Source organism: Pseudomonas sp. PB105, from assembly GCF_009764655.1.
Taxonomy (GTDB): Bacteria; Pseudomonadota; Gammaproteobacteria; order Pseudomonadales; family Pseudomonadaceae; genus Aquipseudomonas; species Aquipseudomonas cyclaminis.
This window is the reverse complement of the sequence record NZ_RWIO01000063.1, coordinates 1-91,920: the sequence shown is the minus strand read 5'-3', so window position 1 is coordinate 91,920 and position 91,920 is coordinate 1. Positions and strand designations below refer to the sequence as shown.

Annotated in this window: 77 protein-coding genes; 48 read left to right on the top strand and 29 right to left on the bottom strand. The window is 61.7% G+C overall.

Annotation, left to right across the window (positions count from 1 at the left end; translation table 11 throughout):
• Positions 1–129: 129 nt before the first annotated feature.
• Positions 130–2,460, bottom strand: coding sequence for a peptidoglycan glycosyltransferase PbpC (pbpC, locus tag EJD88_RS16875; RefSeq protein ID WP_158878529.1), 2,331 nt, complete (start codon positions 2,458–2,460; stop codon positions 130–132).
• 89 nt (positions 2,461–2,549) lie between these two features.
• Here pbpC and EJD88_RS16870 point away from each other — a divergent pair, with 89 nt between their 5' ends.
• Positions 2,550–2,843, top strand: coding sequence for a hypothetical protein (locus EJD88_RS16870; protein WP_158878528.1), 294 nt, complete (start codon positions 2,550–2,552; stop codon positions 2,841–2,843).
• Positions 2,844–2,884: 41 nt separating this feature from the next.
• Here EJD88_RS16870 and EJD88_RS16865 read toward each other — a convergent pair whose 3' ends face one another.
• Complete coding sequence (locus tag EJD88_RS16865) at positions 2,885–7,780, bottom strand: alpha-2-macroglobulin (RefSeq protein ID WP_158878527.1); 4,896 nt, start codon at positions 7,778–7,780, stop codon at positions 2,885–2,887.
• 299 nt (positions 7,781–8,079) lie between these two features.
• Here EJD88_RS16865 and EJD88_RS16860 point away from each other — a divergent pair, with 299 nt between their 5' ends.
• Positions 8,080–9,429 (top strand): MATE family efflux transporter, encoded by a 1,350-nt coding sequence (locus EJD88_RS16860; protein WP_158878526.1) that lies wholly within the window; start codon positions 8,080–8,082, stop codon positions 9,427–9,429.
• 134 nt (positions 9,430–9,563) lie between these two features.
• Here EJD88_RS16860 and EJD88_RS16855 read toward each other — a convergent pair whose 3' ends face one another.
• From EJD88_RS16855 to EJD88_RS16835, 5 genes are all read right to left on the bottom strand, one after another.
• The gene (locus EJD88_RS16855) at positions 9,564–10,427 is read right to left on the bottom strand and encodes an alpha/beta hydrolase (RefSeq protein WP_158878525.1); all 864 of its coding nucleotides are present in this window, start codon (positions 10,425–10,427) and stop codon (positions 9,564–9,566) included.
• Positions 10,428–10,524: 97 nt separating this feature from the next.
• A complete protein-coding gene (speA, locus tag EJD88_RS16850) occupies positions 10,525–12,438 on the bottom strand; it encodes an arginine decarboxylase (RefSeq protein WP_099583594.1) in 1,914 nt (637 codons plus the stop codon).
• A 142-nt stretch (positions 12,439–12,580) separates the two neighbouring features.
• Positions 12,581–12,952 carry a translation initiation factor Sui1 gene (locus tag EJD88_RS16845; protein WP_025857628.1) on the bottom strand — a complete coding sequence of 124 codons (372 nt, stop codon included), beginning with the start codon at positions 12,950–12,952 and terminating at the stop codon, positions 12,581–12,583.
• A 179-nt stretch (positions 12,953–13,131) separates the two neighbouring features.
• The gene (locus EJD88_RS16840) at positions 13,132–13,668 is read right to left on the bottom strand and encodes an NUDIX hydrolase (RefSeq protein WP_158878524.1); all 537 of its coding nucleotides are present in this window, start codon (positions 13,666–13,668) and stop codon (positions 13,132–13,134) included.
• 2 nt (positions 13,669–13,670) lie between these two features.
• Positions 13,671–14,738, bottom strand: coding sequence for a DUF2333 family protein (locus EJD88_RS16835; protein WP_099583597.1), 1,068 nt, complete (start codon positions 14,736–14,738; stop codon positions 13,671–13,673).
• Positions 14,739–15,037: 299 nt separating this feature from the next.
• Between EJD88_RS16835 and EJD88_RS16830 the strand changes: the two genes are divergently transcribed.
• The 13 genes from EJD88_RS16830 to EJD88_RS16770 all read left to right on the top strand — a co-directional run bounded on the left by EJD88_RS16830 (position 15,038) and on the right by EJD88_RS16770 (position 31,980).
• Positions 15,038–16,708: a PleD family two-component system response regulator gene (locus EJD88_RS16830; protein ID WP_099583598.1), complete on the top strand. Its 1,671-nt coding sequence runs from the start codon at positions 15,038–15,040 to the stop codon at positions 16,706–16,708.
• A gap of 53 nt (positions 16,709–16,761) precedes the next feature.
• Positions 16,762–18,723, top strand: coding sequence for a methyl-accepting chemotaxis protein (locus EJD88_RS16825; RefSeq protein WP_112193221.1), 1,962 nt, complete (start codon positions 16,762–16,764; stop codon positions 18,721–18,723).
• Between the two features lie 274 nt (positions 18,724–18,997).
• A complete protein-coding gene (gene aroQ, locus EJD88_RS16820) occupies positions 18,998–19,453 on the top strand; it encodes a type II 3-dehydroquinate dehydratase (protein WP_099583600.1) in 456 nt (151 codons plus the stop codon).
• A gap of 24 nt (positions 19,454–19,477) precedes the next feature.
• Positions 19,478–19,942, top strand: a complete 465-nt coding sequence (accB, locus tag EJD88_RS16815) for an acetyl-CoA carboxylase biotin carboxyl carrier protein (RefSeq protein ID WP_112193219.1) — start codon at positions 19,478–19,480, stop codon at positions 19,940–19,942.
• A 17-nt stretch (positions 19,943–19,959) separates the two neighbouring features.
• Positions 19,960–21,321, top strand: coding sequence for an acetyl-CoA carboxylase biotin carboxylase subunit (accC, locus tag EJD88_RS16810; RefSeq protein WP_112193217.1), 1,362 nt, complete (start codon positions 19,960–19,962; stop codon positions 21,319–21,321).
• Positions 21,322–21,596: 275 nt separating this feature from the next.
• On the top strand, positions 21,597–22,475 hold the full coding sequence (prmA, locus tag EJD88_RS16805) for a 50S ribosomal protein L11 methyltransferase (RefSeq protein WP_158878523.1): 879 nt from the start codon (positions 21,597–21,599) through the stop codon (positions 22,473–22,475).
• A gap of 30 nt (positions 22,476–22,505) precedes the next feature.
• On the top strand, positions 22,506–23,738 hold the full coding sequence (locus EJD88_RS16800) for a DUF3426 domain-containing protein (RefSeq protein WP_158878522.1): 1,233 nt from the start codon (positions 22,506–22,508) through the stop codon (positions 23,736–23,738).
• A gap of 185 nt (positions 23,739–23,923) precedes the next feature.
• The gene (dusB, locus tag EJD88_RS16795; protein ID WP_112193211.1) at positions 23,924–24,937 is read left to right on the top strand and encodes a tRNA dihydrouridine synthase DusB; all 1,014 of its coding nucleotides are present in this window, start codon (positions 23,924–23,926) and stop codon (positions 24,935–24,937) included.
• Positions 24,934–25,254: a DNA-binding transcriptional regulator Fis gene (gene fis / locus EJD88_RS16790; RefSeq protein WP_032890623.1), complete on the top strand. Its 321-nt coding sequence runs from the start codon at positions 24,934–24,936 to the stop codon at positions 25,252–25,254. The genes dusB and fis overlap by 4 nt, the downstream gene beginning before the upstream one ends.
• An 81-nt stretch (positions 25,255–25,335) precedes the next feature.
• Positions 25,336–26,943 (top strand): bifunctional phosphoribosylaminoimidazolecarboxamide formyltransferase/IMP cyclohydrolase, encoded by a 1,608-nt coding sequence (gene purH, locus EJD88_RS16785; protein ID WP_099583607.1) that lies wholly within the window; start codon positions 25,336–25,338, stop codon positions 26,941–26,943.
• Positions 26,944–27,159: 216 nt separating this feature from the next.
• Complete coding sequence (gene purD, locus EJD88_RS16780) at positions 27,160–28,452, top strand: phosphoribosylamine--glycine ligase (protein WP_158878521.1); 1,293 nt, start codon at positions 27,160–27,162, stop codon at positions 28,450–28,452.
• Positions 28,453–28,555: 103 nt separating this feature from the next.
• Positions 28,556–31,327, top strand: a complete 2,772-nt coding sequence (locus EJD88_RS16775; RefSeq protein WP_099583609.1) for a hybrid sensor histidine kinase/response regulator — start codon at positions 28,556–28,558, stop codon at positions 31,325–31,327.
• A gap of 56 nt (positions 31,328–31,383) precedes the next feature.
• The gene (locus EJD88_RS16770; protein WP_003217330.1) at positions 31,384–31,980 is read left to right on the top strand and encodes a MarC family protein; all 597 of its coding nucleotides are present in this window, start codon (positions 31,384–31,386) and stop codon (positions 31,978–31,980) included.
• Here the strand turns inward: EJD88_RS16770 and EJD88_RS16765 are convergent.
• From EJD88_RS16765 to cobG, 5 genes are all read right to left on the bottom strand, one after another.
• Entirely contained in the window at positions 31,977–32,759 is a 783-nt protein-coding gene (locus EJD88_RS16765) for a hypothetical protein (protein ID WP_158878520.1), read from the bottom strand. The two genes, EJD88_RS16770 and EJD88_RS16765, sit on opposite strands and share 4 nt — an antisense overlap.
• A gap of 236 nt (positions 32,760–32,995) precedes the next feature.
• Entirely contained in the window at positions 32,996–34,633 is a 1,638-nt protein-coding gene (gene cobJ / locus EJD88_RS16760; protein WP_158878519.1) for a precorrin-3B C(17)-methyltransferase, read from the bottom strand.
• Positions 34,633–35,364 carry a precorrin-2 C(20)-methyltransferase gene (locus tag EJD88_RS16755; RefSeq protein WP_099583612.1) on the bottom strand — a complete coding sequence of 244 codons (732 nt, stop codon included), beginning with the start codon at positions 35,362–35,364 and terminating at the stop codon, positions 34,633–34,635. Before EJD88_RS16755 ends, cobJ begins: the two co-directional genes overlap by 1 nt.
• Positions 35,364–35,990 carry a precorrin-8X methylmutase gene (locus tag EJD88_RS16750; protein ID WP_099583613.1) on the bottom strand — a complete coding sequence of 209 codons (627 nt, stop codon included), beginning with the start codon at positions 35,988–35,990 and terminating at the stop codon, positions 35,364–35,366. Before EJD88_RS16750 ends, EJD88_RS16755 begins: the two co-directional genes overlap by 1 nt.
• Complete coding sequence (gene cobG / locus EJD88_RS16745; protein WP_305982337.1) at positions 35,983–37,272, bottom strand: precorrin-3B synthase; 1,290 nt, start codon at positions 37,270–37,272, stop codon at positions 35,983–35,985. Before cobG ends, EJD88_RS16750 begins: the two co-directional genes overlap by 8 nt.
• A gap of 95 nt (positions 37,273–37,367) precedes the next feature.
• Here cobG and cbiE point away from each other — a divergent pair, with 95 nt between their 5' ends.
• Positions 37,368–38,573 (top strand): precorrin-6y C5,15-methyltransferase (decarboxylating) subunit CbiE, encoded by a 1,206-nt coding sequence (gene cbiE / locus EJD88_RS16740; protein ID WP_158878518.1) that lies wholly within the window; start codon positions 37,368–37,370, stop codon positions 38,571–38,573.
• A complete protein-coding gene (locus EJD88_RS16735) occupies positions 38,570–39,289 on the top strand; it encodes a cobalt-precorrin-6A reductase (RefSeq protein WP_158878517.1) in 720 nt (239 codons plus the stop codon). Before cbiE ends, EJD88_RS16735 begins: the two co-directional genes overlap by 4 nt.
• A 119-nt stretch (positions 39,290–39,408) precedes the next feature.
• Here the strand turns inward: EJD88_RS16735 and EJD88_RS16730 are convergent, their stop codons facing one another.
• Complete coding sequence (locus EJD88_RS16730; RefSeq protein WP_158878516.1) at positions 39,409–39,660, bottom strand: DUF6124 family protein; 252 nt, start codon at positions 39,658–39,660, stop codon at positions 39,409–39,411.
• A gap of 443 nt (positions 39,661–40,103) precedes the next feature.
• On the opposite strand from EJD88_RS16730, the gene EJD88_RS16725 reads away from it, so the two are divergent.
• The 20 genes from EJD88_RS16725 (at position 40,104) to ureC (ending at position 58,128) form a co-directional block, all read left to right on the top strand.
• Positions 40,104–40,484 carry a PAAR domain-containing protein gene (locus EJD88_RS16725; RefSeq protein ID WP_178117197.1) on the top strand — a complete coding sequence of 127 codons (381 nt, stop codon included), beginning with the start codon at positions 40,104–40,106 and terminating at the stop codon, positions 40,482–40,484.
• A complete protein-coding gene (locus EJD88_RS16720) occupies positions 40,481–41,944 on the top strand; it encodes an S-type pyocin domain-containing protein (RefSeq protein WP_158878515.1) in 1,464 nt (487 codons plus the stop codon). Before EJD88_RS16725 ends, EJD88_RS16720 begins: the two co-directional genes overlap by 4 nt.
• Before the next feature lies 1 nt (position 41,945).
• On the top strand, positions 41,946–42,428 hold the full coding sequence (locus tag EJD88_RS16715) for a DUF6392 family protein (protein WP_158878514.1): 483 nt from the start codon (positions 41,946–41,948) through the stop codon (positions 42,426–42,428).
• A 27-nt stretch (positions 42,429–42,455) separates the two neighbouring features.
• On the top strand, positions 42,456–42,743 hold the full coding sequence (locus tag EJD88_RS16710) for an addiction module antidote protein (protein ID WP_158878513.1): 288 nt from the start codon (positions 42,456–42,458) through the stop codon (positions 42,741–42,743).
• 97 nt (positions 42,744–42,840) lie between these two features.
• Positions 42,841–43,236, top strand: a complete 396-nt coding sequence (locus EJD88_RS16705) for a DUF2946 domain-containing protein (RefSeq protein ID WP_099583619.1) — start codon at positions 42,841–42,843, stop codon at positions 43,234–43,236.
• A gap of 47 nt (positions 43,237–43,283) precedes the next feature.
• Complete coding sequence (locus EJD88_RS16700; protein WP_099583620.1) at positions 43,284–43,766, top strand: copper chaperone PCu(A)C; 483 nt, start codon at positions 43,284–43,286, stop codon at positions 43,764–43,766.
• Positions 43,767–43,777: 11 nt separating this feature from the next.
• Positions 43,778–44,191, top strand: coding sequence for a DUF2946 domain-containing protein (locus EJD88_RS16695; protein ID WP_158878512.1), 414 nt, complete (start codon positions 43,778–43,780; stop codon positions 44,189–44,191).
• 93 nt (positions 44,192–44,284) lie between these two features.
• Positions 44,285–46,327 (top strand): TonB-dependent copper receptor, encoded by a 2,043-nt coding sequence (locus EJD88_RS16690; RefSeq protein ID WP_158878511.1) that lies wholly within the window; start codon positions 44,285–44,287, stop codon positions 46,325–46,327.
• 118 nt (positions 46,328–46,445) lie between these two features.
• The gene (locus EJD88_RS16685; RefSeq protein ID WP_158878510.1) at positions 46,446–47,828 is read left to right on the top strand and encodes a PepSY domain-containing protein; all 1,383 of its coding nucleotides are present in this window, start codon (positions 46,446–46,448) and stop codon (positions 47,826–47,828) included.
• Between the two features lie 200 nt (positions 47,829–48,028).
• A complete protein-coding gene (gene urtA / locus EJD88_RS16680) occupies positions 48,029–49,294 on the top strand; it encodes an urea ABC transporter substrate-binding protein (protein ID WP_099583624.1) in 1,266 nt (421 codons plus the stop codon).
• A gap of 140 nt (positions 49,295–49,434) precedes the next feature.
• Positions 49,435–50,937: an urea ABC transporter permease subunit UrtB gene (gene urtB / locus EJD88_RS16675; protein ID WP_158878509.1), complete on the top strand. Its 1,503-nt coding sequence runs from the start codon at positions 49,435–49,437 to the stop codon at positions 50,935–50,937.
• Positions 50,937–52,004 (top strand): urea ABC transporter permease subunit UrtC, encoded by a 1,068-nt coding sequence (gene urtC / locus EJD88_RS16670; protein ID WP_112193181.1) that lies wholly within the window; start codon positions 50,937–50,939, stop codon positions 52,002–52,004. Before urtB ends, urtC begins: the two co-directional genes overlap by 1 nt.
• The gene (gene urtD / locus EJD88_RS16665) at positions 52,001–52,834 is read left to right on the top strand and encodes an urea ABC transporter ATP-binding protein UrtD (protein WP_099583627.1); all 834 of its coding nucleotides are present in this window, start codon (positions 52,001–52,003) and stop codon (positions 52,832–52,834) included. Before urtC ends, urtD begins: the two co-directional genes overlap by 4 nt.
• 63 nt (positions 52,835–52,897) lie before the next feature.
• A complete protein-coding gene (gene urtE, locus EJD88_RS16660) occupies positions 52,898–53,596 on the top strand; it encodes an urea ABC transporter ATP-binding subunit UrtE (RefSeq protein ID WP_099583628.1) in 699 nt (232 codons plus the stop codon).
• 31 nt (positions 53,597–53,627) lie between these two features.
• Positions 53,628–54,467: an urease accessory protein UreD gene (locus tag EJD88_RS16655; protein WP_158878508.1), complete on the top strand. Its 840-nt coding sequence runs from the start codon at positions 53,628–53,630 to the stop codon at positions 54,465–54,467.
• A gap of 145 nt (positions 54,468–54,612) precedes the next feature.
• Entirely contained in the window at positions 54,613–54,915 is a 303-nt protein-coding gene (locus EJD88_RS16650) for an urease subunit gamma (protein WP_010213535.1), read from the top strand.
• A 9-nt stretch (positions 54,916–54,924) separates the two neighbouring features.
• Positions 54,925–55,437 carry a GNAT family N-acetyltransferase gene (locus tag EJD88_RS16645; RefSeq protein ID WP_099583630.1) on the top strand — a complete coding sequence of 171 codons (513 nt, stop codon included), beginning with the start codon at positions 54,925–54,927 and terminating at the stop codon, positions 55,435–55,437.
• A gap of 5 nt (positions 55,438–55,442) precedes the next feature.
• A complete protein-coding gene (locus tag EJD88_RS16640; protein WP_158878507.1) occupies positions 55,443–55,976 on the top strand; it encodes an N-acetyltransferase in 534 nt (177 codons plus the stop codon).
• A complete protein-coding gene (locus EJD88_RS16635; protein WP_158878506.1) occupies positions 55,973–56,278 on the top strand; it encodes an urease subunit beta in 306 nt (101 codons plus the stop codon). The genes EJD88_RS16640 and EJD88_RS16635 overlap by 4 nt, the downstream gene beginning before the upstream one ends.
• A gap of 149 nt (positions 56,279–56,427) precedes the next feature.
• Positions 56,428–58,128, top strand: a complete 1,701-nt coding sequence (ureC, locus tag EJD88_RS16630; RefSeq protein ID WP_099583633.1) for an urease subunit alpha — start codon at positions 56,428–56,430, stop codon at positions 58,126–58,128.
• Between the two features lie 45 nt (positions 58,129–58,173).
• On the opposite strand, the gene EJD88_RS16625 is transcribed toward ureC, so the two are convergent.
• Both EJD88_RS16625 and EJD88_RS16620 read right to left on the bottom strand, forming a co-directional pair.
• A complete protein-coding gene (locus EJD88_RS16625) occupies positions 58,174–59,112 on the bottom strand; it encodes a DnaJ C-terminal domain-containing protein (RefSeq protein WP_099583634.1) in 939 nt (312 codons plus the stop codon).
• Between the two features lie 230 nt (positions 59,113–59,342).
• Positions 59,343–65,999 (bottom strand): dermonecrotic toxin domain-containing protein, encoded by a 6,657-nt coding sequence (locus EJD88_RS16620; RefSeq protein ID WP_158878505.1) that lies wholly within the window; start codon positions 65,997–65,999, stop codon positions 59,343–59,345.
• Between the two features lie 166 nt (positions 66,000–66,165).
• On the opposite strand from EJD88_RS16620, the gene EJD88_RS16615 reads away from it, so the two are divergent.
• Positions 66,166–67,434: an Hsp70 family protein gene (locus EJD88_RS16615; protein ID WP_099583635.1), complete on the top strand. Its 1,269-nt coding sequence runs from the start codon at positions 66,166–66,168 to the stop codon at positions 67,432–67,434.
• A 66-nt stretch (positions 67,435–67,500) separates the two neighbouring features.
• Here the strand turns inward: EJD88_RS16615 and EJD88_RS16610 are convergent, their stop codons facing one another.
• The 3 genes from EJD88_RS16610 to EJD88_RS16600 all read right to left on the bottom strand — a co-directional run bounded on the left by EJD88_RS16610 (position 67,501) and on the right by EJD88_RS16600 (position 69,810).
• Complete coding sequence (locus tag EJD88_RS16610) at positions 67,501–68,514, bottom strand: AI-2E family transporter (protein ID WP_049710256.1); 1,014 nt, start codon at positions 68,512–68,514, stop codon at positions 67,501–67,503.
• A 137-nt stretch (positions 68,515–68,651) separates the two neighbouring features.
• Positions 68,652–68,951 (bottom strand): PsiF family protein, encoded by a 300-nt coding sequence (locus tag EJD88_RS16605; RefSeq protein WP_005784310.1) that lies wholly within the window; start codon positions 68,949–68,951, stop codon positions 68,652–68,654.
• 70 nt (positions 68,952–69,021) lie between these two features.
• Positions 69,022–69,810 carry a helix-turn-helix transcriptional regulator gene (locus EJD88_RS16600; protein ID WP_158878504.1) on the bottom strand — a complete coding sequence of 263 codons (789 nt, stop codon included), beginning with the start codon at positions 69,808–69,810 and terminating at the stop codon, positions 69,022–69,024.
• 97 nt (positions 69,811–69,907) lie between these two features.
• Here EJD88_RS16600 and EJD88_RS16595 point away from each other — a divergent pair, with 97 nt between their 5' ends.
• Positions 69,908–70,786, top strand: a complete 879-nt coding sequence (locus EJD88_RS16595) for a DMT family transporter (protein WP_158878503.1) — start codon at positions 69,908–69,910, stop codon at positions 70,784–70,786.
• On the opposite strand, the gene EJD88_RS16590 is transcribed toward EJD88_RS16595, so the two are convergent.
• Complete coding sequence (locus EJD88_RS16590) at positions 70,783–71,673, bottom strand: triacylglycerol lipase (protein WP_099583638.1); 891 nt, start codon at positions 71,671–71,673, stop codon at positions 70,783–70,785. The two genes, EJD88_RS16595 and EJD88_RS16590, sit on opposite strands and share 4 nt — an antisense overlap.
• 176 nt (positions 71,674–71,849) lie before the next feature.
• Between EJD88_RS16590 and EJD88_RS16585 the strand changes: the two genes are divergently transcribed.
• A complete protein-coding gene (locus EJD88_RS16585; RefSeq protein ID WP_099583639.1) occupies positions 71,850–72,380 on the top strand; it encodes a bacterioferritin in 531 nt (176 codons plus the stop codon).
• Positions 72,381–72,489: 109 nt separating this feature from the next.
• On the opposite strand, the gene EJD88_RS16580 is transcribed toward EJD88_RS16585, so the two are convergent.
• Positions 72,490–74,559 carry an AsmA family protein gene (locus EJD88_RS16580; RefSeq protein WP_158878502.1) on the bottom strand — a complete coding sequence of 690 codons (2,070 nt, stop codon included), beginning with the start codon at positions 74,557–74,559 and terminating at the stop codon, positions 72,490–72,492.
• A gap of 345 nt (positions 74,560–74,904) precedes the next feature.
• Between EJD88_RS16580 and EJD88_RS16575 the strand changes: the two genes are divergently transcribed.
• Both EJD88_RS16575 and EJD88_RS16570 read left to right on the top strand, forming a co-directional pair.
• Positions 74,905–75,276 carry a hypothetical protein gene (locus EJD88_RS16575; RefSeq protein ID WP_099583642.1) on the top strand — a complete coding sequence of 124 codons (372 nt, stop codon included), beginning with the start codon at positions 74,905–74,907 and terminating at the stop codon, positions 75,274–75,276.
• A 151-nt stretch (positions 75,277–75,427) separates the two neighbouring features.
• On the top strand, positions 75,428–76,060 hold the full coding sequence (locus EJD88_RS16570; protein ID WP_158878501.1) for a TetR family transcriptional regulator: 633 nt from the start codon (positions 75,428–75,430) through the stop codon (positions 76,058–76,060).
• A gap of 5 nt (positions 76,061–76,065) precedes the next feature.
• Here EJD88_RS16570 and EJD88_RS16565 read toward each other — a convergent pair whose 3' ends face one another.
• The gene (locus tag EJD88_RS16565) at positions 76,066–76,563 is read right to left on the bottom strand and encodes a C40 family peptidase (RefSeq protein WP_099583644.1); all 498 of its coding nucleotides are present in this window, start codon (positions 76,561–76,563) and stop codon (positions 76,066–76,068) included.
• A 276-nt stretch (positions 76,564–76,839) separates the two neighbouring features.
• Here EJD88_RS16565 and ureE point away from each other — a divergent pair, with 276 nt between their 5' ends.
• From ureE to EJD88_RS16540, 5 genes are all read left to right on the top strand, one after another.
• Positions 76,840–77,340: an urease accessory protein UreE gene (ureE, locus tag EJD88_RS16560; protein WP_099583645.1), complete on the top strand. Its 501-nt coding sequence runs from the start codon at positions 76,840–76,842 to the stop codon at positions 77,338–77,340.
• Complete coding sequence (locus tag EJD88_RS16555) at positions 77,337–78,011, top strand: urease accessory protein UreF (RefSeq protein ID WP_099583646.1); 675 nt, start codon at positions 77,337–77,339, stop codon at positions 78,009–78,011. Before ureE ends, EJD88_RS16555 begins: the two co-directional genes overlap by 4 nt.
• A gap of 23 nt (positions 78,012–78,034) precedes the next feature.
• Positions 78,035–78,652: an urease accessory protein UreG gene (ureG, locus tag EJD88_RS16550; RefSeq protein ID WP_099583647.1), complete on the top strand. Its 618-nt coding sequence runs from the start codon at positions 78,035–78,037 to the stop codon at positions 78,650–78,652.
• Positions 78,653–78,674: 22 nt separating this feature from the next.
• Positions 78,675–79,247 (top strand): HupE/UreJ family protein, encoded by a 573-nt coding sequence (locus EJD88_RS16545; protein WP_158878500.1) that lies wholly within the window; start codon positions 78,675–78,677, stop codon positions 79,245–79,247.
• 135 nt (positions 79,248–79,382) lie between these two features.
• Positions 79,383–80,492: an AGE family epimerase/isomerase gene (locus EJD88_RS16540; RefSeq protein WP_158878499.1), complete on the top strand. Its 1,110-nt coding sequence runs from the start codon at positions 79,383–79,385 to the stop codon at positions 80,490–80,492.
• 311 nt (positions 80,493–80,803) lie between these two features.
• On the opposite strand, the gene EJD88_RS16535 is transcribed toward EJD88_RS16540, so the two are convergent.
• From EJD88_RS16535 to EJD88_RS16500, 8 genes are all read right to left on the bottom strand, one after another.
• The gene (locus EJD88_RS16535; protein WP_099583650.1) at positions 80,804–81,568 is read right to left on the bottom strand and encodes an SDR family oxidoreductase; all 765 of its coding nucleotides are present in this window, start codon (positions 81,566–81,568) and stop codon (positions 80,804–80,806) included.
• Positions 81,569–82,294: 726 nt separating this feature from the next.
• Positions 82,295–83,011: an ABC transporter ATP-binding protein gene (locus EJD88_RS16530; RefSeq protein WP_078740437.1), complete on the bottom strand. Its 717-nt coding sequence runs from the start codon at positions 83,009–83,011 to the stop codon at positions 82,295–82,297.
• Positions 83,008–83,883, bottom strand: a complete 876-nt coding sequence (locus tag EJD88_RS16525; RefSeq protein WP_099583651.1) for an ABC transporter ATP-binding protein — start codon at positions 83,881–83,883, stop codon at positions 83,008–83,010. The genes EJD88_RS16530 and EJD88_RS16525 overlap by 4 nt, the downstream gene beginning before the upstream one ends.
• Entirely contained in the window at positions 83,880–85,157 is a 1,278-nt protein-coding gene (gene livM / locus EJD88_RS16520) for a high-affinity branched-chain amino acid ABC transporter permease LivM (RefSeq protein WP_112193155.1), read from the bottom strand. Before livM ends, EJD88_RS16525 begins: the two co-directional genes overlap by 4 nt.
• A 2-nt stretch (positions 85,158–85,159) precedes the next feature.
• Positions 85,160–86,074, bottom strand: coding sequence for a branched-chain amino acid ABC transporter permease (locus tag EJD88_RS16515; protein ID WP_003188099.1), 915 nt, complete (start codon positions 86,072–86,074; stop codon positions 85,160–85,162).
• 184 nt (positions 86,075–86,258) lie between these two features.
• Positions 86,259–87,395 (bottom strand): branched-chain amino acid ABC transporter substrate-binding protein, encoded by a 1,137-nt coding sequence (locus EJD88_RS16510; RefSeq protein WP_158878498.1) that lies wholly within the window; start codon positions 87,393–87,395, stop codon positions 86,259–86,261.
• 374 nt (positions 87,396–87,769) lie between these two features.
• Positions 87,770–89,053, bottom strand: coding sequence for an FAD-binding oxidoreductase (locus tag EJD88_RS16505; protein WP_158878497.1), 1,284 nt, complete (start codon positions 89,051–89,053; stop codon positions 87,770–87,772).
• A 109-nt stretch (positions 89,054–89,162) separates the two neighbouring features.
• A complete protein-coding gene (locus EJD88_RS16500) occupies positions 89,163–90,653 on the bottom strand; it encodes an aldehyde dehydrogenase family protein (protein ID WP_158878496.1) in 1,491 nt (496 codons plus the stop codon).
• Between the two features lie 153 nt (positions 90,654–90,806).
• On the opposite strand from EJD88_RS16500, the gene EJD88_RS16495 reads away from it, so the two are divergent.
• Positions 90,807–91,697, top strand: coding sequence for a LysR family transcriptional regulator (locus EJD88_RS16495; protein WP_112193149.1), 891 nt, complete (start codon positions 90,807–90,809; stop codon positions 91,695–91,697).
• Positions 91,698–91,920 lie beyond the last annotated feature (223 nt).

Here is a 91,920-nt window from a genome sequence, read left to right as displayed (position 1 = left end):
TACGCGGTGTTTGTTATTGGGGCTGCTTCGCAGCCCAGCGCGGGACAAGCCCGCTCACCACAACAGCCCATTTGCCATAGATTCAGCATCCACTGGAAGTTGTGTCGATACCTATGCCCCGATGAGGCCCTAATCCACCACGCTGAATTCAAGCCGTGCAGTTTGACCGGCCTCATCGAGGACACTGAGCTGATAGCGCCCCAACCGCTCGAAACTGGCATTGATAAAGTCCTGATTGGCACTGTCCCCCAACGGCGCGCCATTGAGGAACCACCAGCGCCGACCACTGCCGCCCAGGGCCGAGATTTTCAGGCGCAGGGTTTGTTGGCTGGCGGCGGGCAGGCGCAGTTGGTCGCCTTCACGCACGCCGACAATGGACAGCGGCGAAGACGCGGCCAGCGCCGGTGGCGGGCAATCCGGATCGGCGGCCGGGATGCGTGCTTCGCGGCGTTCGGCCCTTGGCAGCCACGGTTCCAAAGGCGCGGGCCAGAGGGCGATATGGCGGGCGACGGCACCGGGGCAATGGGCGTCAACCCGCAAGCCCTTGGCGTTGACCCAGATACTTTCCATCAAGCCCACACTCAGTGGTTGGTCCAACGCCTGCAAGGTCGGCGGCGTGGTGTTGTCCAGGGTCCAGGCGAAGCGTTGGCGCCGACAATTCGGATCGCTGCGGCTCATCGGCTGGCCCAGGGGCCAACAGATCGCCGCCACGCCGACAGTGGCTGGCACCGGTAAAACCGGCGCACTGATGCCGCGCTGGCTGTCGCGGTTGGTCAACACGTCATGCACCTGCAACATCAGAGGCGCCGCCGACGCCAAGCCGAACTGGCCCGGCACGGGCGTGCCGTCCGGTCGGCCGATCCACACGCCGATCAGGTAGCGCGGCCCCACGCCAATCGCCCAGGCATCGCGAAAGCCGTAGCTGGTGCCGGTTTTCCAGGCAAGCACCGGGCGCTGCACCAGCTCGGCACGCGGGTCGCGATCCGGCCGCGCTTGCCCACTGAGGATGCGCCGCACAATCCAGGCAGAACCCGGCGACAGCATTGGTCGTTCTCTCAACGTGTCGTCAGGCTGCAATCGGATGGAAGCGCTTTTACCGGCCCGGGCGAAGGCACTGTAACCGCCCACCAAATCTTCCAGACGGCTGCCCGCGCCGCCGAGGATCAGCGCCAGGTTCGGCTCGGCCAACGCAGGCAATGCCAGGGGCACGCCGCCGATGCGCATCTCGGCGGCAAATCGCTTGGGCCCGTAAGCTTCCAGCAGCTGCACCGCCGGCAGGTTCAGGGAGCTGGACAACGCAGTACTCGCCGGCACCGCGCCGGTAAACCCCATGGAGAAATTGCCCGGCCGGTAATCACCATACCGCCGGGGCACGTCCTGCAGCAGCGACTCGGAGTGAATCAGCCCCTCATCCAGGGCCAGGCCATACAGGAAGGGTTTCAAGGTCGAGCCTGGCGAACGCAACGCGCTGATCATGTCCACATGGCCAAAGCGCCTGGCGTCGTTGATGTCCACCGAGCCCAGATACGCCCGCACGGCCATGGTTTCCTCTTCCACCACCAGGATCGCGGCCGAGGTGTGCTCCGGCAACCGTGCGCGCCAGCCCAGCAACAGGTCTTCGAGACGGCGTTGCAGGGTGGCGTCAACGGTGGTGCGGATCAGCGGCGGGCTGTCGGGGCGGTTCAGGCGGCGGGCGAGCAAGGGGGCCAGGCTCGGTTCCAGGCGTGGGGCAAGTAGCAGCGGTTCTTCAAGGGCTTCGTCGACCGCCGATTGCGGCCATACCTTAAACTCGGCGAGGCGCCGCAAGACCTTGTCCCGAGCCTGCTGGGCGCGTTGCGGATGGCGGTCCGGACGCAAGCGGCTGGGCGCCTGGGGCAATACGGCAAGCAAGGCCGCTTCGGCATGGGTCAATTGCGCCGGGGATTTGCCCAGATAGGCCCAACTGGCCGCGGCCACGCCCTGCAACGTGCCGCCAAACGGGGCGCGGTTCAGGTAGAGGTTGAGGATTTGTTCCTTGGACAGGTGCCATTCCAACTGCGCGGTGCGCCACAGCTGGCGCAATTTACCGTGAAAGGTGCGTGAATGCGGGTCGAGCAAACGGGCGACCTGCATCGACAAGGTGCTGCCACCCGACACCACCCGAGCGCCGGTCAGGTTCTGCCAGGTCGCGCGCGCCAACGCCAGCGGGTTTACGCCTGGATGCTGGTAGAACCATCGGTCTTCGTAGGTGAGCACGGCGTCCAGGTAATACGGCGAGACTTCGCTGGTTTGCACCGGGTAGCGCCACACCCCATTAGCATCGGCAAAGCGCCACAACGGCGTGCCATCCTCGGCCAGCACCACCCGCGCCAGGTCATCCTTGGGCAGGGGCAGCGGCCAGATACGGTCGGCCAGCCACAGCAGGGCAATCACCAACAGGAGGGTCGCCAGGGTCCAGCGGGCAACTAAACGCAATTTCAAACGGGCAAACCTCTATGCTGGTAGGGAACTAGCCTGTCGCATTAACAACCAAAGGCACAGACACGCCCACCTCTTATCAGGACACGCACATGCAGCTAGAAAGCTTTTTCGAGTGGTTGGGCCAGGCGCTCGGCTCCATCATCCGGTTTATCGTCGACGGCCTCAGCGGCTTGTTCGGTGTGCTGACCCATGCCGGCGCAAACTTTGTCGAAGGGTTGTCCCGTACGTTGGGCATGGACACGTCGATTATCAGCATCATCACCCTGATCGTCGGCCTTATGTTGCTCTACTCGGCAGTCCGCGCATTTATGCGGGCGTCGATCATCATAGGGATTATCTGGTTGCTGCTGGGGCTGTGGCTGCTCAGCTGGGTCGTGCACTAATCCCCTGCGGGAGCGAGCAAGCCCGCTCCCACAAGGGTTCTTCAGCGGCCCTTGATGACCAGGTCCGCCGGGGTATCCCCCACGGCCTGCCAGTTCGGCCGATACATCGACTCCACCTGCGGCGGCGGCACACGGTAGGTGCCCGGCGTCACCGCACGCGCCAGGTACAGCAGGTGCGTGGTGCCATCGCCGTCCAGGTTGATCGCCGCCACATAGCGGTCATCGCGGAACTCCTGATGCTTGAGCGCCGCGTTCTGCATCGACTCGCGCCACTCCTTCACTTGGCTGCTGGCGTTTTCCAGGCTGGCAGCACTTTGCGCCAGGTTCTGGTTTTCCAGCTCCAGGCCAGCGGGCAGGAGGTCGACCACCAACGCATCCGGCACGCGCTGCTTGGCGCTGACCGCCAGGTGCACCAGCACCAGGTCGCCGCTATTGAGGCTGCGCAGGTTCAGCGGCTGGCCGTTCATACCCAGGTATTCACGGCGGATGCTCAGGTTGTCGCCACCCGGTGCCGGCGGCACTTGCGGGTAACCCGAGATCGTCAGTTGCTGGTACACCGGCGTGTCGCCCTGATTGCTCAGGCTCAGATCGCCTGAAAGCAGCTTGCCTTCCAGGTCCAGCGTCGACTGTTGATTGTTCAGCTCATGCTCACCGCCGCTGCCGTTGAGCAGGACCTTCCAGGCCGACTCGGGCTGGGCGAACCCCAGGCGCCCGGCCAGGAACAGCGAATTGCGCTCCTGGGTCGACAGGTACGGGCTGGCCGCCAATTGGTCCGACAGGGTAAACAAACGCTCTTCGCGCTTGCCCTTGGCCAAGTCATTCTCTTCCAGCAACGCCAGGATCATCGCCTGGTCCCGCAGCGGGCTGCCGTAGTCGGCCAGCCATTCCTTGGCGCTGCGTTGCGCTGCCAAGCCTGCCTGCAACGCCTGGTCCGCACGCGGCTGGTCGCCCATCTTGTGCAAGGCAATGGCCAACTGCACCAGCGGCAACCCGGAACGCGCATCGCTGCGTCGCTCGAAAATGCTGCGCAGCGCGCCCAGTGGCGCCTGCTGACTGCGCGCCAGCACCATGCCGGCGTAGGCTTGCACGGCAAAGCGCGTGTGTTCGGCGTTGTCGCTGTAGTCGACTTCGATCAGGTTGCGCTCCTGCACATACCGCAGCAGGCGCTCGCTGGCCTTTTTCAAGGCTTCAGGCGGCACGGCAAAACCCTGGTCGCGGGCGCGCAGCAGGAAGTCGGTGACGTAGGCCGTCAGCCAATATTCTTCTTCGCCGTCGGCGCCCCACAAACCAAAGCTGCCGTTGTAGCGCTGCATGCCCAGCAGGCGTTCGATGCCCAACTCGATCTTGCGCTTGCGCTCGGCATCCGGCTCGCCCTTGATGCTCAGACGCTTGAGCAACGCATCGTCAGCGTACAGCGACGGGTACAGGCCACTGGCGGTTTGCTCCAGGCACCCATACGGGTACGCCTTGAGCGCCGAGACCTGCGCGCCGAGGTTCAGCGGCGGCCGGCTCGACAGGCTCAACAGCGCCTCACGCCCGGAGGCATCGAATTGCTCCAGGCTGCCGGCGGGCAAGCTCCAGGGTTCATTCTTAAGCACTGCGCGGTAATGCTTGAGCAGCGCCGGATAAGCCGGACGCACGCCCAAGGTCCACTCGCGGCTGAACGGCGGCAGGTTTTCACCCGGCAGATCCAGCCCGTTGACTGTCACCTTCACCTTGCCCTGGCCCAACCCGCCCCAGGCTTTCACCGGGATACGCAGGGTGGTGCGCTGGCCTTGTTTGAGCTCAACGGTTTGCGCGGCAGTGTTGACCAATTCCAACTGCCCCTCGGCGCTCAGTTGCACATCGAGTTTCTGCGCCTTGCCCGACAGATTGGACAGGTCCAGGGCCAGTGTCGTCTGGTCACCGCCGGCGAGGAAGCGCGGCGCCGACAGCTCGGCGATCAGCGGCGCGGCAATCACCGTCTTGGCTTCAGCCATGCCATAGCGGTCATCGCTCCAGGCCTGGGCCATCAGGCGCAGTTCGCCATTGAAGTCGGGGATGTTGACGCTGACTTCGCCCTCGCCCTTGTCGTTCAAGGTCACAGGCGCGCTTTGCAGGGCGACGATGGTCACGCTGGTGTCCGGGCGCTTGCCACCCTTGGCCAATGCCGCGTCGCCACCGAAGGCCAGGCTGGCCAGACGGCCCTGCCCGGCTTCGATCAACTGGCCATAGATGTCGAACTGGTCCACGCCATACGCCTTGCGGCCGAACAGGCTGGCGTACGGGTCGGGCGTCGGGTACTCGGTGATGTTGAGGATGCCCACGTCCACCGCCGCCACCAGCACATGCACCTGTTTGGGCACGCTGCCGTCGGCGTTTTTGGCGGTGACTTTCACCGTCAGTGGTTGTTTGGGGCGCATTTTTTCCGGGGCGGTGAGGGTCACGCCGAGCTTGCGCTGGGTGCGATCCAACGGCAGGTGCAGCAGGCCCACGGCGCGTTTGGGGGTGATATTGGCCTTGCGTTCGCCAGGGCGAATCACCAGGGCACTCACATACAGGTCATGGCGCGACCATGTAGGGTCGAGTTTCACGGCGAAGCTTTTGCCCTCGGCCGGCACCTCGATTTCCTGCCACCACAGCGGCCCTTCGGCGGACTCCACCAGCAGGTAGCCTTTACCGGCAGCGGGCGGCGTCACGGTGATATTGGCGGTGTCACCGTCGCCATACGCCGGTTTATCCAGCGCCAGCTTGACCTGATCGGGCCGCACGGCGCCGCCTTCGGTGTTGTCCTGGGCCTGATAACCGGCCCAGAAACGCAGGCTGCTGACCAGACCGGTCTGCGGGTCTTCAACCTCGACACGGTACGGGCCCCACTCCACCTGGAAACTGACCTTGGCGGTGTCGCCGGCCTTGATGTTCAGCGTCTGCTCATCAAGGTTGAGGAATTTCTCGTTGTAGTGGTAACTCCAGCCGTCGTTATCGGAGTAGTTCCAGTAATAGTCGCGGCGCTCGCGCACCAGGCGCACCTTGAGGTTTTGCGCGGCGAGTTTCTGCCCGTCCTGGTTGGCCAGCAGCACTTCGAATTCCGCCGGGCCATCGCCGTTGGTTTCGGTGCCGTCAAACAGCCCGCGCAGGCCCGGCAATTGCTCGGCCGGCCAGATGGGTTGCACCAGGCGACGGGTGATCGGCCGTCCGCCCGACTCTTGCAGGCTGGCCTGCACGATCAGTTGCAGCGGTGATTTGGCCTCGGCCCATTTGCTTTCCAGGGTCAGTTTTTCCTGGCCCTTGGCATCAAGGACACTTTCGTCCAGTTCAAAATCCTGGCTCAGTTCTTCTTCGGTGACGGAACCGAACTGATAGCCCGGCAGCGCCTTGACCGCTTCGCGCAGCGGCCGCACATAGACTTGCCCACTGACCCGATTGCCGGAAGCTGGCGCGCCGTACAGGTAACGGCCGTTGACCTGGATGACGGGGTTATCCGCCGGGCTCAACGCTGTGTCGCTGCCCTTGAGTTCCAGCGCCAGGCGCTCGGGCAGGAAGTCTTCGACGAGGAACTCATACAACTGCGGTTTGCCGTCGCCCAGGTCGAACACCAACTGCCAACGCCCGGTCGGCGCCTCTGCGGCCAGTTGCAGTTGGTATTGATAGAGGCCGGATGCGTCGGCATCCCAGACAAATTTGCGGCTGACTTGTTCATCCGGGCGGCGCACCTCGACACTCACCGGCTGCGGCTTCACGGCGTTGCCGTCCTTGTCGCGCAGCAGGGCGTTGAGCAGCACGGTTTCGCCGGGGCGATACAGGTCGCGCGGGCCGAATACAAAGAACTGCAACGGGTGCGAGGGTTGGCCGCCGATGTCGAACTCCGCCAGGTCCAGCGCAGCGCTGTCGAGGCGCAGCAGGCTGGTCTGTTCGCCTTGCTTGGCAAGCAAAACCTGGGCCTTTTTCGGCAACGGCAACTCGGCGTGGCCACCCTTCTCGGTCTTGCCCTGGCCCAGCACGCGACCATCGGCATCCAGCACTTCCAGGTCGACGCCATCCAGCGCTTTGCCGCCTTCCAGTGCCTGGGTAAACACATCCAGGCGATTGGCGTAGCGATGCACCGACAGGCCGATATCACTCAGGGTAAACAGCGTGGCCGGTTGCGAATAGTTGTAGGTGCCCGAAGCGCGCATCACTGCCAGGTATACGCCCGGCTGCTGCAATTGCTTGAGGCCGGCAATGGGCAGCAGCAGGGTTTCACGGGTATTGCGCGCCGGATTGAGATCAAAACGGCCGCCGTAGACCAGATCGGCCAGCGGCAGCAGTTCACGGGATTCATAGCTTTGCAGGCTGGTATTGCGCCCCCACTGCGCCAGGAACGACGGCAGGGATTCGGGCTTGATGCGGAAGAATTCGACGTCGATCTTGTCAACGTTCAGCGCGATCACCGGCAGGCCCTCGGCGAGGCGCGTCGGCAGCAAGGTGCCACGGCTGGCGAAGCCGACGGTGGCTTGCAGGTCACGGGTTTCCAGGCGGGCGATGTACTCGGCGGCGAGCGTGTTGTCGTTGACCGCCTTCACCCCGGCGTCGACTGTCAGCACCAGTTTGCGCTGGGGCTCAAGGTGGCGCAGGCGCAGCTCCATCAGGTTATCGGACAGTTCCCAGGCGCCGTCGACCTTGCCCGATTTGCTGTCCACCAGGTGGAGCCTATCGGCGAACTTCTGGTCGGGGTCCAGGGGAATGGAAAAACTCACCGACAAGGTGCTGGCCCCGTCCAACTGCACCTCGGACACGTCCACCACGCTCAACTCACGCCCGGCATAACGCTGCTTCAGCGCTGGCACATCCACCGCCGCCTTGGCCGGTTTCGGCGCAGCCGCCACTGGGGGCGCGGACGGCGCAGCAGATTTATCGGAAGAATCGCAGGCGCTCAGCAGGGCCAGCGCGCAGGCCAGGAACAATCCTTTGTTAAGCATGGGGCACTCGTAGTGAGAGGGAACCGAGGGGTGAACTATATATCAGCGCCGGCAAAGCCGATGTGGCGCTGGTCACATTGACCGACGGAGGGTGGGTTGGTTCTGGATCTGCTTCAAGCCAAGCCAATTCCCACAGCCTATAAAGAATAAAATGTGGGAGGGGGCTTGCCCCCGATGACGGTGGGTCAGTTGATGCATGAGTTGACAGACACACAGCTATCGGGGGCAAGCGCCCTCCCACATTGGTCCTGCGGTGCGACGGAGGGCCAGTTACACTGCTGCTCCCCAGAGGAGCCTCCATGCCCACCTTACTCACCGACTGGCGCCACCGGCCCACACATCGCCGCGTCTGGGCCCTGGCCGCGCCGATGATTCTGTCCAATATCTCCGTGCCGCTGGTGGCCTTGGTCGACAGCATGGTCATCGGCCATCTGCCCCATGCTCATCAGTTGGGTGCCGTGGCCGTCGGGGCCAGCCTGTATACCTTTCTTGCCTGGGCCATGGGTTTCCTGCGCATGGGGTCCACCGGTTTCGCCGCCCAGGCCGCTGGCCGCAACGATGGTGCGGCGCTGCGACAAATCCTGCTGCAAGGTCTGTTGCTGGCGCTGGGGCTGGCGATGTTGCTGGGCACGGTAGGCATTCCCTTGAGCCACCTGGCGCTGGAGTGGATGCAGCCGTCACCCGAGCTCAATCAACTGACTCGTGACTTTTTCCACGCCCGCCTGTTCGGCCTGCCTGCCGCCCTGGCCACTTATGCGCTGGTTGGCTGGTTCCTCGGCACGCAAAACGCCCGCGCGCCGCTGGCAATTCTGTTGACCACCAACCTGGTGAATATCGCGCTCAACCTGTGGTTCGTGCTCGGTTTGGAGTGGGGCGTGGTCGGCTCCGCCCGCGCCTCCGTGATCGCCGAATGGACCGGCGCCCTGCTAGGTCTGGCGCTGACGCAAAAAGCCCTGCGCGCCTACCCCGGCCATATCGCCTGGGCCGCGCTGAAAGTGTGGCAAAGCTGGCGCCCATTGCTGGCGGTGAACCGCGACATTTTTATCCGCAGCCTGGCGCTGCAATCGGTGTTTTTCATGATCACGGTACAAGGCGCGCGCCTGGGCGATGCCACCGTGGCGGCCAACGCGCTATTGCTCAACGGGCTACTGTTGACCGCCCACGCCCTGGACGGTTTAGCCCACGCGGTGGAAGCCCTGTGCGGCCACGCCATCGGCGCCCGTGATCGCCAGTCCCTGCGCCGTTCATTGGTGGTCGCAGGTGGTTGGTCACTGATTGCCAGCGTCGGCTTTGCGCTGCTGTTCAGCCTGGCCGGACACCTGTTTATCGCCATGCAAACCGACATCCCCAGCGTGCGCGACACCGCTGATATCTACTTGCCTTACCTGGCCCTGCTGCCGTTGATTGCGGTTTGGAGCTATCTGTTGGATGGCCTGTTTATCGGCGCCACCCGCGCGCGGGAAATGCGCAATGGCATGCTGCTGACGGTGTTGCTGGCACTGCCCTTCGCATGGGCGCTGCAGGGCTTGGGCAATCACGGCCTTTGGATCACTTTCCTGCTGTTCATGGCACTGCGCAGCCTGACCCTGGGGGTCATCGCTTGGCGGCTCAAGCAGCGTGGCCACTGGTTCGGTACCGGTGCTGACTGACCACTGCCAGAACATCACAACAATACCCATTAACGGCACGGGTAAAATTAACCAGGTCATCCAGATATAACCCTGGCAACTGTTCGTACGCTCAATGCACTGAATTCCATTGACCAAGCCAAAAGCAGCTAGGTTTATTGGCCGGAGGTGGACTCGATAAACCCAGTCACCCTATCCAGCACCGGCGCCAACCAGCGCAAAGGCTTGGCGATAGACGCCACCAATGTCGCATGGCCGGTTCGGGTGAAATACAACACCTCGACCGGCGCACCCGCTTCCCGCAGTTTTTTCGCTAACCCTCCCGTGTTGCGGGTGGGGTTGACGAGCGTGTCATCGGTCGAGGCAATCAACAGGCTTGGCGGCGCGTCACGACTGACGTGGTTGATCGGCTGCGATTCCGGCGGCGAGTCCGGAAAGAAGAACACCGGCTTCACGTCTGGGTTTTCAATCGGCAAGAAGTCATAAGGCCCGGCCAGGCCGATCCAGCCTTTGAAGATCGATGGTGCCAAGCCCACTGCATTGAGCCAACGCCCATCCAGCGCCAGCATCGAGGCGTTATAAGCGCCGGAGCTATGGCCCATCACGTAAAGCTGCTTGGGATCGGCGCCGTATTCAGCGCCATGGTGATAAGTCCAGGCCACCGCTTTTGCGCCATCCTGGAGAAAGGCGGGGTAACGCACTTGCGGGTAGAGCCGGTAGTCTGCGATCACCACCACCACGCCACGTGAAGCCAGGGCTTCGCCGACGAAAGCGTAGTCGTCCTTGCTGCCGTTGTTCCAGCTGCCGCCGTAGAAAAACACCACCACGGGGGCGTTTGAAATGGCAGGAAGCGGGCGGTAGATATCAAGCTTCTGGCGGGGATCGTCGCCGTAGGCGATGGCGGAAGTTTTGGTGAAGGTGTCGCAGGGTGTCAGTGCATTGAGCACCTTGATCGGCGAGCAGGCCGCCATGAAAGCAGCCATTGCCAGGGTGAACACTTGCAGCCATTTGCTCGACATCGTTCAGCCCCCACACAACCTAAGGAATGGCAGCGTTCCCACTGTGGGAGGGGCCATCGCACCGCCCCTCCCACAGTTGGACTTGTGTCAGCTCAGCTTACGAGGACAGGTACGAAGACCGCGTCAGCCCCAGGCGCAAGGCGTCGAGGAACTGCGTCCGTTCCGACGCGCTGATCTTCGCGCTCGCGCACTTGTCACGGTAATGCGTCATCAACTCCTCCGGCGACAAGTGCACGTAGCGCAGCATGTCTTCGATGGTGTCGTGGGTCTCGATGCCGGCGCTGTACACCGAGCCGTCTTCGCGCTGGTAGATGTTCACCGAGTCGGTGTCACCGAACAGGTTGTGCATGTCGCCGAGGATTTCCTGGTAAGCGCCGACCAGGAAGATCCCCAACAGGTAGTCTTCACCTTCGTTCAAACCGTGCACCGGCAGGCTGGTCTCGATGCTCTGCTCGTCGACGTACTGCTTGATCTTGCCGTCGGAGTCGCAGGTCAGGTCTTGCAGCACGGCGCGGCGCAGCGGCTCTTCGTCGAGGCGGTGCAACGGCAGGATCGGCAATACTTGGCCGATGGCCCAGGTGTCCGGCAGGCTCTGGAACACCGAAAAGTTGCAGATGTACTTGTCGGCCAGCTTGTCGTTGAGTTCGTCCAGCACCTGGCGGTGCGAGCGCTGGCGGGCTTTCAACGAGTTGTGCAGGCGGCGGCACACGGCGAAGTAGCACTGCTCGGCCAGGGCTTTTTCGGCCAGGGTCAGCTTGCCATCGGCGTACTGGGTGGCCACGTCGCTCATGTAGTGAGTGGCGCGCCAGTAGGTTTCGGTGACCATCTCGATGTCGGTCGGGCCCAGCAGGTCCACCAGCCACTGCACGGTTTCCGGCAGGCTTTCCTTGTTTTCGATGGTCGGGATTTCGTCGTTGTGTTTCTCGACGTCAGTGACTTGCACCACCAGCATGGCGTGGTGGGCGGTCAGGGAACGGCCGCTTTCGGAGAAGATATTCGGGTGCGGCAAGCTCTGCGCGTCGCAGAATTCCTTGAGCATGCCCACGACCACACCGGCGTAGTCGTCCATGTCGTAGTTGATGGAGCTGGCGTTACGCGAGTGCGTACCGTCGTAGTCCACGCCCAGGCCACCGCCGACGTCGATGTGATCCACCGGCAGGCCGAGGTTGCGCAGTTCGCCGTAGTAACGAATGGCTTCCTTGAACCCGTGCTGGTAATCGGCCAGGTTGGCGATCTGCGAACCCATGTGGAAGTGCAGCAAGCGGATGCCCTGGTCCAGGCCTGCGGCGCGGAAGCGCTCGACCACGGACAACAGTTGCGCCGCCGACAAACCGAACTTGGACTTCTCGCCACCGGTGTCCGCCCACTTGCTCGACGCGAGGGACGACAACCGCACACGCAGGCCGACCTGTGGCTTGACCTTGAGGCTGGCAGCTTCTTCGATCACCAGGCCGACTTCGGATTCTTTCTCGATCACGATAAACACGTTGTGGCCGAGCTTCTGGCCCATCAGCGCAAGGCGGATGAACTCACGGTCCTTGTAACCGTTGCAGACGATGGTGCCGCCCTTCGGCGCCAGGGCCAGCACGGCCAGCAGCTCAGGCTTGGAGCCCGCTTCGAGGCCAATGGAGACGTTCTGGGTGGCGATGATGTTCTCGATCACCGCTTCCTGCTGGTTCACCTTGATCGGGTACAGCGCGGTGTACTTGCTCTGGTATTCCAGGCGTTCGATGTTGGCGTCGAAGGCACCGGTCAGTTGGCGTACACGGTCTTGCAGAATGTCAGGGAAGCGCACCAGCAACGGCAGCGACAGGCCGCTTTTGCGCAACTGGTCGACTTGCTCGTAAAGGTCGACAGGCGTGCTGTTCGGGCCGTTCGGACGGACTTCAACGCGACCGGCGTCATTGATCGCGAAATACCCGGCCCCCCAATGGCGGATCCCGTAAACACTGCGGCTGTCCGCAACTGTCCATTGGCTGCCATCGTCTTTGCGTGTGCGTCGTACGGACATCGAAGTCCCCTATAAATGAAGGCGAAGGCGCCACCTCTCAGGGAGGCTGGCGCAGTCTAAAGAATGAAAATGACGATTTGCCTGTAAGAAAGGTAGACCTCACTCGCAGGACAGAGTTTAGACACAGGTTGGGAAGAGGCTGTCAGCCGCCGGACTTCTTGGCCTTGTAACCGAGCTTGATCAGCTCGGCCAACAGCAGTTCGACGTGATCGCCCTGGATCTCGATGACGCCGTCTTTCAACGCGCCACCGGTGCCACAACGCTTTTTCAGCGCGGTGGCCAGTTCCTTGAGCGCATCTTCAGCCAGGGGCACGCCGGTGATAGTCGTCACCGTCTTGCCGCCACGGCCCTTGCTCTCGCGTCGCACACGGGCAATACCGTCGCCTTCAGGGATCAGGGTCTGTTTGCAGGTACACGAATCCACGGGCTGACGACAGTCCGGGCAGTGTCGACCTGCATCGGTGGAAAATACCAGGCCACCAAGGGCGGCGAAGGATGCGGCTTTTTTGGCCACCGGCAATCCTCTTGGGAGGATGAAGACTGATCGGCGCGCTCATGCACGACCGACCGCGAAGCCCCACTCAGGCAGGGGCAGCGCTACCGAACCGCCAAGGCGGCTCGGGTGAAAAGTCGCGCAGTGTAACGGCAAAAAGCCAACTTGCTAAGGGCCAAATAGCGCCAATTTATGCAACTTTAGCGACGCGAGGCCAGATAGCGGCGCAGGCCCTCTTGGGCGTCCGGGCAATAGGACTTTTGTTCGGCCTCCTGCAGGACAACCTCGATGGGCAAAAAGCGCGCTTCCATGACTTCTTCAGGCTGTAAACGCAGGGGCCCATCCCAGACAGCGGAATAGGATCTGCACCACAAACGGCTGTCACCGTCCTCGAAGTAGAAATGGTCATGCTCGACCAATTCCACCCCGCCCACGCCAAGTTCTTCCTCCAGCTCACGCGCTGCGGAGTCTGCATAACTCTCCCCGGCCGCCACCATGCCGCCCGCCGCCGTGTCCCAGAACCCAGGGTACATGGCTTTGCTCAGGGTACGCCGGTGCACACACAGCTCACCGGCGGAGTTGAACAGGAAGATAAACGTGCAGCGGCCGATCAAGCCCCGCTGGCGAAGGTCGGACCTGACGACGGTGCCGAGCAGATTGTCCTGCTCGTCGACCCAGCAGATCAGTTCAGCATCGGAAGCCGCACGGTGCGCGGCCTCCTGTTGAGTGGCGTCCATCATCAACCCTGGTTAAGCAACTGACGCAAATCGATCACCGCTGCGTTGGCCCGCGAGATGTAGTTGGCCATCACCAGCGAGTGGTTCGCCAGTACGCCAAAGCCGCTGCCGTTGAGGATCATCGGGCTCCACACGGGCTCTTGCGAGGCTTCCAACTCACGGATGATCTGACGCACGCTGACCGTGGCGTTCTTCTTGGCCAGTACGTCGGCGAAGTCGACTTCGATGGCGCGCAGCAGATGGGACAGTGCCCACGCCTGGCCACGGGCTTCGTAGAACACGTTGTCGATCTGCATCCATGGGGTTTCCACCACCTCTTCGTCGACCTGCGGCACCTCACCTGGCGCCAGGGCTTCGGTTTTGAGTGCGGTGTTCAATTTGACCCGGCCAACACTGGCCGACAGGCGTTGCGACAACGAACCCAGGCGGGTAGCCACATCACCCAGCCAGTTGTTCAGGTTGTCGGCACGCGCATAAAACAGCGCGCCGCGCTGGTTAGGGTCGGACAGGCGCGCTTCATAGCGGCTCAGGGAGTTGATGCCTTCCTGGTACTCCGACTCGCTCGATGGCAGCACCCAGCTCTTGTTGTCGAAGTTGAAACGCGGCTCGGCCTTGGCCAAGTCAGCGTCTTCGGCCGATTGCGACTGGGACCGGGCGAAGTCTTTACGCAGGGCACGGGTCAGGTCGCGCACCTGCACCAGCACGCCGTACTCCCAGCTCGGCATGTTGTCCATCCACAAGCCCGGCGGGAAACGATCGTTGGAGATATAGCCGCCGGGTTTGTTCAGCAAGGTGCCGACCACGGTCTTGAGGGTTTCGACGGTGGTGTAGCCCACCACCATCTGCTTGCCTTCTTTCTCGGCAGCAATTTGCGCGTTCTGCTGGACCGGGAACAGCGCCGGCTCTTCGCTCCAGTACCAACCCAGGGCACCGGTGACCAACAGGTACAGACCCAGCACGCTAAGCAGCGCCCGGCTCATCAGCAGGGTACGAAAATAGCTGCGGTTGGCCGACTTGGGCTCAGGGGCGGGGCCTTTGGCACTGCCTGCACGGTTTTTCCAGTCCAGCATGGCGATATCCTTTCAATCACTTGAGTTCATGCACTTCAATTGACGGCGTGCGTTCAAACACTCCGACCACAACCCTACCCCATCGTGCCCGCCGGTGCGGGGGTTTTCACCAAACTGGCGCAGGAGTGGCGCTGGACTATAAAGGATGGACGCTTTTTACGCTGCGCGACCGTCAGGTCATTAACTGAATCGCACCGACATGCAGTTAATTGACATATGACACTCATCCCACTGAAAAGAGGTGCTAGCATAGAGCCATCAGTTCGACCTCAGCATGCACCCTTACTAGTAGTCAGGATATGACCGAGCCAGAAGACCCCAGCCGTGAGCGTCTCAAGCAGCACTTTGCCCAGCGGGTAATTCATCAGGCACGTCAAATTCTTGAGATCTGGCAGCGCCTGCAACGCAGCGAATGGTCTGGCGCCGACCTCTCCGAGCTCAGCGAGGCCAACCTGCGCCTGCTGCGCTTTGCCGAGCGTTTTGAACAACCCGAACACGGCCAGTTGGCGCGCAACATCGGTGAATCACTCCAAGCGGTGGATGAAAACCGTGGCCGTCTCAGCAGCCAGTTGATCACCGAACTCAACCGTTTGATGCAGCGCCTGTCGCGCACCGGCCTGCGTCAGGGCGACCAGCTGGAACAGACCTTCCTGCCACCGATGCGCAAGCCGATCTACGTGATGCTCGCCGATCACGACCGCGCCGAGCGCCTGGCCAAGCAGCTGGAATTCTTTGGCCTGAGCGCCCAGTCACTGGACAGCGTGGCGGCGTTTCGCGCCTCAATGAGCGAGCGCCTGCCGTCTGCAATCGTGATGGACGTGGATTTCTGCGGCGCAGGCCTGGGCCTCAAGCTCGCCGCCGAAGCCCAGGAAGGCCTGGAGCAAAAGCTGCCGCTGTTGTTTTTCAGCCTGCACGAAACCGACACACCGACCCGACTGGCTGCCGTGCGCGCCGGTGGCCAGGAGTTTCTGACCGGCACACTGGAAGCCTCCAGCCTGCTGGAAAAAATCGAAGTGCTGACCTGCGTCGCCCAGTACGAGCCTTATAAAGTGCTGATCATCGACGACTCGCGGGCCCAGGCGCTGCACACCGAACGGCTGCTCAACAGCGCCGGGATCGTCACCCGCACCTTGATTGAGCCGATCCAGGCCATGGCCGAGCTGGCGGACTTCCAGCCCGACCTGATCATCCTCGACATGTACATGCCCGCCTGCACCGGCACCGAACTGGCCAAGGTGATCCGCCATAACGACCGTTATGTCAGCGTGCCGATCATTTACCTGTCGGCCGAGGACGACCTGGACAAGCAATTGGATGCGATGAGCGAAGGCGGCGACGACTTCCTCACCAAGCCGATCAAGCCGCGGCACCTGATCACCACCGTGCGCAACCGCGCCGCCCGCGCCCGCCACCTCAAGGCACGGATGGTGCGCGACAGCCTGACCGGGTTGTACAACCACACCCATATCCTGCAATTGCTCGAAGACTGCAGCTTCCGCGCACGCCGCGAGAACAAGCCGTTGAGCTTTGCCATGCTTGATATCGACCACTTCAAGCGGGTCAATGACAGCCATGGCCACCCCATGGGCGACCGCGTGATCAAGAGCTTGGCGCTGTTCCTCAAGCAGCGCTTGCGCAAGACCGACTTTATCGGACGCTACGGCGGTGAAGAATTCGCCATCGTGATGCCCGACACCGACCTGGAGTCGGCCTGCAAGGTGCTGGATGAAATCCGCGGACGCTTTGCCGAAATCCATTACCCGGCACAGCCTCAGGATTTGTGGTGCACGTTCAGCGCCGGGCTGGTGGAGCTGTGCGACGGCTCCGACAGCCTGATGATGGCGGCCCAGGCCGACGAGGCGCTGTATCGCGCCAAGCATGCTGGGCGCAATCGCGTGCAAGCTGCCCGGACGTCAAAGCAAAGTGCCACCTTTTCACCAGAATCCACTGATTCCGTCATAACGCTGTAATGAAAACGCAATAACTTCAGGCACTTACCTTTTGCTGTCGGTTGAAACCACGCATGCGCCTGAAGCTGCTGACCAATCTCAACACCCTTCTTCTGGTGGCCGTGTGCCTGGCACTTGGGGCGACGCTGTGGTGGTCGCAACGGGCGTTGGAACGGCCCTATCTGCTGATGGAGCGCTACCTGGGGCTGTCCCAGACCTTCCAGAACCAGGCGGCGCGCAATATCGACGATTACCTGGCCAGCGGCGATGCCCTGCGTCTGAGCAGCGCCAGTCAAAGCCTGGAAAACCTGCTGCAACAGCTGGATGAGCTGCCCGCTGACCTGGCGCAGAACCTGCGCCCCAGCCTCGCTGCCCTGGACACTTTCAGCAAGACCGACCTGCTGGCCGCCGGCAAACTGGCCGGCGACCCACAGGCCTTGCTGCTACAAGCCGAGCGCGAATTGGGCGCCAACCTGGACCAGTTGAGCCAGTACGCCATGGGCGTCAATTCCCCTGACGGTGCGCGCTACCTTCAACCGCTACTGACCGCGTCCCAACACCTGGGCAAGTTGTCCCTGGCCCGCGACAAGCTGGTGAGCAGCGGGCGTGCGGAACTGGCCAATGATGTGGAGCGCGAAGTCGCCAATATCCGCGCCCAGGCCGACGCGCTGGGACAACTGCCGTTGCTCGGCGTCAAAGCCAGCACCGAATCCAGTACCGATGACTTTTCCGCCCTGATGGGCCTGGAAAACAGCGAAAAAACCGAAGCCCAGGACACCGGTGTCGACCTCAAGCGCGAACTCAACAGCCTGCTGACCCGTTACCCCGCCGAACTCAAGCGCACCCGTGAACAGATCCAGCAACGCAGCGACCTCGCCGCCAGCACCCACCTGAAGATCAACGCCGTGCAACAGGCCATCGCCGGTCTTGAGCCTGTGGTGCGTGCGCAACATGGCCTTATCCAAAGCGAAGTCCGCCTGATGCAAGGGGTGATGATCGGCCTGATCCTGCTGATTGCGCTGCTGATCGACACCCTGCAACGCCGCCTGGCAAGGGTGCTGACCAATCTGGCCCCGGCCTTGTCGGTCTGGGCCGAAGGCAACTTCAGCCAACCGATCGCACTGGGCAAGACCAACCGCGAACTACACGACATCGAAGCCTCCCTCAACCGCTTGCGCGCCTACCTGGTGGACTTGGTGGGCACCATTCGCGGCAATGCCGAAGAAGTGGCCGGCAGCAGCCGCGCCCTCGCCGAACTGAGCAGCGGCCTGCACGACGGCGCCGAACGCCAGGCCGGGGACACCGCGCAAATCCGCGATTCCCTGGGCGAACTCGAAGCCACCATCCAGCAAGTGGCCGGCGATGCCAGCCAGGCCGCCAGCGCCAGCCGCAGCGCGGGCCAGGCGGTGGAACAAGGCCAGCGGGTGATCGGCCTGAGCCTGACCGGTTTGCATGCATTGGTCGGCGAAGTGCAGCAAAACGCACAGATGATCGAGAAACTTGCTGAAGAGTCCGCCACCATCGGCGGCGTGCTCACGGTGATTCGCTCGATTGCCGACCAGACCAACCTGCTGGCCCTCAACGCCGCCATCGAAGCCGCCCGCGCCGGCGAGGCCGGACGTGGATTTGCGGTGGTCGCCGACGAAGTACGCACCCTGGCCCAACGCACCGCCGGCGCCACCGCAGAGATCCAGGGCTTGATCAGCGGCCTGCAAAACGCAGCCCACCAGTCAGTGGAAGGCATGCGCGCCCAGGTCGAACATGCCGAAGCCACCGCCCAGCAGGCCCAGGCGGCGGATGGAGCACTGGATGAAATCGTCGGGGCGATCCAGACCATTTCCGACACGGCTGTGCGGATTGCCGACGTGACCGCGCAACAGAGTGGCGCGGTGAGTGAGATTCGCGATAACAGCGAGCGGATTCATCAATTGGGTGAGGATAATTTGCTACGCATCGGGCAAGGGCGTAGCCAGGGAGAGCATCTGCTGGTGCTGGGTGGGCAGCTCAACACCGCAGTCCAAGCCTTTCGAGTATGACCCAATCCCGCGCCCTATGAAGATCAAATGTGGGAGGGGGCTTGCCCCCGATTGCAGAGTGTCAGCCACTGCATGTGTTGGCTGATGCACCGCTATCGGGGGGCAGGCCCCCTCCCACACTTGATCTCGATGACCAGATCTAAGGCCCCAGTCACAAATTTTGCGCAATCCTCGCTAATCGTGCTGCCTACTGCATAGAACTGGACAGTCACAAAGGCTTTGCGGCATAGTCGCCGGGTTCTGCCGCACTCCCATCAATAACAAGGAACAGCCGATGGCGACCTTACTGGTTCTTCACGGACCCAACCTGAACCTGCTTGGCACCCGCGAACCGGGCGTCTACGGGGCTGTGACCCTGGATCAGATCAACCTCGATCTGGAGCAGCGGGCTCGTGTTGCCGGCCACCATCTGCTCTACCTGCAAAGCAATGCCGAGTACGAATTGATTGATCGCATCCATGCCGCGCGCGGCGAAGGCGTGGACTTTATCCTGATCAATCCCGCCGCTTTTACGCATACAAGTGTTGCATTACGTGACGCGCTGCTGGCGGTGAGCATCCCATTCATCGAAGTGCATTTATCGAACGTGCATAAACGCGAAGCTTTCCGCCATCACTCTTACTTCTCCGACGTAGCGGTAGGTGTGATCTGCGGCCTTGGCGCCAGCGGTTACCGACTGGCCCTGGAGGCCGCCCTGGAACAACTTGAACAACCGGCCAAGCGCCCCTGACCGACCCTTGGGAGTTGATGATTCATGGATATCCGTAAAGTTAAGAAATTGATCGAACTGCTGGAAGAGTCCGGCATCGACGAGCTGGAAATCAAGGAAGGCGAAGAGTCCGTACGGATCAGCCGCCACAGCAAGACCCCGGCTCAACAGTTCTACGCGCCACAGATGCAAGCACCGGCTCCGGCTGCTGCACCTGCCGCCGCGCCAGCCGCTGCCGCTGCTGCACCTGCTGCCCCGGCCGCGCCTGTTCTGAACGGCTTCGTGGTCAAGTCGCCAATGGTCGGTACTTTCTACCGCACCCCGGCTCCGACCTCGCCAGCCTTCGTTGAAGTCGGCAAGACCGTGAAAGTGGGCGACACCATTTGCATCGTTGAAGCGATGAAAATGATGAACCACATCACCGCTGAAAAAGCCGGCGTCATCGAATCCATCCTGGTAGAAAACGGTCAGCCGGTTGAGTACGACCAGCCGCTGTTCACCATCGTTTGAACCGCGGAGCGCCTTCGATGTTGAAACCTGCGAAGAAACTGCAAAAAGTCCTGATCGCCAACCGCGGCGAGATCGCGCTGCGGATCCTGCGCGCCTGTAAGGAAGAGGGCATCAAGACCGTCGCTGTTTACTCGACGGCCGATACCGAATTGATGCACGTGAAACTGGCGGACGAAAGCATCTGCATCGGCCCGCCACTGGCCACGAACTCGTACCTGAAAGTCTCGAACATCATCGCCGCTGCTGAAGTGACCGGCGCTGATGGCATCCACCCGGGCTACGGCTTCCTCGCGGAAAACGCCGATTTCGCCGAACAGGTGGAAAAATCCGGGTTTGCCTTCATCGGCCCGAAAGCCGAAACCATTCGCTTGATGGGCGACAAGGTCTCGGCCAAGGACGCCATGATCGCGGCCGGCGTGCCAACCGTTCCTGGCTCCGACGGCCCACTGCCGGAAGACGAGGAAACCGCGCTGCGCATTGGTCGCGAAGTCGGGTACCCGGTGATCATCAAGGCCGCCGGTGGCGGTGGTGGTCGCGGCATGCGTGTGGTGCACAAGGAAGAAGACCTGATCGAAGCCGCCAAGCAGACCCGCTCCGAAGCGGGCGCCTGGTTCGGCAACCCGATGGTCTACCTGGAGAAGTACCTGACCAACCCACGTCACGTGGAAGTCCAGGTACTGTCCGACGGCCAGGGCCACGCCATCCACCTGGGCGACCGCGATTGCTCGCTGCAACGTCGTCACCAGAAGGTACTGGAAGAAGCACCGGCACCGGGCCTCGATGAGCAAGCCCGCGAAGAAGTGCTGGCTCGCTGCGTCAAGGCATGCATTGATATCAACTATCGTGGCGCCGGCACCTTCGAGTTCCTCTACGAAAACGGCCGCTTCTACTTCATCGAGATGAACACTCGCGTGCAGGTAGAGCACCCGGTTTCGGAGATGGTCACCGGTATCGACATCGTCAAGGAGATGCTGAGCATCGCCGCTGGCAACGTGCTGTCGTTCACCCAGGCCGACGTGAAGATCCACGGCCACTCCCTGGAGTGCCGGATCAACGCCGAAGACCCGAAAACCTTTATGCCGAGTCCTGGCCTGGTCAAGCATTTCCACGCGCCCGGCGGCAACGGCGTACGTGTAGATTCGCACCTGTACAGCGGCTACAAGGTTCCGTCCAACTACGATTCCCTGATCGGCAAGCTGATCACCTGGGGCGCGACCCGCGACGAGGCCATGGCCCGTATGCGTAACGCCCTGGACGAAATCGTGGTCGACGGCATCAAGACCAACATCCCACTGCACCGGGACCTGGTTCGTGATGAAGGCTTCTGCGAAGGTGGTGTGAACATTCACTACCTGGAACACAAACTGGCCGACCAGTAAGTGCTCCACCCAACAAAGCCGCCTTCGGGCGGCTTTGTTGTTTCCGGGCCCCAACTTTCAGGCCATACGCAGTACAAATGTGGGAGGGGGCTTGCCCCCGATTGCAGTGTGTCAGTCTCAGTATCTGTCACTGATCCACCGCTATCGGGGGCAAGCCCCCTCCCACATTTGATTTGTGTTCAGTCAGTACAGTCGTCTTATGCACTGCTCTCGCGTAAACTTGCGCCCTTTCGCGACCCTGCCGTCGCACACTCATTTTTTCAAAGGTGCCCGCCATGCCTTGGCTGCAAGTCCGTCTCGCCATCAGCCCAGAACAAGCCGAAACCTACGAAGACGCGTTCCTCGAAGTGGGCGCCGTCTCGGTGACCTTCATGGACGCCGAAGACCAGCCGATTTTCGAGCCGGAACTCAACACCACTCCGCTGTGGTCCCACACCCACCTGCTGGCCCTGTTCGAAGACGGCACCGATGCTGCCGCCGTGCTGGCCCATATGGAGCTGCTCACCGGTGGCCCGCTGCCCGAGCATCACAGCGAAGTGATCGAAGACCAGGACTGGGAACGCAGCTGGATGGATAACTTCCAGCCGATGCGTTTCGGCCAGCGCCTGTGGATCGTACCGAGCTGGCATGCCGCACCAGAGCCTGATGCGGTGAACCTGCTGCTGGACCCAGGCCTGGCGTTCGGCACCGGCACCCACCCCACCACCGCACTGTGCCTCGAATGGCTCGACGGCCAGGACCTGACCGACAGCAACGTGCTGGATTTCGGCTGCGGCTCGGGGATCCTGGCGATTGCCGCGCTGTTGCTGGGCGCCAAGCAAGCCGTGGGCACCGACATCGACGTGCAGGCCCTGGAAGCCTCGCGCGATAACGCCGGGCGCAACCATATTCCTGAAGATAAATTCCCACTCTACCTGCCTGAAGACCTGCCGCAGGTCCAGGCCGATGTGCTGGTGGCGAATATCCTCGCCGGGCCGCTGGTTTCCCTGGCGCCGCAACTGTCGAGCCTGGTCAAGCCGGGCGGGCGCCTGGCGCTGTCGGGCATCCTCGCCGAGCAAGGCGAAGACGTTGCTGCCGCGTATGCCCAGGATTTCGAGCTGGATCCGATCGCCAACCGCGATGGCTGGGTACGCATCAGCGGGCGTCGGCGCTAGAATGAGCGCTTGCCTGAATCGGATGGCCGCATGACCGACAGTTTCGTCACCCAGTGCCCGCATTGCCAAACACGCTTTCGCGTCAACCACGCTCAATTGAGCGTGGCCCGTGGCGTGGTGCGCTGCGGCTCGTGCCTGCAAGTGTTCAACGCCGCTCGCCAGCTGCTGGAGCAGCGCGCCCAGGCCGTGGCGCCTGAACAACCGGAAATCGCGCTGACCCCTGAGGCGCCCCGCGCCATCAGCCAGAAACAGTGGACCGCCGAAGAGCTGGACCTCGACAATCTGGACCTGGACGAAGAACTGGCCAAGCTGGAGCGCCGCGAGATTCAGCACACGCTGCCCGTGGGCGCAGAACGTCGCCAACCGGGTGCAGAGCGCCGCCAGAAGGAAGACGCCCTCAGCGCCAGCCGCGAAACCGTCAAGGCCGAAGAAGAAAAATGGGCGGCCAGCCTGTTCAGCGATCCGCCTGAAGAGCGTACCAAAGCCCCGGAAGACGAGTCGGAACCGAGCAACGCCCCTGCGACAAAGCAGCGCACCGAGCCGTCCATGTCGCAGCACATCGACGATATCGACGACGAGCCGCCACTGCGTGCAGCCCCCGAGGATGAAGACCTCGACCCACCGTTCACCCCGCTCACCCAGGCGGCGGACGAGCCGGAACCCGAGGAGCGCCCCCAGTTGCGTCGCAAGCGCCCGCGCCCCGACGCCGGCGTTCACGACGAACTGCTCCAGGACCTCGAAGACGACCCGCTGCACCTGTACGCGCAAAAGCGCCCACAGGGCTGGGGCCGCCGCTTAATCTGGATACTGCTGGTGCTGATCGCCGCCGCGGGGTTGGCAGGCCAATACATCGCCTACCAGTTCGACGACCTGGCGCGCCAGGACGCTTACCGCCCGTGGTTCCAGCAACTGTGCCCCACACTGGGCTGCAAGGTGCCATCACGGGTCGATATCGCCCACATCAAGAGCAGCAACCTGGTAGTGCGCAGCCACCCGGAATTCGCCGGGGCGCTGGTGGTGGATGCAATCATCTACAACCGCGCGACGTTCTCCCAGCCCTTCCCCCTGCTGGAGCTGCGTTTTGCCGACCTCAATGGCGGCCTGATTGCCAGTCGTCGCTTCAAACCCGCCGAATACCTCAGCGGCGAGTTGGCCGGCGTGAGCGAAATGCCATCGCAGACCCCGATCCATATCTCCCTGGACATCCTGGATCCGGGCAACAAAGCCGTGAATTACAGCCTGAGCTTCCACTCGCCCGAGTGAACCGACCCACTCACCGAAGCTTGACGGTGGATTATTGACTTGGCGCCGCGCATCCAAACCGGCGGCGATAAAGAAATAACTGTTCAGATTTTATCCAATCCAGCCTTTATCCAGTCATCGAGAGCGGGTATCATGCCAACCCTTTTTCGAACTCTAATGATCCGGCCCCACAACAGGGAAGTCCTATGTCGGCGGTACGCATCGGCCCATACACATTGCAGAACGGCTTGATCCTCGCCCCGATGGCGGGTGTCACCGACCAGCCCTTTCGTCAGCTGTGCAAACGTTTGGGCGCGGGTCTTGTAGTCTCGGAAATGGTCACCAGCGACATGAGCTTGTGGAACACCCGCAAATCGCGGATGCGCATGATCCACGAAGGTGATCCCGAGCCCCGCTCGGTACAGATCGCCGGCGGTGATGCGCAGATGCTGGCGGATGCGGCCCGAGCCAACGTGGAGTTGGGCGCACAGATCATCGACATCAACATGGGCTGCCCGGCCAAGAAGGTCTGCAACAAGGCCGCCGGTTCCGCGCTATTGAAAGATGAGCAGTTGGTTGCCGAGATCCTGCAGGCCGTTGTCGCCGCAGTGGATGTGCCGGTAACCCTGAAGATCCGTACCGGCTGGGACCGGGACAACAAGAACGGCCTGACGGTGGCGAAGATCGCCGAACAGGCAGGTATTACAGCGCTGGCGGTCCATGGCCGCACACGCGCCGATCTGTATACCGGTGAAGCCGAGTACGACACCATCGCCGCGATCAAGCAGGCGGTGTCGATGCCGGTGTTTGCCAATGGCGACATCGACTCAGCCGAGAAAGCCCGGCGCGTACTGCACGCAACCGGTGCCGATGGCTTGTTGATTGGCCGGGCCGCCCAAGGGCGCCCGTGGATTTTTCGTGAGATCGAGTATTTCCTGCGTACCGGTGAAGTCTTGCCGGCGCCGGAATTGGTCGAAGTGGAACGTATTCTGCTTGAGCATCTGGCTGCACTTCACACCTTCTATGGGGATGTGATGGGCGTGCGCATTGCTCGCAAGCATGTGGGTTGGTATCTCGCAACCCTGCCGGGCGCCAGGGAGTTTCGCGCCGGATTCAATCGTTTGGATGAAACGCAAGCACAGGTCACCGCCGTTCGTGAGTTTTTTGCCGAACGAGACAAGAGCCTGAGAGCAGGGGACGGAGAAGGGGTGGCCGCATGACGATGATGACCGAGACTTTAGTGAGTGGAACAACACCCGTGAGCGACAACGTCAATTTGAAACAGCACCTCAACACGCCGAGCGAAGAAGGCCAGACCCTTCGCGGGAGTGTCGAGAAGGCGCTGCATAATTATTTCGCCCACCTTGAGGGCGCTTCCGTCACGGACGTGTACAACCTGGTGCTCTCCGAAGTCGAGGCGCCCTTGCTCGAATGCGTGATGAACTACGTCAAGGGCAACCAGACCAAAGCCAGTGAGCTGCTGGGCCTCAACCGTGGCACCTTGCGCAAAAAGCTCAAGCAATACGATTTGCTGTAAGCATTCAATCAAACCAGAAAGGCGCCCGCGTAAAACCGGTCGCCTTTTTTGCTGACTCCTTTGCTTTTGATGGAAATTGAAATGACCGACCAGACTACCCGCCTGCCGATCCGCCGCGCCTTGATCAGTGTCTCCGACAAGACCGGGATCCTCGAATTTGCCCGGGAGCTGGAAGCCCTGGGCGTGGAAATCCTCTCCACGGGCGGGACCTTCAAACTGCTGCAGGACAACGGCGTGGCCGCAGTAGAAGTCGCGGACTACACCGGTTTCGCAGAAATGATGGACGGTCGGGTCAAGACCCTGCACCCGAAAATCCACGGTGGCATCCTTGGCCGTCGCGGTATCGACGACGCCATCATGACCGAGCACGGCATCAAGCCGATCGACCTGGTGGCCGTCAACCTGTACCCGTTCGAAGCCACCATCAACAAGCCAGGCTGCGACCTGCCGACCGCTATCGAAAACATCGATATCGGCGGCCCGACCATGGTGCGCTCGGCCGCCAAGAACCACAAAGACGTGGCCATCGTGGTCAACGCCAGCGACTACACCCAAGTGCTCGAAAGCCTGAAAGCCGGCGGCCTGACCTACGCCCAGCGCTTTGACCTGATGCTCAAGGCGTTCGAACACACCGCCGCCTACGACGGCATGATCGCCAACTACATGGGCACCGTGAACCAGGCCGCCGAAACCCTCAGCACAGAAGGCCGCAGCCAGTTCCCGCGTACCTTCAACAGCCAGTTCATCAAGGCCCAGGAAATGCGCTACGGCGAGAACCCGCACCAGAGCGCGGCGTTCTACGTGGAAGCCAAGCCTGCCGAAGTGGGCATCGCCACCGCGACCCAGCTGCAAGGCAAAGAACTGTCCTACAACAACGTGGCCGACACCGATGCCGCGCTGGAATGCGTGAAGAGCTTCGTCAAGCCGGCCTGCGTGATCGTCAAGCACGCCAACCCGTGCGGCGTGGCCGTGAGCCCGGACGCTGAAGGCGGCATCCGCCAGGCGTACGAATTGGCCTACGCCACCGACACCGAGTCGGCGTTCGGCGGCATCATCGCCTTCAACCGTGAACTGGACGCCGAGACCGCCAAGGCCATCGTCGAGCGTCAGTTCGTTGAAGTGATCATCGCCCCTTCGGTAAGCGAAGAAGCGCGCGCCATTGTTGCCGCAAAAGCCAACGTGCGCCTGCTGGCCTGTGGCGAATGGTCGGCTGACCGCGCTGCAGCCTGGGACTACAAGCGCGTCAATGGCGGCTTGCTGGTACAGAGCCGCGACATCGGCATGATCGGCAGCGAAGACCTGAAAGTCGTGACCAAGCGCGCCCCGACCGAGCAAGAGATCAACGACCTGATCTTCGCCTGGAAAGTGGCCAAATACGTTAAATCCAACGCCATCGTCTACGCCAAGAACCGCCAGACCATCGGCGTCGGCGCCGGCCAGATGAGCCGCGTGAACTCGGCGCGTATCGCCGCGATCAAGGCTGAGCACGCCGGCCTGCAGGTTGTAGGTTCGGTGATGGCATCCGATGCGTTCTTCCCGTTCCGTGATGGTTTGGACAATGCCGCCAAGGCCGGCGTGACCGCCGTGATCCAACCGGGCGGCTCGATGCGTGATGCTGAAGTGATTGCCGCTGCTGATGAAGCCGGCATTGCCATGGTCTTCACCGGCATGCGCCACTTCCGTCACTGATTCAAATGTGGGAAAGGGCTTTGTGGTGAGCGGGCTTGCCCCGCGCTGGGCTGCGAAGCGGCCCCAAAACAGCAATCCGCGCCGTATCTGATGCCCTGCGTTCTTGTTGATTGGGGCTGCTTCGCAGCCCAGCGCGGGGCAAGCCCGCTCACTACATAAGTTCAGCTCCACACTGAAGCGCTCGTGCAGCGCCTTACAGAATTTGAGGTTTTTGAAATGAATGTATTGATCATTGGCAGCGGTGGCCGTGAACACGCCCTGGCCTGGAAAGTTGCCCAGGACCCGCGCGTCCAGAAAGTTTTCGTCGCTCCCGGCAACGCCGGTACCGCCATTGAAGCCAAGTGCGAAAACGTCGCCATCGACGTATTGGCCCTTGAACAACTGGCCGACTTTGCTGAAAAAAATGTGTCCCTGACCATCGTCGGCCCGGAAGTCCCGCTGGTCGCTGGCGTTGTGGACCTGTTCCGCAGCCGTGGCCTGGACTGCTTCGGCCCGACCGCTGGCGCTGCACAACTGGAAGGCTCCAAGGCTTTCACCAAGGATTTCCTGGCGCGTCACAAGATCCCGACTGCCGACTACCAGAACTTCACCGAGATCGAGCCGGCCCTGGCCTATCTGCGTGAAAAAGGTGCACCGATCGTGATCAAGGCCGACGGCCTGGCCGCCGGCAAAGGCGTGATCGTTGCCATGACCTTGCAGGAAGCCGAAGACGCCGTGCGCGACATGCTCGCCGGCAATGCCTTTGGTGAAGCCGGTTCGCGTGTGGTCATCGAGGAATTCCTCGACGGCGAAGAAGCCAGTTTTATCGTGATGGTCGACGGCAAGAATGTGCTGCCGATGGCCACCAGCCAGGACCACAAACGCGTCGGCGACGCCGACACTGGCCCGAACACCGGCGGCATGGGTGCCTACTCCCCTGCCCCGGTGGTCACCGCAGACGTGCACAAGCGTGTGATGGACCTGGTGATCTGGCCGACCGTGCGCGGCATGGCCGACGAAGGCAATGTGTACACCGGTTTCCTGTACGCCGGCCTGATGATCGACAAGGCCGGTAACCCGAAAGTCATCGAGTTCAACTGCCGCTTCGGCGACCCGGAAACCCAACCGGTGATGCTGCGCCTGCAATCGAGCCTGGTCCTGCTGGTGGAAGCCGCCCTGGCGCAAGCCCTGGACAAGGTTGAAGCACAATGGGATCCACGCCCGAGCGTCGGCATTGTGCTGGCGGCCGGTGGTTACCCTGCCGACTACGCCAAAGGCGATGTGATCGAAGGCCTCGATGCTGCCGCAACGCTGGAAGGCAAGGTGTTCCATGCGGGCACCGCGCTCAAGGATGGCAAGGTTGTGACGGCCGGCGGTCGTGTACTGTGCGCTACCGCAATGGGCGCCAGTGTCGACGCTGCGCAGCAACAGGCTTATGCACTGGCCAAGAAGATCGACTGGAAAGGCTGCTTCTACCGCACGGACATCGGCTACCGCGCCATTGCCCGTGAACGTGGCGAAACTCAGTAACACTAGCTATCCGTTCGGTTAGGCAAGGGCCTCTGGCCCTTGCCGTCTACAGGCCTCCCCGCGCATAGTTAACCCGTGCATCAACCTACGAAGGGATTTCGCCGTGCGCTGGCTCAGGATCGCCATAGGTTTCACTGTCAGCCTGCTGACACTGCTCTGCTTGTTCCCGGCCCAGGCCGCTGCACAAGGCAGTGGTTGGGCAGTATTGCTTGATGAACAGGCCGACCTGCAACTGAGCGACATCCGTTCCCCACGCTACACCAATCAATTCAGCCCCATCGAACTGGACCGCGTGACCGCTGCGCAGCCGGACGGTGCGTTGTGGGTACGTTTCAAGCTGCAGCCCGGCAAGCACGAGCAAGTGCTGCGGGTATTCGCCCCGGACCTGTCGCACCTGAGCCTGTATGTATTGGACGGCGACAGCCTGGTCGAGCAACAAAGCACCGGCGCCCGCCAGCCCCAGGCGGAACGCCCGCTACCCAGCAGCGATTTCATGCTGCCGATGCCCCAGAGCCAGAAGCCTCTCGATGTCTACCTGCGCCTGGTCTCGGAACACGAACTGCGCCCCTATATCACCCTGGAACCGGCCGTGCTGGCGGCCGCCGACCAGACCCAGACGCTGATCTACGGCCTACTGTTCGGCTGCCTGCTGATGCTGATCCTGCACAACCTCTCGCGCTTCGCTTATCACCGCTCGCGCAGCAGCCTGTGGCTGGCGGCCTGTGAACTGCTGTTGATGCTCAGCCTGGCGCTGCTGCTCAACCTGGTAGGCCCATGGCTACCGAACTGGCATGCGATCCAGACCCCCGGCGCCTACCTGGCCTTGCTGCTGACCGCGCCGTGCGGGCTGATGTTCGCCTATCGTTTCTTCATGCCCCTGGGCCCGCACCCGCTGAACAAAGTGTTGATGGCCGACATCCTGTTTATCGTGCTGTGCGGCCTGCTGCTGTTGTTCGTCAACACCCTGCCGCTGAACATTATCACCTACGCCCTGGTGGCCCTGGCCGGCCTGAGCATGCTGTTTGTCTCGGCTTACCACTGGCAGAAAGGCTACCGCCCGGCGCGCTTGTTCGTGGCGGGCATGGTGGTGTTCAACATTGGCACGCTGATCATCCTCCCAGCCCTGCTGGGCCTGACGATGGTGTCGCCTCAGGGGTTGATCATCACGCTGCTGGCGTTTATCTGCCTCAGTGGCTTGTTGATGAGCCTGGCCCTGGGCGAACGCCAGCGTGCGATTGTCGAGGCCCGTTTCAGCCTCAGCCGCGACCTGGCCGCCAGCAATGCCGAGATCGCCGCCAAGGCCGAGTTCCTGGCCAAGATCAGCCACGAAATACGCACCCCCATGAACGGCGTGCTGGGCATGACCGAGTTGCTGCTGGGCACGCCGCTGTCGGTGAAGCAGCGCGACTACGTGCAGACTATCCACAGCGCCGGCAACGAGCTGCTCACACTGATCAATGAAATCCTCGATATTTCCAAGCTTGAATCCGGGCAGATCGAACTGGATGACGTGCAGTTCGACCTCAATGCCCTGATCGAAGACTGCCTGAGCATCTTCCGCGCCAAGGCCGAGCAGCAGAATGTCGAGCTGATCAGTTTTATCCAGCCCCAGGTGCCGCGCGTCATCAGCGGGGACCCGACGCGCCTGCGCCAGGCGATGCTGAGCCTGCTGGAAAACGCCCTGCACAAAACCGATGAAGGCGAAGTCCTGATCGTGGTCGCCCTGGACGACCGCAGCACCAAGCCACGCCTGCGCATTGCCGTGCAGGACAGCGGCCTGCCGATGGAAGCCGCCGAGCGCGACGCACTCCTGCACAGCGAACTGCACAGCAAGAATTTCCTCTCGGCCACCCGTCTGAGCGGCCACCTGGGCCTGGTGATCGCCCGCCAACTGATCCTGTTGATGAACGGCGAATTCGGTATCAAGAGCGGCAGTCACCAGGGCAGTACCTTGTGGCTGACCCTGCCACTGGACCCGGAACGCCTGGAGCACCCCACCTCCGACCTCGATGGCCCGCTCAAGGACGCCCGCGTGCTGGTGGTGGACGACAACGACACCTGCCGCAAAGTGCTGGTGCAGCAATGCACCGCCTGGGGCCTGAACGTCAGCGCGGTGCCCTCAGGCAAGGAAGCCCTGGCCTTGTTACGCACCAAGGCGCACCTGCGCGACTACTTCGACGTGGTGCTGCTGGACCAGAACATGCCCGGCATGACCGGCATGCAACTGGCGGCAAAGATCAAGGAAGACCCGAGCCTGAACCACGACATCCTGCTGATCATGCTCACCGGCATCAGCAACGCGCCAAGCAAGATCATCGCGCGCAACTGTGGGATCAAACGCATCCTCGCCAAGCCCGTCGCCGGTTACACCCTCAAGACCACCCTGGCCGATGAGCTGAACCAGCGCAGCAAAGGCGGCGTGGCGCTGCGCGTCTCACTCAACGCGCCGGCAGCGATTACCGTGCCCAGCGATTTCAAGATCCTGGTCGCCGAAGACAACAGCATCTCCACCAAAGTGATTCGCGGAATGCTCGGCAAGCTCAACCTCAATCCGGACACCGCCAGCAACGGCGAAGAAGCGCTGGAGGCGATGAAGGCCCAGCGTTATGACCTGGTATTGATGGACTGTGAAATGCCGATCCTCGATGGCTTCTCGGCCACCCAGCAGTTGCGGGCGTGGGAAGTCAGCCACCAGCGCATTCGCACACCGGTGGTGGCACTCACGGCGCATATCCTTTCGGAACACAAAGAACGCGCGCGCCAGGCTGGGATGGATGGGCATATGGCCAAACCGGTGGAGTTGTCGCAGTTGCGTGAGCTGGTGGAATTCTGGGTCGCGCAGCGTCAACAGCGGGCGGAGCACGCGCCTTCCTGACCTGGAGCGTACCGCCTGATAGACTCTCCACACTTTTCCTGCCGCGAGCTACCTCCATGCTCCACGTGTTATTCAGCGTCTACCTGAAAATGCTGGTGCTCTACAGCCCGTTCTTCGTGCTGTCCTGCTTTATCAGCCTGACCCGTGGCTACTCCAGCAAAGAACGCCGGCGACTGGCCTGGAAGGTAGCGTTGGCGACCCTGGTGTCGAGTGTGCTGCTCTACCTGTTCGGCCGGGTGATTTTCAGTGTGTTCGGCATCACCGTGGATGCGTTTCGCATCGGCGCCGGCAGTGTGTTGTTTATCTCGGCCCTGGGCATGGCCCAAGGCAAGTCAGCGGTGCAGACCGACAATGTGCAGCAGGACGTGACCATCGTACCGCTGACCATTCCCCTCACCGTCGGCCCCGGCACCATCGGTGCGTTGTTGGTGATGGGCGTCAGCCAGCCGCACTGGGATGACAAGATCACCGCCATCCTCAGCATCGCCCTGGCCAGCCTCACGGTTGGCGTGGTGCTGTATCTGTCCAACCGTATCGAACGGATTCTCGGTGACCAGGGCCTGCAGATTGTCAGCAGGTTGATGGGCCTGTTTGTGTGCGCCCTTGCCGCGCAAATTATCTTTACCGGCGTACGGGGTTATCTGGTGCCTTAGATCCGGTACTTGGCAATCGCCGACTGCACCTTGTCGCCCGCACTCTCGCGCATCAATTGGATGGTTTTTTCGTTGACCACCGAGGTGTTCAGCACCAGGCAGGTCTGCCCGCTGAAGGCCTCGACCGAAGCGCTGTCCCACTCAAGGAACGGCAATCCCACCTGTTTGCTCACGCTCTGGGTGCTGTAGGTCACCAGCACCATCGTCAATTCGCCGCCCGCTTCGACACAGGACGCCAGGCCGAAATCACCGCCCTGGTGCAGCGTACTGTTGCGCCGGAACAACTCGAAGGATGCCGGTTGCTGCTTCATGGCCTCCAACGCATCGGCCGCCAGTTTCGGCAGCGCTGCGACCAATGGCCCCGAAACCGACATCGACGCCAGCATCGTGGCGATGATGTTCAGGGCCGCCAATTGCACCGACAGGCCCTTACCCGAATGTGAAACCCGCTCGAAACGGCTGCGCACCGGCAGCCAGCCCAGGCTGATCATCACCTTGATAAATTCGTCGTACCAGGCCTCGGTACCTCGCGGGGTCTTCAAGACATCACTGACGTAACTGCTGGCCAACAGGTAGCTTTTGCGGATGTATTCCCGGTTCAGGCCCGACAGCCCCTCGGCGAACGACATCACACTGTTGTTGACCACTGCCGCGTTGCAGTCGTCCCCCGTGTCGAGCGGCGGCAATGAGGGTTGCGCGCCAGGCGCCCTCGGTAATGTGTAGGCGGCAATCAACTTGCGCCGTTTTGTGTTGTTGATCCTTCTGTGATGTTGCTCCATTTTCGGTTCTCCACAAGCACCCCACATGGGGCTTACCTGCACACTAGTCCAGTGGCCGATGCGCGTTCCAGGCGACAAACATCCCTTGGCAAAACACACCTGAAACCAGCGCCCAGCAATCACACGGGACACCTGCGAGCCTTCGTTTTTTCGTCGCACAAAAAAGAAAAAGCCCCGAACAACAGCAGAGCAATCCCTGTGTTATTCGGAGCTTTCTGACAGCCAGCAGGCCATTTTCAGGAGAGGGGTTTCTCACCATACCAGCGTGGCGTATAGACCCACTCACCACCACCGGCTCGCGCGAATGTGCAAGTGGTGGACGAGCCGATCAGCACCATGGTGCGCATGTCCACCTGGTCCGGAGTGAGTTGCCCCAGGGAAGTGACACGCAAGGTCTGACCCGGTCGGCCGATATCGCGGCCCAGCACCACCGGTGTTTGCGGCGTGCGGTGCAACGCGACGATTTCCAGGGCACGGCCCAGTTGCCACGGCCGTGACCGCGAAATCGGGTTATAGAACGCCAGGGCCAGGTCGGCCTGGGACGCGAGGTCCAGGCGTTTTTCGATGATCGACCACGGCTTGAGGTTGTCCGACAGCGACATCACGCAGAAGTCATGCCCCAGCGGCGCGCCCGCCTGGGCAGCGGTGGCCAGGGAGGCCGAGACACCTGGCAGGATTTCCAGGTCGACCTGATGCCAGGCCGGATCGCTGGACTCGTGCAACGCCTCGATCACCGCCGCCGCCATGGCGAACACGCCAGGGTCACCGGACGACACCACTACCACCGAACGGCCCTGAGCGGCCAGTTCGAAGGCATGGCGTGCGCGTTGCATTTCTTCGCGGTTGTCGGTGCAGTGCTGAATCTGATCGTCGCGAAATGGCCCGGCCATGCGCACGTAGGTTTCATAGCCCAACACATCGGTGCAGCGCGCCAGTTCGGCCTTCACCGCCGGCACCATCAACTCGGCGGCGCCGGGGCCGAGGCCGATCACGGCGAGGCGGCCACGCGGGCGGCCCACCTGCGACAGGTCCAACGGCTGCTCGGCGACGTCAATCACGATGTCGGCATCCTGAGTAACGCTGGCGAAACGCAGCGGCACCGCCAATGCCGATGCGGCTTCATGCAGCGACGCCTCGGCCATCTGCGTGTCGCTGGCCAGCAGGCACGCCAGGGATTGCACGGCGATGCCTGCGTCATGCAACGCCGCTCGCACCCGCGCAGCCAACTCCACACCCGGTTTGCAGGTGACTGACACCGTCTTCGGATAGATCAGCAATTCATTGGCAGCCGGCACGCGCTCGGCGCTGCCTACGTGAATCGCCAGGCGCGCTTGCTGGTCCTGGGGCAAATTCGCTTGATCCAGCCACGGCGCCGCGCCTTCGATACGCACGCTTTCGCCGGCCAGCAGGTCGGAGACGAAGCGCTTGCCCAGCTCCAGATCCGCCAACTCATAACCGGCCGGCGGGTTGAGCAGGCAGGTGCCGAAGCGCAGTTCGCCACTGGTGGTGATCGCAGCGGCCACATCAAGTGCGGCCGCAATGTCCCGCGCCATCACGTTCACGCCACCCAGGCCGCCGAGCAGCGGCACCACGGCACTGCCGTCTTCGGCAACGGCCAGCACGGCCGGTTCTTCGCCTTTTTCCAGCAGCAGCGCAGCCAAGGTGCGGATGACGATACCGGCCGCGCACAGCGCAATCAGCGGCGTGCCGTGCTGATACAACTGACGCAGGGTGGCGCCGAAGTCGCTGTAAGCCTGGTCCGCACCGTCAACCCGCCCGGCCAAGCCGTGGATCACGGCGCCAGGGTAAACCTGCTGGATCCTGCGCGCGGTCGCCAGGCTGCCCTGGCCGAGGATGACAATCGCCGGACTCATCACCCTTGCCACCGTTCACCGGGCACGATGATCAGCGAGAAGTACGGTGACGACGACGGGTCGACCTGATCCAGCGGCACGATCTTCTGGTTGGCCATGGTGGCGCGCTCCACATACAGCGCGCGCTCGGCCAGGCCGAGTTCTTCCAACACCTGGCGCACCTTGGGGAAGTTGCGACCCAGCTTCATGATCACCGCCGCGTCGGCATCCGCCAGGCGGCGCTTGAGGTCATCGTGAGGCAACACGCCTGACAGCACCGAAAGGCTCTGGTTGCGATACACCAACGGTGCGCCAAGCACCGAAGCGCCGCCGAGCATCGAGCACACACCCGGAACAACCTGGGCTTCGTAGCGCTCGGCCAAACGGTCATGCAGGTACATGTAGGAACCGTAGAAAAACGGATCACCTTCGCAGATCACCGCCACATCGCGACCGGCGTCCAGATGCGCAGCCACGTCGACGCTGGCGGTGTCATAAAAATCGCTGATCACTTGCTCGTAGGACAGCGGCGCCGGAAGTGCCTCGGTGGTCACCGGGTACACCAGCGGCATCAGGGTCTGTTGCGCCACGAGGTGGTCCTCGATGATGCCGAAGGCGTTGCCCTTCTTGCCCTTGGCCACGAAGTACGCCACCACCGGCGATTCACGCAGCAGGCGCAGGGCCTTGAGGGTGATCAGTTCCGGGTCGCCGGGGCCCACGCCCAGACCGATCAAACGTCCGCGTGCCGGCATTATTCCACCTCCGTGGCGAGCGCATTGACCGCTGCGGCGGCCATGGCACTGCCGCCCAGGCGGCCTTGCATGATCACGAACGGCACGCCGCGGCTGTCGGCGGCCAGCATCGCCTTGGATTCAGCGGCGCCGACAAAACCCACCGGGAAACCGAGGATCAACGCCGGTTTCGGCGCGCCCGCATCGAGCATTTCCAGCAGGTAGAACAACGCGGTCGGCGCGTTGCCGATCACCACCACACTGCCTTCCAGGTGCGGGCGCCACAGCTCCAGGGCGGCAGCGGAGCGGGTATTGCCCAGCTCCCGCGCCAGTTCCGGCACGCTGTCGTCGCGCAGGGTACAGATCACCGCGTTGTTGGCCGGCAGGCGCGTGCGGGTCACGCCTTCGGAGACCATCCGCGCATCACACAGAATCGGCGCGCCAGCGGCCAGCGCATCGCGCCCGGCCTTGCCCGCACCTTCGGAAAATTGCAGGCCGTCGATGGCATCGACCATGCCGCAGGCATGAATCACCCGCACCGCGAGTTTTTCCAGATCGGCCGGGATGCGGTCCAACTTGGCTTCCGCTCGAATAATGGCGAAGGAGTTGCGATAGATCTCCTGACCGTCGCGGATGTAATCAATCATCGGTGTTGCTCCGTGGACAAGCGCGCAACAGGGCGCCCGCCGCTTCAATGGAAAGAGTGCGCGCGTGCAGCCGGCCAAAACCCGGGTGGGCTGCATCGCGAAAATAGAGGTCGTAGTGGCCTGGGCTCACCGCCAGCAGGGTGACGGGCGCGGTGTGCGCGGCGGCGCAGGAACGTGGGCAGCCTGTCAGGTGCACGCCATGCCCGGCTTGCAGCGCGGCCAGTTGCAGGGCGTCGGCCTTGGTGTCGGCCAGTGCCTTGGCGCAGCCGCTGGAGCCGGTGCAGGCAGTCAGGCGCGCCAGGGGTTGGTCGATGGAACAGAGAAAGCCCAGTTGCGCCAGGCGTTCACTCACGGCGTGAGGTTTTTCGACGTTGGGCAGCAGCACGCCTTGCCAGGGAGTGAAGCGCAAGGTGGCGTCACCGTAGTCGCGAGCGAGTTGTGCGGCGCCCCTGAGCATCGTCGGATCCAGGCGACCCAAGGGGGCGATGGCCGCGACATAGAATTGATTCTTCTGCGCCTGTGGATAAGTCCCGAGGTGCAGCAAGGCGCCACTGGGCGGGCGTTTGAAGCCGTCGACCGGCAACAGCGGCAGGCGCAGTTGGCTCAGCAAGTTATCCACAGGCAAATGGCGCATGCGTGTTTGTTCTGGGGTGGCGAGGTCGAGAAAGGCGTCCAGCACCGCCACCACCAGTGCGTGGCCCTGCTCCAATGGCACCGCTGCCAGTGGCGCATCCAGCCCCGGACAGCCGGCCAGACCGAACGCGAGCAGCGTCTCGCCATTGCGCACGAACGCCGAGAGCCACAGATCGTGATGATGTTCGAGCATCGCCAGATCCTCGCCGCCATCCAACTGCACGGCGAACTTGGCCGACAGCGCATGGAAACGCGGGTGGTTTTGCAGGGTGGCGAGGATCTGCTCGGCCAACGGGCGGGTGTCGAACAGCATCTGCGGGTCAATACCGGCGCTGGGGCTGAGCATCAGGTTGCGCACATCGTCACCGCCAGCGTTGCTCGGGCCGAGGCCTGCGGCCAGCAGCCTGGCAATCAGCGCATCCTGCCCGGCGCCGATCCCACGTATTTGCAGATTGGCGCGGTTGGTCGCCTCGATCACCCCGCCGGCATAGGCCTGGGCGGCTTCGGCCACGGCGTCGGCTTGCGCACTGGTGATCGAGCCACCGGCCAATTTGATCCGACAGATACCGCCATCCAACGCCTGGACAATACGCAGCAACCCCGGACAAGCCGAGGGGCGCAAGGTATTCAGAGTGGGCGTTGGGTTCACAGGGCTACCGGTTCACAGGTAAAGGCGCGGTATTATGCCTGCTTTGTCCGGCGGCATGAAAAGCCTGCCCGTCGGATGTCGTTCAAGGAATTGATATGTCGCCCTGGCTGACGGTTGTAGGCATCGGTGAAGACGGCTTCAAGGGCCTGGGCAGAAATGCCCGGCATGCCCTGTTGCGCGCCACGCGGATTATAGGTGCTCAGCGCCAGTTGGACCTGCTGCCGGTGTGTATTCGGGGGGAACGCCAGGTGTGGCCGAGCCCGTTTTCCCTGGAGCCGGCGCTGGCACAACGCGGCACGCCAGTGTGTGTGCTGGCCAGCGGCGACCCGATGTTCTATGGCGTGGGAGCCAGTCTGGCGCGGCAGGTGGCGGCTGAAGAACTGCTGATTTTGCCGGCACCGTCGTCGGTGTCGTTGGCGGCAGCGCGGTTGGGCTGGCCGTTGCAGGAGGTGGTGACACTGTCCGTGGTCGCCCGGCCAGTGGCGGCGATCAATGCACATCTGGCCTCGGGCGTGCGCTTATTGGTGCTGAGTAATGACGGCGGCAGCCCTGCGTTGATTGCTTCGTTGTTGGCCGAATCCGGGTTCGGGCCCAGCCGATTGACGGTATTTGAACACTTGGGCGGCGCGGATGAACGGCGCATTGACGGTTTGGCTGAAGATTGGCAACACGCCTCGGTTGCCGACTTGAACCTGGTCGCCATCGACTGCCTGGCCTCCAGCGACACACCGCGTCTGTCGCGCCTCGCGGGCTTGCCCGATTGCGCCTTCCAGCACGACGGCCAACTGACCAAGCGCGATGTACGCGCCATGACCCTCGCCCGCCTCGCCCCTATGCCCGGCGAACTGCTGTGGGACGTGGGCGCGGGCAGTGGCTCAATCGGTATCGAATGGATGCGTGCGCACCCAAGCTGCCGCGCCTTGGCGATTGAAGCAGACGAAGGCCGCCAAGGCCTGATCGAACACAACCGCGATGCCCTCGGCGTGCCCGGTTTGCAGTTGATTCGTGGCAAAGCCCCTGAGGCGTTGCATGGCCTTACCGCACCCGACGCTATCTTTATCGGCGGCGGCGTCACCCGTGAGGGCGTACTCGACACCTGCTGGCAGCACCTGCGGCCCGGTGGGCGATTGGTGGCCAACGCCGTGACCCTGCAAAGTGAAATGACCTTGATGAACTGGCGCGCTCAACATGGCGGTGAGCTGACGCGCATTCACGTAGCCCAGGCCCAGCCGTTGGGGGAGTTTGATACGTGGCGCCAGGCGTTGCCGATTACGCTGCTGGAAGTGGTCAAGCCGCTATGAAACGCATCTTGCTGCTGGGCGGCGTGACCGAAGCGCTGGCCATCGCCCGTACATTGGGCCCGGAACATATCTACAGCCTGGCCGGTGTCGGGCGGGTGCCGACCGATCTGACCTGCCAAGTGCGGGTCGGTGGTTATGGTGGCGCAGAGGGCTTGGCGCGGTTTGTCCGGGATGAGGGGATCAGCCTGATTCTCGACGCAACCCATCCGTATGCCGCGCACATCAGCCGCAATGCCGCCGAGGCAGCACAGTTGAGCGGTGTACCGTGCTGGGCATTGCGTCGCCCGGCGTGGCAGCCCCTGGCCGGGGATGATTGGCGAGAGGTCGGTGATTGGGCCGAGCTGATTGAAGCCTTGAAACCCTTCAAGCGGCCGCTGTTCACGTTGGGCCGAGAGCCGTTGCAGCACCTCGATGAAATCCCCTCCGACCAGTTCTGGACGTTGCGGGCACTTGATGAGTATCCGGGCAATGAGCGCTGTGAAGTGATCGGCGCACGTGGGCCGTTTTTGATCGAAAACGAGCGAGAGTTGTTTGAACGGCGCGGGATTGATGTGCTGATCAGCAAGAACAGCGGCAGCACGGCTACCGAGCCGAAGCTGGAAGTGGCGCGCGAGCGCGGGGTGCCGGTGCTGGTGTTGAAGCGGCCGGTGTTGGCGGCGGTGGATCGGGAGTTTACGGCAGTGCCAGCGTTGCTACAGGCAATCACCCTTTTCTAAACACCACCTATCCAATGTGGGAGCGGGCTTGCTCGCGAAGGCAGTGTGTCGGCCAAAACAGCCAGCGACTGACACACCGCTTTCGCGAGCAAGCCCGCTCCCACATTTGTACTGTGTTGCTAGCGGCTTGCGGCGGTCCCCAGCCCGACACCACTGTGCATCCGATCAGCCAGCAACTGCGCCAGCTCGATCAACTGTGCAACACCCAGCAACTCCTCTCGTTTAGGGCCTTCCAGGTCAAAGGCCAGGTCGCAACTCAGCGCATTGGCCGAGGCGAGTGTTTCGCTGAGGTTGACCAACAGATCTTCAGTGCTGATTCCATCGGCCACAGTAAATAGCCGGATGGGGGGATTTGGGGTGTGCTTGATCATTGTGAAGTTCCTTAATCTAAGTGGAGCCGCCACTGATCGCCGCGATGCGATGGGAGTGGCAGCTGTGCGCAGGTTCGCGGACCGGAGATCAAGGAAACCGGCATACCCGAAGGTATCCCGCGCACAGCCACCATAACGCCGCACAGTAGACGATAAAAAAGCGTCAACTGAAAGGAGGCAATGCTTGATCAGTCCGGGCCGCGACGCCCGACCGCTGCGTTTGCAGCGGTGTAAGGAGACTAGAGATCGAGTGTCCTAGGGGCAACCTCAAAGCCTTATAAGACGTTTCTGTTTTTCCCAATACCTAGCCGAACGGACAGTTGTTCGGCTTTGCGCCTGCCAGCACCATCTTTCTTGCGCCATTTGCGCGCCATCCCCTTTGCATAAGTCAGTGCCACGACTGTGTTTGGGCCCTCCTGTGCGGATAATAAAAAGGACGAAACATGAAAGACACCGCTACTGAAAGCCAACCATCAACTCGCCCAATCAAAGCCATCTACGACTATGCGACGCTCGGCTCGAGAACACGTATGGGCGGAGAAATTATCACTGCAAGCACCAGCCTCGAGATCCATGACTTGCGCATCGCGTGCGTCGGTGACCGAGTGCGCTACCCCGATGGCAAAGAGAGCGAAATTGTCTCGGGAGCAGGTTTCGCAGCCACCTACGAAGGTCTGCCCATCGCCATTGTCGGCAGCGCTACCGACAACGGCGACACCGTGACGAGCAGCCTGCAAAACCTGGCTCAGGTGGTGGAGTACGCGGACGGCGAGGGTATTCCTGGCCTTCTAAAGCCTGGATATCGCGTGGAGAGCCAGATGTGAGGCGCTACAACATCACCACCGGTTCAACCACCACGGTGGGTGGCAAGGTAACCAGCGGTTGTGAGGGCACCAGTTTCAACGGCGAAATGATCTCGAGGGAGGGTGACCGGGTCGCTTGTCCGGCTTGCGGCACTGAAGGCTTCATCGCGCTTACCGGCCCTCATTTGCACGAAGAGTGGAACGGCAAGCAAGCGGCACTGGAGGGTGATCTGTGCATCTGCAAATGCGATCCGCCGCCGGAGTTGATTGCCAATCAGAGTTCCAAATCTCAGGAGTTCGGTCCCCAACCTCAACGTGTCACCCCGATTGTAATGAGGCCGACTGCATCCGCCTCGCCCCCTGCGAATTATGCCGCGCCCGTTGCGTCGAATCGTGCCGCTGATGCCTGCGTTTTCGCCAAGTCCTGCGTTTCGGTACCGGCCGGTTCTACAGCTGCGGGCACCGCTCCGGAAAACGCCAAAAACTTCGGCACCACCGCCCTCATGGCTTCAACCGGTAGCACGGGCGCCGTCGGCAGGGTAGCCGGCACACTCGGCAGCGACCTCGGTGCCTGGGCTGTACGAGGCTTGGCCGGCGCCAGTTCCGCCCTCAACCTCGTGCTGCTGGCGTTCTGGCCACGGGATATCGGTGACTCAACGCTGTACACCCCGGAGCAGTTGGAGGGGATGCGTTTGGCCAGCACGCGAGTGCGTTTCCAGTTTCGCCAGGATGAGTCCGGTGAACTGCGTGTTTATGGCCTACATACCCAACCTGGCAGTGGCGCTGACCGTGTGCCGGTTGCACAAGCCCGGTGGAATGTGGACAAAAGCGCGATGGTGGCGGTGCTGGATGGCATCAGCATCACATGGACGCCGAACCATGGGCCGGTTGTCAGCGTGCCGAGCCCGTATCCCGGAACACCGGAACGCTTGGATAACGTGTTTGTTCATCCGATTGCGGTGGGGCAAGATTCGGCGATCAGTCACTATCCAGGGCGGGATGCAGAAAACATCACCTGGCAGGATACGATCATTTCGTTTCCGGCTGATTCGGGTGTGCCGCCGTTGTATTTGGTGTTTGCCAAGCCGGCGGTCAGGCCGTTGGAGGTTGATATTTATGGTGCGTTCAGTGGACGACTGCGCAACGGGTTGCACGTGGATCACATACCCTCGCAGGCAGCGATAAGACGTCATCTCGAACGCTATGCAATAAGCTTTACAGAGAAGCAGCTCAAGGAAGCGTTAAATAATGCTGCGAGCATTGCTATTCCGTCTTACATCCATCAAAAGTTTAGTGAGACTTACGGTTGGCGAAACACGGAGAAAAAGCAGACGTTAGACGCCGACAATCTTCGTCAGGCGGCAGACAGCAATTTTGATGCTATCAAGCCATACCTCCTGGATCATGGCTTCGCTGAGTCTGATCTCGAGATGGCACGCACCCGAATGCATAAGGTCAACGAAAACCAGGGGTGGTACTAGGATGGAAGCAGTAAACATTGATCGCTTGGTAAAACGCTTGGGACGCACCTACGATGATTTTGTTGCCGAGGGCTTACTTCGTGCCGGGTCAATAAAACCATTATTTGAAAACGGTCAAAACTCCCATTTCATTCATAAACCAGAGCCAGGCGTTGAGCTTTGGTTTTGGGCCGAAACCATGAGATTGGAGCGAATCGTTTTTTGCCTGATTTCACTGGCACAAGGCGAGCCCAAGTATTCCGGTGAACTGCCTGTACCCCTCACCCACTCAATGAACCAAGACAGCATCCGAAAAACGCTTGGAATGCCACACGAGTCCAAAGGACCAGTGAAATTACCGTTACCGATTGGAGCGTCAGGTGGATGGGATTCCTATCGACTCAGCTTGGTAACCCACTCAAACGCAAGGATTGCCGTGCAATATTTATCCGATAAAACCGTATGTGGTTTAGCGTTCACTTTGGTTGATATGGGCCGCGATTGAACGCGTTAACAGAAAAAGGAGTGACCCATGACTCAATTTAAAGATTTCGACATAGCCGAGCATCTGACGACTCCTGAGGACATGGCGGAGTATCTCGAAGCCTCTTTCGAAGAGGACGCCGGTGACGGAATGCTGATTCGTTCAGCGCTCAACAATATCGCCCGCGCCCAAGGCATGACCCAAATTGCTCGCGACGCCGGCCTCGGACGCGAAAGCTTATATAAAGCCCTCTCCAGCACTGGCAATCCCGAGTTCGCGACTATCATGAAAGTGATGAAAGCGTTGGGCCTCAAGCTTCACGTCACGGCGGTGTGATTCTGCTGCGACACCAAACCACACCGCCGCTTTTTACTTATCCCCCCCGATCAGGCTAAATACCCGCCTGATCGTTTAACCCTACGGATTGTCCGCCATGGCCCGTCAACGCTTTGCAATTGCCTGGATCGCCTGCCTTGCAGTGCTGTTCAACGCGTTTGCCATGCCAATGGCCGCTGCGATGCAGCAGGCCGACGACCCGGTCAAGCAACTGATGTGGGGCGGGTTCTGTTCTTCCAATGGCGCAAGCCTGAAGACGATTGCCCTGGGCAAGCTGGACATTCCGGCGCCGCAACAGGACGATCATTCCACCATGCAGCATTGCTGGTGTTGCTCGGGCTCGGCGCCTTTGGTGGCGTTGCCGGGGCATGTGCCGCAGTTGTATCTCACGCGATTTGAAGCCGTACCGCGTCAGCCACAACCCCCACTGCAAACCCCTACCCCGCGCCAGCAATGGCCGAGCCTCAACCCCCGCGCCTCTCCAACGGTCTGATCTTCTTCGCAAGTGAACTGCGTTTAGAACCGTTCTGGAGAACTGCCATGCTCAAATCTTCCCTGCTTCTGGCCGCGTTGCTGCTGCCGGTGTTCAGTGCCGCCAATGCCGAAGACTACAAGGCCGGCGACCTGCTGGTCAGCGATCCCTGGTCCCAGGAGTTGCCGCCCAATGCGCCCACCGTCGCGGCGTACTTTGTGATTCACAACACCGGGGCGACCCCGGATCGCCTGCTCAGCGTCGACACGCCCGTGGCCGACAAAGCCGAGCTGCACGAGCATGTGATGCAGGGCGATCTGATGAAGATGCAGCAAGTGCCCAGCGTTGCCGTACCGGCCAAGGGCGATCTGACCTTCGCGCCCATGGCCTACCACGTGATGCTGCTGGGCCTCAAAGACCGCAGCCTGCTGGCCGATGGCAAGCAATTCCCACTCACCCTGACCTTTGAAAAATCCGGCAAGGTCGAGGTGCAAGTGTCGGTCCAAAAAGTGCCGCCGATGGCCGCCCACGCGCATAAGCACGCCCAATAGGCCAACACTCGATGGGCGCCCCCCGCGCCAGGCTCTCTCCACATCACCGCGTGAAGCGCGGCAGTTGGATCAGCCTGTTCGCCATGCTGATGATCTTTATCGGTCCGCTGATTTCCCAAGCGATGCCGATGGATCATCACGCCGGTATGTCGATGCCGATGAGCATGTCCATGGATATGGACATGTCGGGCGACCACGGCGAATCCCATCACCCCAAAGCCCCCGACGATCATCACGCGCTCTGGGCCAAGTGCGGTTATTGCGACCTGCTGTTCAGTTGCCCCGCCCTGCCCGGCAGCCTTTCATTCGTGGCCCTCGGTACCCCGCCGCCGGCCAATGCCCTCACCCCCGCCACGCGCCTGGGCCATGCCCGGCAGAGCATCTTCCCCGGCGCCCGCAGCCGTGCGCCGCCCATCGCCTCGTAAACACCAAGCACCGTTACTTCACCCCGGCCGACTTTAGACAGACAGCCGCAGGCTGCTGGCCGTGTTGTTTACGATTGATTGATGGAATTTGTCATGTCCAGGTTTACTGCTGACTCCCGCTTGGGAAGTACTTCTGTGCTCGCTGCCCTATGCGGCGCCCTGCTCGCCCCCCACGCTCAGGCCGATGAGCACGCCGAGCATGAGCTGACGCCCACGGTGATCACCGCCATCGCGCCCAGCTCGCCGCTGACCGTGGTCACCAACCCCAAAGACCCGCGCCAACCGGTGCCCGCCAGCGACGGCGGCGACTACCTCAAGACCATCCCCGGCTTCGCCCTGGTGCGCAACGGCGGCACCAATGGCGACCCGGTACTGCGTGGCATGTTCGGCTCGCGCCTGAATATCCTCACCAACGGCAGCATGATGCTCGGCGCCTGCCCCGGCCGCATGGATGCGCCCACGTCGTATATTTCCCCGGAGACCTACGACACGCTCACCGTGATCAAAGGCCCGCAAACCGTGCTCTGGGGCCCAGGTGCCTCGGCCGGTACGATCCTGTTTGATCGCGAGCCCGAACACTTCGGTGAGTTGGGCACACGGCTCAACGCGAGCGTGCTGGCTGGCTCCAACGGGCGCTTCGACAAGGTCATCGATGCCGCCGCTGGCGGGCCGCTGGGCTATGTACGGGTAATCGGCAACCAGGCCCACGCCGATGACTACAAAGACGGCAACAACGACACCGTCGCCTCGCGCTACGACAAATGGAATGGCGACGTGGCCGTTGGCTTCACCCCGGATGCCGACACCCTGCTGGAACTCACCGCCGGCCGTGGCGACGGCGAAGCGCGTTACGCCGGGCGTGGCATGGACGGTTCGCAGTTCCTGCGCGAAAGCCTCGGGCTGCGCTTCGAGAAATCGAATATTGGCGAGGTGCTGGATAAGGTCGAGGCCCAGGTCTACTACAACTACGCCGACCACGTGATGGACAACTACAGCCTGCGCACGCCGTCGGGGACCGGGATGATGGCCGGGCCGATGGCCTCCAACGTCGACCGTCGTACCCTCGGCGCGCGCATCAAAGCCACCTGGCGCTGGGCCGATGTGCAGTTGATCAGCGGCCTGGATGCGCAGACCAACGAACACCGCCAACGCAGCAGCATGGGCATCGACACCTACAAGGATTTGCCCAAGGTCAAGGACGCCAACTTCCACAACTACGGCGTGTTCGGCGAGCTCACCTGGTACGCCGCCGAGCGTGATCGCCTGATCACCGGCGCACGCCTGGACCGCGCCTCGGCCAAGGACTTTCGCCAGACCAGCGCCACCGCCAATGAAACCCGCGCCGACACGTTGCCATCGGGCTTCATGCGCTACGAACACGACCTGGTCAACAGCCCCACCACCCTCTACGCAGGCTTGGGCCACACGCAGCGCTTCCCGGATTACTGGGAGTTGTTCTCCCCCAACACCGGCGCGGTCGGTTCGGTGAATGCCTTCGACGGCGTGAAACCGGAGAAGACCACCCAACTCGATTTCGGCGCGCAATACAAAGCCGACAACCTTGAAGCCTGGGCCTCGGGCTACATCGGCCAGGTGCGTGACTTCATCCTGTTCGACTACCGGCCAGGCATGATGGGCACTACCTCGCAGGCCCGCAACGTCGACGCTCGCATCATGGGCGGTGAACTCGGCGCGGCGTACAAGCTGACGCCAAACTGGAAGGCGGACGCCACCCTCGCCTACGCCTGGGGCAAGAACAGCAGCGACGGCAAGGCCCTGCCGCAAATGCCGCCGCTGGATGCACGTTTCGGCCTGACCTACAGCGCAGACGACTGGAGCGCCGGCGCGCTGTGGCGGGTGGTCGCCGCACAAAACCGTATCGATCAGAACAAGGGCAACGTGGTCGGCAAGGACTACGACAAGAGCGGTGGCTTTGGCGTGTTCTCGTTGAATGGCGCGTATCGCATCAACAAAAACTTCAAGGTCAGCACCGGCGTCGACAACCTGTTCGGCAAGGCCTACGCCGAGCATTTGAACCTGGCGGGCAATGCCGGCTTCGGCTACCCGGCCAGCGACCCGCAGGCCATCAAGGAGCCGGGGCGCACCCTCTGGACCAAAGTCGACATGAGCTTCTAAAAGCATCGGGGGCAAGCCCCCTTCCCACAGTTGGAATGCATTCCACATGTGGGAGGGGGCTTGCCCCCGATGGCGGCCTGACCAACGACAAAAATTTTAGCTTTGCGGAGCATCCCTGATGACCACTCAAAACGTTTCCTTCTACAACCTGGCCTGGCGCTGGCATTTCTACGCCGGCCTGTTCGTCGCCCCTTTCATGGTGCTGCTGGCCCTGACCGGCATCATCTACCTGTTCAAACCCCAACTCGACCCGCTGATGTACGGCGACCTGCTCAAAGTGCAAAGCGCCGAGCACGCACTGAGCGCCGACGAGCAGTTGCAACGTGCCCAGGCGGCCTTTCCCCAGGGCAAGATCACCAAGTACCTGCCGCCGGCCGACACCACCAGCAGCGCGCAATTCGTGATGCACGACGGCGGGCGCGAAGTCACCGTCTTCGTCGACCCCTATCGCGGCACCGTACTCGGTGAACAGGATGCAAAAAACAACCTGCAAGCCATCGCCCGCGCCCTGCACGGCGAGCTGATGATCGGCACCGTCGGAGATCGCCTGATCGAACTCGCCGCCGGTTGGGGCGTGGTGCTGGTGGTGTCGGGCCTGTACCTGTGGTGGCCGCGCGGCAAGTCGTCGGCCGGGGTGTTATGGCCACGCTTTAACAGCCGCGGCCGGGTGTTCTGGCGCGATCTGCACGCGGTAGCCGGCTTCTGGGGCGCGGCGTTTTTACTGGTGATGCTGCTCAGCGGCATGACCTGGACCGGCTTCTGGGGCAAGCAATACGCCGACCTGTGGAACACCTTCCCGGCGGCGATGTGGAACACAGTGCCGCAGTCCGATCAGCAGGCACGCGTGCTCAACACCGCGACGCAACAGACCGTGCCCTGGGCCATGGAAAACACACCGATGCCGATGTCCGGCGACCACGCCGAACACATGAACCACGGCGCCATGCACGCCGCTCCCGCCGCGCCCACGGTACGCCTGCAACAGGTGGTGGATCTGGCCACTGCACGCAACGTCGAGCCCGGCTACAGCATCACCTTCCCCACCACCGCCGAAGGCGTGTTCACCGTCGCCGTATTCGCCAACGACCCACGCAACGACGCCACCCTGCACGTGGACCAGTACACCGGCAAGGTCCTCGCCGATGTGCGCTGGGAGCACTACAGCAACGTGGCGCGGGCCACCGAGACCGGGGTGATGCTGCACGAGGGCAAGATGTTCGGCTGGGTCAACCAACTGGTCGTGCTGGTGATCTGCCTGATGATTCTGCTCAGCGCCATCAGTGGCGTGGTGATCTGGTGGAAGCGCAAGCCCCAGGGCGGCCTGGGCGTTCCGCCGTTGCGCCATGACCTGCCGAAGTGGAAAACCGGCGTGGTCATCATGCTCGGCCTGGCGCTGGTCTTCCCGCTGGTGGGGGCTTCGCTGGTGTTGGTGTGGCTGCTGGATCGGCTGGTACTGGCGCGGTTCAACCGAGCAACCGGATGGCCGCCAACCGCCTCATGAGTCACCGGGCCACGCACCCTTACAGCGCGCGCTGTGCACCCTCCCGGAAAACAAGCGCCTACTTGGTGCGTCCGTGCTCGCAGAAGCCTCCCACAACCCGCGCAGCCGGCCCGTTCGTAATAGCAGGCACAGCCTTTGCAGTGCCCCCTTCAGTTCCCCAACCTACGCCCATAACAATGTTGAGTTCTGGAGATTGCACAATGAAGCGTCGCAGCTTGATCAAGGCTTTCACTTTGTCGGCATCCATTGCCGCGATGGGCATGACCTGGACCCTCCAGGCCGCCGAGACCATCAAGGTCGGCATCCTGCATTCGCTGTCCGGCACCATGGCCATCTCCGAAACGTCGCTCAAAGACATGGCGCTGATGACCATCGACGAGATCAACGCCAAGGGCGGGGTGAACGGCAAGATGCTTGAACCGGTGGTCGTGGACCCTGCCTCCAACTGGCCGTTGTTCGCCGAAAAAGGTCGGCAGCTGCTGACCCAGGACAAGGTCGCCGTGGTGTTTGGCTGCTGGACCTCGGTGTCGCGCAAATCCGTGTTGCCGGTGTTCGAAGAACTCAACGGCCTGCTGTTCTACCCGGTGCAGTACGAAGGCGAAGAGATGTCGCCGAACGTGTTCTACACCGGTGCGGCGCCGAACCAGCAGGCGATCCCGGCGGTGGAATACCTGATGAGCGAAGAAGGTGGCAGCGCCAAGCGCTTCTTCCTGCTCGGCACCGACTACGTGTATCCGCGCACCACCAACAAAATCCTGCGTTCGTTCCTGCATTCCAAAGGCGTGGCAGATAAAGACATCGAAGAGGTCTACACCCCGTTCGGCCATGCGGACTACCAGACCATCGTCGCCAACATCAAAAAATTCTCTGCCGGTGGCAAGACAGCGGTGATCTCCACCGTGAACGGCGACTCCAACGTGCCGTTCTACAAAGAACTGGCTAACCAGGGTTTGAAGGCCACAGACGTGCCGGTGGTGGCGTTCTCCGTGGGTGAAGAAGAACTGCGCGGCATCGACACCAAGCCGCTGGTGGGCAACCTGGCCGCCTGGAACTACTTCCAGTCGGTGGAGAACCCGGTCAACCAGAAGTTCGTCGCCGACTGGAAAGCCTACGCCAAGAAACACAACCTGCCGGGCGCGGACAAAGCCGTGACCAACGACCCGATGGAAGCCACCTACGTGGGCATCCACATGTGGGCCCAAGCGGCCGAGAAAGCCAAGTCCACCGACGTCGACAAAGTGCGTGAAGCCCTGGCCGGCCAGACCTTCGCCGCGCCGTCGGGCTTTACCTTGACCATGGACAAAACCAACCACCACCTGCACAAGCCGGTGATGATCGGCGAGATCCAGGCCGATGGGCAGTTCTCGGTGGTATGGCAGACCCAGGAGCCGATCCGCGCGCAGCCGTGGAGCCCGTACATTCCTGGCAATGACAAGAAGCCGGACTATGCGGTGAAGAGCAACTAAAGCCCCACCACAGGCCAAATGTGGGAGGGGACTTGCCCCCGATGGCGGTGTATCAGGCAATGCTTTTATCACTGAACCACTGCTATCGGGGGCAAGCCCCCTCCCACAGTTTTGACCGCGCATGACTAGGACATTTGTTTATGCCCACTGCCCTCCATCGCTATTTCCTGGCCTTGCTGCTGTTGCTGCCTTTCGCCGCACATGCCGGCGACGCCGAAGACTTCCTCGCCGCCAACCCGACCCAACAAGCCAAGCTGCTCCAGGACTGGGCCGCAACGCCTGACCCGGCACGCATCGAGCTGGTGGACGGCCTGCAACAAGGCCAGCTCACGCTCAACGGCGAGACCAGGACCGTGCGCCTGAACAACCGCCTGCGCGGCTTGATCGACAACGTGCAAGCCAGCCAACAACTGCTCGCCGCCGACCCCAAGGTGCGTCTGGCCGCAGCGGTTACCCTGCAAAAAAGCGCGCAACCTGCGCAGCTCAAGTTTCTCGACCAGCGCGTTGCCGCCGAAACCGATGAAGGCGTGCACACCGCCCTGAGCCTGGCCCTGGCCAACCTGCAACTGGTCGACCCCGACCCGGTGGTGCGCCTGGCCGCTGTGCGTTTGCTCGGCAGCACCGGCGACCCGCTCGCCCGCACCCGCCTTGAAGCGCTGCTCGCGCCCGGCGTCGAAACCGATGCCGCCGTGCACACCGCCGCCGAAACCAGCCTGGCCCAGGTCAAACGCAAACTGATGGTGGGCGAGATCCTCGGCCAGGCCTTCAGCGGCATGTCCCTCGGTTCGATCCTGCTGCTGGCCGCGCTGGGCTTGGCGATCACCTTCGGCCTGCTCGGCGTGATCAACATGGCCCACGGCGAGATGCTGATGCTCGGCGCCTATTCCACCTATGTGGTGCAGTTGCTGATGCAGCGCTACGTGCCGCAAGCCATCGAGTTCTACCCGCTGATCGCGCTGCCGGTGGCGTTTTTCGTCACCGCCGCCATCGGCATGGCGCTGGAGCGCACGGTGATTCGTCATCTCTACGGCCGGCCATTGGAAACCCTGCTCGCCACCTGGGGCATCAGCCTGATGCTGATCCAGGCCGTGCGCCTGGTGTTCGGCGCGCAGAACGTTGAAGTGGCCAACCCTGAATGGTTGTCCGGCGGTATCCAGGTGCTGCCCAATCTGGTGCTGCCGTACAACCGCATCGTGATTATCGCCTTCGCCTTGTTCGTGGTGGTGCTCACCTGGCTGCTGCTGAACAAGACGCGCCTGGGCCTCAACGTGCGCGCCGTCACCCAGAACCGCAACATGGCGGCCTGCTGCGGCGTGCCCACCGGGCGCGTGGACATGCTCGCCTTTGGCCTCGGCTCCGGCATCGCCGGCCTGGGCGGCGTGGCGCTGAGCCAGATCGGCAACGTCGGCCCGGACCTGGGCCAGAGCTACATCATCGATTCGTTCCTGGTGGTGGTGTTGGGCGGCGTCGGCCAGTTGGCCGGCAGCGTCACGGCGGCCTTCGGCCTGGGCATCGCCAACAAGATTCTGGAACCGCAGATCGGCGCCGTGCTCGGCAAGATCCTGATCCTCGCGCTGATCATTCTGTTTATCCAGAAACGCCCGCAAGGACTCTTCGCACTGAAAGGACGGGTGATCGACTGATGAACCAGCCATTGATGCTTACAGCCGCACAAAAGGCCGGCCCCAAGGCGACGATTGCCACCGGTGTGATCATCCTGATCCTGCTGCTGGCCTTGCCGTTGTGCTCTCTGCTCTCGCCGGAAAACCCGCTGCATGTGTCGGCGTACACCCTGACGCTGGTGGGCAAGATCCTCTGCTACGCCATCGTCGCCCTGGCCCTGGACCTGGTGTGGGGTTACGCCGGGATGCTGTCCCTCGGTCACGGTTTGTTCTTCGCCCTCGGCGGTTATGCGATGGGCATGTACCTGATGCGCCAGGCGTCCGGCGACGACCTGCCGGCGTTCATGACCTTTTTGTCGTGGACCGAAATGCCCTGGTACTGGGCCGGCACCGACCACTTCCTCTGGGCCTTGTGCCTGGTGGTGCTGGCGCCGGGTTTGCTGGCGTTGGTGTTCGGTTTCTTTGCCTTCCGTTCGCGGATCAAGGGCGTGTATTTCTCGATCATGACCCAGGCACTGACGTTCGCCGGGATGCTGCTGTTCTTTCGCAACGAGACCGGGTTCGGCGGCAACAACGGCTTTACCAATTTCCGCAGCATCCTCGGTTTCGGCATTACCGAGCCGGGCACGCGGGCGGTGTTGTTCCTGGCCACGGTGCTGCTGTTGGTCGCCAGTCTGTACATCGGCTGGCGCCTGGCGCTGAGCAAGTTCGGCCGGGTGCTGACGGCCCTGCGCGATGCCGAGAACCGCCTGATGTTCTGCGGCTACGACCCACGCGGCTTCAAGCTGTTCGTGTGGGTGTTGAGCGCGGTGTTGTGCGGCTTGGCCGGTGCGTTGTACGTGCCGCAAGTGGGCATCATCAACCCGAGTGAAATGTCGCCGACCAACTCCATCGAAGCCGCTGTGTGGGTCGCCTTGGGCGGGCGCGGCACCTTGATCGGCCCGTTGCTCGGCGCGGGCGTGGTCAATGGCATGAAGAGCTGGTTCACCGTGGCTTTCCCGGAATACTGGCTGTTCTTCCTCGGGGCGCTGTTCATCATCGTCACCCTGTATTTGCCCAAGGGCGTTATCGGCCTGCTGAAGAAATGAGGAACGTCATGCTCGAACCTATTTTTGATGCCGGCAGTGGCCGCGATGCCATCGGCATTGGCCAGGCTGCGGGCAAGGGCCTGAATACCCGCCACGGCACCATCCTGACCCTCGAAGACATCAGCGTCAGCTTCGACGGCTTCAAGGCACTCAACGACCTCAATCTCTACATCGGCGTTGGCGAACTGCGCTGCATTATCGGCCCCAACGGCGCGGGCAAGACCACGCTGATGGACGTGATCACCGGCAAGACCCGACCCAGTCACGGCAACGCCTGGTTCGGCGAAACCCTGGACCTGACCAGCATGAGCGAAGTGCAGATCGCCCAGGCCGGCATCGGCCGCAAGTTCCAGAAGCCCACGGTGTTCGAAGCCCTCAGTGTGTTCGAAAACCTGGAACTGGCGCAGAAGACCGACAAGTCCGTATGGGCCAGCCTGCGTGCCCGCCTGAGCGGCGAGCAGAAAGACCGGATTGATGAAGTGCTCGACACCATCCGCCTCACCGCCTCGGTGCATCGCCCGGCCGGGTTGCTGTCCCACGGCCAGAAGCAGTTCCTGGAAATCGGCATGCTGCTGATGCAAGACCCGCAACTGTTGCTGCTGGATGAACCGGTGGCGGGCATGACCGACGCCGAAACCGAATTCACCGCCGAACTGTTCAAGCGCCTGGCAGGCAAGCATTCGCTGATGGTGGTGGAACACGACATGGGGTTTGTCGGCTCGATTGCCGACCACGTGACCGTGTTGCACCAGGGCAGTGTGCTGGCCGAAGGGTCGCTGGAACAGGTGCAGGAAAACGAGCGAGTGATCGAGGTTTATCTCGGTCGCTGAATAGGTGTGGAAGGGCTACGAAACAAGAGCCAGGCACCTGCAGGATTTGAGGAGAGTGTGAACATGCTGCAAGTCGACAAACTGCACCAGTACTACGGCGGTAGCCACATCCTGCGCGGGCTTTCGTTTGACGTGAAGATCGGCGAAGTCACCTGCCTGCTCGGGCGTAACGGCGTGGGCAAGACCACCCTGCTCAAGTGCCTGATGGGCTTGCTGCCGGCCAAGGAAGGCGCGGTGAACTGGGAAGGCAAGGCCATCACCGGTTTTAAACCCCATCAGCGCGTACACGCCGGTATCGCCTACGTGCCCCAGGGCCGCGAAATTTTCGGGCGGCTGACGGTGGAAGAAAACCTGTTGATGGGGCTTTCCCGCTTTCCCGGCTCCGAGGCCAAGCAAGTGCCGGCGTTTATCTACGAACTGTTCCCGGTGTTGCTGCAAATGAAACATCGACGCGGCGGTGACTTGTCCGGCGGCCAGCAGCAACAGCTTGCGATCGGCAGAGCCCTGGCCAGCCGCCCGCGCCTGTTGATTCTGGATGAGCCCACCGAAGGCATCCAACCCTCGGTGATCAAGGAGATCGGCGCGGTGATCAAAAAGCTCGCCGCCCAGGGCGATATGGCGATTCTGTTGGTGGAGCAGTTCTACGACTTCGCCGCTGAATTGGCCGACCAATACCTGGTGATGTCCCGTGGTGAAATCGTGCAGCAGGGCCGTGGAGAAAATATGGAAAGCGAGGGTGTACGTGGTCTCGTAACCATCTAATCTGTAGCGTCCTAACGATAAGCATAAAGACATGAACCTGCCCGTTACCCCTGCCCTGTTCACCCCCAGCTGGCACGCCGAGCTGGAACTCGGCTACGCGCGTTTCGGCGACACCACGCGCCCGGTGATGCGCCGCCACCTCGGCCCGCTGCGGGTGCAAAAGCACCTGTACGCCGAAGGCCCCGAGGTGTGCCAGCACATCATCGTGCACCCGCCCGGCGGGATTGCCGGTGGGGATCGCCTGGACATCAGCGCCCATGTCGCCGAAGGGGCCTGGGCCCAATTGACCAGCCCCGGCGCGGCCAAGTGGTACCGCGCCAGCGGCCCGGCGTTCCAGCAACTCGAACTGACGGTCGAAGCCGGCGCGACGCTGGAATGGCTGCCCCAGGAGACCATCGTATTCAGTGCCGCCCAGGCCGAACTCACTACGCGCATCGACCTGCACGGCGATGCGCGGCTGTTCTACTGGGACGTGGTCGCCCTGGGCCGCCCGGCCAGTGGCGAGCGTTTCGACCTTGGGCACTTTCAATCGCACCTGGATATCCGCCGCGACGGCGAGTTGCTCTGGCACGAACGCCAGCGCATTGTCGGCGCCGATGGGTTGCTCGACTCACCTATCGGTCTCGATGGGCAACCGGTGTTTGCCACGTTGTTGGTGACGGGCGAGATCGCCCCCGAATTACTCGAAACCTGCCGCGCCCTGCCACATGCCGTGCGCGGCGACCTGACCCAACTGCCCGGCTTGCTGGTCGCTCGCTGCCTGGCCAGCGAGGCGCTGTTGGCACGGGGTTGGTTGATTGATTTATGGCGGCTGTTGCGCCCGGCGATGCTGGGCCGCGAAGCCGTTTCACCGCGAATCTGGAGCACATGAAGATCAACATGTGGGAGGGGGCTTGCCCCCGATGGCAGTGGGTCAGTGACAGATGTCTTGCCTGACGCTCCCCTATCGGGGGCAAGCCCCCACCCACAGGGATCTCCAGTGTTTTTTATGAATGTTGTTTGAAGGACCTTGAACCATGGACCTGACCCCACGGGAAAAAGACAAACTGCTGATCTTCACCGCAGGCTTGGTTGCCGAACGCCGCCTGGCGCGCGGGGTGAAGCTCAATTACCCGGAAACCATCGCCTACATCTCGGCGGCGCTGATGGAAGGCGCCCGCGATGGCCGCACCGTGGCCGACCTGATGCACTTCGGCACCACACTGCTCAGCCGTGAACAGGTGATGGAAGGCATCCCGGAGATGATTCCGGATATCCAGGTGGAAGCCACCTTCCCCGACGGCACCAAGCTGGTCACCGTCCACCAACCCATCGCGTGAGGCGCGGCCATGATTCGTGATGCGATTGAAAGCGACCTGCCAGCGATCCGCGCTATCTACAACGACGCGGTGCGCAACACAACGGCGATCTGGAACGAACAACCGGTCGACCTGGCCAACCGCTTGGCGTGGTTTAACGCACGCCAGGCCCAGGCGTACCCGATCCTGGTGTCGGTCGAGCATGATGAAGTCACCGGCTACGCCTCGTTCGGCGACTGGCGACCGTTCGAAGGTTTTCGCTACAGCGTCGAGCACTCGGTGTATGTGCGTAACGACCAGCGCGGCAAAGGCCTTGGCCCGCGCCTGATGGAAGCCTTGATCGAACGTGCGCGCAGCGGCGGCAAGTACGTGATGGTCGCCGCCATCGAAAGCGGCAACCAGGCCTCGATCCGCCTGCATGAACGCCTGGGGTTCGTCACCACCGGGCAGATGCCGCAGGTGGGTATCAAGTTCGGGCGTTGGCTCGACCTGACCTTTATGCAACTGGCCTTGAACCCGGGCGCCGAGCCGCCCAAGGAGTGAGATCGATGAGCGCTGCGCAACTGCGTCGAGTCAATGCAGAAAGTTTTGCCCATTACCGCGAGGGCCTGATTGAGCTGTTGCTGGATGCGGTCAAGCACGGCGCGTCGGTGGGCTTCATGGCCGACTTCGATGAGGCCCAGGCCCGCGAATACCTGCACAGCGTTCAGGCGAGCATCGAAGACGCCAGCCTGTTGCTGTGGGTGGTGGTGCGCGACGAACAGGTGCAGGCCAGCGTGCAGTTGGCGCTATGCCAGAAAGCCAACGGCCTGAACCGCGCCGAGGTGCAAAAACTGCTGGTGCACAGCCGCGCGCGGCGCCATGGCCTGGGCCAGCAACTGATGCACACCCTGGAACTTGCCGCACGCCAGCACAAGCGCGGCCTGCTGTACCTGGACACCGAAGCCGGCTCCGGGGCCGAAGCCTTCTACCAGGCGTTGCGCTACACCAAGATCGGTGAACTGCCCGATTACTGCCAAAGCCCGGACGGGCGCTACAGCCCGACCGCCATCTACTTCAAGACCCTGGGGCAACCTGCATGATTCCTGGTGAATATCAGATCCAGCCCGGCGAGATCGAACTCAACGTCGGCCGCCGCACCGTCACCCTGAGCGTGGCCAACAGCGGCGACCGGCCGATCCAGGTGGGCTCGCATTATCATTTTTTCGAGACCAACGACGCGCTGACGTTTGACCGTGCGTTGAGCCGAGGCATGCGCCTGAATATTCCGGCGGGGACTGCGGTGCGCTTTGAGCCGGGGCAAAGCCGTGAGGTGGAGCTGGTGGATTTGGGCGGTGGCAGGCGGGTGTTTGGGTTTGCCGGGCGGATCATGGGCGACCTTTAGGGCCTCATCGGGGGCAAGTCGAATCGTCGCACCGCCCCTCCCACCTTTGATTTGTGAACGCATTCAAATGTGGGAGGGGCGGTGCGACGATTCGACTTGCCCCCGATAGCGGTGTCACATTCAACATAATTTTTCCAGGGCAACCACACATGAAAATCAGCCGCCAAGCCTACGCCGACATGTACGGCCCCACCGTCGGCGACAAGGTGCGCCTGGCCGACACCGAGCTGTTCGTCGAAGTCGAGCAGGACTTCACCGTCTACGGCGAAGAGGTCAAATTCGGCGGCGGCAAGGTGATCCGTGACGGCCAGGGCCAGAGCCAATTGCTCGCCCATGAAGTGGTCGACACGCTGATCACCAACGCACTGATCATCGATCACTGGGGCATCGTCAAGGCCGACGTCGGCTTGAAGAATGGCCGCATCCACGCGATTGGCAAAGCCGGCAACCCGGACATCCAGCCCGGCGTGACCATGGCCATCGGCGCCAGCACCGAAGTGATCGCCGGTGAAGGCATGATCCTTACCGCGGGCGGCATCGACAGCCATGTGCACTTCATTTGCCCACAGCAGATCGAAGAAGCGCTGACCAGCGGCGTCACCACCATGATCGGCGGCGGCACGGGGCCGGCCACCGGCACCAACGCCACCACCTGCACGTCGGGCCCGTGGCACCTGGCGCGCATGCTGCAAGCCAGCGATTCGTTCCCAATGAACATCGGCTTTACCGGCAAGGGCAACGCGAGCCTGCCGGAGCCGTTGATCGAGCAGGTCAAGGCCGGTGCTATCGGTTTGAAGCTGCACGAAGACTGGGGCACCACGCCTGCCAGCATCGACAACTGCCTGAGCGTCGCTGACCAATATGACGTTCAGGTAGCGATCCACAGCGACACACTCAACGAGTCCGGCTTCGTCGAAACCACCCTCGCCGCACTCAAAGGCCGTACCATTCACACCTACCACACCGAGGGTGCCGGAGGTGGTCACGCGCCGGACATCATCAAGGCCTGCGGTTTCCCCAACGTGCTGCCCAGCTCCACCAACCCGACGCGGCCATTCACCCGTAACACCATCGACGAACACCTGGACATGTTGATGGTCTGCCATCACCTGGACCCGAGCATTGCCGAAGACGTGGCCTTCGCCGAAAGCCGCATCCGCCGCGAGACCATCGCCGCCGAAGACATCCTGCACGACCTCGGCGCGTTCTCGATGATCAGCTCCGACAGCCAGGCCATGGGCCGCGTCGGCGAAGTGATCACGCGCACCTGGCAGACCGCCGACAAGATGAAAAAACAGCGCGGCGCCTTGCCCGGCGATGGCCCCGGCAACGACAACTTCCGCGCCAAAAGGTACATCGCCAAGTACACCATCAACCCGGCGATCACCCATGGCATCAGCCATATCGTCGGTTCCATCGAGGTGGGTAAATGGGCTGACCTGGTGCTGTGGCGCCCGGCGTTTTTCGGCATCAAGCCGACGCTGATCCTCAAGGGCGGCGCGATTGCGTCGAGCCTGATGGGCGACGCCAATGCGTCAATCCCGACCCCGCAGCCGGTGCACTACCGCCCGATGTTCGCCAGTTTCGGCAGCTCACTGCACGCCACCAGCCTGACCTTTATCAGCCAGGCAGCATTGGAAGCCGGGTTACCGGAAGCCTTGGGTTTGAAAAAGCAGATTGCGGTGGTCAAGGGGTGTCGCGAGGTGCAGAAAACCGACCTGATCCACAACGATTACCTGCCGGACATCGAAGTGGACCCGCAGACGTATCAGGTCAAGGCCGATGGGGTGTTGCTGTGGTGTGAACCGGCTGACGTACTGCCGATGGCGCAGCGTTACTTCTTGTTCTGACTCGACCTGCTGTGGTGAGGGAATTTGCTCCCTCACCACAGTGATTCAGAAGTTCTCGCGTGGGTTGAAGTTGGCTTGCTTGGCCAGCGCCTGCCACAGCGCGATGGTCTCGTTGTCAGCCTGCTTGGGCATCACGGCCTTGAGCTGCACGTACAGGAAGCCACGTTCGCCGGCCTTGTTCAGCAAGCCATGACCCCTGGCGCGCATGCGCTGGCCGTTCTGGCTGCCGGCCGGCACCTTGAGGTTGATCTTGCCGGTGAGGGTCGGCACGGTCACTTCCGCCCCCAACGCCAACTCCCACGGAGCCAGGGGCAAGGTGATCACCAGGTTTTCGCCTTCCACTTCAAACTTGGGGTGCGGCGCAAACTTGATGATCAAGTACAGGTCGCCATTGGCCCCGCCGCCAATCCCCGGCGCGCCCTGGCCTTTGAGGCGGATGCGCTCACCGTCGGCCACGCCGGCAGGGATCTTCACGTTCAGGCTCTTGGTGGTGTTGCTGACGTGCCGGCCCGAAGCGTCATATTGCGGCACCTGGAAGGTGACCTGCTTGGACTCGGTGGACAGCGTCTCTTCCAGGAACACCGACAGTTGCATCTCCACGTCCTGGCCTTTACGCCCTGTGGGTCGGCGCTGGCCGCCACCAAACGCATCGCCGCGCGAGCCGAAGATCGAACTGAAAAAGTCCGAGAAGTCGCCCGCGTCCTGGCCGCCACCAAAGCCGCCACGGCTCTGCCAGCCCGGCGGCCCCTGGAACGGCTGGCCATGCTGGCCGTATTTGCGCAGTTCATCGTATTCGGCGCGTTTGTCGGCACTTTTCAGGGCTTCATAGGCCTCGGACGCATCTTTGAACTTGGATTCGGCATCCTTTTCCTTGCTGACGTCCGGGTGATATTTACGCGCCAGCTTGCGATAAGCCGACTTGATCTCCTTGTCGTCAGCCGTCGGCTCGACACCGAGAATCTTGTAATAGTCTTTGAAATCCATGGGGGCATCACCATCCGTTATCGATATCGCGCAGCCCGCCACACGGCACACCATGGCTGGCAGCCTGGGAATTGATGTCAGGGCGCGTCATAAGTTGAGCGGCGGCACACAGGTTCAATGCAATGGCTGTGTACCGCCTGGATATGCCCACAAGATTGGGGCAAAACGCGGTCTTTCAAGATGCAATACCGCTATTTTCGACGACGGACGGGTTACCGACCTGAGCAGGATCAAGCGAACAGCTTTTTTATCATCCCCTCGGTGTATTGGTAGTCCATTCGCAGTTCGGTGCCCGCGGCGATATCTTCAGTGGCGAAAAGGGTGTTGAGGATGAACGGCTTGCGCTTTATCTGCGCCCCTGGCCCCACGCCCAGCCACATGTCGGCCTCAACATCAAACCCCACTGTCTCGATGTTATAGCCACCTGGCGCCTGGCGCAGCGGCTTGCCGTTTTCGTCATATTCAAAGTGGGTGTTTATTCGCGACAGAATATTGTCCCCCGACAAATGAATCGGCACCTCCTTCAAAACGTTACCCTCGGCGACCCTCTGGCTGCCCACCTTCATGGTGTAGGTCTGGCCGCCCTGGCCGAAGATCCCCGACGGCAGTACGGTGCCGCCGTATACACCAACGATTTCCCCTTTGGCGATACGCCGGTTGGCCACCACCATGGACTGGCCGATCAACGCCTTTTCACCAGGCACTTTCACATCCTGCGCCGTGAACGTGCGCAGTTGCAGTTGCGCTTCATAGCGTGCACCGACGTGCTCATACCCTTCGAACTGGATGTAGGGTTTGACCTGCGCGGAGGTGTATTGCGTGTCGGATTCCAAGGCCACTCGCCTCTCCAGGGTTCGGATACGGATCGGCCTGCCCTGGTAATCCCGGAGTGGGTACTTGCCGTTGTTGGCGCGGATGTAACTGCCTACCGGATTCGGGTTGGCCGTAAAGTGCACTTCTTGGCGCATGTAACTGAGTTCTGCCGCTGTATAGGGCTTGACCGGCATGGATTCCGACGCGTCGACAAACTCATCGTCAGACCCCGGCTGCACCATTCCGCCCGCCAGGCCTCGACGCCGCCACACACCATTGACGTCAGGCTTGGCGACGATTGCGCTGCTGGTCAAACGCAAGGGGTTATCCGCCGCTTGTACCCATAACACGTAATGCTCGCCATCACCCGCATCGGGCATGCTTGCCACGAAGTAGCGCTTGCGATTGAAGTCGATGGCTTGTGCCTGGGACAGTTGCAAGCCGTTGCCATCGCTGTCCACCAACACTTCAAGGCTCGCTGTCGGCACCAGCGCCTGCACCACTTCATCGCGGCTCAAGCGTTCGATCAATTGTGCTTCCTCAATCTCGAACTGCGCCTGCAATGCCTTGACCTTGGTGTCGTAGGTCGCACGGGGCAGCGTCCCGGCATCGAAGTCGCGCTGCAAGGCTTCCATTTGTTCGTGATGGGGTTCGTTCTGTGCTTCAAACTGCGCACGGTATTTATTCGCCACATAGTCTTTCCAGAAGTCTCTGGCGAGCATGGCTTGCAACTCCTGGGCGGAGTTATCCAGGCTGAGCACCCGTTGGCAGGCCGCATCAAGCATGGCCTGGCTCACATTGCCGAACTGGACAAACCGGGCCTGCTGCGGTTGGCCGGGCAATTCAAGGCGATCCTTGAGCCCATGACGATACGCCATGCGCACCTCCACCTCTTCCACGGCCCTCAAGGCGCTCTCTCGTTGGGCGGGGGTCAAGCCTTCACGCACGTTGATCGCGGCCCTGCGCTGGTCGATATCCTCCAAGGCGATCTTTTCCAGCTCATCGAGACGGAACAGCCCCTTGGACAGCTTCAGCAGGGCCGCACCCTGGGTCGAGTCCAAGGCAAGTGCCTTGGCGTTGTAGGTCGTCAGCAGGATCTCCAGGTTGCTGAAGGTCAAAGCCGCCCGGTCACAGCAGGCCGCCCGCCCCGCCCACTCGAACATCTCCTTGCGCAACTGCTCGGACTCGTTGCTGTTTTGCGTGATGCCATCGATCACCTCCCAGATCCGGCGCTGCAAGTCCTCACGCCCGGCAGGCGCTATTTCCAGGTCCCGGAGCACTTCAAAGAAGCCGTCCGAACCCGGCAACGCGCGCAGGGTGGACCACTGGAGCCGGCGCTGCGCCAACTGCTCAGTGGAAGAGCCCGTGGACCAGCGCCGAAACGGAGCATCCGCGCCATGCAACACCACCGGGCCATCCACCGCACTCGTCACGCTGGCGACCAATCGATTGGCTGCTTGCTCGGTGGCGGTGAGCCGGTCGCCGTAGGCGCTGATGCGTGACGAGAGTATCGCCGCCGAGTCGGCAGTCAGGCGGATCCGGTTGTTTTGCAGGGACAAGCGGGTCAAGCCATGCATCTGCCCGACCGCCGGCGGTAGCTCACGCAACTGGTTATTCGACAAGTCGAGCCAGCGCAACCCGCGAAAACGCGCGAGGAACCCTTCCGGCGAGGTTCGAAGGTTCATATTGCTCAGGTTGAGCGAACCCACATGGCTGAAATCCGCGTCCAGGTCAGGCAGGCTCGGCAGGTTCAGATCACTGAGGTTCAACTCCAGGCCGAAAGGTTCGCCATCATTGGTGAGCTGTTGCGGGGTTTCTTGCCTCCAGCAGCGCAAGATGCGGTCCCAGGCCTGGCGGCGGTCACGCAAAGACCCTGCGTCATTGGCACGCTCGCCGACACGCACATAGCGCTGGCGCTCACCACCGCCTGAAAATGCCCATTCGTTCAACTGCTTGAGCAGCACGGAATGCTCTTGCCAGAGGCGGTTCAGCTGCGCCTCGGCCCCTTCACCCCAGGACCAGATAAGCGCCCTGGCCTTCTGCACGGAGTACTCGGGGTACATGTACTGCACCTTATCGATACGCGGATTTTTACTGTCGAAAGCGCCCTCCAGTGCCCCTTGCAACAGGTCGGGTCGAGACCGGGCCAGGTCCTGCCAGTACTTATCGAAGGTTTTCCAGTAATCGGGGGGGAAGCGATTATTCTCGAGCAAAGTGACATTGTTGATCCGTACCACGGTTTCCAATTGATCCGCGGGCGGCACCAGGTTGTCCTGCGGTACCTGTTGCAGAAGGTTTTGGCGCAGGTCGAGACGCTCCAGCCCGGCCTGTTCTCTCAACCCCGAGGGCCAACGCTCGATGCGCGTCCAATACAGATTCAGCTCTCTCAAATGGGGCATGCCACTGAAGTCTGGCGTTACGCCCAATGGGTTACTCGAAAGGTCGAGCACTTGCAGCGCATTGAGATCGCTTAACAGTCCAGCGCTGTGTTCGGTCAACTGCAAGCCATTGGCGTTCAGCTTCAACGACGTGAGCTGCTTCATGTCGCCAATCACCGCAGGCAGATCGGTCATTTCGGCCCCGGTGATGCTCAAGCGGTTCAACTCGGTAAAGTTTTCGAGGAACAACGCAGTGGAATCTCCACCCCATGTAACATTCGACAACACCAATTCCCGGACATGGTCGAAGCCTGCTTTTATGGCGGGTATATCCACCCGATAGAAGCTGTCCCTGGGCACGCGAACGTGCAACTGGCTCCCGGTCTCACGGCGCCAGCAGCGTTTGATCTCTTCGCTCACACGCCACTCAACGCTATGAGGGTTCAGGGCCTGCGGCCCTCTTGCTTGCGCCCAGACCTTCAAGGTTTTCTTCAGGGTGCGGTACTCCAACTCACGGCGGCTCAACTCGCCCCGCACGTCTTCACCCAGCGATTCGATGAACGCCGTGACCTGCTCGTCGCTGAAGGTTGGAAACAACCGCCGTACCCGCTCCGCCGGGGAGCGAAGCACATTCCCCGCCGTCCTTAACAACTGGCGCACCCCAGGCGCGCCGCCCAACAGCCTGGCCATCGGGTCGTAGTCAGGCTTGCGCAACGGATTCTCCTCCAGCACCGTGCGCAACGGTTCTCGCGGTAACGGGCTGCGTTGGATCGCCTGCTTGAGCTCAACGGCACTGCTCAAGCCCAGGCGCTGGCGTTCAGCGAGCGCCAATTGTTCCCAGATAGCGCTGTAGAAATCGCCGGGCATGGAGGCTTGGAAGTCGCCGCTTTCCAGCAGCACCAGTGTGCGTTTATGCGCAAAGTCAGGCGAGCCGATGGCATCCAGCACCGTGCCTTCAGCCGAATACTGACGCAGCTCGATGCGCGAACCCCGGTGCCAGCCCGGCAGGGTTTCCAGGGTGCGCAAGGCCAGGCGCTGGCTATCGAGGTGCGTCTGGGTGTCCAGGTGCAACCCTTCGTAGGCACGGGCCACCCGGGTTTCCTGAGCACACCATCGGGCTTGCGTGGCCAGGGGCTCAGGCAAGCGGCGGGTGCTGCGAAAGGCCTGCAACTGATCGGTCGTCGCCCCTTGCAGCACACGCTCGGCGACCGGTGCGGGCAAGGCCGGGTAGGTATCCAGCAGACGTTGCACATCGGCATCGGGCGCAGGGTTCAGCGCTTGGTAGCGTTGTTCCAGCAACGGCCCCTTGAGGCTGTCAACGGCATCGCCGAGATAGTGGCGCAGCTTGCCGGCGCGCACCTCCAGCGACTCCTCGGGGCTGCCGGGAAACGCCTTGAGCAGCGGGTCGACACCCTGCAACGTATACAACAACTCGCGCAGCAAACCGCCCCGGGCCATGGCGCTTTCGGTCACCACCATCACGCGCTTGCTGGCTGAAGCCGGGGCATCGGGTGTCTCCCAGAGCACCTCGCCCCGGGGGCCGATGACTTTCAGCGCCACGTTGTCAGGCAACAGGCCGAAGCGTTGAAGCAGGTCAAATTGCAGCTTGGGTTCGGCTTTCGAGTACACCAAGGGGTCACTGCTTCTGATGCGCTCGGCAAAGGTGGTGAGCTGCTGGTGCAGTTCGAAGCGTTTGAGCGTGTCTTCCAGTAACCACGGCAACGGCTCGTGATGGACTGCGGCCTGGCGCAACACGTCGGTGTCGACACCGCTGATGCGCAGCGGGTCCGCCTGATCGCCAAGCCCGAGGCGCTTGAGCAAGGTCGGTTCATCCCAGGTCAGCGGTTCTTCCAGCTCATGGCTCCACACCCCGTTGTGGTTGTGCTCCAGCTCTGGGGTATAAGCGCCGGAGCGGGTCGGGTGCTGGATGCGGTAATCGCCGGTGAGGGGGTCTTGCTTGACCTGATAATGGGCGTCCTCGAATGCCACCAGTTGCTGCCCGTCATGCTCGTACAGGCCCAGCGCGTTGGCCTTGGCCTCGGGCGCCGGTTTGACAGGCGATTCGTAGGGCGCCAGGTCAGGGTTCCACAGCACCTGCTTACCGGACGGCATCGTCACAGGTTTGAGATGCTCCACCGCGCTTTGCCATTTGACGGCTGGCAACACCTTGGCGCCGGTGGCAATAAACGCCACGTTCAACGCCACCGACGCAAAATGCGCCCACATTTGCCGCGCCTCGCCTTGCCCATAGGCCTCTATCCCTTCAAAGACTTCGTAGCACATCTGCGACGCGCCCACGGCCAACATGATCGGCCCCAACCCTGGCACCACGAAGGCCGCCAGGTTGAACACGCTGACAGCGGCGTCGAAAAAGCTTTCCAGACGCTCCAGCCGCGCCTTACGGCCCTCGTCCTCGGTGGGTACGGCCACGGCCCGCGCATCACTCAAGATCTTGCTGATATGTGCCTGGCGACTGAGCTGCCAGAGGTCACCACTGAGGAGGAAGCCGTCCATGGGCAAATGCACCAACGGCGTACGCAGCGGATAATCCGTCCCGCCGTTGCCATTATCGGCGGGCTGGTACAACCGGTTGAAACGCGCGAAAAAACCGCCTTGCTCGCGCACTGGCACAAAGCGGCTGAAAAAGCGTCGATAGGATGCGCTGTGCAAGCGCATGCGCAGGTCGACCATGAACTCGCCACTCGAAGCGTACTCCTTGACCGGCTGTTGCGGGTCGCCGGGTAGGTAAACCACCAGGCGCTCGGTACGGTCCGAACGTTCACGGTTTGGCCCGATCAGCAGCGGCCCCACCAGCACACTGTCCAGTACCTTGAGCGCGGCGTAGGTGACCGGCTTGCCCGTCAGCTTCGGCGTGCCGGAACCGGCCACCACCTGTTTGAGCATCTGGTAGGCATCGGCGCTCAACGCGCCGTTTAACTGCAACCGGGCGATCTCGATGCTCAGCGCCAATTGCTGGCGTTGATGCTCCTCAAGCAATTGCTCCAGCGCCTCGCGCTCTTGGGCGGCGTCGGGTTCGACCACCGCCTTGATGTGCTTCTGGTATTGCGCGCCGAGGTCCAGGGAGCGGCACAGTTTGGCGAATTCATGGGGCTTGATCGCCACCGCGTGGGCGCTGACGGCGGCGAATGTCGCAATGATGTGGGGGTTATCGGGATTCCAGCGGGTAATGAGTTGGCAATCGTTGCACGGCGATGGCTGTTCTTCATCGGCCTCGAAATTGGCCAGAGCCGCTTCCAGCAGGGATGTACCACGGTAGGTGTAAGTCAGGCTGGGGTCGTTTTGCTGCTCAAGCACAAAGGCCCCGTAGAAATCGTCGCGAGCACCTTTGTAGGCGTATTTGCGCACGAGGAACACATTGCGTACATCCAACTCCAGGTTGAACTGCTTTTTGATTGCGTCCTTGAGCGGCTGCTCGGCGAACGCCAGGATGTCGTCGATCTGGCCAAGATGCTCTTCGATTGAATTGAGGGTTTCGCGAAAACGTGTGTGCTGCTCGGCCAGGGTGGTTTTGTCTTGGTGAGTCGCGGCCAGGTACCAGGAAGGAATGTCCATCTCGTGCTGGCCCAGCTCTTCCTGGCGCTGGGTCGTGCCATCCAGGAACCAGCTTGGCACGCGTTGTTTGAGGAAGTCGTAGTGCACGCCGCGCAGGTCGGCGGTAAAGGTTGCATCAGGCATAGCGGTTCATCCGTGAGCGGTAAAACCGCAGCCTAGCCAAACCCCGGCAGGTTCAAGACGTAGCTATGTAGCGCGAATGCCGGTGGATTTACGGATCACCGGTCTACGCATCCGCGCGCCAGTGGCATACACTGCGCGGCCGTTTTTTGCCCGGAACCTGTGAGACATGAAAAACGCATCCCCAGCCCGTGCCTGCGGCATCGACTTCGGCACGTCCAACTCCACCGTCGGCTGGATCCGCCCCGGCGAGGAGACGCTGATCGCGCTGGAGGACGACAAGATCACCCTGCCGTCAGTGGTCTTTTTCAACTTCGAGGAGCGCCGCCCGGTATACGGTCGCCTGGCGCTGCACGAATACCTGGAGAACTACGAAGGCCGCCTGATGCGCTCGCTCAAGAGCCTGCTGGGTTCCAAGCTGATCAAGCACGACACCAGCGTATTGGGCACGGCGATGCCGTTTACCGACCTGCTGGCGCTGTTTATCGGCCAGCTCAAGAGCCGCGCCGAAGCCACCGCCGGCCGCGAGTTCGAAGAAGTGGTGCTGGGCCGCCCGGTGTTTTTTGTCGATGACGACCCGATGGCCGACCAGGAAGCGGAAAACACCCTGGTCGACGTGGCGCGCAAGATCGGCTTCAAGGACATCTCGTTCCAATACGAACCGATCGCCGCGGCCTTCGACTATGAGTCCACCATCGAGAAAGAAGAGCTGGTACTGATCGTCGACATCGGCGGTGGTACGTCCGACTTCTCGCTGGTACGCCTTTCCCCGGACCGCCGCCACAACGACAACCGCCAGGACGACATCCTCGCCACCGGCGGCGTGCACATCGGCGGTACCGACTTCGACAAACAGCTCTCGCTGGCCGGCATGATGCCGCTGTTCGGCTACGGCAGCCGCATGAAAAGCGGCGCCTACATGCCTACCAGCCACCACATGAACCTGGCCACCTGGCACACCATCAACTCGGTGTACTCACAAAAATCCCAGCTGGCCCTGGGCAGCATGCGCTACGACATCGAAGACACCGGCGGCATCGACCGCCTGTTCAAGCTGATCGAACAGCGCGCCGGGCACTGGCTGGCCATGGAAGTGGAAGAGACCAAGATTCAACTCACCCATGAAGACAGCCGCCACGTGGCGCTGGATCGGGTTGAGCCTGGGTTGAGCGTGGACCTGAGCCGCGCACTGTTCGAGTCGGCCATCGACGGGCTGCTGGAGCGCGTGCGTAACAGCGTGACTCAGTTGCTGACCGATGCTTCGGTGGATGTAGCGCAGGTCGACACGGTGTTCTTCACCGGCGGTTCCAGCGGCATCCCGGCCCTGCGCCACAGCATCTCGGCGATGCTGCCGAATGCGCGGCATGTAGAAGGGAATATCTTTGGCAGCATTGGTAGCGGGTTGGCGATTGAGGCGAGCAAGCGCTACGGCATCTGATAGGACCTGATTTCACTGATGCTGCAAATCCAATGTGGGAGGGGCAAGCCCCCTCCCACAGTTACATCAGACCATCCCGCCGAGCTTCAGCTCACTCTTCAGGTACGCATAGTAAATCGGCCCCGCCACCACGCCCGGCAGCCCGAATGCGGCTTCGAACACCAGCATCGCCAGCAGCAATTCCCACGATTTGGCGCTGATTTGCCCACCGACGATCCGCGCGTTGAGGAAGTACTCGACCTTGTGGATCACGATCAGATAGCCCAACGCCGCCACCGCCACCCAGATCGACAGCGACAGCGCGACGATGGTGATCAGGGTGTTGGACATCAGGTTGCCGATCACTGGCAACAGGCCGAGCAGGAAGGTCAGTACGATCAGGGTTTTGGTCAGCGGCAGGTGAATGCCGCACAGCGGCAGCACCACGGCGAGGAACACGGCGGTGAAGGCGGTGTTGAGCGCAGCGATCTTGATCTGGGCGAAGACGATGTTGCGAAAGGCCTGGACCAGCAGGTGCAGGCGGTCGAACAGTGCAGCGGCCAGGGGTTTGCGTTTGGTCAGGTCGGGCACGCGCTGCAGGGCGATGATCGCGCCGAGCACCATGCCGATCAGCAGGGTGACGAACATGTGCGCGGCGTCCTTGCCGACCAGTTGCAGTTCGCTCAGGTGCTTGCTCAGCCACTCGCCGATGGCCACGCGAAATTCGGCGGCGCTGGCCGGCAGGTAGGCGTCGAGGAACGGCGGCAGTTGGCCGCGTGCGCGGTCGACCACGCCCATGAATTTGTCGAGGGACGCTCCGGGGTTTTCTGCTTCGTGGAGCAGGAAGCTGATGGCCCCGGCGAAGATCAGGGCCAGCACGCTGACGATCAGGGTGCCAAGCAACGCCACCGCCAGCCAGCGGGCGCGGCGGCCTTCGATCAGCCGTTGCAGTTGGGGGGTGAGCATGTTGACCAGTTCATAGACCAACAGGCCGGCCAGCAGGCTGGGCAGCAATTTCAGCGGCAATACGAGGAGCAATCCGCCGAAGATGATGATGTAGCTGGCCAGCAACAACACATGACGCTGAGAAAACGTTGGCATACAGCCTCAAAACGAACGGCGTTAAAGGATGGGCAGTCTGCCAGCCTTGAAGGAATCAAGCGAGTGGATAGGTGGTGAATGCGATCAAGTGTGGGAGGGGCTCCCACATTTGATCGTCGGCGCCTGCGAAATCGTGATCAACCTTTGAGGCAGGTGCTCATGAACGTCTTGCGCGCATCGCCGGTCAGCGCTTTGGTTTTCGCCGACGCATTGCAATCCTTCATCTTCTGCTGCTGCGGCGTCAGGGTCTTGGCGTCATTGGCCGCCGGGGCCGACAGGCAGGTTTTCATGAAGGCCTTGCGGTCGTCGCCCTTGAGCGTCTTGGTGGTGGCTTCGGCATTGCAGGTGGTCATCTTGTTTTGCTGGGCGGTGGCGGCAAAGCCTTGGGAACACAGCAACAGGCCCATCATCAACAACGGAATACGCAGCATCTTCATGGAGTTTTCTCCCGGTTACCACGCCGAGGGGCGCGGCCTATGCGCAGTGTAGTCAAAGCCTGTTACATCTTCATCCACGGCGAATATTCGTCCGGCGATACTGCTCCGGCGTACAGCCGGCGTGGCGCTGGAACATCGCGATAAATGCCGAGGCGGTGCTGTAGCCGAGGTCGAACGCCACCTGTTGCACGCTGCGCTCGCTGTCGAGGGCTTCGATGGCCGCGAGGTAGCGCAGGCGCTGGCGCCATTCACCGAAGCTCATGCCCAACTCGCGCACAAACTGGCGCGCCAGGGTGCGTTCACTCACGTGCACCTGCTCAGCCCATTGCGCCAGCGGGCGGTTGTCGCCAGGGTCGGCCTGCATGCCTTCCAGTACGCCGAGCAACCCTGAATGACGGGCATAGGGCAGGAAACCGTCGTGGATCGGTGCCTGCCGTAGTTGATCCACCAGTACCTGGGCCAGGCGGATGTCGGCTTCGGTGTGCGGGATATTCACATCACGCCGGGCGAAGTCGCGCAGGATCGCCTTGAGAATATCGCTGATGGCCAGGGTGCAAGGCTGGGGCGGTAGTTGCTCGCAGAGCGCGGGGGCCAGGCCCACGGAGTGATAGACAATCGCCTGGGCGTTGTAGGAACTGTGCTCAGTATTGGGTGGGATCCACACCGCGTACTGCGGCGGCGACATAAACCGGTTGCCCGCCACTTCCATGCGCATCACACCGCTGGCGGAGTAATCCAGCGATCCCCAGAAATGCTTATGCGGCGTGCATTCGGTGTCGGGGGCGAAGTCGGAATACCGGAAGTACACCGGGCTCGGCAGGCTGCGAAAATCCGCAAGGCGTACGGTATGTCTGGCCATATTGTCTGGATGCAAAGGTGATTTGTCTGGATCGAAGTATAGGCTTCGATCCAGACAAGGGATAATCCCGCTTCATCAACACACTTGGTTTCTTTCGATGCAATACGCGTATCCCCTGCTGGCCATTTTTATCTGGGCCGGCAACACCGTGGTCAACAAACTGGCCGTGGGTGCGATCTTCCCGTCGGAGATCGGCTTTTACCGCTGGCTGCTGGCGGCGCTGCTGTTCACGCCATTTATGCTTAAGCCAGTGATCGCCCATTGGGCGCAGATTCGCCCGAACCTGGGCAAGATCGTCATCCTCGGCGTGCTGGGCATGGCCGTATACCAAAGCCTGGCGTATTACGCCGCGTCCCTGACCACCGCCACCAACATGGGCATCATCCTGTCGCTGATGCCATTGATGGCGCTGACGGCGGCGATCATCAGCCTCGGCCAGCGCCTGACCTTCGGCGCGCTCACCGGCGCGGTGCTGTCGTTTGCCGGCGTGGTCGTGGTGGTGTCGTCCGGCAGCCTGGGCGCGCTGTTGCAGCATGGCGTCAACCTGGGCGACGCCATGATGCTGGTCGCCACATTGGCCTACGCGGTCTACAGCACACTGCTGAAAAAATGGCAGCTGCGCCTGCCGCCGCTGGTGTTGCTGTATTTGCAGATACTGGTGGCCGTGCTGGTGTTGTTTCCGCTGTTCCTGTTCTCGGCCAAAGCCGGCCTTGGCTGGGCGAATATCCCGCTGGTGCTGTACGCCTGCTTGCTGGCATCGATGCTCGCGCCATTGGCGTGGATGCATTCGGTGAAGACCTTGGGGCCAAGTCGTACCACGCTGTTTTTCAACCTGCTGCCGTTGATTACTGCGTTGATTGCGGCGGTGGTGCTGGAAGAACAGTTGGCGATGTATCACCTGGTGGGTGGTTTGCTGACCCTGGGCGGGGTGATCTTGTCGGAGCGCTGGACCACGCCGGTGCGCCGCCGGGCTTAAACACCCGCGGCTTTCAAGCGCCGGGCATGCTCCACAAACAATCGGATCGGCTCGGCGCCCTTGCCCACCAGCCCCAGTGACTGGTTGACGATATCAAAGTGGTCCAGGGCAAAGTCATCGCCGATTACCGTGCCCAGGTGCGAGCTGTAGCGCCCGACCATGCCGTCGCACTGGCCCTTTTCCCGCACAAAGCTGCGGGCGAACAAGCGACAGCTGCGATTCGTACCGTCGAACAGGTTGCGACCACGGTCGGTGATACCCGGCTGCAACGTGCCGGACCACGAGTAATAGCGCACGCCGTTGACCACCTCCGCGCCCTGCCCGCCCCACGTCTCGGGCAAGCCTTGGGGATACTGGCGATTGAACAGGGCCACCCCTTCACTGGTCAGGGAATGGTGCGATGCCTGCAAGTCCGGCTTGAAGCGCGGCCCGCGATAGCCGGTTTCCAGCACGCCCATCACCCAGGCGACCAGATGAAACAGCGCGCTCATGATCCGGCCCTTGGCGCCGTCGGCCGGGTAATGGCGGTGGATATGGTCTGCCAGCTCGGAACCATGGTTGGGCCCAGCCACCGAGGTCACCGACGCCACCCATTCCGGGCGCTTGGCCGCTGCATAACGCGCGGTCAGCGAGCCTTGGCTATGGCCGATCAGGTTGACCTTATCCAAGCCGGTCTCACGGCGAATACGTTCGATCTGCACCAGCAACTGCTCGCCGCGCACTTCGCTGGAGTCCAGCGGCGCCACCTGCACCGGGAACACCTGCGCCCCGCCCGCGCGCAAGGTCGGCACAATGCCGTACCAATACGGGAAGAACCCGAGGCGCACAAACCCGAGCATGCCGGGCACCAGCACCAGGGGGTAACGCGTGGCTAACGACTGCGGCATGACGCGAACGTCCTCGAAACTGAAGTCCTGCCGTGCAGCCTAGCGCAACCTCAAGTCGGGCTGATGACGCCGGGGATGAATCCGATAAAACTTTTTGCGTTGCGTGGGACTCACAACTTGGAGCGATCACGCCAGCAGAGCGTGGCGCAAAACCGGATTAGCACCAGGAGATTGAGATGACTGAAGCACATTTGACCGACGTTGCGACCCTGCGCAGCCGCGCCCGCCAGAACGTCGAAAACGGCGCCGTGACCGAAGGCTACGACGCCGATCGCGAAGAAATCATCCGCCTGCTCAACGAGTCGCTGGCCACCGAATTGGTCTGCGTGCTGCGCTACAAGCGCCACTACTTCATGGCCAGCGGCGTAAAAGCCGCCGTCGCCGCAGACGAATTCCTGGAGCACGCCACCCAGGAAGCCGAGCACGCCGACAAACTCGCCGAACGCATCGTGCAACTGGGCGGCGAGCCGGAGTTCAACCCCGACCTGCTGTCGAAGAACTCCCATGCGCAATACGTGGCCGGCAATACCTTGAAGGAAATGGTCTACGAAGACCTGGTGGCCGAGCGCATCGCGGTGGACAGCTACCGCGAGATCATCCAATACATCGGCGACAAAGACCCGACCACTCGCCGCCTGTTTGAGGAGATCCTCGCCCAGGAAGAAGAGCATGCGGACGATATGGCGGACATCCTCGAAAGCCTCTAAACAGCGTAAATCCAATGTGGGAGGGGGCTTGCTCCCGATAGCGGTATGTCAGCCAGCACCTCTGGAACTGACACACTGCTATCGGGGGCAAGCCCCCTCCCACATTTGGTTAGCCTTTCACCGTCTTCGGCGCCTTGCCTTCTTTCATCTGCTGCAACAGCGGTGCACATTCGTTGGGCTCGCCGCCACTTGGGGCGACCAGCGCAAGCAACCCGGCGGCAGGACCGGCGATCACGCCCAGTGCCACCATGCCGGCGCCGCGCAAGGCCAGTGGAATAGCCTTCACGCCGGCATTGGGCTTGATGAACGGCCCGTTCACGTAAAGCGGCGAGCGCAGGGAGAAGAGGCGGAAGCCTTTGGATTCCGGCGTGACGGTCAGGTCCAACTGTTCGGTGGCCATGTTCGCGGTGCCGTCGACGTAGATGATGGCGTTCTCGGTATCGAACACAAACAGCCGCGTGGTTGCCAGGCCGGTCTTGATGCCGAAGTCCGCCGCCGCGCAGTTGATCTTCACTTCCTTGTCGCCGAACAAACGGCCCACCACATAGTTACCGACGTTGAGCCCGGCAATTTCCATCAGGCCACGGCTGATGGCGCCGTCGTTGATCAGCATCTTCAGGTCACCGTTGGAGCTGCCCAACAGCGCCGCCACGGAGTTGCCGCGCCCAGCAATATCGGCATCGCCGTTGAGTTCACCGAAGCTGGTTTTCATCGGCTCGAAGGTCGGGAACAGTTGCTTGAGCTTGAAGTTACGTGCGGTCAGCCTGGCGCGACCTTCCATTGGTGTGATGCGCCCATTCAGGCGGATCTGCGCATCGAGCTTGCCGCCGGCAACGCCGAAACGCAGGGGTTCCAGGCTTAGCTCGCCGTCATTGAGCACAACGTGGGTGTAGAGGTCAGTGAAGGGCAACTCGGCACTGTGCACGATGCGTTTGCCGGTGAATTCCACGTCGGCGTCCATGTCGCGCCAGCGTTCGGTGCGGAACTCTTCCACTGGCAGCACTTTGGTCGCCGGCTGCTTGCTTTCGCCGCCACGGGCCTTTTGCTTGGCGTTGGAGTCGGCGCCAATCAAGGGGGCCAAGTCAGTCATCAGCAACTGGTTGGACACCAGCGCGCCGCTGAGCTTGGGCCGTGGCTGGCTGGCGACGTAGCCGAGGTTGCCGTGGATATCGCTGTTGCCGATCTTGCCGTTGAAGTTTTCGTAACGAAAGGACGCGCCGCTGGCCTCGTGCAGCTTGGCGATCAAGTGGCCATCGGTGGCGTAGGCCGGCGAGTCCGGCAGGGTGACACCGGTCAGCGGGTACAGGTTGCCCAGGCTGCTGCCGGACAGTTTCAGGCGCAGGTCGAGGGCGCCGAGGTTGAGCGGGTCGGTCAAGGTCCCGGCCAGGGCGATGCTGGTGTCGGCGATCTTGACCTGGGCCTGCAGCGGGAACGGCTTGGCCGCGTCCTGCAGGGCCAGCAGGCCGCCGATTTTGCCGGTGCCATCCAGCTTCTGGCCGTGGTACTGGCCTTTGACCTTGAGGGCGAACGCATAGTCCTGGGGCGCGGAGCCTTTTTCCAGGGCCTTCCTGGCATCGGCATCACCGACGATTTCACCAAACGGGATCGGTTTGCCCAGGGGGTCGATGATCACGTCGAGCTGGGTCTTGAGGGTCTGGTCGTCGAGGGTCACGTGGCCTTTATCGAAACCGATGGCGCCGATGTCCACCACCCAGTTGGAGGGTTCGGCATTCGGGTCCTTAGGGTCGAACTTGAAGGTCCAATTGGCCCGGCCATCGGCCAGGCGCTGCAACGCGGCGCTCGGTTCGGTGAGGTCGATACGCGGAATCACCACGTGCTGCACCAGCAGCGCCAGGGGCGAAATACGCAGCTCGACTTTTTTCAGCGTGACCATCTGCGGTTTTTTCGACCAATCGGGGTTACCCAAGGTCAGGTCTTCGGCGATCACGTGGGGCCATGGCACCCAGGCACGCCAACCGCCTTCATCGGGCTCGCGCTGCCACACCACGGCGAGGTTGCCATTGATGGCAAACGGGCGATGCAGTTCTTCGGAAACTTTGGCATTGAGGGGCGGCTTGATGCGGTTCCAGTCAAAAAACACCAGGACCAGGACCGCTACGGCGATTAACAGAACGAAGCTGGCGCAGCTCCAGGCGACGATTTTACGAGTGCGCGTCATTGCACAGGACTCCTCAACACGACTAGCTGAACTACAGCTCATAAGGGTACGACTGGTAAACCGTCCGGGGGTTTAACCCAGTGGCCGATTTAGTCTCAAAAAGCCATTTTCCTGATCAACCAGACAAATCCGATCATCGACGGCGCACCATTGTTACCCAGGTTCGTGTCGAAAATACCCACCACGGTGCAAAACCGCGTGCTTGAGAGGTCCGGTCTAGAGCCTCCGCAAGGAACAATCAATTCTGTTGATTATTACCATTGTGTTTATGAACTTTTATATCGACATATCGAGAGTAGCATTAGTCCTGTACCCACTTTATCGCCCTCCCAAGGAGCAACCATCATGAAACGCCAAGTACTCGCTACCGTCCTGTTGTCCATCCTGGCCTCCAGCGCTTTTGCCCTGCCAGCCGCTGAACAAGTCACCCCTCAAGTCAAAGCCGACGCCGTGCACTTCAGCCAGACCCTGGCCCGTAGCGGTTCGCAAGAAGAAGATGCCCGTGACTACGCCAAGGGCGCTGTTGCAGAAAACGGTTCGGATCAGATCAGCAAACGCGCTCACGCCGAAGGCCTGACCGAAAACGGCAGCGATCGCCTGCATGAGAATGGTCTGGTTGAAGATGGTGCCGATCAAATCAGCAAGCGCGCCTACGCTGAAGGTGTTGCCGAAGATGGTTCGGATCGCCTGAAAGAACAAAATCAAGCACAGAGCTAACCCTATGGTAGCCCAGAAAAAAGCCCGATCACCTGATCGGGCTTTTGACCTTTTGTAGAACCTGTCACGCTCGCCTGCCCCGCCAAGTTCGACGCCAACAGAGCTGTTTTGCTAGAGTGCGTCGCTGTACTTGCCGACAAAGCCCCCGCCCATGCTGCCCCGCGCCGAACAGAAGCAACAGACCCGCCTTGCCCTGATGGACGCTGCCCGCCATCTGATGGAGGGTGGCCGTGGGTTTGGCAGCCTGAGTCTGCGGGAAGTGGCCAAGACGGCCGGCATTGTGCCCACCGGTTTCTATCGCCATTTTGCCGATATGGACCAGCTTGGGCTCGTCCTGGTGAGTGAAGTCGGCCAGACCTTTCGCGCGACCATTCGCCTGGTGCGCCACAACGAGTTCGTGATGGGCGGCATCATCGACGCCTCGGTGCGGATCTTTCTCGATGTGGTCTCGGCCAACCGTTCGCAATTCCTGTTCCTGGCCCGCGAGCAATATGGCGGCTGCCTCGCCGTGCGCCAAGCCATCAGCGCTTTGCGCGAGGACATCACCCATGACCTGGCGGCCGACCTGACCCTGATGCCGAAGTTGCAGCACCTGGACAGCGAGGGCCTGCACGTGATGGCCGACCTGATCGTCAAAAGCGTGTTCGCCACCCTCCCCGACATCATCGACCCACCGGCGCATGCCTTGCCGGCCCATCTCACGCCACAGGCGAAAATCACCCAGCAACTGCGCTTTATCTTTATCGGCCTCAAGCACTGGCAGGGCCTGGGCAGCACCGAGTAAGCCGATCAACCCGCCGAATGGAAACGCTTGGCGGTGGTGTAGTTCTTGTTCCAGTAGCTGTTGCTCAGCGAATCGATACGCACGGTCTTGCCGGTGCGCGGCGAATGAATGAATTTGCCCTGGCCTATATAGAGACCCACATGGCTGACCTGGCCGCGCCCATTACCCTTGAAGAACACCGCATCGCCGGGCTTGAGCGCACTGCGCTGGATGGTAGCGGCCGTCGATCGGTGCATCGCCGCGGTCGTGCGCGGGATCTGGATATTGGCTTCAGTCTTGAACAGGTAAACCAGGAAACTGCTGCAATCGAACCCTTGCTTCGCGGAAGTGCCGCCCCATTTGTAGGGCGTGCCCAGCAACTCATGCGCGCGGTCGATCACGTTCTCGATTGCTTCGCTTTTAAGTGACGACGCGAAGGCAGGACGAGGCTGAAAGTTGGCCGAAGCGGATGACACAACAAAAGACAGGCTGACAATGACTAAACAACATAATGATTTGAACATGATGAACGTCGCAGGGAATTAAACAGGGCGCAAAGCCTAATGATTCCTTACGTAACGCGATGAACGCCGAATCCCCATATCACGTAGGACAAATCCGAAACGCTCACAACAGGTGCAGCCAGCAATAGCGCGCACCATTTTGGGTCAGCTCTCGCCTCTTTAAACGCCCTGTTTAGTGGCATCAAAGGGCCGTCCTACAAGCAATTCCTACTCACCCTCCGGGTTGGCAAGCCCCTTGCTCTAGCTGTTTCATCGCTCATAGCTGGAAGCTTCCTGATGCTGGTGATCCACCGCCGAATCGCCCCCCAAGCCCTCTGGGCCGCTGAGTTGCTGCTGAACTTCGAAGCACGCAGCAAGAGCCGCTTGCGCTGTTTCAGTGCCGACGGTGAAGACGTCGGCTTGTTTCTGGAGCGTGGCCAGCCACCGTTGCACGATGGCGAATGCCTACAGGCGGAAGACGGACGTGTCGTACGTGTCTGCGCGCGGCCTGAACAACTGCTGCACGTCACCTGCGCCAACGCGTTTGAACTGACCCGCGCCGCCTATCACCTCGGTAACCGCCACGTGGCGTTGCAGGTTGGTGATGGCTGGCTGCGCCTGCTTGATGACTATGTCCTCAAGGCCATGCTTGAACAGCTGGGCGCCACCACGCAGACGATCGAAGCGCCGTTCCAGCCGGAGCACGGTGCCTATGGCGGTGGTCACCATCATTCACGCCATGGCGATGAAGATTTCAACTATCCGCCCAAGCTGCACCAGTTCGGCGTGCGTTTATGAACCCAGCCTGGGCGCTGCTGCGTCTGGCCAGTCCGCAATTGCCGATTGGCGGCTACAGCTATTCCCAAGGCCTGGAGATGGCCGTGGAGAATGGCCGCGTGAAGGACGCCGCCAGCGCTCGCCGCTGGATCAGCGACCAGTTGCTGCTGAACCTGGCGCGCTTCGAAGCGCCGCTGCTGCTCGCCCATTGCCGCGCTGCAGCCGAGCAGGATTGGCCGACACTCTCGCAACTGTGCGAAGCGCACCAGGCCAGCCGCGAGACCCGCGAGCTGTATCAAGAAAGCCGCCAGATGGGCTACTCCTTGCACCAATTGCTCAACGGTCTGCCGGAGCTGGACAGCGCAGCCCGCACCTTTCTTGAGCAACGCAGCGAACCCCACCTGGCCCTGGGCTGGGCCCTGGCCGCACGCGCCTGGGCCATCAGCCCCGACGACGCCCTCGCCGCCTGGCTGTGGAGCTGGCTGGAAAATCAACTGGCCGTGCTGATGAAAACCCTGCCCCTGGGCCAACAAGCCGCCCAACGCCTGACCAGTGAGCTGCTGCCGCTGCTGCAACAGGCCCAGCAGGATGCCGCCCGCATCGACCCCCATCATTTCGGCAGCGCCGCGTTCGGCCTGTCCCTGGCGTGCATGGCCCATGAGCGCCAGTACAGCCGCCTGTTCCGTTCCTAGGAGCGCTTTATTTGGAGAAGCACATGAACACACAACCCCTGCGCGTCGGCATCGGCGGCCCGGTCGGCTCCGGCAAAACCGCCCTGACCCTGGCCCTGTGCCTCGCGCTGCGCGACCGCTACAACCTGGCGGTGGTCACCAACGACATCTATACCCGCGAAGACGCTGACTTCCTGGTGCGCAACCAGGCCCTGGCGCCCGAGCGCATCATCGGCGTAGAAACCGGCGGCTGCCCGCACACGGCCATCCGTGAAGACGCCTCGATCAACCTGGAAGCGGTCGACCAACTCAACCGTCGCTTTCCCGGCCTGGACCTGATCCTGGTGGAGTCCGGTGGGGACAACCTCTCGGCCACGTTCAGCCCGGAGCTGTCGGACCTGACGATCTATGTGATCGATGTGTCGGCTGGCGACAAACTGCCGCGCAAAGGCGGCCCAGGCATCTGCAAATCCGACCTGCTGGTGATCAACAAGATCGACCTGGCGCCGCTGGTCGGCGCGTCGCTGGAGCTGATGAACAGCGACACCCAGCGCATGCGCAACGGTAAACCCTTTGTGTTCAGCAACCAGAAAACCGGCGTCGGCCTGGACGAGATTGTCGCCTTTATCGAACGCCAGGGCCTGCTGACCACCGCCGCCTGATCAACCCATAAGGAACCTGTCTATGAGCCTCAACAAACTCTTCGCCGCTGCCGTCCTGCTGCTCGCCCCGGCGTTGGCCTTCGCGCATCCGGGTCATGGCGACAATGGCCTGGTGGCCGGTATCAGCCACCCATTGGGCGGCATCGATCACTTGCTGGCCATGCTTGCCGTCGGCCTGTGGGCAGCGCAGCAGAAAGGCGCCGCCCGTTGGGCCCTGCCGTGCACCTTTGTCGGCACCATGCTGATTGGCGGCGTGTTGGGTTTTGAAGGCCTGGCATTGCCGGCGCTGGAAAGCGGGATTGCCGCGTCGGTGCTGGCATTGGGCCTGGCAGTGGCGCTGGCGGTGCGTCCGCCGCTGTTCATGGCGGTGGGCGCTACGGCGTTGTTTGCACTGTTCCACGGAGTCGCCCATGGCCTGGAACTGCCGGAGATGTCCAACCCTTGGGCGTATGCCGCTGGGTTCGTCGGCGCGACCGCTGCATTGCACGCGGCCGGGTATGCCGTGGTGCGTTTTCTGCCGGCTGCGGCGGCGCCGTTGGTGCGGGTTGCTGGAGCAGCATCGGCGGCGACTGGGTTTTGGTTGCTGGCGGGCTGATCTGCAGCGCGCTTTAGGGATTCATCGCGGACAAATGTGGGAGGGGGCTTGCCCCCGATAGCGGTGGCACAGACAACACCGTTCCCAAGCCTGCTACCATGCGCGCCTACACCCCTGCCGTGACGACGCCAGCCAATGCCCATCGCTTCCCAGCCTACGTTGAATTCCGTACTCACCCATTTCCACACCCTGATCGTGCCGCTCTGGCAGGGCCAGGGCTGGAATGCCGAGTTGGCGCTGCCCTATGAGGCGCTGGATGCCGATCATCGGCCTTTGCCGCCGCAACGCTACCGCGCCATGGCCTGCGCGCGGCAGTTATACCTGTTCGCCAGCCTGATCGGCGAACCCGACGCGGCCTTCGCCGAAGAGCGTGCCGCTGCGCTGTTCCGTTCCCTGCAACGGCACTTCCACGACGCCGAGCACGGCGGCTGGTTCTACAGCATCGACCCGGCCGGGCAGCCGCTGGATAAGCGCAAAGACCTCTACACCCACGCCTTCATCATCTTCGCCTGCGCCCACTACTGGGCCAAAGTGCGCGAACCGTTGGTCGAATCGGTACTCAACGCGGCCCTTGAAGTGGTCGCTGAGCGTTTCGCCACCGGCGATGGTCTTTACGAGGCGGTGCTTGAGCGTAATTGGTCGTCCCTCAAGTCCGGCCCGCTGCAAAACCCGTTGATGCACCTGGCCGAAGGCTTTCTCGCCACCCTCGCGGTGCGCGGAGACGCCGAGGTACAAGCGGCGTTGCTGGCCTTGGCGACGGCCATGCAACAGCGCTTCATCGACCGCCAGCATGGCGTGATGATGGAAAAACCGCTGGGCGCTGTGGATAACTGGTTCGAGCCAGGGCATCAGTTCGAGTGGTTCTTCTTGCTGGAATCGTCCCCCGTCTTACGCGGCACGCCGTTGCATGCCTCACTGACCCGGGCATTTGCCTATGCCGAGCAGAAGGGTGTGGACAACTTAAGCGGCGCGGTGAGCGGCATGCTTAGCCTGGACGGGAGTGTGCGTGACGCCACCCAGCGCATCTGGGCCCAGGCGGAATACCTGCGGGCGCTGACCTTGCGGCCGGGCAGTGAGACGGTGTTACAGCGCCAGTTGCTGGCGCTGCAAGAGCATTTCCTGCATGACAGAGGTTGGCATGAATGCCTGGATGCCAACGGTGCCGTGAGCCGACGGGACATGCCGTCGACTACGCCTTATCACTTGGCGACCTGCTATCAGGGCCTGATTCAGCATCTGCGCTGACCTTCAGAGCCTCATCGGGGTATGAGTATCTACACAACTCTTAAAGGCTGACACAGAATCCTGTGGTGAGCGGGCTTGTCCCGCGCTGGGCTGCGAAGCAGCCCCAATAAGGTCACCGCAGAGTGCCAGAACCAATCGGAGTGAAGGTTTTGGGGCTGCTGCGCAGCCCAGCGCGGGACAAGCCCGCTCACCACAACAGCCCATTTGCCATAGATTGAGCATCCTCCGGAAGTTGTGTAGATGCCCATGCTCATCGGCGGCGCGACGATTCGACTTGCCCCCGATAGCCTCGCCTCGACTTAAAGTCCTACTTACTTACCGCCCCGCTCAATCGCAAAACCAGCCCAGGTCTGGCTCACCGGCATCAGCTCCAAGCGGTTGATGTTGACGTGCGCCGGGGTGTTGATCACCCAGAAAATCGTGTCGGCAATGTCCTGCGGCTGGATCGGCTCAGCGCCGGCGTAGGTGGCGTCGTAACGCGCCTGGTCGCCACCGAAACGCACCAGCGAGAACTCGCTCTCACACAGGCCTGGCTCGATATTGGTCACGCGCACGCCGGTGCCTTGCAGGTCGCAACGCAGGTTCAGCGAGAACTGCTTCACGAACGCCTTGGAGCCGCCATATACGTGGCTGCCAGGGTAAGGGTAGTTACCGGCGATAGACCCCAGGTTGATGATTCCGGCGCCACGCCCGTGAGCGATCAAGCGCGGCAGCAGCAGATTGGTCGTGGTCAGCAGCCCTTTGATGTTGGTGTCGACCATGGTTTCCCAATCGTCGAGGCTGCACTTGGGCGCAGGATCAGTGCCCACGGCCAGGCCGGCGTTGTTGATCAGGCCACGCAGTGTGGCGAACGACGGCGGCAGGCTGGCGATGGCGTCTTCCATACCTTTGCGGTCACGCACGTCCACGACCAGGCCGTGCACTTCAGTCTGCTTGGAAAGCTCTTCAACCAAGGCATTCAAACGTTCGGCACGACGGCCAGTGAGCACCAGTTTCCAACCGGCGTCAGCAAAACGACGGGCGCAGGCTTCGCCAAAACCTGAGGTTGCGCCAGTAATAAACAGCGTGTCGGACATGGTGTTCTCCTTGCGGGCATCGGAAAAAAAAACAGCCAGCAGAATGCCCTTACACCGCCTTCGCGGCAACCGCTAAGCGCACCGCCCAATCTACAACTGATCGTTTTTTGATCACTTCAAGCAACGCTATATGAACCGTGGCCTGCAGCCATATACGCGCAGGTTATCCACAACTGCGCCCACAGTCTTTGGGGGCAAGTGCAAAACACCGCAAGCCGCTGTGTACAAGGCTTTCAGGCGGTTTTAGAAAGTTTTTTGCTTGACCTTGACGAGGGCGTATGTAGGCCTATCGACACAGGGAAAATTCAGACGATGGCTCCAGGCCAGTCATTCCGGCCTCTGCGGAGGTCTTTCCAGAGTTTAATCACAGACTTATCCACAGGCTGAAGGGTCATATTTCGGTCATATACCTGTGTCTTTAAACAGGTTGACAAACCCCTTGGCCGGTCGCCAAAAAGCGCCTGATCAAAAAACAACCGACGCGCTGCAGGCCACGTTTTTAAAGGCGTTCAGCCAGCTACTCCCACGTTACCCACAGCCGGTTCCACAGTGGATGGGGACAAGTCAAAAGTGTGACAAAACAGGGATTTGCGGCGGCTATATGTCGCGCTTTGGAGGAGGGCTGGATTTGTTTTCCACAATTTGGGATCGGCCTTGTGAACACCCACAAAACAAATGTGGGAGGGGCTTGCCCCCTCCCACAGAGGTACTGCGTTGTGATTTAGATCAGTGCCCGCCGAGGTAGGCGTTGCGCACTTCCTCGTTCACCAGCAGCTCCTTACCCGTGCCTGTAAGGCGAATCTCGCCGTTGACCATCACATACGCCCGGTCCGACAAGCGCAGTGCGTGGTTAGCGTTCTGCTCCACCAGGAAGATGGTCATCCCGGTGGCCGCCAGTTCGCGCAGGGTGGCGAAGATCTGCTTCACCACAATCGGCGCCAAGCCCAGGCTTGGCTCGTCCAACAGCAACAGCTTGGGCCGGCTCATGAGTGCACGGGCGATGGCGAGCATTTGCTGCTCGCCGCCGGACATGGTCATGGCCCGCTGGGTACGCCGCTCCTTGAGCCTTGGAAACAGCTCGAACATGCGCTGCATGTCTTCCTGGGCATACTTGTCGCCAATCGGGATGGTGCCCATCAGCAGGTTTTCCTCGACGGTCATGTCAGGGAACACCCGCCGCCCTTCCGGCGACTGCGCGATGCCATTGGAGGCGATGTAGTGGGACGACTTGTGGGTAATGTCGACGCCGTTGTACAGAATCTGCCCCGACTCAGCCCGGGGCTGGCCGAAGATCGACATCAGCAGCGTGGACTTACCCGCGCCGTTGGAGCCGATCAGGCTGACGGTTTCGCCTTCATTGATGTGCAGCGAGACTTTTTTCAGGGCCTGGATCGGGCCGTAGAACACGTCCAGGTCTTTCATTTCGAGGATAGGCCCGCTCATACCAGCTCCTCTTCGTCGGCGCCCAGGTAAGCGGCAATCACTTTCGGGTCGTTGCGGATCGCTTCCGGCCCGCCCTCGGCGATTACGTTGCCGTGGTCCAGCACCACGATGTGGTCGGAAATACTCATTACCATGCCCATGTCGTGTTCGATCAGCACCACCGTGAGGTCGTGTTCGTCGCGCAGCAGGCGAATCATCGCGCTGAGGGCTTCGGTTTCCTGGGGGTTGAGTCCCGCGGCGGGTTCGTCCAGGCAGATGATCTGCGGCCGGGTGCACATGGCGCGGGCGATTTCCAGGCGGCGCTGCTGGCCGTAGGAAAGCTCACCGGCCAGGCGGTTGGCGCAGTCCACCAGGTCGACGACTTCCAGCCAGTAGAACGCGCAATCCAGCGCGTCACTTTCGGCCTTGCGGTAGCCCTTGGTGTTGAGGATGCCTGCGAGCATGTTGCGGTTGACCCACATGTGCTGGGCCACCAGCAGGTTTTCCAGCACCGACATTTCCTTGAACAGGCGAATGTTCTGGAACGTCCGCGCTAAACCTGCACGGTTGACCAGATGGGTACCGCCGAACATCTTGTAGTACACGCGGCTGAGGAAGCTTTTCGGCGACACAAAGTCGACGGCCTTGAAGCGCTCGCCCAGCAGCTGGATCACGTTGGTCTGCTTGCCGCGCACGTTGAGTTCGATCTTGCCGCCGCTGGCTTTGTAAAACCCGGTGAGGCAGTTGAATACGGTGGTTTTGCCGGCGCCGTTAGGGCCGATCAGGGCGAAGATCGAGTTGCGTTCGACCTTGAGGCTCACATCGCTCAAGGCCTTGATGCCACCGAAGTGCATCATCAAATGTTCCACGGACAGGACGACTTCCTTGCTCATGGCGCCACTCCTTTACGTGGTGTCACACCGGTACGGCTGATCCGGATCAAGCCGCGTGGTCGCCAGATCATCATCACCACCATCAACACGCCAAACAGCAATACGCGGTACTCCGAGAAGCTGCGCAGCAACTCCGGCGCCACGGTCAGCACGAACGCCGCGATCACCACGCCGACCGTCGAGCCCATGCCGCCCAGGACCACGATGGCCAGGATCAGCGCCGACTCGAAGAACGTGAACGACGACGGGTTGACGAAGCCCTGGTAGCTGGCAAAAAACACCCCGGCCAACCCCGCCGTGGAAGCGCCGATGGTGAACGCCGAGAGTTTGACCAGCACGTGGTTCAGACCCATGGAGCGGCAGGCGATTTCATCTTCACGCAGGGCTTCCCAGGCGCGGCCGACCGGCATGCGCGTCAGGCGGTGCTTGATGTACAGCACAGCCAGCACCACCAGGAACAGCACGATGTAGATGAACATGAACTTGATGTTGGGGTTGTAATCGAGGCCGAAGAATTCGTGGAACGGAATCCCGCCCTCCTTCGCCTTGCGCCCGAACTCCAGGCCGAGGAACGTCGGTGAAGGCACCGGCATGCCGTTAGGGCCACCGGTGAACGACAGCCAGTTATTGAGCACCAGACGGATGATCTCACCGAAACCCAAGGTCACGATGGCCAGGTAGTCACCGTGCATTCGCAATACCGGGAAGCCGAGTATGCACCCCGCCAGCGCCGCCGCGATGGCCGCCAGGGGCAGCACGCTCCAGAAACCCAGGCCGAGATACTGATAACCCAGCGCCAGGCCGTAGGCGCCGATGGCGTAGAACGCCACGTACCCCAGGTCGAGCAAGCCCGCCAGGCCGACCACGATGTTCAGGCCCAGGCCGAGCAACACGTAGATCAGGCCGAGGATCACCACGGTCAGCAGGTACTTGTTGGCGAAGATCGGGAACACGATGGCGATCACGATCAATGCCGGAATGATCCAGCGCAGCCGCGACTTGTAGTCCGGTGGCAGCACATGCACGCCGGAACCACTGCTCTCGAAGCCCTGCAGAATCTTCAGGCCCTTGGGGGTTTGCAGGAACAGGCTGAGGGCAAAGCGCCCGACCATCACGATGGCGACCAGGATGGCCACGCGCGCGGGTTCCAGGTTGAAGCTGTAGCCGTCGAGGACCACGCCGACGATCGGACCGAACACGATCAGCGAAATCAGCCCGGCAAGGATCGTATCGACGACACTTTTCTTGATATCGATAGGTTTGGCAGCAGACATGTTTACACCTTAGCCACGAGCGGGCGACCCAGCAGGCCCTGGGGACGGAAAATCAGAATCACCACCAGCAGGGAGAAACTGAATACGTCTTTGTAGTCAGAGTTGATCAACCCCGAGAACAGCGACTCGGAAATACCCAGGATGATCCCGCCCAACATCGCCCCAGGCAGGGAGCCGATGCCGCCGAGTACCGCTGCGGTAAATGCCTTGATGCCGATGATGAAGCCGGCATAGAAGTCGAAAGTGCCGTAATTGAGGGTGATCAGCACGCCGGCCAATGCGGCCATGGCGGCACCGATGACAAACACGTAGGAGATCACGCGGTCGGTGTTGATGCCCAGGATCGAAGCCATCTTGCGGTCTTGCTGGGTTGCGCGGCACATGCGACCGAGCTTGGTGTACTTGATGATGTAAGTGAGCAACGCCATACCGGCGAAGGCCGCCACGAGGATGAATACCTTGGTGTACGTGAGCTGCACGAAGCCGGTGCCGATGTCGACGCGCCAGGCGCCAGCCAGCAGGGTTGGAATGCCTTGTTGTTTCGCACCCTGGGCGATCTGCGCGTAGTTCTGCAGGATCAGGGAGATACCGATGGCGCTGATCAGCGGGGCCAGTCGGGTGGAGTTACGCAGTGGTTTATAGGCGACACGCTCGATGACCCAACCGTACACGCCGGTGACGACCACGGTGAAGATCAGAGTGCCGAGAATGAGCAGCGGGAAGGATTCGATGCCGAAGTAAGCCAGCAGTGCCAGACTGATCGCCGCGAGGTAAGCGGAAATCATATAAACCTCGCCGTGGGCGAAGTTGATCATGCCAATGATGCCATAGACCATTGTGTAGCCGATGGCGATCAGGCCATAGACCGACCCGAGGGTCAGGCCGTTGACCAGTTGCTGCAGGAAAATACCATCCATAACGCAATCTCACGCGGTGAGCACCTGCACACCGGTGGGTGTGCGGCGCTTCTGGAGGAAAAGACAGATCTCGATCAGAACACGGTCCTCTTGTGGGAGGTGGCTTGCCCCCCGATAGCGGAGTGTCAGTCAACAGTTGTTCAACTGACCCACCGCATCGCGGGCAAGCCCCCTCCCACATGGATTACTTCTGCTTTTCCAACTGGTGGTACTTGCCTTCTTTATCCCACTGGTAAACCACGTAGTCGGAGATTTTCAGGTCGCCTTTAACGTCCCATTCCTTCTTGCCCATCACGGTCTGGACCGGGTTGGCCTTGAGCCATTTGGAAGCGTCTTCGCCTTTGTTGGACTTGGCACCGTTGAAGCCGGCAGCCAGGGCCTGGACCGATGCGTAGGCATACAGGGTGTAGCCTTCGGGCTCGGTGCCATTTTTGCGGAACTCTTCCACCACAGCCTTGCTGTCCGGCAGCAGGCGCGGGTCGGCGCCGAAGGTCATGTACACGCCATCGACGTACTGCTTGCCGCCAGCAGTGGCCACCAGTTCGTCAGTCACGATGCCGTCATCGGACATGAACTTGACGTCCTTGAGGCCGGCTTCACGGATCTGGCGAACCAGCGGGCCGGCTTCCGGGTGCAGGCCGCCGAAGTACACGACGTCCGCGCCGGTGGAACGGATCTTGGTCACCAGGGCGCTGAAGTCTTTTTCGCCACGAGTCAGGCCTTCTTCGAGCACCGGCTTGACGCCGCGCTTGGTCAACTGGGCAGCGGTGGCGTCGGCCAGGCCTTTGCCGTAGGTGTCCTTGTCGTTGATGACCGCGACTTTCTTGCCCTTGAGCACATCGACGATGTAGTCGCCGGCGACGATGCCCTGCTGGTCGTCACGCCCGCACATGCGGAACATGGCGCCCAGGCCGCGTTCGGTAACTTGTGGGTTGGTGGAGCCTGGGGTGATGGCGATGATGCCCGCTTCGTCATACACCTCGGAGGCTGGGATGGTGTTGGACGAGCAGAAGTGCCCGACCACGCCGATCACTTTGTCCTGGTCAGCCAGGCGGTTGGCCACGGCCACGGCTTGTTTTGGCTCACACGCATCGTCACCGGCAACCAGCACGATTTTCTCGCCGTTGATGCCGCCAGCCTTGTTGATCGTATCGGCTGCCGCTTGGGCACCCTTCATGTACTGCTCACCGAAAGCGGCGTTGGCGCCCGTCATGGGCCCCGCTACGCCAATCTTCACATCAGCTTGAACAAACGTAGAAACACCCAGCGCCGCTGCAACGGCGAGGGCCAGAAAACCTTTCTTGTAAAACGTCTGGGACATGAGTGGTGCTCCGATATTTTTGATTTTTGGCACGACAACTTGCATTCAAACTTTTCACTGAAAGCTCAGAGCAAGCCCCGTGCCATTACGTTTTTATTCTTCAAAAAGACACCGTGTCATTGTTATTACTGGCGTTTCGACTCGACTCGTCAGCACGTGCAACCGTCTAGCCTACAGAGGTGCAACCAACCCCCTTAAAAAGTACAACCCTGGCAGGTGCCACCTGCAACCGGATGGATAAACCGCAGCCCCTGCACCTGTAACAGCATGCGTAACGGAACTGCACATTTACAGTGCGCAACTGCTACGACCTGCACCAATACAGATTAGTAGCCGGCTAAGAAAATGCAGGCTTCTGAGCGGTATTTCGCTGATCAGATCACGATCCTCAGGCATTGCCCGGCGTGATACAGCGAGAACCCAGCCTCATACAGGCAACTGCGCAAGCCCACGCCGGCCAGCGGCTGCATCGGCGCGAAGGGAATCGGCAGGGCCTGGGGATCCTGGTGACACAAGTAGTCGGCAAACGCCTTGCCGACCACACTGCCGGTGGTCACGCCACGCCCGTTATAGCCGGTGACGGCGACCAGGCCAGGGGCCGGTTCGAACAAGCGCATCAGGTGATCGGGAGTGAAGGCGATGCAGCCGGTCCAGGTGAACTCCCACTGCACCGATTTGAGGTAGGGGAAGTAGTGCTGCTGCACCCGATCGGCCCACGCCTTGAGAAACCACGCCGGTTTCTGGTTGCCATTGCCCAGGCTGCCAAGCAACAAACGACCCTCGGCATCGCGGCGGATGCTGCTCAAGACCTGGCGCGTGTCCCACGAACCCTGGCCGCCGGGGAGTATCTGCCGGGCGGCGTCATCGGTGAGCGGGGCCGAGGCGACCTGGTAGTAATAACCGGGGAAAAAGTTACGCCGCAGCTCGGTCCATTCGCCTTCGGTGTAGGCATTGGAGGCAATCACCACCTGCGCCGCCTGCACTGCACCGTGCGGGGTCTGCACCGACCACAGCGCACCCTGGCGTTCCAATTGGGTGACCGGCGAATGATCGAACAGTTGCCCACCAAGCCCGACCGCAGCATTGGCCAACCCAGAGGTGTAGGCCATCGGGTTCAAGGTACCCGCCCGCCGATCCAGCAACGCGGCGGCGATCTTTTTAGTGCCGGTGGCGTGCTCGCAGGCCTGGCCGGTGAGCAGCTCGACCGGCGCGCCGCGACGCTTCCATTGGTCTTCACGACTGCGCAAATCCGCCTCGCCACGGGCGTTGTGCGCCATGTGCAAGGTGCCCTCGCGGCGCAGTTGGCAATCGATGTTGTATTTGTCGATCAGGCTGAACACCAGCGAAGGTGCTGCGCCAAGCATGCGATTGAGCTGACTGCCCACCGCTTCGCCGAAACCGGCCTCGATGTCATCCGGCGGGATCCACAACCCGGCGTTCACCAACCCGACGTTACGACCTGAGCCGCCGTGGCCGGTGCGATGGGCTTCCAGCACGGCGACGCTTTTGCCCTGCTCCAGCAGGTGAATGGCGGCCGAAAGTCCGGTAATACCGGCGCCGATCACGCACACGTCCACTTTCAACTCGCCCTTGAGCGCGGCGCGATCCGGCCGGCTGGGGGTGAGGTGTTCCCACAAACATGTTTCGCGTAGTGCCATTGCCAGACTCCGGTGAGACCTAACAAACAACAATCTTGATGTGCAATGCGGTCACATGTGGGAGGGGGCTTGCCCCCTCCCACATTTTTAACCGCGTTTCGACAGTGGTTTAGTCGAAGGTAATGCCCTGGGCCAGCGGCAATTCCAGCGAGTAGTTCACGGTGTTGGTCTGCCGACGCATATACCCACGCCACGCATCCGAACCCGACTCACGCCCGCCACCGGTCTCTTTCTCGCCGCCAAACGCACCGCCAATCTCCGCGCCGCTCGGGCCGATGTTGACGTTGGCGATGCCGCAGTCACTGCCCACGGCCGACATGAATTGCTCGGCCTCGCGCACGTCTGTGGTGAAGATGCACGACGACAGGCCTTGGGGCACGGCGTTGTTCAGGCGCAGGGCTTCGGCGAAATCGCTGTAGCCAACCACGTAGAGGATCGGCGCGAAGGTTTCGGTGCACACCACGTCACTTTGCTCGGGCATTTCCACAATCGCCGGCGACACGTAGTAGGCGTTGGGGAATTTATCTTCCAACTGGCGCTTGCCGCCGAACACCTTGCCGCCTTCGCTCAAGGCCTGCTCCAGGGCGTCCTGCATATTATCGAAGCCGTGTTTGTCGATCAGCGGGCCGATCAGGTTGCCTTCCAGCGGGTGGCCGATGCGCACTTTGGAATACGCGGCCTTGAGGCGGGTGACGATCTCTGCCTTGACCGACTCATGGGCGATCAGGCGGCGCAGGGTGGTGCAACGCTGGCCGGCGGTGCCGACGGCGCTGAACAGAATGGCGCGCACAGCCATGTCCAGGTCGGCGCTTGGGCCGAGGATCATGGCGTTGTTGCCGCCCAGTTCGAGGATGCTGCGGGCAAAACGTGCGGCGACTTTAGGTGCCACTTCGCGCCCCATGCGCGTGCTGCCGGTGGCGCTGATCAGCGCGACACGCGGGTCATCCACCAGCGCGGCGCCGGCATCGCGGCCACCGATGATTACTTGGCTCAAATACTCAGGGGCACCGTCGAATTTCTTCAGCACGCGCTCGAACAGCGCCTGGCACGCCAGGGCGGTGAGCGGGGTCTTTTCCGAGGGTTTCCAGATCACGGCGTTGCCGCACACCAGCGCCAGGGTGGTGTTCCACGCCCACACCGCAACGGGGAAGTTGAAAGCGCTGATCACGCCGACCACGCCCAGCGGGTGCCAGGTTTCACGCATGTGGTGGCCCGCGCGTTCGGAGGCGATGGTCAAGCCGTACAGCTGGCGCGACAGGCCGACGGCGAAGTCGCAGATGTCGATCATTTCCTGCACTTCACCCAGGCCTTCCTGAGTGATCTTGCCCGCTTCCCAGGACACCAACTCGCCCAGGTCGGCCTTGTATTCGCGCAGCACGTCGCCGAATTGACGCACCAGCTCACCCCGACGCGGCGCCGGCACTTTGCGCCAGGCGTCGAATGCATGCTCGGCGCGACTGACCTGTTGCTCCACCTCGGCGGCACCTTCCCAGTGCACACTGCCGATACGGCTGCCATCAATCGGCGAATGCACGGGCTGTTTACCCGCCTGGTACAGCGCCGGGTTTACCCCGAGACGATCAAGCAATGCGGCAACCATGGGTCACTCCTTCAATCTGCAGACAAAAAATCGCACCGCGCCACGCACGGCGATCCAGGCCTTATTTGTAGCTGGCCCAAGACTTGCCAACAAACGACGATTAGGCGAGATATCATTCCGTTTATTCATGCAAAGCATAAAAAGAGGCACGCCGTGCTGAACAAAAGACATTTGCCCTCGATCACCGCCCTGCAGTGTTTCGAAGCCGCCACCCGCCACCTGAGCTTCACCCGCGCCGCCGAAGAGCTGAACCTCACGCAGAGCGCGGTCAGCAAGCAAGTGGCACAGTTGGAAGAACTGCTGCAACACCTGCTGTTTCGCCGCGTGCGTCGCCGCCTGCAGATGACCCCGGCAGGCGACCTGTACCTGGTGGAAGTGCGCAAGATCCTCACGCAAGTGGAGATGTCCACCCATTACCTGCGCTCCTACGGCGGCGAGACCGAAGTGTTGCGCGTGTCCACGCCCTACACTTTCGGCGCGCGCTGGCTGGTGCCGCGCCTCAAGGGCTGGCGGCTGCGTCACCCGCAGATCCATCTGGACCTGTGCAACGAGCAGGAGCCGGACGAACTGCTGCAAGGCAAGGCCGACCTGGCCTTCTACTTCGGCCAGGGCGCACGCCCCGGCACCGAGAGCCTGAAGCTGTTCAGTGAAGAACTGGTGCCGGTGTGCGCACCCGAGAGCCTGCCCGCCACGCCCTTCACCGACCCCACGCAACTGAGCGAACTGGTGCTGCTGCAAAACGCCTCGCGCCCCCAGGGCTGGCATGACTGGTTCGCCAGCCAGGGTTACCAGACTGAACACAGCTACCACGGGCCGCGTTTTGACACCTTTTATATGTGCATTCGTGCAGCGCAGGTCGGCTGTGGCGTGGCGCTGTTGCCGCGGTTTCTGGTGGAGGAAGAACTGGCCGACGGCAAGCTGGTGATTCCCTGGCAGCATGCGATGCCGAGCCAGGATGCGTATTACCTGGCGTATCCGGAGCATTCGGCAGAGGTGCCCAAGGTGCGCGATTTTGTGAAGTGGATGATGGAGCAGGTTATTTAGTGCCTGAAAGATAGCCATCGGGGGCAAGCCCCCTCCCACATTTGGAAGGCATTCCAAGTGTGGGAGTGGGCTTGCCCCCGATGAGCATAGGTATCTACACAACTTCCAGTGGATGCTGAATCTATGGCAAATGGGCTGTTGTGGTGAGCGGGCTTGTCCCGCGCTGGGCTGCGAAGCAGCCCCAATAACAAACACCGCGTAGCATCAGCAAGAACCCGATCAC

Excerpts from the sequence above, each read along its gene's own strand:
- EJD88_RS16570 (WP_158878501.1), top strand. The coding sequence starts at position 75,428 with ATGCTGCCCCGCGCCGAACAGAAGCAACAGACCCGCCTTGCCCTGATG.
- EJD88_RS16635 (WP_158878506.1), top strand. The coding sequence starts at position 55,973 with ATGATTCCTGGTGAATATCAGATCCAGCCCGGCGAGATCGAACTCAAC.
- cbiE (WP_158878518.1), top strand. The coding sequence starts at position 37,368 with ATGTCGCCCTGGCTGACGGTTGTAGGCATCGGTGAAGACGGCTTCAAG.
- prmA (WP_158878523.1), top strand. The coding sequence starts at position 21,597 with ATGCCTTGGCTGCAAGTCCGTCTCGCCATCAGCCCAGAACAAGCCGAA.
- EJD88_RS16615 (WP_099583635.1), top strand. The coding sequence starts at position 66,166 with ATGAAAAACGCATCCCCAGCCCGTGCCTGCGGCATCGACTTCGGCACG.
- EJD88_RS16540 (WP_158878499.1), top strand. The coding sequence starts at position 79,383 with ATGCCCATCGCTTCCCAGCCTACGTTGAATTCCGTACTCACCCATTTC.
- fis (WP_032890623.1), top strand. The coding sequence starts at position 24,934 with ATGACGATGATGACCGAGACTTTAGTGAGTGGAACAACACCCGTGAGC.
- urtE (WP_099583628.1), top strand. The coding sequence starts at position 52,898 with ATGCTGCAAGTCGACAAACTGCACCAGTACTACGGCGGTAGCCACATC.
- EJD88_RS16580 (WP_158878502.1), bottom strand. The coding sequence starts at position 74,559 with ATGACGCGCACTCGTAAAATCGTCGCCTGGAGCTGCGCCAGCTTCGTT.
- EJD88_RS16610 (WP_049710256.1), bottom strand. The coding sequence starts at position 68,514 with ATGCCAACGTTTTCTCAGCGTCATGTGTTGTTGCTGGCCAGCTACATC.
- EJD88_RS16535 (WP_099583650.1), bottom strand. The coding sequence starts at position 81,568 with ATGTCCGACACGCTGTTTATTACTGGCGCAACCTCAGGTTTTGGCGAA.
- EJD88_RS16860 (WP_158878526.1), top strand. The coding sequence starts at position 8,080 with ATGCCCACCTTACTCACCGACTGGCGCCACCGGCCCACACATCGCCGC.
- livM (WP_112193155.1), bottom strand. The coding sequence starts at position 85,157 with ATGTCTGCTGCCAAACCTATCGATATCAAGAAAAGTGTCGTCGATACG.
- EJD88_RS16510 (WP_158878498.1), bottom strand. The coding sequence starts at position 87,395 with ATGTCCCAGACGTTTTACAAGAAAGGTTTTCTGGCCCTCGCCGTTGCA.
- EJD88_RS16685 (WP_158878510.1), top strand. The coding sequence starts at position 46,446 with ATGACCACTCAAAACGTTTCCTTCTACAACCTGGCCTGGCGCTGGCAT.
- dusB (WP_112193211.1), top strand. The coding sequence starts at position 23,924 with ATGTCGGCGGTACGCATCGGCCCATACACATTGCAGAACGGCTTGATC.
- EJD88_RS16870 (WP_158878528.1), top strand. The coding sequence starts at position 2,550 with ATGCAGCTAGAAAGCTTTTTCGAGTGGTTGGGCCAGGCGCTCGGCTCC.
- EJD88_RS16700 (WP_099583620.1), top strand. The coding sequence starts at position 43,284 with ATGCTCAAATCTTCCCTGCTTCTGGCCGCGTTGCTGCTGCCGGTGTTC.
- EJD88_RS16530 (WP_078740437.1), bottom strand. The coding sequence starts at position 83,011 with ATGAGCGGGCCTATCCTCGAAATGAAAGACCTGGACGTGTTCTACGGC.
- EJD88_RS16545 (WP_158878500.1), top strand. The coding sequence starts at position 78,675 with ATGAGCCTCAACAAACTCTTCGCCGCTGCCGTCCTGCTGCTCGCCCCG.
- EJD88_RS16575 (WP_099583642.1), top strand. The coding sequence starts at position 74,905 with ATGAAACGCCAAGTACTCGCTACCGTCCTGTTGTCCATCCTGGCCTCC.
- EJD88_RS16600 (WP_158878504.1), bottom strand. The coding sequence starts at position 69,810 with ATGGCCAGACATACCGTACGCCTTGCGGATTTTCGCAGCCTGCCGAGC.
- urtC (WP_112193181.1), top strand. The coding sequence starts at position 50,937 with ATGAACCAGCCATTGATGCTTACAGCCGCACAAAAGGCCGGCCCCAAG.
- EJD88_RS16865 (WP_158878527.1), bottom strand. The coding sequence starts at position 7,780 with ATGCTTAACAAAGGATTGTTCCTGGCCTGCGCGCTGGCCCTGCTGAGC.
- EJD88_RS16715 (WP_158878514.1), top strand. The coding sequence starts at position 41,946 with ATGGAAGCAGTAAACATTGATCGCTTGGTAAAACGCTTGGGACGCACC.
- EJD88_RS16735 (WP_158878517.1), top strand. The coding sequence starts at position 38,570 with ATGAAACGCATCTTGCTGCTGGGCGGCGTGACCGAAGCGCTGGCCATC.
- EJD88_RS16725 (WP_178117197.1), top strand. The coding sequence starts at position 40,104 with ATGAAAGACACCGCTACTGAAAGCCAACCATCAACTCGCCCAATCAAA.
- ureC (WP_099583633.1), top strand. The coding sequence starts at position 56,428 with ATGAAAATCAGCCGCCAAGCCTACGCCGACATGTACGGCCCCACCGTC.
- accB (WP_112193219.1), top strand. The coding sequence starts at position 19,478 with ATGGATATCCGTAAAGTTAAGAAATTGATCGAACTGCTGGAAGAGTCC.
- urtA (WP_099583624.1), top strand. The coding sequence starts at position 48,029 with ATGAAGCGTCGCAGCTTGATCAAGGCTTTCACTTTGTCGGCATCCATT.
- accC (WP_112193217.1), top strand. The coding sequence starts at position 19,960 with ATGTTGAAACCTGCGAAGAAACTGCAAAAAGTCCTGATCGCCAACCGC.
- urtD (WP_099583627.1), top strand. The coding sequence starts at position 52,001 with ATGAGGAACGTCATGCTCGAACCTATTTTTGATGCCGGCAGTGGCCGC.
- aroQ (WP_099583600.1), top strand. The coding sequence starts at position 18,998 with ATGGCGACCTTACTGGTTCTTCACGGACCCAACCTGAACCTGCTTGGC.
- EJD88_RS16605 (WP_005784310.1), bottom strand. The coding sequence starts at position 68,951 with ATGAAGATGCTGCGTATTCCGTTGTTGATGATGGGCCTGTTGCTGTGT.
- EJD88_RS16695 (WP_158878512.1), top strand. The coding sequence starts at position 43,778 with ATGGGCGCCCCCCGCGCCAGGCTCTCTCCACATCACCGCGTGAAGCGC.
- EJD88_RS16825 (WP_112193221.1), top strand. The coding sequence starts at position 16,762 with ATGCGCCTGAAGCTGCTGACCAATCTCAACACCCTTCTTCTGGTGGCC.
- EJD88_RS16755 (WP_099583612.1), bottom strand. The coding sequence starts at position 35,364 with ATGCCGGCACGCGGACGTTTGATCGGTCTGGGCGTGGGCCCCGGCGAC.
- EJD88_RS16830 (WP_099583598.1), top strand. The coding sequence starts at position 15,038 with ATGACCGAGCCAGAAGACCCCAGCCGTGAGCGTCTCAAGCAGCACTTT.
- EJD88_RS16855 (WP_158878525.1), bottom strand. The coding sequence starts at position 10,427 with ATGTCGAGCAAATGGCTGCAAGTGTTCACCCTGGCAATGGCTGCTTTC.
- EJD88_RS16655 (WP_158878508.1), top strand. The coding sequence starts at position 53,628 with ATGAACCTGCCCGTTACCCCTGCCCTGTTCACCCCCAGCTGGCACGCC.
- ureG (WP_099583647.1), top strand. The coding sequence starts at position 78,035 with ATGAACACACAACCCCTGCGCGTCGGCATCGGCGGCCCGGTCGGCTCC.
- EJD88_RS16770 (WP_003217330.1), top strand. The coding sequence starts at position 31,384 with ATGCTCCACGTGTTATTCAGCGTCTACCTGAAAATGCTGGTGCTCTAC.
- EJD88_RS16500 (WP_158878496.1), bottom strand. The coding sequence starts at position 90,653 with ATGGTTGCCGCATTGCTTGATCGTCTCGGGGTAAACCCGGCGCTGTAC.
- EJD88_RS16765 (WP_158878520.1), bottom strand. The coding sequence starts at position 32,759 with ATGGAGCAACATCACAGAAGGATCAACAACACAAAACGGCGCAAGTTG.
- urtB (WP_158878509.1), top strand. The coding sequence starts at position 49,435 with ATGCCCACTGCCCTCCATCGCTATTTCCTGGCCTTGCTGCTGTTGCTG.
- EJD88_RS16705 (WP_099583619.1), top strand. The coding sequence starts at position 42,841 with ATGGCCCGTCAACGCTTTGCAATTGCCTGGATCGCCTGCCTTGCAGTG.
- ureE (WP_099583645.1), top strand. The coding sequence starts at position 76,840 with ATGCTGGTGATCCACCGCCGAATCGCCCCCCAAGCCCTCTGGGCCGCT.
- EJD88_RS16730 (WP_158878516.1), bottom strand. The coding sequence starts at position 39,660 with ATGATCAAGCACACCCCAAATCCCCCCATCCGGCTATTTACTGTGGCC.
- EJD88_RS16800 (WP_158878522.1), top strand. The coding sequence starts at position 22,506 with ATGACCGACAGTTTCGTCACCCAGTGCCCGCATTGCCAAACACGCTTT.
- EJD88_RS16565 (WP_099583644.1), bottom strand. The coding sequence starts at position 76,563 with ATGTTCAAATCATTATGTTGTTTAGTCATTGTCAGCCTGTCTTTTGTT.
- EJD88_RS16750 (WP_099583613.1), bottom strand. The coding sequence starts at position 35,990 with ATGATTGATTACATCCGCGACGGTCAGGAGATCTATCGCAACTCCTTC.
- EJD88_RS16640 (WP_158878507.1), top strand. The coding sequence starts at position 55,443 with ATGAGCGCTGCGCAACTGCGTCGAGTCAATGCAGAAAGTTTTGCCCAT.
- EJD88_RS16690 (WP_158878511.1), top strand. The coding sequence starts at position 44,285 with ATGTCCAGGTTTACTGCTGACTCCCGCTTGGGAAGTACTTCTGTGCTC.
- EJD88_RS16555 (WP_099583646.1), top strand. The coding sequence starts at position 77,337 with ATGAACCCAGCCTGGGCGCTGCTGCGTCTGGCCAGTCCGCAATTGCCG.
- EJD88_RS16645 (WP_099583630.1), top strand. The coding sequence starts at position 54,925 with ATGATTCGTGATGCGATTGAAAGCGACCTGCCAGCGATCCGCGCTATC.
- EJD88_RS16840 (WP_158878524.1), bottom strand. The coding sequence starts at position 13,668 with ATGGACGCCACTCAACAGGAGGCCGCGCACCGTGCGGCTTCCGATGCT.
- cobJ (WP_158878519.1), bottom strand. The coding sequence starts at position 34,633 with ATGAGTCCGGCGATTGTCATCCTCGGCCAGGGCAGCCTGGCGACCGCG.
- EJD88_RS16620 (WP_158878505.1), bottom strand. The coding sequence starts at position 65,999 with ATGCCTGATGCAACCTTTACCGCCGACCTGCGCGGCGTGCACTACGAC.
- EJD88_RS16525 (WP_099583651.1), bottom strand. The coding sequence starts at position 83,883 with ATGAGCAAGGAAGTCGTCCTGTCCGTGGAACATTTGATGATGCACTTC.
- EJD88_RS16590 (WP_099583638.1), bottom strand. The coding sequence starts at position 71,673 with ATGCCGCAGTCGTTAGCCACGCGTTACCCCCTGGTGCTGGTGCCCGGC.
- EJD88_RS16650 (WP_010213535.1), top strand. The coding sequence starts at position 54,613 with ATGGACCTGACCCCACGGGAAAAAGACAAACTGCTGATCTTCACCGCA.
- EJD88_RS16515 (WP_003188099.1), bottom strand. The coding sequence starts at position 86,074 with ATGGATGGTATTTTCCTGCAGCAACTGGTCAACGGCCTGACCCTCGGG.
- EJD88_RS16595 (WP_158878503.1), top strand. The coding sequence starts at position 69,908 with ATGCAATACGCGTATCCCCTGCTGGCCATTTTTATCTGGGCCGGCAAC.
- EJD88_RS16625 (WP_099583634.1), bottom strand. The coding sequence starts at position 59,112 with ATGGATTTCAAAGACTATTACAAGATTCTCGGTGTCGAGCCGACGGCT.
- EJD88_RS16585 (WP_099583639.1), top strand. The coding sequence starts at position 71,850 with ATGACTGAAGCACATTTGACCGACGTTGCGACCCTGCGCAGCCGCGCC.
- speA (WP_099583594.1), bottom strand. The coding sequence starts at position 12,438 with ATGTCCGTACGACGCACACGCAAAGACGATGGCAGCCAATGGACAGTT.
- EJD88_RS16710 (WP_158878513.1), top strand. The coding sequence starts at position 42,456 with ATGACTCAATTTAAAGATTTCGACATAGCCGAGCATCTGACGACTCCT.
- purH (WP_099583607.1), top strand. The coding sequence starts at position 25,336 with ATGACCGACCAGACTACCCGCCTGCCGATCCGCCGCGCCTTGATCAGT.
- EJD88_RS16835 (WP_099583597.1), bottom strand. The coding sequence starts at position 14,738 with ATGCTGGACTGGAAAAACCGTGCAGGCAGTGCCAAAGGCCCCGCCCCT.
- purD (WP_158878521.1), top strand. The coding sequence starts at position 27,160 with ATGAATGTATTGATCATTGGCAGCGGTGGCCGTGAACACGCCCTGGCC.
- EJD88_RS16505 (WP_158878497.1), bottom strand. The coding sequence starts at position 89,053 with ATGGCACTACGCGAAACATGTTTGTGGGAACACCTCACCCCCAGCCGG.